Below are 96,026 nucleotides of genomic sequence, written 5' to 3' on the forward strand. Positions count from 1 at the left end.
TAAAACCTTATCGTTCTCCAAGAAGTTGAGTAATCACATTGGTGCGATTTGGTATTTTGTGCATCATTACAACGCCTCCCTTCGCTCTTAACCATTACTATTCACCACTACCCAAATTTTTTGCCAATAGTTCAGATTTATCCTCATCTTTAAGGATAAGTGGAGCAATTTCTCCCATAATCAGCTTCTGAGAGGTTAAACAATGCTCTTGCGCTAAACGATTGAGATAGCTACTCAGACTTTCTGTGTAGGGAGTTCCCACCGCCACAGGTTCAAGAGAAAATAACCGACTCCGTTGCGGGATTTCTAGAGGTTTTAAACTCCAATGTTCTGAGTAAATAGCCATCCCTCTTAAATTAATCTAAACGCTGGTACTTTAGTTTTAATAGCCAAATTTCAGGAATTACTCCCTTCCCACGACAAGATTACCTATCCTTTTCTTTCTTCGTGTTCTTTGCGTCTTCGTGGTTTATTCAATCGGTATTCTTCTGGAGGGAAGGGGGTAGTTTCCGATTTACTCTTAACCTCAATGCTGTAATTAACAAAGAGATCGGAGACAGATATCTCCAAAGCTGCCGCCAACTTAACAATATTTTTTAACGAAGGGTTACGCTCTCCGTTTTCGATACCTGAGATGTAGTTGCGATGAAGCCCTGACCTTTCAGCCAGTTCTTCTTAGGATAAATCTAGCTCTCGCCTTCGCCGCCTAATCGCTTTGCCAAAGCGGTATTCAATACTGGGGTGTTTCTGTGTCACAAAACAATACTGAACCAGTATCGCCGTTAAATCTATCTACTATCAGTGGGCTTTTGCACACTATAAGTGTTATAAAGTTAAGTATTATAGCATCAGACACGCAAGTTCCTAACTTTATGGTCTTATTTTTATAGATTCGTAAAATCAAGTGCAGAGTGAAGAACTATATGAAAGAGCAATTTGAACAATGGGTTGCTCGCCTTCAAATATCCGAGGGAGGGCAAAAAATTATTGAGAAAGTTCGCTTGTCTGAGCCATCTCGTCGCGTTGGTGGCGGGAGTAAGAATGTTTCGGGACGCTACCCTAGTCGCCAGATGGGAGTCACAATTCAATTTGAGTCTCATCGGGTTGAACTGCCAATTATCTATCAGTTAGAACACGATGAAGATGTTCTAGAATTCTACGATCAACCACCACCAATTAAACTTGACTATCAAGCAAGTAACGGACGTAAGTTAGGTGTTTTACACACCCCAGATTTCTTTGTTATCCGAACCAATTCGGCTGGTTGGGAAGAGTGTAAAACTGAGCAGGACTTAAAAAAGCTAGCAGAGAAAAGCCCCAATCGTTACTTTTACTCTCAAGAAGATAATCAATGGCATTGCCCGCCAGGAGAAGTCTATGCTAACCAGTTTGGGCTTTATTACCGCATTCGTTCAGATAAGGGAATCAATTGGAATCTGCAACGTAATCTGCAATTTTTAGAAGATTATTATCGAGCAAAATCTCTAGTAGTGGAAGAAGAGATCGCTCAATCCGTGCTTTCAATTGTCTCATCTCAACCAGGAATAACTTTAGCTGAATTACTCAATCAGTCAACAGGAGCTAAATCTGACGATATCTACATCTTAATTACTCAAGAACAAATCTATATTGATTTAAATGCTACACCAATTGCTGAACCAGAAAGATGTCTAATCTTCCGTGACGAACAAACTGCTAGTGCTTATAGATTAATGGTTGAACAGCCAAGTGCAAATCTTCCGGCTATCTCTCCTGTAATCAATATAGTCACTGGAACGGCTGTTAGTTGGGACAGCAAAGGGTTAAATATCATCCTTGTTGGAGAAACAAAGGTTACACTTCGCACAGAAAATAATAAGTTATTTGAACTTGAAAAAGCTGAATTTGAGAATCTGGTTCGCCAAGGAGAAATCACCAGTCTCGACATACCAGACAAAACAGCTATTAGCACAGAATCTTGACAGCGATTTTATCAAGCTAGTCCTGAAGACCAAGCAGAAGCCCTTGAACGCTACAAAACTATCGAACCTTACTTAAACGGACATCCCCCAGAAAACGAAACGATACCAGCCCGTACCATTCGTCACTGGAAAGCTAAATATCTAGCTGCACTTCAAAAATACGGTTGCGGCTATATTGGGCTTTTGTCCCATCGCAGTGCTAAGGGTAATCGTCAGCGCAAGCTGCCTGAAGATACCTTCGCAATTATAGAGAGGTTCATCTTAGAAGACTATGAAACTCTTAAACAAAAAAGAATGTGGGAGGTTTACGGGGCTTTAGTTCGAGCTTGCGAACAATCTGGTGTAATTGCTCCGAGTTACAAAACATTTACTCAAGAAGTAAAACGCCGTACTGGTTACGAACAGACTAAAAAACGCCAAGGTCGCCGTGCCGCTTATCAACAGGAATCATTCTATTGGGAACTTACCCAAACTACCCCAAGACATGGCGATCGCCCCTTTGAAATTGGGCATATAGATCATACTCAGTTAGATGTAGAGCTAGTTTGCTCTCGTACAGGTCGCAATCTTGGCAGACCTTGGGCAACATTTCTCGTAGATGCTTACTCACGGCGATTGCTGGCAGTTTACCTAACGTTTGATTCACCCTCATATCGTTCTTGCTTAATGGTGGTAAGAATTTGTGTCAAACGTCATGGTAGGCTTCCCCAAATTGTAGTGGTAGATAACGGTGCAGAGTTTCACAGCCTTTATTTTGAAACACTACTAGCTACTTTTGAATGTACAAAAAAGCACAGACCTCCAGCCAAAGCTCGTTTTGGTTCGGTTTGCGAACGCCTATTTGGAACTTCCAATACTCAATTTGTCCATAACTTACTCGGTAATACACAAATAACTCGTAACGTCCGCCAAGTCACCAAGTCAGTTAATCCTAAAAATCAAGCTGTATGGACACTTGGTTTACTTTATGAATATCTTTGTGCTTGGGCTTACGAAGTTTACGATACAGACGAACATCCAGCATTTTTCCAGAGTCCGAGGGATGCGTTTGCTGCGGGTATGGTGATTGGTGGCAGTCGGGTTCACCGCATGATTCCTTACGATGAAAACTTTCAGATTCTTACCCTACCTACCACCTCAGATAGAAAAGCGAAAGTTCAAATTGGACGCGGCGTAAAAATTAACTCAATTTACTACTGGTCTAATAGTTTTCGCGACCCGCAAATTGAAAATACCTCTGTTCAGATAAGATATGACCCGTTTAATATTGGTATCGCTTATGCCTTTGTTCGAGGACAGTGGGTACAATGTATTTCTCAATATTATGCAGAACTCCAAGCTCGCTCAGAAAAAGAACTGAAGTTAGCTAGTGCTGAATTACGCAAACGCTCTTCAAATCATGGACGACAATCTAAAGTTTCAGCCAAGAATTTAGCAGAATTTTTAGCATCGGTAGAGGCACAAGAAGCTCTACTAGAACAGCGTTCCTATGATGCAGAAGCCAGGGAAATCTTTAAGGTAATTGAGGGCGGAAAAGCGACAACAATCCGTAACGAACAACCAAAGGTTAATCAAGTTACTTTTGAAAATGCTGATACTCAAGTGGCTGAAGATGAAGCACCTGTTCCAGAGACACTTGTAGTTTACGAGAGGTTTTAATTATGACAGAATCTACTGGATTCCCCCCTGAACTTCTGACACAACCTGCTACAGAAAGGCTTGCGTACTTTGAAAATTACACAGTAGCGCATCCTCGACTTAGAGAAGTCAATGAAATTCTCATGCGAACAATTGTGGAACCCGCAGGAGCTTCATTTATCTTTGTTTATGGTCCTAGTGGTGTTGGTAAAACAACTTTGCGACTTCGTGTTGAGCAGAAATTAACAGAACTAGCATTACCTAAACTAGAAAGCGATCGCAGTCGTGTTCCTGTTGTTGGTGTTGAAGCTGTAGCCCCAGAATCGAGAAACTTCAACTGGAAAGATTACTACACACGCGCCTTAATCGCCTTAGAAGAACCCTTAATCGATCACAAGTTTGATTACAATGTGCGTGGCATCTATCGCGATAATTTCGGAAAAATTAATGTTGAGTCGAAAGTAGTTGCACCTGCTCTACGCAGAGCTTTAGAAAATGCTCTCATCCACCGTCATCCAGACGTATTTTTTGTAGATGAAGCACAACATTTTAGCAAGATGGCAAGCGGATACAAGCTACAAGATCAATTAGACTGCCTCAAATCTCTAGCAAATATGACAGGCATCTTGCACTGCCTATTGGGAACATACGAACTACTGACATTTCGTAATTTAAGTGGTCAACTCTCACGCCGTAGCGTCGATATTCATTTCCGCCGTTATTGTGCTGACAATCCAGAGGATATAGAAGCTTTCAAAAGTGTATTATTAACTTTCCAAGGGCAAATGCCACTTGCAGAAACTCCAGATTTAGTTAGTCATTGGGAATATTTTTATGAACGGACTTTAGGATGTGTTGGCATATTGAAAAATTGGCTAACACGCGCTCTTAAAGATGCCCTAGACAGAGAAGCAACAACCGTCATACTCAAGGACTTACAAAAACGTGCTTGGTCAGTTGCCCAGTGCCAGAGGATGTTTAAAGAAATTCAAGAAGGCGAACGACAATTATCCGAAACAGAAACAGATGTACAAAACTTACGCTCTCTTTTAGGACTTGGAACAAAACCAATGGGGCTACCCGAAGAAATCCCAAAAACTACTCGTCCGCCAGGAAAGGTTGGCAAACGCAAACCTAAAAGAGATCCCATCGGAGTGCAACAAGATGTTAGCTAATGGATTAACAGCTTACGAATCTTGGAACTTAAAAAAGGTTTGCATACCATCCCGCAGTCGCTTCTATCAGCTAGAACCAGTTGGTGTGGGTACTCCATTTGTGGAAAGCTTAACTGGTTATATTGCTCGTCTAGCTGAAGTTCATTGTGTTGCTTGCGGGGTTTTGATGGAAAGAGAACTTGCGCCACTTATAAATAAAGAGTATGGAGGTGCAAATTTACACAGGATATATAATTATACCGCCGCACTCAATGGTAGCGGGGTGATGGCAATGGATTTAGTTCAAGCTCTACAAAAAATGACGCTACGAGATGACTTGCGCTTTCTGACTTTACTAACTTGGCGTGAACTATTTCCTTCAAGGAATTTGCTTCGCTCTGTTCGTGCTTGGTGTCCAGATTGTTATCAAGGTTGGCATAAAAATAAACAAGCGGTTTATGAACCTTTGCTCTGGTTAATAGATACTGTGAAAGTCTGCCCTTATCACCAACGAACCTTGATTTTTCAGTGTCCTTATTGCCATCAAAAAAATATTCCACTAGCTTGGCGATCTCGACCAGGATTTTGCTCAAAATGTGGAGAGTGGCTAGGGTCTACTCTTGATCCTGAACCAGCTAATAGCAACGCTTTAACAAAAGACGAATTAAAACAGAAAATATGGATTACTTCTGCTGTTGGAGAGCTAATTGCCGCCACTCCCTACCTTATCTCTCCCCTACCTTCTAACACCATTGCTATAACTCTATCTATGTGTGTAGATAAAATCACACAAGGGAACATAGCGGCGTTTGCTCGTCAACTTCACTTACCTAGAAATACAGTTTGGCTTTGGTGTAAAGGGGAAAATTTACCTTCCCTCGAAACACTCGTAAGAATTTGCTATGCTCTACAGGTGTCAATTGTAGATTTTCTGACACAAAAAGTTGTTAAATTTTGCTCAGCAAATCATTTGTTAACAGCTACACCTAAGACGAGGCTAAGAGCAAAGAGTAAGCCATTTGAGGCTGATAGAGTTCAACAATATTTAGAAGTGATACTTGCAGATAGTGAGTCTACACCTTCATCTATGGAGGAAGTGGCTAGGCAACTAGGATGTCACAGAAGAACAATTTACAGACATTTTCCGGATTTCTGCCGTGCTATTTCTGCCAAGTACGTTGCTTATCAAAAAGATGGCTATGCCAAAGCAATTGAAGAATGTTGCGAGGAAGTACGAAGGATTGCTGTTGATTTATATAATCAGGGTAAATATCCCAACGAATCTCTTATTTCAAACCTAGTGTCTAAGCCAGGACACTTCCGAGATAAAAAAGTTAGGCTAGCTCTCAAGGAAGTGCATCGTGAGCTTGGGCTATAAACAGCTTTCTCTTGCCTGCTCCCAATCATCCCCTCAATCTAGTTTGTAGTCCAAACGGGCGGCGGGAGATAAATAGCTTTCTCTTGCCTGCTCCCAATCATCCCTTTGCTGGAACCATAACTTTGCCGTCCTTTATTGGAAGCATAAGCCTGCCGCTGCGGCAAACTTATGGGTAAAGTCACAAAAGAGGGGTTGGGGGTGAGGTTTATTCTTATGGAGCTAAGCGGATTCGAACCGCTGACCCCCTCAATGCCATTGAGGTGCTCTACCAACTGAGCTATAACCCCTTACGGTGCTTTATGATTATGCCTTAAAAATTCGCAAGTCGTCAAGTAAAATTTCAGCAACGATAAATTAATAAAACGAACAGGGGTGTTGAGCAAGATGGCTGATATAACCCATGTAGCTGTTCATCAGGAAATATACAACTAGCATGGCGGCTGCGGATAGCGCCACCAGGGTGCCAGCAAGCATTAAAGAGAACTCCTGTTGGTCGAAGGCTTCCTGCATCAGGTGCAGCGACCACGCCACCAGAGCCACATCAAAAATTAAAATACCAACTAACATAATTTACGTTTTGTAACACTTCCTTTATTCTAATATATACAACCGAACAGATTGATGCTACAAAGCCAACCCCGCTTCTTCCAGAAGGAAGAAGTTTCGCTTTTACAAAAGCCGCACCGGCACTTGATGCTCTACGAGATAGTTTTTAATTTCTGATACAGTGAGTTCTCCGTAATGCAGGAGGGAAGCCAGCAGGGCAGCTTCCGCTTTCCCTTCCGTTAAGGCGTCATAAATGTGACTCGTGTTACCAGCCCCACCAGAGGCAATTACTGGAATTTGTACTTGTTCCGCTATAGTGCGCGTAAGCTCTAAGTCATAGCCAGCTTTAGTTCCATCGGCGTCCATACTGGTAACGAGCAGTTCGCCCGCGCCGCGTTGCTCGACTTCTTGCGCCCAATTGATCGCATCGATGCCTGTGTTTTCTCGCCCGCCCCGCACGTAAACATCCCAACCGGGGTTGGTGGGGTCTTGTCGTTTTCGTGCATCAATTGCTACCACAATGCACTGATTGCCGAAGCGATCGCTCGCCCGATCGATCAACTCTGGATCGCGTACCGCCGCCGAGTTAATGCTGACTTTGTCTGCGCCAGCCCTTAACAATTGTTTAATATTTTCTAAGGATTGAATTCCCCCGCCCACGGTAAGGGGGATAAATACCTGCTCAGCGGTGCGATATACCACATCCAGAATGATGCCCCGGTCTTCGTGAGTGGCAGTAATATCCAGAAACACCAACTCATCCGCACCCGCCTGATTATAAGCTTGTGCCAGTTCCACCGGATCGCCAGCATCCTGGAGATTGACAAAGTTAACCCCTTTGACAACTCGCCCCGCTTTCACATCTAAGCAAGGCAGTATTCTTTTTGCAAGCATGACAATCCTCTGGTTCCCCGATGTAATGATAATGAAAGCCTATACACTCTAGACCTTCTGTGTCTTCATGTCTTGGTATTGTTTTTAAAATAAATTTTTAATCATGGCGATAATTTCTTCTAAACAACAGCCTCAAGAACCCAACGGGAAACCCCAGGAACGCCGAAAGCCAGGGGGACGCCGCAAATCTCAGCCAGAGGAAACGGTTGAAGAGTTATTACAGCCAACTGTCGCAATGGACGAAACCGAGAAGCAGGAAGAAGGTCTGCGACCCCAGCGGCTGGCTGACTATATCGGGCAAAAAGACCTCAAGGGCGTTCTAGAAATTGCGATTCAAGCGGCAAAAGGCAGAGACGAGTCGATGGATCACTTGCTGCTGTATGGCCCGCCGGGTTTGGGAAAAACCACGATGTCGCTGATTTTAGCGACGGAGATGGGAACCACTTGTAAAATCACATCTGCACCCGCTTTGGAGCGTCCCCGCGATATTGTAGGGATACTGATGAGCCTGAAGCCGGGAGATATTATATTTATTGACGAAATCCACCGATTGAGTCGGATGACGGAGGAATTGCTATATCCGGCAATGGAGGATTTTCGGTTAGATATTACGATTGGGAAGGGTCAAAGCGCGAAAACTCGCAGCTTGCCGCTACCACCCTTTACGCTTGTGGGAGCAACAACGCGGGTAGGTTCGCTGTCGTCACCGTTGCGCGATCGCTTTGGTTTAATTCAACGGTTACGCTTTTATGAGTTGGATGAACTGATTTTGATTGTGCAGCGGACTGCTGAAGTGATCCAAGCCCCGGTTACGCCGGATGGTGCTGAAGAAATTGCCCGTCGTTCCCGTGGAACTCCCCGAATTGCCAATCGCCTTTTAAAACGAGTGCGAGATTTTGCTCAGGTAAAAAAAGTTGGGGAAATTACACAACCTATTGCGGTGGAAGCTTTGGAAGTCTTCGGTGTAGATCCGATGGGTTTAGATTGGGCAGATCGGTTGATGCTGACCGTGATGATAGAACAATTTAATGGGGGACCTGTAGGCTTGGAAGCGATCGCCGCCGCCACAGGGGAAGATGCCCAAACAATTGAAGATGTCTACGAGCCGTATTTATTGCAGATTGGCTATTTGCACCGCACGCCTCGCGGTCGCATTGCCACTCCAGCAGCCCGAAAGCACTTAGGATATGATTCGTCATTATTCTAAGGATAATAAGCTAAAGACAAATGACGAATACAGCAGTAGTAGGATGGGCATTGCCTACGGATTATCGCAATTCTCGTTTGGATGCAAGTACCGTTTGACCCCACCCCTGCCCCTCCCCGCAAGCGAGGAGGGTTTGAATACAGTCCGCTTTTCGGTGAGGGGTTGGGGGTGAAGTGACGAAGTGTGTATTGCAACAAAGGGAGAACCGCGATAGCTTTCTGCTGGGCAGCGCCTATGCTACCAAAATCTAAAAGCCAAGATAATATGATTCGTTGGATTCTGACTTTACTGAGCATTCTGTTTATTACTGTTTCAACTGGGTTCGTGAATGCGCCGCTAGCGATCGCCCAAGAACAACCTTCCACTTACACGGAAACTGAGTTGCAGGAAGGAGACGAACTAGCGGCTAAAGCATTTACTGCGACAAATGCCGGTGATTTTGTTACGGCTGAAGGGCTTTGGACACAACTGATTGAGCGATTTCCCGCTAATCCGGCTATTTGGAGCAATCGGGGAAATTCCAAGGTAAGCCAGAATAAATTGTCAGAGGCGATCGCTGACTTTAATAAATCTATTGAACTCGCCCCGAACGCCACCGATCCCTATCTGAATCGCGGTACGGCATTAGAAGGACAGGGAAAATATTTGGAAGCGATCGCCGATTACAATCGGGTGCTGGAAATCGATCCCAAGGATGCAATGGCTTACAACAACCGGGGGAATGCCAAAGCGGGATTGGGCGAGTGGGAGGAAGCGATCGCTGACTACAAAAAAGCAGCCGATCTCGCTCCCAATTTTGCGTTTGCCAGAGCCAATTATGCGATCGCTCTGTATCAAATGGGCGAGCAAAAAGAAGCGATTCGCACTATGAAGAATATTGTTCGCAAATACCCCCAGTTTCCTGATATGCGGGCTGCCCTCACCGCTGCTCTCTGGGAACAGGGAAATCGGGGTGAAGCCGAAAGTAACTGGGTTGCGGTTGTCGGAATCGATCGTCGCTATAAAGATATTGACTGGGTGAAAAATGTCCGCCGTTGGCCTCCAGTCATGGTTGCCGCTTTAGAGAAATTTCTGAGTCTACAATAAGGGCGATTGCAATTAGCGCCAAGGTTTGTGCCACAAATATCAGAAAACCGCCTTCTTTAAGAAAGCGGTTTTTTGATTGAGGAATTTTCCGTATAGAGTTTCTGTATAGAGATAGCGATCGCGTTTAGTGAGAAAGGGCGATCGCGGTTTTGATTCACTTCTAGGGATGACCTGGAAGCAAATCAAAACTTTTCTACAGTTCCAAGGTAATCTGCTTTGCCACGCTTCCCCCTCACCCTGCCAGGTAAAAAAGAATCACCCATTCAGGTTAGCGATCGCCTTTTTCAACGGTCGATAGACGCCGGAGGAGTCATCACAAAACACAAAAGCTCGAAGAAAGAACTTTTACCTTTTGTCTTTCTACCCAATCCCCCCCATGACTGGGTGGAAGTAAAAAGCCAACGCCAAAATTGCATAAGCAGCCAATAGCAGCGTACCTTCTAACCAGTTCGACTTGCCATCAGAACTAATCGAATTGGCAATGAGTACCGACACCGCTACTGCTACCAATTCAAAGGGGTTGAAGTCCAAATCCATCGGTTTGTGCAACGCCCAACCTGTCAGAACGAGAACCGGAGCCACAAATAAGGCAATTTGCAAGCTAGAACCTACCGCCACTGAGATAGAAAGATCCATCTTATTTTTCATCGCTACGGTGACAGCGGTGGCGTGTTCGGCAGCATTGCCAATAATCGGAACCAGGATCACCCCTGTAAACAGCGCCGTCAGACCCAGTTGGGAGGTGGCTTCTTCCAAGGAGGAAACCAATAGTTCCGACTCCGCCGCAACCAGTAGCGTTGCGCCTAATAGCACTCCAATCCATAGGGGCAGGTTAACTTTGTGTTCCGGATCTTCTGGAGCGAGATTTGACTCAGCTAACTCAGTAAGTATCTCCTGTTCTGCCACACCCGCATCGTAGAGATAGCTGTGGGTCTTCATCGAAAATAGCAGCGTCAACCCATAGACTCCGATTAATACTACGGCAACGGCGACGGAAAGTTGCTGGACGATGGCTTCATCAATCCCGGTGGAGGTATAGTCCATCGCGGTTGGTAACAGCATTGCAATCACTGCTAGGTTCATTGCCGAGGCATTTACCCCTGCCACCATTGGCTGAAATTCCTGCTCTTTGAAGCGCAAGCCCCCCAATAGCATGGAAAAGCCCATGACCAGGAGTAAGTTGCTGATAATAGAGCCGGTGATACTCGCTTTGACGACATCCACCAGCCCCGCGTTGAGGGCAACGAGGGAGATAATTAGTTCGGTGGCGTTGCCAAAAGTAGCATTCAGCAGTCCTCCCAAGGAGGGGCCAAGAACAACCGCGATTTCCTCTGTGGCGGTGCCCATCCAAGCGGCAAGGGGAATAATCCCCAGACAAGCGGTGATGAAGACGACTGACGATCCCCATTCCAGAAAGTGGGCCGTAATGGAAATAGGGATAAACAACAAAAGAATGGAAAAAAGCGTGTTTAGAGACAGCATCCAAATTATTCGTATTTAGCTCGTGTCTAGGATAGCCGCTTGTTGAGTGTTCTGGCTTCTTTCAGTCTTTGAGTATGTAACAGAATATTTCTTTAGACGCAGGATTCCTTAAGCAAAGTTAATTTACTATTCATTTGCATGAAGTTAGTGTTCCAAGCATGGCAGCATTACGCTTGAATCATGTAAGTAACAAGTAACTATCCTGGCTTTTCAATTTTGTTCATTGACCGTTACCGGCATGGGGCACAGGCAGTTGCTCATCGGTACGGGCAAAATAATTGGATGTTAAACCGATTGCTTTGATCCCCCCATTTAAGGAGAGAAGGCTTCGCCCCCAAGAGTCTTTACCATGTTTGGGTGGTGAGTCTTCGCCTTCTCCAGATGGACTGATTTAACTTGCTGTTTCCCTGGCGTTAAAGTAAACGCGGGGATGCTCAGTCTATCTAGATAAGTTATTGACCCTAATTTTTTACTAATTTTGGATGCGATCCTATGACTTCTGCTGCTGAAAGACCAGCTTCACAGTATTCTGCTGAGGGAACAGCAAACACCAGTGTAGCAACCGATCCCCTGCAAACGGCTACCGGCGTTTATGTTACGGTTCACGGTCATTTTTACCAACCGCCCCGCGAAAACCCTTATTTAGATGCGATTGAACGGCAGCCGAGTGCGTCTCCGTTCCATGACTGGAATGAGCGGATTCACCATGAATGCTATCGCCCGAATGCCTTTGCCAGAGTGCTAAATGACCGGGGCGAAGTCGTGGGGATCGTGAATAACTATGAGTATTTCAGCTTTAATATTGGTCCCACATTGATGTCGTGGCTGGAACGCTACGACGTGGAGGTATATCAGCGAATTCTGGAAGCGGATCGCAAAAGTAGCAATCGCCTGAACGGACACGGCAATGCGATCGCGCAAGTTTACAATCACATCATCATGCCGCTTGCCAACGAGCGGGATAAGTACACCCAAATCCGCTGGGGTAAAGAAGACTTCCGTTCCCGATTTGGGCGCGATCCCGAAGGAATGTGGCTGGCTGAAACTGCCGTTGACTATGCAACCTTAGAAGCATTGGTTGCAGAAGGAATTAAATTCATTGTTTTAGCACCTTCTCAAGCTGAACGTTGCCGACCGATCCCCACAGACGAGCAGCCTGTGACTCAATGGTTGGAAGTGGGCGGTTCTCAAATCGATCCTACCCGTCCTTATCGCTGTTATCTAAAACCCACACTCAGCACGCAAGATTCACCCCTTAGCCCTGAGTATTCATTCCCCACCAACCAAACCCCAGATACCCCTTACATCGATATCTTTTTCTACGATGGCCCGATCTCGCGGGACATGGGATTTAACGATGTCCTGGGCTGGGCGGGTACGCTAGCTGGGCGCATCGGTTCAGCCGTGCGCGGGGATCGCCGGACTTCGCAGCTCATCTCTGTTGGCACAGATGGCGAAACTTTTGGACATCACAAAAGCGGGACAGAGAAAACTTTAGCCTTTGCGTTTGTAGAAGAGTTTCCCCGGCGCGGCTGGACTGTCACCAACTATGCCCATTACCTGAGTCTGAATCCTCCCACCTGGGAAGTGGAACTGAAGCCAGTCACCGCTTGGAGTTGCGCTCACGGAGTGAATCGATGGCAGGATGATTGCGGTTGCGGTGGCGAAGGTGGCGTTTGGCACCAAAAATGGCGGCGTCCCCTGCGGAATGCCCTAGATTGGTTGCGGGATCAGTTAAGCAAAGTTTATGAAGAAACGGGTCGCCAGTTCTTCCGCGATCCCTGGGCGACACGGGATGAATATATCCACGTAATTCGCGATCGCTCTCCTGCCAATGTAGAGCGCTTCCTCGCCCGCCATCGCACCCGCAAACTAACACCATCAGAACAAGTAGACGCCCTGCGCCTATTAGAGATGCAGCGCCATAGTCTGCTGATGTACACCAGTTGCGGCTGGTTCTTTGAAGAACTCTCAAGACCCGAAGGAACGCAGATTCTCCGCTACGCCGCTAGAGCATTGGAACTTGCCGGTGATGTCTCTGGTGTGCAGTTGGAAAAAGGATTTATCAAACGCCTCTCCCAAGCTCCCAGTAATGTTGATTTATTCAAGCACGGAGCTGAGGTGTACCGGCAACTGGTAGTCAGTGCCCAGATTGGTATAGAGCAAGTGGCAGCACACTATGCCATCAGTTCCCTATTCACTACCTATCCCCAACAACAGCGGGTCTACTGTTACGATGCTCATCAGTTGGATTACCAGATGCAACGCATGGGATCGCTGACTCTAGCGGTGGGGCAACTGCGACTAACTTCAGAAATTACCTGGGAAAGTACTCATTTAGTCTTTGCCGTTCTTCATTTGGGCGGCTGGGATTTCCACTGCTGCATTCAACCGTTTGCCGGTCGCCGCACTTATAGCCAGATGAAAGAAAAGCTGTTTGCGGCTCTGCAACAGGCTAGTGCTGCTCACGCGATCCTGGCGATGTCCCAACTATTTGGGGGTAATTCATTCAATTTGCAGAAATTATTTGCTGAGGAACGGCACCGGATTATGCGGCTGCTGAGTCAGAAAACTTTAACGCGCTTAGACCAGCTTTATACGCAGGTTTACCGGGATAACTACGGCATCTTGATGGCGTTCCAGCGCGATGAGCTACCTGTTCCGCAAGAGTTGCAAGTAGCCGCAGAAGTGGCAATTTCTAACCGCGCCCGGATGTCTCTACGGGCACTGGAGCAAGAAAACGGTGAACCCCAGCAAGGTTTGAATCAGCTGGCAGAACTGGAAGCGATCGCGAAAGAAGCGAATCAATTGCGTTGTCAGCTAAATATTCCCGATGCCAAGCAAACGTTAGAGCAGTTGATCTTGCGATCGCTCTGGAAGCTTCTGCACGACTCTAACCCAGCCACTCTAGAAGCAGATATCCAACGCTTAGAGCGCATGATTTCTGTAGGCAATCAGCTACACCTCGGCTTATCTTTGCATCGCCCTCAAGAACTCTACTTTAGCTGTCTCCACAGCCAAATTGTGCCTCTGCTGGAGTCAGAAACTAACGGCAATTCGTCTCAGCTACGTCAGTTGCTATTACTCGGTCAAAAGCTAGGTGTAGATGTCAGTCCCTGGTTGAATCAACTGTCATAAATGTCACGGGTAATGGGGAATTGTCCGACGAATCACCCATTACCTGAATCGATTAGCTGCTCTCAAATATTAAGGGGTAGGTTAAAAAACCTACCCCTTAATATTTACACTTGAAGCGTTTCACCCATTATTTCAGATTCAAAAGGGTGTAGCCTCTACGCGATTAGATGCGATCGCGATCGGTGCGGATGTTTTGATCCCGAATGGGCAGATCGTTACTATTCACATCCAGTTCTTCTCGACGAAGCTGTTCTTCAGCATTAACCGTTTCACGATCTACTTCTTTTCTGATTCTGACTTCCTCACGTACAAAAGCTTCCTTTTGAATGTTAGGAGTTTCTTCGTAGATTTCCACCCGTGCAGCTTCCCCTTCCTGGAAGGCAGCTTCGCCCGGAGTAACAGCTCTTCCCGCATCTGCTGGAGTCACGCGCTCAACGATCACTCGCTCCCTTTCAATGGGGACTGAAACTCGCGCTGTCTCAGTTTCAACGTGTTTACCAACCGCTACCTCGCCTGTTTTCTGGCGGGTTTTATTAGCAATCAACCGTTCTTCGTACAACTTGAGGGTTTGATGATCCCGATCGTTCATATCGTACAAAGATGGCTCTTGCTGATAATTGTAGCGATCGCGATCGTAAGCTTCATAATTATCCTCAACAGGTACAGCACCTGCCATCGGAGCGGCGTAACTAGGTTCCACAACAGGTGCCCCCAAAGGTGCAGATGCATCTAAAGGTGTTGCTGTGTTTATCGGTGCCGATGTTTCCACAGATGGCTCTACCGCCGAGTTGCGATAAACTCCTCTCACCTGCTCCTCGTAATCGTAATCAACCTTGAGCTCGTCGCCAAATTCCGGTAAATTTTCTACTTGCTCTTTGGTAAGCCCAACAGCGTAGACGTGCCGATTATCATAGTCGATCCGAGAACGACCCACTGGTAGCAATACTTGCTTACCGAAAACCCAGAAGCCTGTATCAACAACTAAATAGCGGAAACGCCCCGATTCATCAACTAAGATATTTTTGACGCTACCAACCTTGTCATCGCTGATATCTGAATAGACGTCAAATCCCTTAACGTCTTCACCGCCAAAAGTGTCTTGATAGTCTGTGTCGAAATCTTCAAGCTTGTATAAAACCATGCTTTTCTTTTCCTCCAAATTTCTTGTGTATTTCTATATGTATCTATGCTAAAAGTCTCTATGCTGGCTCCATCTGGCTAGCGACTGACTTCAATAAATTCAATACATAAGCCCTAAAGAGGATGCACAATTATGAAGCATTCGCTCAGGTTTTGTCAGTTAATTATTAAGTAGAAATAAAAATAAGTTTTTTTTACAAATGATTACCAATTATCTTTGTATATTTGCTATAACAAGCAGCAAGTTTTGATTTTCTATCTCCCCGCAGACAGGTATGTATATATTTCAATGGATAGATATAGAATTTAATTAATAAACTCTTCAAAAGATTAAATTATTCTTAACCTAAGAGAAGCATCTAACATTTTTTGAATGAGATGAATTGCTCCTGCAATCTTAGATTCAATATTTTGTAAAACTAATAGACTGCTTCTGAGCTTTCCTTGGCCTTCTTTGCGCCTAAAGCGGAGATTGTGTACGTCAGCATCGCTTACGAAGTTTTTTATATTTCACAAGTCGAATAAGGTTGCTACAGCAGTTCTAAATGATTCCCGAAGGCAAGATACCCAACTTCTTAGAAGTTGGGTATCTCAAGCCCTGAATTATCACAACTTGAGTAGGATTGCTGTATCTTGTGAACTTAATTGAGGTTGTAGTCGATCTTTGCAGATTAAAACTTACGCAATTTACTAGCCTTGGTGCCCCTGATATTTTAAGATTTGTAAATTTATTTAAGCCTGCTCGCCTATAAATTTTTTCTATCTTTGGTAGTAGTAGAAAATCTCGCTACATCTATTAAGTATAAGTACCTAAGATTCAATTGTTGAGCTGCTCCTTGAAATATCTTGACACGGTCTCTAGAAGAGCGCTTACATAGCGCTTACGCTCTAGTAGCAGAGTACCCTAACTGGGCAGTTCAACAGCGCATCCGTGGAAGTACAGAGTTTGCAAAAACACTTTCTGGAGATTCCGTAATCTAACCCAAGCAAATTTGTAGTAATCTTTGGCAAGGTAATATTAACCAAGCAGATGTCACCATAGATAGATGCACGGTGCCCCTGTTTTGTACTACTGCTATCTGGAATTTTCAAACTATGGCTCCCCAAAACGGCAAGATTCGGTTCCCTCTGTGGCAGTTTCTCAATCAGCCCCTGTTTAGTTCCAAAACTAAATTAGTGCTCAATCCCCGCCGCTTCTCGTATTGTTACAGAATTCACCTTTTGGAACGCTGCTGGGTTAAAGATTACCAGCCAGGAAACCGCCGTCAGCACTAAACCGCCAAATTGCATTCAGTTGTCAGGAGCCAAGTTGAGACTGACCACCACAAGGTCTCTACAGAATCCAGGAGCCAGAATCTATCCTCAGTCTGACCCCTGGATTCTAAATAAGGCGAAAATTGTTATTTTAATTTATTAAGTTTAAACGCACTTCAGGTTCTAAGTGACGCCGCTGAACAGAGAAAATTGACTTTTGCTCGATCCGGAATCTAGTTCCCGCTTGCCGAATACTTTACTCAGATAGCTCAAACAGCCTGCGAATTCACCGTCAGTTATGGGTAAAAAGCCCTTGTAACCGTCGTGGGGAGCCGTTTTAGGCTCTCAGGAATGCACGCTCGCGAGCGATCGCATAAGTTTGGTTTTCCTCAAGCACGCTCGACAAGAAAAGTCATGGCATTACAATCGGCATATGGTAGCGGTATTACCGAAAGCCCAACCATTGAAATTTCTCAGGAAGTATTACGGTCTATCCTTAGCAGGATAGAATCTGAACTCCATAGCAGCGAAGTCTACAATCGTGCCTTGGCTGGGTTACAGACAATCTTGGGAGAAGCTGCTGGGAGTGCCCAGATTATGGTTAAGGCAGTAGGGAGAGAAGCCATCCGGCTAGCGTTCCAGCAGTTTGCGAAAACTTATAAGGTTGTCCCAGTCACATCTCCAGAAATTGGTAACAATCAACAAGAGCCGCAAGCCAGCACTCAGCCTCAAGAGTCATCAGTCCATAGCGAACAGCCATCCGTTAATCACCCAGAATCCGCGACGAATGACTTAACTTTAACGAATGACCAAGGACGCAGCATGAATGCCTCACCTGCCGATTTAGTAGACATTAGGCCACTGCCTGTGCCAACCAGCCCAGATCCGGTTTTTCCCAAACCACTCAAAAAGCTCTCTAAGGCGGAACTGGCAGCGCAAATCGCAGATGAGCAACGGCAAGAGTGCCTGCGTCAAATTGGTCAGCAATTAGGGCAGGCACGTCATGCACAGTCAATGACTCTGCGCCAACTTCACAATCAAACACTCGTGCCGCTTCATCACATTCAGGCTTTGGAAGTCGGTTGCTTCGAGCATTTGCCTGAGGATATCTATGTCCGAGGTTTTATTCGCCGAATGGGGGTCGCCTTGGGGTTAGATGGTGCTGCAATGGCTGCTTCCTTACCCGCGCCCGATCCTGCAAAATCTGTACTGCCTTCTTGGTACCGACCGAAATCAGTGCCTGGGTTTGGATTTCAGCTCAATACAGTTCATTTATACGTGGGTTATGCTGCGCTAGTGGCAGGGGCAGTGGGAGGACTCGCTTTGATGTCGAACCATTCACAATCATCGGCGTCTGCTGATTCTCCACCGGATGTTCCTAACAACTCATCTGCTTCTGAGTCGCATCGTCCTGTGAAACCTGCTGCGAAACCCGGTTTAAAGGCGGGTCAGAAAGGAGTGGCGGTTGGGCCTGATATTGCTCCGCCTGAAGCAATTAGTCGTAATTAGTCATTTGTTATTAGTTATTGGCAGAAAAAACAACTGACTGCTGACTAACTAATGACAAGATTATCTCGATGGACGACGGTTTCTGCACCGGCGTAGCCTAAAATGGCAGGAATTTCTTCGGAACGGCGTCCACTAATTTGCTGTAGCTCGTCGCTGCTGTAGTTCACCAGCCCTCTAGCTATTTCCCGTCCTTGAGGGTCGCATAACTGCACAGCGTCTGACGCCTGGAAGTCTCCCTCGACGAGGGTAATCCCAGCAGCTAAGAGGGATTTTCCTGCCTGACTAATTGCCGCGATCGCTCCCTTATCCAGATATAGCTTCCCAGCAGGAATCAACCCGTGGGCAATCCAACGCTTACGGGCGTTGCCCATCGTGTCGCGGGGTTCAAACTGAGTGCCGAGGGGTTCTCCTTGCAAGATTTTTTGGATGTTGCGGGGAAATCGCCCTTCGGTGATGACTGTCCGAACTCCGGCGCTGGTAGCAATGCGGGCGGCAGTAATTTTTGTAACCATGCCGCCTGTGCCCCATTGAGAGCCGCGATCGCCTGTTTGTACTTGTAATTCCTCCAGCTCATCAATGTGGTTCACTAGAGCGATCGGCTGAGCATCCGGAACTTGACGCGGATCGGCGGAGTACAGTCGGTCTACATCGGTCATTAAAAATAGCCAATCTGCCTCTATCAAGCTGGCAACTAGGGCTGAAAGCGTATCATTATCCCCAAATTTCAGTTCCTCTACGGCTACGGTGTCATTTTCATTCACCACGGGGATAACGCCCAACCGCAGCAGTTCCCGAAAGGTGTTGGAGGCGTTGATATAAGCTGAGCGTTCTTTGAAGCTACTGCGAGTCAGGAGAACCTGGGCAATGGGTTGTTCTAAGGTTGTAAAAAAGTCATCGTATACACGCATCAGGCGTCCCTGACCGACTGCTGCCACTGCTTGTTTGAGTGCTAGGGTGCGCGGACGTTGCACGAGTCCCAAGCGGGCGCAACCCACTCCGACAGCACCCGAAGAAACTAGCACCACTTTATGACCTTGCCGCCGTAAATCTGTGAGGGTTTCTACTAAGGCAGCGATGGTGGAAAGAGCCAGATGACCTGTTTCAGGCGATGTCAGGCTGGAAGTACCAATTTTGATGACAAGGGTTTGACTCACAAAAGAGAGGGGGCGCAGGGGAGTAGAGGGGAGGGGGAACAGATTGTCCAGACGCGATAAATCGCATCTGATTTATCGCGTCTGGAGGCTGGGAATTGGCAATGAGTGATTAGCTTCAGCCGATTTCCCATTCCAAATTGTAAAACGCCAGCTCCTCCATCTGGGAACTGACGCTTTACACAGGTATTCACGGGGATTAATGTTTAGGGTCTTTATATTGGCTGACCCCATTTGAACCATATGTATAATGCCAGGGATTTTTGACAATCGAGAATCTCATAATTATTTCTTTATATTTTGGTTTTTCAGGATTTGTCTGAATTTTTTAAGTTTTGTTGCTTTGCGGTGAACGAGACGCCCAAGGCTTGGGACACCCAGACTTCAAAGGTACGGACTGGATAAGAGCGCACGGCAAGCGCTGGGTCAAGCATCGGCTCGACGAGAATGGTAAACATACCGAGTCGGTTGCCTGCTAAAACGTCTGTAAATAAGCGATCGCCCACCATTCCTACTTGTTCGACAGGAAGGTTCATCGCGGTGACAGCCTGCCGCAGCTTGCGCCGCGATGGCTTAGCAGCGCTGGTAATGTAAGGCAAATTTAATGAGCGAGCGATGCCACTAATTCGGTTTTCGCTCAAGTTATTACTCACCAGCCATAGCGTCGCCACCTGTCTAATTTCCTTCACCCATTCCACGAGTTCTTCAGACGCCTCGGCTGCTTTTAGGGGTACCAGCGTGTCATCGACATCCAAGACTAAACCTTTGAGATGATATTGCTGGAGAAGATCGGGGGTCAGACTCACAATAGGTCTGCCCAGAATTAAGTCAGGCTGTAACCGTGTTACCCAGGACATAAGCAGTTTTTAATTGTAAGTGTGAGTTGTTAGGAGAACTCCCAGGTAAGAGCTTTTTCAACCCGGCAAAGTTATCAATGGGATTGCTAGTAGTTGCAAGTCCAACTTCCCCGATCTTAATTAGACTTATTGGCAGCTTGGCGACTAGACCAATCTAGGTACTGTTGTTAGCGGCTTTGTTGCCGTTGTTGGCGAATCGCGTTTGTAGCGGCTTGGTGTTCTTGTAGCGTCCGACTAAACACATGGGTGCCATCGTAGCGAGCCACAAAAAAGAGGTAGTCTGTTTTTTCAGGATTGAGAGTGGCTTTGAGACTTCCTAAGCCAGGGCTGGCGATGGGAGTTGGGGGCAATCCTGCGTTGAGATAAGTATTGTAGGGGGAGGCTGTCCTCACCTGAGCCAAAGTTAAGGGCTGATCCGCTGTTTGCCGAATGCCGAGTCCATACTCAACTGTTGGATCGGATTCCAGTCTCATCCCTTTCTGAAGGCGTTGTGTAAACACACCAGCAATCTGAGGGCGTTCGACCGGAATCACTGCCTCTTTTTCGACAATACTAGCCAATGTCACCCATTGAAGAAGAGGTATCTGGGTTTTGTTTGGCGCTTGTTGATAGATGGGGAGTGCCACCTGTTCAAAGCGATCTAGCATTTGTTTGATGATGGCTTGGGGGGTGATGCGATCGCTATTTAGCTTGTAGGTATCCGGGTACAAAAAACCTTCTAAATAAGGCAAATCCGCAGGTAGCCAAGGATACTGGTCTTTGGGAATCTGAGTTGCGGCAGTGAGAAATTCTTCGCTTTTGAAAAATCCCTGAGATTCAAAGTAAGCCGCCATTTGCTGAAGCGACCATCCTTCAGGGATTGTGAAGGAAAGCTGCACGACATCGCCCGTCCAAATTTTATCAGCGATCGCTGGCAGCGGCTGGGTGGGTGACAACTGGTAAGTCCCAGCTTTAAACCCACCCGGTCGCTTTTGCAAGTCCAACCAAAACGTCCATAGCTTCCAAGCATCAGCGGAGCGAATCAACCCTGCTGCTTCTAGATCGCGCCCTATCTGCTGCGCCGAGGTTCCTTGAGGAATCCGGATTAGCACTGATGTATCTTTTCCAGCATTCGCTGACGGTTGAGTTTCGGCAACGGGGGGCGCACTCGCCCAGCTCCACCACGCCCAACCCTGCCATGCACAGAGTCCGAGCGTTGCTGGGATTAAGGCGAGATAAAACGTCCATTTGGAGATGCGTTGGATTGCTTTCATTTTGATTGCGGGTAACAACCGCTGTCATGGAATTAAGAAGGCAAAATTAAAAATTAAAAAAAGAAAATTCTTCATATTTAATTTTCAATTTCTAATTTTTAATTCTTTACCTATTCCATTTCATCAAATAGCTGATCTTCCAGCAGCGGTTGCACTTTTTTAAATTCCTCAGGGGAAAGTAGCACTGGTTCACCCGCACTATTAATCCGCGCAAACAATAGCAGCGGATCGAGAGGCGTGTATATTGTGTATTCTTGTTCTTTGTGATAAAAGCTGGCTAGAAACTGAAATTCCTCTGGTTCGAGCTGAGTATCGTCATCTTCGATTTCCAGGGTGAGGATTTCTTCCTCTTCAACCGCAGGCAGTTCACCGGCAACAGTCAGAGCAAATGCGGTTCGCTTTAAGGCGAGATTCCGCTCTGCCAGGACTGCTTGAGCCGTGGGAAAAACTTCGTCAATTTCGGCGTCGTCTTCGACTAAGGTGGCTTCTTCCTCCTCCTTCTCCTCGTCCCACGCCACAATTTCTACAGGTGAATCTACCGGCAGGAGGATGACGTATTCTTCACCATCTACTTCTATGGAATGCTCAATGTAACAACTAAGCGATCGCCCGGATTCATCCGTCAACGAGACGGTTTGGACGGAAGACCCATTCTCTTCAGGGGGTTGGGATGAGAACATTGCAGATATGCTGCTATCAACGTGAGATTGTGGACTAAAAAACTCCAACCCCAAAGTTTGCACACCGTGGGGAAGTAGCTTGCAAAAATCAGGATATCACGGCATAAGAGTTGTAGAGACGCCATACGTCAAGGAGGGACAATTTATCAATTGTCCCTCCTTGAGTTGAAAGATTCTTCCAAGCAATAGATTCGGTTACTGACAGACAAACACCTTCGCTTCGTACTCTGGCAAGTCAACTAGAGAGCCATCCTCTCCAGCTTCGATGCGGGAGTTATTCATCCAATCCTGCCACGTCCCAGAGGATGGGAAGTTAGGAATGCGATACCCTGACAGAGACTTATCTGAGAAATTCGCCACAACAACCACACGGGAACCGAGTTCGTTCCAACGGTAGTACGCCAACACTTTTGCCTCTGGATTTTCGTGAAAAAACTCAATGTTATCGCTAGAAAGAGCTGGATTTTCTTTCCGGAGAGCGGTTAACTTTTTGTAATACTCAAACAAATCTTGATTTAAGTCTTGTGACAACAAAGGCCAAGCAATTTTCTTTGGCTGAGTCACGTTTTCACTTTTGCGCTGGTATTCTCCAAACTCTTCTCCCATCCAGAGCATTGGCACACCTACCGCCGTCATTAACAAAACAGCTCCTAACTTCGCTCTGCCAAATGCGGCTTTGTCAAAAATCCCGCGATCGCCTAATTCTCTCATCAAACGTTGGCGGTCGTGAGTTGCCAAATAATTCACTACATTCGTAGCAGCCGTATAACCCTGCCTTCTGGGATCTAAAACTTCCTTCAGTTTTTCTAATTCAAACATTTCGCCACAAATATGTGGAAGCACAAAGTAGCGAAAACTTTCATGCCAACAACCATCCAGAGGACCTTCTGGATAAACTACGGTTTTGGTATCGGGAATATGTTCGGCAATGTTGTAGAACGGCTTAAGAGCAGTATTTTTCTTGGCTTGCTTCGCAAGCCAATCCAAAAATTCATAATTTGCCAATTGGCGCACGGCATCAAAGCGAATCCCATCAATGTGATATTCCTGAACCCAGAAACGCACCACATCTCCGACGTATTTCCAAGCAGGCTTAACATCCAACTTTTCGTCGTAGTTGTCGTAGTTAAATTCTGGTCCCCAGTAATTACCCGGATCTTCTGGATAATGCATATGCTCGTAGTACCAGTAATTCCGGTCAATCAGCATTAACGGGCATTCTTCATCTGTGTGGTTATAAATCCCATCCATGAAAACGCGAATGCCTCGACCATGACACTCGTCAATAAACCGCTTCAAATCTTCTGTGGAGCCGTAACTGGATTCTGTAGCGAAGTAGTGGCGGACTGTATAGCCCCAATTGTAATCACCGGGATACTCATTTACTGGCATCAATTCGATGGCATTAATTCCGAGTTCGCTCAAATGATCTAACTTAGCGATCGCGTCTTGGTATTTGCCTCGCTGGTGTGGGTCATCTTCACCACCGGAAAAATCTGCAACGTGCATTTCATAGATGACTAATTCGTGATTGTCTGGCAAGAGCGTATCGTCATGCTGCCAAACGTAAGTATCAACAATTCGCTTCCCATCTTTGACCCGTGCGACACTGTGGCCTCTTGCTTCATCAACGTCTGTAGCGTATGGGTCGATTACATCCACCCATTGATCGGGTTCAAATTTTGGGCTTTTCGATTGAACTCGAAATTTATATTGATAAATGCCATCCTCCAAGTCTACCTGGGTTCGGAAATATCCATCCTCACCTTTTTCCATTGGAATGTTTTTCCAGTTAGAAAAAGAGCCGATTAACGCCGCTCCTTGGTTGCGAGGAGCAAATAAATTGAATTCGACTGCTGCCATAAAAGCTTTTAATGAAGTAGATTCGCTTACTTAGTTGACCAATGGTTCTTTGCAAACATTTTTAAAGCCTGCATTTATAATTTTAAAGTTTAGTAATGAATTATACTGAATTATCTATCTTGAGAAATAGCAGAACATTAATCAAGTTTGTATCTTCAAAAACAAAATTAACTAACTTCCGGATTTTTATATCTGGAGAAGTAGACAAAAACTATTTTCTAAACTTTAAGAGATAGGTTTAAAAAGACTGCAAATAAGGCTAGCGAGAGATGTCAATTCAGGGATGAATAGGGAAGATCGGGTCATAAATAACAGCTCAAAGGAGCTGAAGATGAGTACATTACAATGGATTCCCCTACTTTCTACTCTTAGTCTCGGTCTTGCATTTATCATGCTTGCTTACTGCTTTGCAGCAGTTACTATCTAGTTTTTCCTAGAAAGAAATTGTCTGATTAATCAATTATTTCTAAGTTGAATTAAGGAGTTTCAAATGTTGAAACAAATGTGTTGGTTGCCAGCGATGGGAGTCAGTGGAGAAAAGTTGTTGCATTTACGAACTGCACCCAATCAACCGTGGCGACCTTATACGGCTTTTCCCGAATATGCTGTACCAGACTATCCAGTTCCAGGCGGTTCTAAGGGTTGGGCAACCTACCAAAAATTAAGATGCGAAGGTTGGGCTTTAGCACCCAGTACGCAGAGCCAGCAACTGAAAAGTGCTTAAAATTATCCACTGATTTTTAGGCAATGTATCTAATAGAGTTGTTGCTTCATTAGCCTTATGGGTTTCGGCTCTTACCTCTAGTAAGGGTTGAAACTTCGCTTCTTAAAAAGCAAGGCTCTAATCAATACTTCTTTTAGGAAATAATTGTTTTCCTAAACCTATCCATTTAATACCGTTCGAGTTGTGAGGCAGTATATTAACGAATAATTCAATTCCCCAATCCACGCTGCGCCATAGCAGAGCATTAGCGCAGCGGCTAACGGGGAGTAAAACGAGACTGGCAGGTTCACTGTATAGACACAGTAGTTTTTTGCTTTTTTAAGGGCGGCAAAGAGAAGCTACTGTTCAAGGCTTTAGCAAGTTTCGATTACTGCCAAACTAATACTTTGGCTTCGTAACTTCCTAAGTCGAGCTGGATGCCATCCTCCCCTGCTTCGACATCATAATCGCCAGTCCATTCGTGCCAGGTTCCTGCTTCGGGGAAGTTAGGAACGTGATAGCCTCCTAGGAAATTGTCAGAGAAGTTTGCAACAACGACAACACGAGAACCCTCGCCATTCCAGCGGCTGTAGGCTAATACCTTTGCTTCTGGATCTTCATGGATAAAGTCAATATTTTCGGTGTAGAGGGCATGATTATTTTTACGGAGATGAATCAAGCCTTTGATAAACTCAAACATCCCGCGATTGAGGTCATGACCTAAGAGCGTCCAATCAATTTTTGCTTGTTCAGTTGTTTTGTATTTATACTCTCCGAACTCTTCACCCATCCACAGCAGAGGTACGCCGACAGCGGTCATATTGATGACAGAACCTAACTTTCTCCGCTTAAATGCTTCTTCATCCAAAATGCCGCGATCGCCTAACTCAGCTAAAACATGATTGTGGTCGTGATTCGTCAGGTAATTCACAACATTCGTAGCACCCATGAAGCCTTGCCGCTTGCAGTCAATGGCATCCTTGAGACGCTCTAAGTCAAAGGTATCGCCGCAGATATGTTCTAGAATGCAGTGATAGAAACTGTCATGCCAGCAGCCATCCATTGGTCCATCTACATTCGTAATGCTGGGGGTTTCAGGAATGTGTTCGGCAATATTGTAAAACGGCTTTGGCCCAGCTGCATTTTTTGCTTCCTGAACAATCCAGTGCATGAAATCGTAGTTGGCAATTTGTCTGGCTGCATCGTAGCGAATGCCATCAATGTGAAATTCCTGAATCCAAAAGCGCACGGTATCGCCAACAAACTTCCATGCAGGCTTAAGATCTAGATTTTCATCATAGTGTTCATAGTTAAACTCTGGCCCCCAGTTATTATCAGGGTCGCGCGGAGAATGATGGTACCAATAATCGTGGTCTATTTGCGTCAGTGGACTTTCTGCTTCTGAGTGGTTAAAAATTCCGTCCATAATGACGCGAATTCCACGACCATGACACTCATCAATTAGGTTTTTTAACCCTTCAGTTGTGCCATAACTGGATTCTGTAGCAAAGAAGTGACGAGGATTATAGCCCCAGCTATGGTCCCCTGGATACTCCTTCACTGGCATTAACTCAATGGCATTAACTCCTAACTCGCATAGGTAATCTAATTTTTCTACAACGTGTTCGTATTTGCCTCGGGCGTAGGGATCATCTTCACCACCGGAGAAGTCGCCAACGTGCAATTCGTAAATGACTAATTCGCGATCACTTGGCAGTGGCTTATCGTCATGTTGCCAAACGTATGTATCCACAATCCGCTCACCATCTTTAATTCTCACAACACCGTTTTGGGTGGGATTATCAATATCGGTGGCGTAGGGGTCAACTACCTCTATCCATTGATCCGGTTCAAAGAACCAAGATTTGGATTGAACACGGAATTTGTATTGATAAACTCCATCTTCCAGTTCAACTGTGGTACGGAAATAACCATCATTACCTTTTTTCATTGGGATGCTTTCCCAGTTAGAAAAATCCCCAATTAAAGCAGCTCCATTGTTATAGGGAGCAAATAAATTAAATTCAATCGGAGTTGCCATAGAAGTGTTTGGAGTTTGATGAAAAAATGCTTAGAGCAGTATTTTCTCCTTTTCATCCCGCTGAGGTATCGTTCTTGAGAAATAAAGTTGCCTCTGGTGCCCTAATTCCCAGGAGAGAAGTGGTAATGAATGCTAAAGGTAATTTAAGCTGAATTTCAGCGATTAATAGCGATTAATGCCGAATTTAGCGTTATTGTTGCGATCGGTTGTAGAAAAAATTTACCTATTTCAGTTGGCTGAAATAGGGGGGAACCCCACCCCTGCGTCCTTTTGCAAGCGACTACTGTGTATACACATCTAGGCAAGAAGCTAAAGACCAACCGAGACACAGAGAATCAAACTGTCGCAGATCCTGAAAAAGAGTGGCAATTTCGGTAGTCCGTTGGCTCTACTAGCCGAGTCAACCGTCTAGTAGAGCAATTAAGTTGCCTAAGCCAACCTTAGGGGAGGACAAGGGTTCGTTGTTTTGGGATGCCGCTATTAAGTGACCATTAAGTGTGGGTGCAAGCTCTGTGAGGCAATGCTGCTGGGAATCACAGAAGATGACTGTTGCTGATTGAGTAACATCTTCAAGCCTTTGGGCAATTGAAGCAGACGCACAGCAGCAGACAACCCCAACACACACAGACGTTGAATGGCTGCTCCAGATTCGAGTTGGGTTGCTTCCTGATTCAACCGGCTTTGTTTGAGAGTGGCAAACAGTATATCCATAGCGATCGCTATGGATAGAAATTAAGCTTTCACACATCAAAGTTGTACATCATGCAAACCATAAAACGAGCAAAATGCCGGATGCTCTGTTTATGCAGGCTAAAAACCCAAAATTTTCCCTAATTGTTCGCCTTTTAAAGCTGATAGCCAATCGCTCGCAGTTACAATGAAAATCATGAATAAAAATTAAGCTTTTTCTCATTTTTCCTGTTAACCTCCATCAATGAGCGCCACTCCATTGTCAGATGTGCTGTTGGCGGAATCATCCGCACCAACTTCTCCGGCTTCTCGTCTTACTAAAATTCTCAATCGACTCGAACCCTCACCCGAAAGCGTCGTCCTGCTGTTGGCTGTACTAATTGGCACCGGCACCGGGATGGGCGTTGTCACGTTTCACTATTTAATCGCTGTCATCCACAGCTTGATGCTGGAAGGGGTGATGGGGATAATTGGAGGCTGGGGTGCCTGGACTTTAGCTTGTATCCCCATCTTGGGAGGATTAATCGTTGGTTTAATGCGTCTTGCTTGGCCCGATTTTGGGCCGAATATTTCTTCGCTGATTGCCGCTGCCCAAGGTGTCCGAGAGTTGCTACCCCTGCGACCCGTTACCAAGATGGTAGCGGCTGCTGTTTCCCTCGGTAGTGGAGCCTCTTTAGGCCCAGAAGGGCCGAGCGTGGAAATTGGCGGCAATTTTGGAATGCTGCTCGGTCAAGTACTGCAAGTCTCCAGAGAAAGGCAGCAGTTACTCCTGGGTGCTGGAGCAGCGGCGGGTCTGGCGGCGGGTTTCAATGCCCCGATTGCCGGGGTTTTCTTTGCTTTAGAGGTGGTCTTGGGAACCACCTTTGCAACTTCAGCGGTTAGCGTCGTGTTGCTGGCAGCAGTTGTGGCGTCTTTAATTGCTCAGATTGGTTTGGGTGCCCAACCAGCTTTTACGCTGCCCGTCTATGAAGTCCGCAGTCCTCTAGAATTACCGCTTTATCTGGGATTGGGGGTATTAGCAAGTTTGGTGTCGCTGACTTATACCCAGTCGATTCAACTGGCTCGAAGTTTCTTTCGGGGACAGATTGCCGGTTTTGAGTGGCTAGGAAAGATACCGCGATCGCTTTGTCCAGTAATTGGTGGTGCCTGTTTGGGCTTGGTTGCTTTGCAGTGGCCCCAAATTCTGGGCATCGGTTACGAAACAATTGCCGCTATGCTTCAGGATGTGGATTTTCCGTTGGGGTTACTCCTCGCCTTGCTAGCAGTCAAGCTGATCGTGACGGCAATTAGTCTGGGTAGCGGTTTGGTGGGGGGTATCTTTGCCCCTGCCATGTTCCTCGGTGCTTCTTTGGGGGCAGCATATGGAAAAATTCTGGCAGCGATGCTTCCAGGCGTACCGATTCAGATTGCCGCACCTCCAGCTTACGCGATGGTGGGAATGGCAGCCGTTCTTGCTGGCAGCGCTAGGGCACCCCTGACAGCGATACTGTTAATGTTTGAGCTAACGCGCGACTACCGGATTGTTTTGCCGCTGATGGCAGCAGTCGGTTTGAGCATTTGGCTGGTGGAGCGCTTCAAGTCAGCGCCAACGAAAGGTCAAAATCTCCAACAGCTGGAACTCAATGTGGAGAAAGACCAGCAGTTAGAAATTTTGCAACAAATGTTAGTTGCAGAAGCAATGCAAGTACCAGGTTTGATGCTGAGTGGTTCTTTATCAGTATTAGAGGCAGGTTTAGCTTTAACCAATGGTCGCTGCCGCAGTGCTTTAGTCATTGATGATGCCGAGCAGTTAATTGGCATCGTCACTTTACAGGATATTAATCGAGCAATGTCTACAGCTCGAACGCCAGTTACCGCTCCTACTGAAACAGTAGAAACAAACAACGTTCTTTGCAATGTCTCGAACAATTTAACCAGTCATCTGGCTTATCAGCCAGTTGCTGACATCTGTACCACTGAAATTCTGTATGCAAACCCTGATGAATCGGTAGCAGAAGCGATAGACCGGATGGCAGCACGCGGTCTCCACCAGTTACCCGTCGTTGACCGCGATCGCCCCCAACAAGTGTTAGGTGTGCTGGAACAAGAGGGAATCGCTTTAGCTTATAGTGTCGCTGCCACTCGCAAGACACTGCGCCGCTATCTTCCCCTCAATCCAGTGTCGAAAGAGTTAAATTTACCGCCCCTCAAGCAAACAGTTTGAAAATTTAGAGAATCGCTAATGAGTCATTGGTTACAAATCAATGACTCATTACGAATAACTGCTAACTAAAACTAAAGTTTTAGGATGCCTCTTCCAATTCTTCGTCTTCAGCGCCTTCTTCTCTATCCAGTTGCCGCAGATGAATGTGCTTCCGTCCCAGAGAGATTTCAAACTCATCCCCTGCCCTTAGACCCATTTGTTTGGTGTAGGCAGAACCAATCAGTAAGTTGCCGTTCGATTGCACGCTAATTTTGTAGCTGGCACTTCGACCGCCACGTCCGTTACCATTTTGTTTGCCGTCTAACTCAATTCCTTCAGCATCAATGAGAGCATTCAGGAACTTCATCATATTCACCCGCTCTACACCGCTTTTGGTAACAGTGTAGTAACCGCAGGCTCTAGCCTTTTCTTCTTTGCTGAGGTTTTCTAGCTCTTTAACTTTCTTGACTAGCGCTTCCCCCGTTAAGGGATCGATCTTTTTCTTTTTATTCATCAACTTGGAGCGAAAAGTAAGGAATAGCGAGTGTGTACAGTGTTTTCGACTGACTGTTTCTAAGCTAATTTTAGCTTAGCTTTATATCAGCTCATAAAACTATATCATACGGATTGGGGAAAGGTAGTTCAATAAGATCGATAATTTATTCACTACTAACCTTTTTAATCCAAGTTCTTGCTTAAGCATAAATATCTGTGCCTTGCGAACAACCGATGCATCTCGATGATCGGAGTTCCTCACAGCATCAACCTGAGAAAAAATGAAGGGGGTACGCTGTAGGGTAGTCGTTAGTCTATCATTAGCGATCGCTTCTGAGCTGTTTTTTTTTCCATTGACTACCGCCTCATGACCACTGACTAATTATCCATTACCCTAAGGAATATTTTCCAGTATGAAGCTGACAACCCGCGGACACTACAGTGTTAAAGCACTGCTGGATTTGAGTCTACAACCTGGGTATGGACCAACTTCTGTAAAAGCGATCGCAACTCGGCAAGACTTACCCGCACCCTATCTGGAAAAATTGTTGATAGAGTTACGTCGATCTGGGTTAGTCCAATCAGTTCGAGGTGCCCAGGGGGGGTATCAACTATCCCGCGTCCCAGCACAAATTTCCCTAGGACAAATATTAGAAGCAGTCGGTGAAACAATTGAACCGCTGCCTCGCCATACCCCAGATGCAGAGCTTGCTGAGGATTGGGTAACGTTTACACTTTGGCACCGATTGCATCAAAAACTTAAAGAAGCGTTGTACAGTATTACACTGGCAGACCTTTACTATGACGCTCGCAGTTGGCAAGCAGCCCAAGGCGAAGAAACCAGTTTTGTTGTATAGAAACTGTCAGCGGATCTCTAGCAGCTTTGGTGTTGTGAATTTCCAAGATTTATTTGCCGCAGTCCTGCTTTCTCATTCCTCAGTCCTATCATTAGCGATCGCTTCCCTTTTTGATTACATCATCGGCGATCCGTGGGGTTGGCCTCACCCAGTCCGAGTCATGGGCTGGCTAATTTCTCGCTACAGCCAGATGGCTTTCCAATTATTTAGTCATCCTCTCACGCTCCGATGGGCTGGAGTAATTTTAGGAATTGGGCTGATAACTGGCAGCTACGGGATGGGGTGGTTAATCGTTCACGCAGCGAACTGGGTGCATCCTTTTTTAGGAATTGCGATAGAAAGTATTTTACTCGCCAGTTGTTTCGCCGGTCGAAGTTTGAGAGCTGCTGCTGAAGATGTCTTGCAACCTCTAAATGAGAACGATCTTGTCGCGGCGCGTTCTAAGTTAAGCCAATATGTAGGGCGTGATACCGAAAATCTTCATAAAACAGAAATTCTTCGGGCTGTTTTGGAAACCGTCACAGAAAATGCTACCGATGGAGTAATGGCACCCCTTTTTTATGCGATTATCGGGGCATTTTTACCTTTACTAGGAACGGTTCCTCTCGCCCTTGCCTATAAAGCCGCCAGTACCCTAGATTCAATGGTCGGCTATCGAGAAACACCCTACACCGATTTGGGTTGGTTTAGTGCCAAATTCGAAGATATCCTGACTTGGTTGCCCTGCCGATTCACGGTGATTACCTTGGCTTTACTATCTAGAAAACCTGGGTATGTTTGGAGTATTTGTCAACGCGATGCGACGAAAGATCCTAGTCCCAACTCTGGCTGGAGTGAGTGCGCCTATGCGGCAATTTTAGGCGTTCAGGTGGGGGGCACAAATTGGTATCGTGGCGTTGCTAAACACAAAGCCTTACTGGGAGATGACCTCCAGCCTATCAATGCAGAATGCATTCAACAAGCCTTGCAGTTAACACGATATAACTTTTTGATTTGGTTGGGGATAGCGATCGCTATCTTGCTGCTGTTGGGGTTTAGAAATGGGCGCTCGCTTGGAATCAACTTGATGACTTTTTAATCGCCCTATCAGGTGAACTCAACGGGCGATGGCTACTGAATAGGTGTAAGCATATCTTTGAATATAGAGCAACCAGTTGAAGGGTAATCAATCACTGATTCATCTGGGAAAGCGATCGCACTTTTTAGTGATTGGTCAAGTGAAATGCCAATGAGGAGATGCGACCCAAAAACTTAACCCCCGCTAAACCACGGAAGCGATCGCCTAAGTCTGAGCTACGAAGTTATCATCTGCGACTAAAACGATGGAAACTCTTGCATATCTTCATTTATCTGCCAATTACGAAGACCCTAACTCGGAGCCTCACCAATTTAAATTGTTCCAAAATCGGAACCCGCTTCCAAGTTCAGCCTGGATTCGGTTATTATCAGTTGCCCTTGCCTTATCCGTTATCGGTACAGCCGGTCATGCATTAGCACTCCAGAGAGGAAATAGCGGGTCTCAAGTCGCCACGCTTCAGAGAAATCTGAAAATCGCAGGCTTCTATAACGGCCCGGTTACTGGATACTACGGTCAATTGACGCAGGCATCCGTCAGCAGTTTTCAGCGAGCGGTTGGACTGAGAGCCGATGGCGTTGCAGGCTCTCGAACTCTAGCAGCTCTAGAAAATCGGGGTGGTAATTATGATGAACCGATTACGGGGGGTGGTTTTGGCAGCAGCACCCTGAAACGCGGCAGCAGCGGTTCCTCCGTAACGAGGCTTCAAAATACTTTGAAAGCCTTAGGCTATTACAACGGGCCAATTACTGGATACTATGGTCGGTTGACTGAGACCTCCGTTACAAGATTTCAGCAAAGCAGAGGGCTATTCGCTGACGGAATAGTTGGGCAAAGAACGAAAGCAGCACTTGCCGCTGACTAATCTTATATAGCTTGATGAGATTGAGCTATCTATAACTCAAGGACATAACTTCCTGTTCCTGGTAGGAACAGGAAGTTATTTTTGTTGAAATGATAACGATGATGGTTTAGGTGAACTTGTACACTGAGGCTGTAATTTGTCCGCAGTTATCATCGGATTTTCCTAAACCATGTCTCCCGAAGTTGTAGAAATTCTTTCCGCAGATGAAATCCGTCGAACCCTCAATCGTATCGCTTCCCAGGTGGTAGAGAAGTCACGCGACTTGTCTGAGTTAGCGCTAGTAGGTGTTTATACCAGAGGCGCTGTATTAGCCAATCTCTTGGCTCGTCAGATAGAAGCGCTCGAACAAGTGCAAGTGCCCGTGGGAGCGCTAGATATTACCTTCTATCGAGATGATTTGGATCAAATTGGCATTCGCACACCCGCCAAAACTGACATCCCTTTCGATCTCTCTGGCAAGACGGTAGTGCTGGTGGATGATGTCATTTATCGAGGGCGTACCGCTCGTGCTGCCCTGAATGCGGTGAATGATTATGGTAGACCAGCGGCCATTTGGTTAGCCGTTCTGGTGGATAGGGGGCAGAGGGAGTTACCCATTCACCCGGATTTCACCGGCAAGAAGTTGCCAACGTCCAAAGAAGAACAGGTGAAGGTTTACTTACAAGAGATTGATGGACGAGATGCTGTGGAATTATTAAAGGTTTAAGCGGTTTTGTCTTCGGTTTCCCTGGTGTGTTGGTGGGAAAATCGAGATTGTTAATAAACCAGTCTGTACAGATTTGTCAGGCGCTGTCTATGCAGAACGTTGGAGATAGTAGATTGATTAATAAATCGGCTCTTACCAAAGAAACCCAAACGAGAAAGGCAGATCATCTAAAAATTTGTCTCGATGAGGATGTGCAATTTCACTCCACAACGAATGGATTGGAAGGCTACCGCTTTAATCACTGTTGTTTGCCAGAGTTAGATCGACGTGAAGTTGATATCTCAACAACTTTTTTGGGAAAACAGCTCGGTGCGCCTTTGCTCATTTCTTCGATGACGGGGGGAACGGAACTGGCGAGGATGATTAATTATCGTCTAGCTGCTGCGGCGCAACGCTATAACCTAGCGATGGGCGTGGGTTCCCAGCGGGTAGCGGTGGAGAATCCCCAGGTTGCTTCAACTTTCGCCGTGCGATCGCTTGCTCCCGATATTCTCCTATTTGCGAACTTGGGGGCGGTGCAACTTAACTATACCTATGGCGTTGATGAATGTCTGCGCTCAATTGACTTGTTAGAGGCAGACGCCTTGATTTTGCATCTCAATGCCTTGCAAGAGTGCATTCAACCCAGAGGTGACACCAACTTCCGAGGCTTGCTTGACAAAATCAAAAATCTGTGCAATAAGTTACCAGTACCCGTGATTGTCAAAGAGGTGGGAAATGGCATCTCCGCTGCGATCGCGCAGAAGTTGATTGATGCGGGTGTGAGCGCCATTGACGTTGCCGGTGCCGGTGGGACATCATGGGCAAAGGTGGAGAGTGAACGGGCTGAAAATGCCCAGCAGCGCCGGTTAGGACTAACTTTTGCTGATTGGGGTTTGCCCACAGCAGAATGCATTACCAGTATTCGAGCCATTGCCCCAAATATTCCCTTGATTGCCTCTGGGGGATTACGCAACGGTCTGGAAGTGGCAAAAGCGATCGCGCTAGGAGCCGATCTCGCGGGTCTGGCGTGGCCTTTTCTCCAGGCAGCCGTAGAATCGGAAGACGCCCTTGATGCTTTGGTTGAAGTCTTAGTCGCTGAAATCACCACTGTATTATTCTGCACTGGCAATCCCACCTTGTCTGCTCTGAAACAGTCTGGCGCGTTGCAACCATTACGATAACTGTGTTGGAAATGGGAAAGCGATAAGTGAATTCAAAGCTTAAAACTTTTACCCATTCCCAATTACCCATTACCCTAACCCCAGCCTAATGCGTAGTTTCCTTAAACAAACTTTTGCTAGCTTGCTTGGAAGCCTATTCGGACTCATCCTATTTTTCGGTTTGGGAACGAGCGGGCTAATCTTGTTATTGATTGCGGTGGCATCTAAAGATACAGGGCCGGAAGTTGAGGATAAATCCGTACTGGTAATCGATCAGTCTTTGACGATTACGGATAGCGATCCGATATCCAGCACCAGCGAAGCAATCAGCGAAGCTTTATCTGGTGAGGAAAATAATAGCGTGCGGCTGCGAACGGTTTTGAATGCCCTTGAGCAGGCAACTAAAGATAAACGGATTGTAGGCGTATATCTAGACGGCAGTGGTTCCTCTAGTTCTAGCACCGGGTTTGCCACGCTCAAAGAAGTCCGTTCGGCGCTGGAAAAATTCCGTAAGTCTGGCAAAAAGATTATTGCCTACAACATGGATTTGGGGAAACGGGAATATTATTTAAGCTCAGTGGCAGACACCATTGTGATGAACCCGTTGGGAACAATCGAAATGAACGGTTTGCGTTCTGAGTCGATGTTCCTAACAGGAGCCTTGCAGAAATACGGGGTGGGGGTTCAGGTGATCCGGGTTGGGAAATTTAAGTCAGCGGTGGAACCTTATGTACTCACGAAACTGAGTCCGGAGAACCGACAACAAACTCAGAATTTGTTGAGCGATCTGTGGGGAGACTTTTTGACAACAGTGAGCCAGGGTCGAAAATTAAACCCGAAACAACTACAAGCGATCGCAGACACTCAAGGAATATTAACCGCACCGGATGCGAAAAAGCGTGGCTTTGTGGATCGGGTGGCGTATCTAGATCAGGTGGTGACAGACCTGAAAAAGCTAACTGACAGAACCGAAGAGAATAAAACATTTCGTCAAATTAGCCTTGCTACTTACGCCAGAGCAACTCAAACCGAAGGGAAAGATCGCACTTCGGACAATAAAATTGCCCTGCTTTACGCTGAAGGTGAAATTGTGGACGGCGAAGGTGGCTCTCGGCAAGTGGGAGGCGATCGCTTTGCCAGACAGCTGCGACGGCTGCGGCTCGATAAAGATGTGAAGGCAGTCGTGCTGCGGGTGAATAGTCCCGGCGGCAGCGCCTCGGCGTCTGAGGTGATTCAGCGAGAGGTACGGCTGACTCGTCAGGTGAAGCCAGTCATCGTTTCGATGGGCGATGTGGCAGCATCCGGTGGCTACTGGATTTCCACTTATGCTAACCAGATTTACGCCGAACCTAATACGATTACCGGCTCGATCGGTGTCTTTGGGCTGTTGCTCAATTTCCAAAAGCTGGCGAATAATAATGGCATCACTTGGGATGTCGTTAAAACTTCCAAATTCGCGGATAGCAACACGGTCTCACGTCCCAAAACGCCTCAAGAATTGGCAATTCATCAGCGATTTGTCAACCAAATTTACGGTCAGTTCCTCAACAAAGTGGCGGATTCTCGAAAACTCTCAAAGCAGAAAGTCGCTGAGATTGCCCAAGGACGAGTATGGTCGGGTCAAGATGCCAAGCAACTGGGACTGGTTGATGAGATTGGCGGCATTGATGATGCGATCAAATCTGCTGCCGTTGCCGCTAAACTGGGTGAAAATTGGGAGCTGGAAGAGTACCCCAAGGTTCGCAGTCTAGAACAACGCATTCTGAAACAGTTTGCGGGTGGGGACACTGCCCAAATCAAGCAACCATCCGATCTGCTGAGTGCAGAACTCCTCAAGTTACAAGAGGAATTAGCCGCGCTCAAAACAATGAACGATCCTAGAGGTATTTACGCCCGTTTGCCCTATAATTTGCGAATTGATTAGTGCAACGTCCGGAATAGGCAGTTGAAAATGTGGAATATACGGTAACAGTCTGCCGATAGGTAGAGTAGACTGAACGGAACAGCCCACCAAATAATTAAAAGCATCTATCTATGGATAGAAAATCTAACCGCTTTGTCCTGCTGATCGTTTCTTGTAGTGCTGCTGGTATCCTTGTGGGAGGCGTCTCCAACTGGATTGATAGTAATCAATGTCTGCAAGCCAAAACACCTACCAGTGAATGCTTGATGCAAGACCCCACGAGCCAAACAATTCAAGGAATGTGTATGGGTTTGATAGCTGGAGCAGGCGCAGCACTGGGTGCTACTTTGCAGCTAAAGCGGCAAGAAGATTAGGAAGTTTGTTGGTAATGGAAGTATCGCTAATTGATAAGAAATATCGAACAATTAGCCATACTTTCATTTTCCCCAGGACTTAACCCAGTTAATTAGTGAATTTCTGATTCTATCGTCAGGGCATGGTATTGCCATGTCCCTACAGCGTGTTGACGTGTGTAACGCCCTATGTTCCATTAAATCCCATTAAAATTGATAACGGCGATCGCTTACCCAGAAGCTAATCGGGACTGCACGACCTTGGGCATCCACCTTCGCTTCCACCACGATCGGTTGTCGTTGTCTGTCCGATCGGGCTTGATAAATATCTTGGTTAATTTCATCCCGCTGCGCTTCTGGCATATAGTAGCTTTCTAAGCCGTAGTCGATGGAATTACCGCTAGATTTGCCCTTTAACGCTATCTGATTTGCTGGCAAAGATTTGGGCATCTTGCTACTCACCCGCACGGGTTTCCATGCTTGGGGAGAATTTGTTTTAGCAGCAGGCGCTTCTAAAATCACGTAGAAGCGAATTCCTGTCGGTAAAGAATTTAAAGGCGGTACGGACGGTGGCAAATCCGTTGCTTTTGCTTCGAGGTGTTGTTTTACTAACGCTTTCCAACCCGGAAGCGATCGCAAATTCTCTTGACGTGAGATGTCATAGCTTAGCGTCTGCGAATAGCCACGCAAGAAATCGTATGGGTCTACGGGAACCGTCTTGAGAATCACCGTTTTCCCTGTGAGGGTCGTATAAAGTGGCTGGGCAGGTGCGGCAAGAACAATTGCCGTTTGCAACAGGAGAGGCACCCAGAGTCTCCAAGCAGGCATTCGCTTTTGTGGCTCTATGAGAGTCGGAGCGATTGAAGATGATTGAGAAGTGTGCCTCATTAAAAATCCTCTGAGTCAATTTTTAATTTCCAGCGTGCGGACATAGCGCTCGAACCAAAGCCCGATAGCGATCGCTGTGATACCGCATAGAATAAACAGCAGGGATTTGAAGACTAATCCCGTTGCAGACAGCACAAACCAAGTCAGAATTCGCACAATTAATAGCATCATGCCCCCCCAGAAGGCGCTGCGTTCTGCTTGTGCTAGCCCTTGGCGCAGCAATCCGGCAGCTAACAAGAACAACAGCACATTGCCAATAAAAGTGGCAAGCAGGGGAATTGGCTGGACGGTGAGATGCCAAACGGGTATCCCAGCCATGAAGCAGATAAAGATACCGATGGCAATTGTGGTCAGAATTTCCTCCCGACGAGTGCGAGGGCTTCTGGTAAGCCACAGCAGACGCAACCACGCAAAGATTGCCAACCCACTCAAAATCACTACATCTACCAGGGGAAACCAAGTAACTCTCGCGGATTGCTCCGCAGAAGACATTTTGGATAAAACACCCCAGAACCAAAGCGAGGACGACAGATAAAGTACAACGCCTAGAAATACCAGCGCCAAACGACGGGCGAGGGGTCGAAAGGAACCTCCCCAGCTTCCCCCTTGCCAAGAGGCGGGAAAGATTTGGTTTGGCTTCGGAACCCGATTTAAGTCACTGTAGACCCACAGCGAGTCATCATAGCCCCACAACAGTGCGGGGGGCAGTGCCAAGGCGATCGCTAATACGATACCCGTAGACTTCAGGGAAAATAGATTAAATAGTCCTAAGCTGAGCGGTCGGAGGTTTGCTTCCAAAGAAGAAATAACTGCGATCGCTGCCAGTCCAAAAATAACGCGCGAACGACACCAGTATGCCAGCGGCACAAACATCAAGCTTGCCAACAGCGGCATATGTTGCCCCATCTGGGATGACCAGGAAAACTCTTCATAATAGTAGGAATTTGACCAGCTTGCCCCTTCCCAGTTCCACCAAAAACTCCAGTAACCCAACCCGATAATGATGATTGCCAGAACGCTTAAGGAAGTCAAACGCAGGCTGTAAGCCATTGCTAGTACACCGACTCCCCACGCTAGCAATAACTCATAGAAGGGACCGCTGATGTGAAACATCTGACCCATCAGCCCCATATTTGCCCCTAAAATGATTGCTCCTAAGAGCAAGAATCCATGACCGAGACGTTGTTGCGCCCCATTCGGACGCCGCCACAAGTAAAAACCAGCAATATTCAGACCGATAAACAAACTCAATAGCAGCGTTACCTTGCCATTTCGCGGCAACTCCTGCCAGTTCGCTGCGACAAAACTAATCGTCCCCAAGCCAATGAGGATACTCCCCAACCCTAACAAGATCATCACAAAGCGATCGCGGGCAGCAGTCTCCAGCCTATTAAATTGATAACGCTCTGATAACTGTTCGTATAGTTGAGCATCAATCAGCCCCTCAGTTCGCCAAAGATTTGCTTCCTGACGTAACTGACGGCGAAATTTATCTGAAACCATAACCCTCAATTACAATCCGCTCTGTAGTCTAATTTTTTTGACTATAAACTTAGTTTTAACGCCCTCCCATGATTCAATTCAAGGGGATGTGACAGTTAGATTCACTATCTACAGATGGGAAAACCTTCTACGTTACTGCTTAAACTCAGTCGGCGTCTATTCGATGACTTAGGCGAACAAGCAAAGTTTCTTGAACTCTTAATTCATCCTTAACCTTTTCCTCCTTACTTTCTTTGATGTCAGGAAAAAACGGGGAATTTGTCCTTGGCTATTCTTATGCCGACGACTTGGCAATACATTTTTGTAGACTGCTGACCTCTTTTACTTTAAGTAATTTAAGGCTAAATAGCATTTAGTTAATAATTAGGGTTTGGAAAAATCTCCAACTCTTTATAGCCTGTCTGCTCATCCATTGTTCTTGAAAAAGTTAATTCTTCGCTAGCTCCGATGACAATTTCAGCAGTTGTATAGATAATACAGCCTTCCATGAGATGTCCGCCGATGGTTTTTCCTTCTTTATTTGCAATGGCGATATGCAGGTGAATGCCAGCCGCTTCCAGAGTGCCATTGAGAGAAATAATTTCAAAATTGTCGTTAAAAGCTGTACTATACCTGTGATTTGCAAAGCGAAGAGTCGCTTTTTTCAAGCTGCCAACTCCGGTTAAGATAAAGCCCGATTGAAGATTTTGCTTGATTGCAAAATCTTGTAAGCTTTTTTTTAAATCTTGATCTGGCTTCAGACGAATAGCAAATACTTTCATTAATTAAAGACTGGTAAATCTACTGGGATTACGCGGATAATTACTAATTGTATCGGTAATTCCATCATACCCATCATGAATTGCCATTCCTAAAATATGCGTAAAGGCTTCTACTTTATATTGATAGGATGCAAACTGTGCCTGAATTGCCGCCTCAGTGTCAAAATCTGAAAGAACAGGTCGAGACTATACTACAACTGTTGCATCAGGAGCCGTCTCTGCGATCGCAAGATGTTACACCCGTACAGACATCTCTCGGTAAAGCGATTTCCCCTAAGTTTGAGATTGTATTTGCGGGAGCTTTTAGTGCAGGGAAATCGATGTTAATTAACGCTCTGTTAGAGCGGGAATTGCTTTACAGTGCGGAGGGACACGCTACAGGTACGGAATGTAAAATTGAGTACGCCGAACCGGATAAAGAACGAGTGGTGCTGACGTTTCTGAGTGAGGTAGAAATTCGGGAACAGGCAAGTGCGGTTTCTCAGATGCTGGGGTTAGGGACAGCTAGCAATATTAATCAATCTGAAGTGATTCAATTGCTAAGCGATGGATGCCAAGCGATTATTGAGATTGAGGGTGGAGAAAGTAAATCGGAAAGAGCAAAACAAGCGAATGCGCTGATGTTGTTGCTGGAGGGATTTGTTGCCAATCGCGATCGCATCAATACGGTTAATAATGCTACATATTCAATGGAGCAATTTAACTTCTCCAACCTCAAAGAAGCGGCTGGTTATGCTCGCCGTGGCAGTAACAGCGCGGTTTTGAAGCGAATTGAGTATTACTGTTATCATCCGCTGTTGCGGGATGGGAATGTGATTATCGATACGCCGGGAATTGATGCGCCAGTGGAGAAAGACGCACAACTGACCTACGCTAAGATTGAACACCCGGATACGTCAGCGGTGGTGTGCGTTCTCAAACCCGCGTCTGCTGGCGACATGACGAAGGAAGAAACGGAACTGCTGGAGAAAATGCGCTCAAATCCGGGGATACGCGATCGCGTATTCTTTGCCTTCAACCGTATCGATGAAACTTGGTATAATAGCCAGTTAAGGCAACGTTTAGATGGTTTGATTAGCGCTCAGTTTCGAGATACTACTAGGGTTTATAAAACGAGCGGACTATTAGGATTTTACGGCAGTCAGATTAAACAGACCAGTGGACGCGATCGCTTTGGTTTAGATTCTGTCTTTGCTGATAGTGTTCAAGGCTTGGATGAACGAGAAGAAACACCACAATTTGTTACAGCCTTTAATAACTACTGCGCGAATTCTGGAAAATTACCTCCTAACAAGTTCCGAATTTCCGTTAATAGCTACGAATCCCCAAATGAAAATTACGTGCGGATTTTAGCTGAACAAGGTACACCTATCATTCAACAGTTAATTCAAGATAGTGGAATAGATGAGTTTCGCGCTGCTGTTACAGACTATCTTACCAAAGAGAAGCGTCCTCAACTGTTCAAAAATCTAGCCGACGATCTCGAAGATGCCTGCATTAGTCTGAAGAAATATTACCAATCTGCGCTGCGCGACTTGGATAGCCAACCCCGCGAAATTGAGGCAATGAAGACGCAGGAATTACAACGCCTTAACCAGCAGTTACAGCAAATTGGTCAAGAATTTCACCAGCATATTACAGAAGAATTAAATCAGGTTGTAACAGGTCAATCTAGCGCTTTCGAGGCAGATTTTCGCCAACTGCAATCTCGAATGGTTCGGCGTTTAGATGAGTTGCTGGATACTTTCTCGGTTGCAGATGCTTATAGTCGCGCTATCCTCAGCCATCCTCGCAATTCTACAGCACCTTTGATTGCTGTTTTAGTTGAGGCGCTTTATTACTTGGCAAATCAACTAGAGGATATTTTGAAAGAGTCTTGTCAGGAAGTAGTTACTAACCTATTCCAGCGTTTAGTGGAACAAGTTCATAAATCTGACTACTATCGCCAGCTTTATCGTTTGCTAGGCAATGATGGTAGGATTGAGCAGCAATTAAAGGCGATAGAAAACCAGGTTCATCACGCTTTAATCAATGCGGCAAGTGACGAATGCAATCGTTATGTCCGCGAAAGTCCTCGCTTTTACGATGAAGGTACTTTCTCGATTTATCAATTTCGGCAAACGTTGCTGCAAACTTCCCAGACTTACGGTTGTGAAAGCATGATAGCAGCAGAACCAGCAATTCGTCAGTTGTTAAAGTTAGATTTTGAGCCAAAAGTTAAAGCAACAATTAGTAGCGGTTTCCCAGCAACTGTTAATCAAACTCTCACAACTAATTTATTGCCAATGGCAGCGCATCAAGCTGATGAGATATTACAGCAATATACTCAAGCTCGTGCTTATTTAGAGCAAACACTAGAACAAGAAGCTGAGGAAAAAATTGCTACTAATCACCGTTTGCAAAGTGCAGTTGAGCAAAAAATAGCGGCTTACAACTCTGCGGTTGCCAGTATCAATGGTTGTTTGCAGGCGATAGGATTGTACGATCGTCAACTGCCTGTAATTACTGATTCTGATGTTAGCTCAATTGAGCCTAATTTAGAAGCTGCCAAGATTAGCGCTATGGGTAATGGACTTGTTCCTTCAGAAGTATAGTTCATCATAGTCTTGGCGATTGGAAATCGCGGCTACACAAACGAAACCCGCATACGCGGGTTTCAAATCTATTAGTCGGCGTAGGCGAACTTTGTTTATAGAGCCGCGAATTGTATTTGCCACCAAAGCTTACGATGCATTCCCGTAATTAGTAATTGAATTTTAAGGATAAAGATTAATATGTAAGATAATTTACCTTTACAAAACTGGAATAATGATGATGCTTTATTCTTTAAAAGTAATATGTTTAAAGTAAGCAGAATTAAGCAAGCTTGGCAGCAATCCTTAAAAGGTGCAATCGCTAATGCACTATATGAATCTTTAAAATCACAACAAGTAGAGATAGATACAGGAATAATCATTAATAACCATTACTATAAAGCAAACGAAAGATGGTTGGGAGAGGGGATAGATTGTGAAATTCTTAAAGTTGGTGCTAGTGACTGGCAAAAAGGTAAGGTAAAAATAAAAACCACCTTATAGTTTATTCCTGATGAGCCTGAAGTAAAAGAAGTGCTAATGCAAAATGAAGAAGAAACACGAATGCGAAATGAGCTAGAAATCAGCCAATCAGAATCACCACTTGACGAGCTTCGTAAGATGATTAACTAAGAAAATCAGGATAAAAATTACTAAAAAAATCCCCTAGAGTTTCATTCATCTAGGGGGAATTGTAATTACTAATACTATTTACCGCTATAGTAAAAAGCGATTTCTTTTTCTTTCAGCGGTGCAAAGTCGGCGTCGATTAGCATCTGGTTGAGTTCTTCCTGAGGAATATGCTTAGCGCCGATGCGAACAATTCTAGAACGCATCGTATTGGATACGCCGCTGCGCTGCCGCCCAGCTTCCAGCCCCATTACTTTTGTGTATAATTCTAGTTTTGGTGTTGGAATCGGGGAACCGTCAAAATCAATTCCCTGAGCGATCGCTACATCAATCGCATCAGCACCTGTAGTTGTTTGATTCTCTGAAGTCATTGCAGCGTGGGATCGTGTTTACAAGAGCATTTTATGACTAAAACATCCAGAATTCGCATCCCGCCAGAAGTCAGGAAGTATGTGTTTCAGCGCGATCGCTGTCAGTGCCAAAGTTGCGGCAAAACGGCGCTAGAAGCAAACCTCACGATTGACCACATCATACCGCTCTCTCGTGGCGGTTCTAATGACATCAGCAATCTACAAACCCTCTGTCTCCCCTGTAACCAGCGCAAAACCAACCATTTAGATCCTCGGTTCCGGCGTTATTTCGATCTTTAATCTGGAAAACACACTAGACTCGGTTTTAAAAATATACCGTCCGCGCAGCGCTGCTAACACTCCGTCATTTGACGGGCAGAAAAAAACCGCCTCTAGCATGAGTCAGGGCGGTCTTCCTAAGCAATCGGAGGGTAGATAATAGATTACGCTGATGATTTTGTATCCTACTGTAACAGAATTTACCGAATCTGCCTCAAAATTGTTTATTGATGGCTTTCTAAACCCGATTTCTATAGAAACCGAGTTTTTTTATCGATAAACTCTTATCGTCCTGCGTAGGCATTCATCGGTTCCTTGATAAACCGGATGTAAAGATGCCTAAACGTGGACTTAATCACGCGAGGCATCGCGAAGTCGATAGGCATCATGTTAGTAGGAAGTTGCCAATCCAGCACCTTTAGATCATCCGGATGCAGTTGGGGAAAGTCAATTTCCTCCACGTTTGTGCATAGCCCTAACCTTATCGAAGCCGCCATAGTAGGGACGTTGAGAGGATCTACATTGAGAATTTCCACAATCGCCCGATCCAGGGCAAATACATCAGACGATGCCGCTAAAATCCCTAAGAAGCGAGGTTCGCCACCGCTAGGGCCGTTCCCTTCATGTCCAATAATTGCATCTAAAATCGTTAGGGTAGGATTAATTGCTCTTGCAGTTTCTACTAACATTTCCCCAAATCGGGCGCTATCTTTCCCTGCTTCCATGTGCCACCAGGCTTTCATTTTTCCCGGTACGCAACCGAATAAGTTTTTGACCCCCATTGTCATCGTTAGCTGACAGTGGGATTTCAGTTTAGGCAGGTTAATTACCACATCTGCATCCATTGCTTCTTTGCACAACAACAGATGGTTGAACCCTTCGCTAACGGTTTCGTAACGCTTCCCTGTAAATTCCACTAGCGGTAGATTGAGTTCTTCCATAAGGGGAAGATAACCATTTGCTTTTGCCACACCCATCGCACTGCCAAATGCGGGACTATCCCCCAGGAAAGGCTTGCCACCTGCTTCCTGTACAAGTTTGGCAACACAGTAAACCAGTTCGGGACGGGTGACGCATTCTTTACTCGGATGTCCGCCAGTGAGTAAATTGGGCTTGAGGAGAACGCGATCGCCTGCTTTGACAAAAGCTTTGATTCCTCCCAACGGTTCCAGCAAACTTTCTACCGATTCTCGCAATAGTTGCCGATCGTAGGAATTCGCACGAATTAAACTAACGGAAGGTTTCATGATTCTGCGTTTGTAATTGAGGATTGAGCGAATACAAGAATTTTGAATCAATTAAAGCGAGAATTGCCAGTCTCCAATTCTCCATGAAGACCTGGCAATTCTTAATCTAAAATCTCAAATTCTCAGCGATTGCTGCCACGAGTCAGGGCAGTTACCCGCTGGGCATTCGAGAAGACATCTTCTCCCTGGAGGTGAGGAATCGGGGGCTTCACCTCAACTTTGGTAATATTGGCGGTGTTAATAAAAACCGTCTCTTCAGGTAAGTGGAGAATCCACCAGGATTTATCTAAAAGCCGACGGACTTCTTGCCGAATTTCCTGCTTTGTTTCTAAGCCTTCCTCTACTGACTCATAGATAGTAAAGGATTCTGTGTGCCCATCAATATAGTGAAAAGTTAACTGGGTCAAACCATCATGACTATGCATAGAACGAGACTCCTGGTTAGAAAGTTTTGAGTTTTGGATAGATGCAAATTTTGGTGTATCTACAACTCTGGACGCTGCACTCCTGACATAGCACTCATTTCCTCCAAGTCTAAGACCTTGGCTAGTTCTTCGGAACTCATCAAACCTCGTTCTAGGACAATTTGCCGCAAGGATTTGCCAGTTTCGAGAGATTCTTTGGCAACAGCAGCCGCGTTGAGATAGCCGATGTGGGGATTGAGGGCAGTGACGAGGGCGAGGCTTCCTTCTGCATAGGCAAGGCAGCGATCGCGATTGGCGGTAATTCCTTCCAAACAACGCTGTGTTAGTGCGCTTAAGGTATTGCCCAAAATTTCAATACTGTGAATCACGTTATAGGCAATCAGCGGCATCATCACATTTAACTCTAACTGTCCCGCTTGGGCAGCTAAAGCGATCGCCGAATCGTACCCCATCACCTGAAAACACACCATCGAAGTCATTTCTGCCATCACCGGGTTATATTTCCCCGGCATAATCGACGATCCAGGCTGTACTGGCGGTAGCTGAATTTCCTTTAAACCTGTTTTTGGCCCGGAATCCATCAGCCGTAAGTCATGAGATATCTTGACGCAATCCTGGGCTAAGTTCCGCAGGCTACCGGAAACGCTGACAAAAGGTGCCATACTCTGCATTGCCGCCATCAGATGAGGGGCTGGGCGCAAGGGCTGATCGATCAATTCTGATAATAATTGGGCAACGCGATCGCAATATTCGGGATGGGTATTTAACCCAGTTCCCGCCGCACTTCCACCCAAACCCAGCGCCATCAAATCTTCAGACGCCCTCTCGATGCGAATCATGTGTTCTGCGAGAATTTGCCCCCAAGCGCGGAAGTTTTCGCCCAGTCGTACAGGTACGGCGTCTTGCAGATGGGTTCTTCCAGATTTGACGACATCTTGAAATTCCTCAGCCTTGTTATCCAAAGTAGCGATCGCATCGGCTAAAGCTGGGTACAGTGTCCTCTCCAGCGCCACCAGCGCCCCAATCCGAATCGCCGTAGGAATTACATCGTTCGTCGATTGACCGTAATTAACATGATCGTTGGGACTGACGCGCTTGTAATTGCCTTTTTCATCGCCCAGCAGTTCCAGCGCCCGATTCGCCAATACTTCGTTGATATTCATATGGTGCGAAGTCCCCGCACCCGCTTGGTAGACATCCACGACAAACTGATCGCGGAACTTCCCGGAAAGCACTTCATCCGTCGCCTGGACAATCACCTGACTGATTTCTGGGGGAATGCAGCCAAGTTCCCCATTTGCGATCGCCGCTGCTTTCTTAATCAGCACGCAAGCATCAATATAAGTGGGTAACGGCTTAATTCCACTAATCGGGAAATTTTCAATCGCCCGTAGCGTCTGAATCCCGTAGTAAACGTTATCCAAGATTTGGCGATCGCCCATTGAATCGCGTTCGATGCGGTAGGTTCTACCTATCTGTTCAGTCATGTTAGTTGTCTATGGATTCTTTTAGATGAGATCATCCCATGTCTAGCTGGGGGATTCGATGAGTCAGTCTTCAGATTTGGCAGCATTCTTTTCTCAGAAGGATTACGCAGTACCGGCGCAATCCTTCTGAGAAAAGATCCGTCTAAATCCCATGTCACCTGAAGGTCGGCACAAATAAATTGTTAGAAGTGTCTACTGACAAGACTGGTATCACCCAGAATCTGAAATCCCAAATCTAAAATGGGATAACCCCTGCCTAGGGTTCCTAATCCTGCCCTAAGAGAGAGGGAAGTGGAGTCAATTTCTTATAGAAGAGAATATTTATCGCTCCTCCCTTGGCACCAGGTGGGTGAGAGAGAGGTTAAATCAGGATTACCGTACCGACAGCTCAAGGAAATTTTTTATTGCTTCTAGCGGCTGAATCCCTTGCCCAGCAGTCATCTGGAATTTATCGTTCTTGCTTTGAATGTATTTTAGAAAGGGATTTACCGTCTTGATGTTGACTTATGTTATTGTTTTGGGAATCTTAAATACAAGATCCTCCTAAAGTAAGATGCAAAATTCTATGGGTCAAACTATTACTCTCGAAGCAGAATTCTTCTTCCAGCAAGGACTACGCCAGCTTCAGTCGGCAAAATATGAAGCGGCGATCGCTTGTTTAGACAACGCCCTCAAGTGCGAACCCAATTACCCCGATGCCTTATCGCAGCGGGGTTTTGCCCTAGGGAATTTAGGTCGCCATGAAGAAGCGATCGCCAGCTTCGACAACGCCTTGTCAATTCAACCGGATGCTTCTTGGGTTTGGTTCAACCGGGGTATTGCGCTGGGGAAATTATGTCGCTACGAACAGGCGCTTAATAGCTTTGATCGCGCCATAGAATTTAACCCGGATGCTTCCGCTGCGTGGCACAACCGGGGCATTACCTTAATTGACTGGGGTTTCTATGAAAAAGCGGTCGCCAGCTTTGACCGCACGCTGAAGCTGCGTCCAGACGCCTACTGGGCATGGTACAACCGAGGCAATGCTCTTGCCCAACTCAATCACTACGAACAGGCGATACATAGCTATGACCGAGCGATTGAGTTTAAACCAGATTCCTGCAATGCTTGGTACAACCGAGGCATTACCCTAAATGATTGGGGGCTTTATGAAAAGGCAATTTCTAGCTTCCAAAGAAGTTTGGAAATTAATTCGGAATACTACAAAGCTTGGTTCAACCAAGCCATTGCTCTAGGGAAATTAGCTCGTTACGAAGAAGCGATCGCTGCTTGTGATAAAGCGTTACAACTTCAGACTGACTACCCCACCGCTTGGTATAACAAAGCTTGCTACTACGCCCTGCTGGGCAATGTCGAGCAGACAGTCCACAACTTGCAACAAGCGATTCGTCTGAGTGAGGAAAAATATCGGGAAATGGCAAAATACGACCCAGATTTTGACGCGGTTCGCGATCAAGATTTGTTTGAGGCGCTGCTGGAAGCACCCAGGTTTTGATCCAGTTTTATTGCTCATTCCCCTTGAATGTAGGGTTGGAGACAGACCCCTCCACCCTACCTACATCTGTTCGATCGAGCTGTTCTTTTCTTTAGCGATCGCTACCCGTTCTTCCACTGTATAAGGTCTTACCGCTGCCTCCAACGATATGAACGGCGCTAAGTCTCCTAATCGTCTACTTTGGGTTTGATTACAGGTACATTTTCCAACCGCCACAGCTGATTTTTTACGATTACCTGTTCGCCCCAGTAGTTAATTCACCACTTCCTCTAAGTTGGCTAAATACACGTCATAACCTTCATCTTGGCGCATTTTAGCATCATGAATGTGCTGTAGCAGGGCGACAGCACCGGGCATCTCTGCGTAGCTGAATACTACAGTTCTCATGCTGCTCTAGAAGCAAAGGTTAGGATCTGGGGAAGAGCGCGATCGCATATATACCCAGATGACAAATCAGATACCTTACTACATCTCCCGCAAGCAAGCTCAGGACTTTCTAGATAAATTTGCCAAAGCGCTGGATCAGCCAGACTCACAGCCGTTGCTATTTCACGTTTATGGCTTTGGAGGAGTTGGCAAAACCACCCTCACCAGGAAACTGAAACAAGCGCACCAGCAGCAGGCTGACTTTGCTGAGGTTTCCTTCGATCTCACGCCAAATATCAGAACGCCGTTGGAGCTGATGGTAAAGCTTTATAATGACTTGCCTAAACCCCCTAGTCTATTACATAGAGATGTATCAGAGATTCGGAGATCGGATTTTGTGCCCGATCCGTTTACATCGCTTTATGAGAAATATCAGCAGACACTCTCCAAGCTAAAAACTCAACCTGTTAAAGAAAAATCGGTTGAGGAAAATCGACTAAGCACGGTGAGAGATTGGTTTGAACTGGGAGGTTACACACTGCTTGCGATAGCTGCAAGTAAGCTAAATCCAGCAGCGGCAGCAGGTGTGGCATTTGATGGCATCGTGAAAGCAGGGGGAATGTTAAGCAACGCATCAGAGGCGATCGCCTCTGGGAAAGAGCGCGTGCAACAACTACTGCAACAGCATCCAGCAACAAAGAATAATCAAGAGCTTCAGACGCTGATGCTGGAACCTATACCGAAGTTGACTCAGGCGTTCGCTGAAGGTTTGATCCAGAAGGCTCAAAAACGCCCAGTGGTAATAATTTTAGATATTTATGAAAAAGCGCCGTCAGATATTGATACTTGGCTGTGGCAATATTTGTTGGAGGGTACAGCGCTGATATCTTACCCGATCCGCCTTATAGTGGCTGGACGGCGTTCTTTACTAGAGAAGGAAGGCTGGCGCAAATTACAGCAGGATCGGGATTTAATCTATGAACGGAGACTAGATGAATTTGATAAAGATCAGACTAAAGAATATCTCCAGCAGATAGGCATCACCAAACCTGTAGATATTCAAAAAATCTATAAAGCAACCAAAGGCTTACCCTACTATCTCGACTGGATTAGCCGAGAGCAGGAAGCTGGTAGAGAAATAGACTTCTCGCGTGGCAATAAAAAGATCGTTGAGCTGCTGCGGCAAGGACTGAATGGCAAGCAAAAACAGATATTGCAACTGGCGGCTTGTTGTCGTTGGTTCGATCGATCGCTGATTGAACAGTTGATGAAAAGACAAGGAATAGATTTTGAAACTGGTGCTGATGCAACCCTTGACTGCTTTGACTGGTTAACGCAACGCGATTTCGTTGAACTTGTTCAAGGTCGCTATCGTTTGGACGATGTGGCGCGAGATGTCTTTCGACGGTCACTGTGGGATGAGGAAAAAAATAAATTTCGTCGCACCCATGAACTACTAGCCAGCTATTTTGAGCAACAGGCAAACCAGGAAGTTTCACCAGATAGCTCAGCCCCTGCAAAGTACGAAAATCCTGATTGGCGTGAATATACTGCTGAATCTATCTATCATGCTCTCTTTGCTAATCGAGATGACGGTCAGTATCAGTTAATCACTCATTTCTTTGCTGGCGCGTACCTGAATCAAATGGGAGTGGTGATGCCTCCCTTTGTAGCTGTTGCAGCAGAAGCAGACATTGAGGATTACAAACTCTTGCCTGATGATACGCGAAAGTTCCTAAACAATATAAACCTTGCCATTGGGTTAGGTTGGCAAGTGTTAAAACATAACCCAGATAACTATGAATTTAAAGTTGAGCAGATTGGCGATCTTAAGCCACAAATAGAGGCATCTTTAAAACATTGTCTGGGGAAAGTGGACTCCTTAGACGGGCTAGCTAAATATGCAGGGCTGATGTACCAATTCGTACGCTGTCGTCCAAGCCAGGAAGCGGACTTGCTACTTCGAGCAAAGGAGCAAGCAGAACAAATTGTAACTCCAACCCATCCTGAATTTAGCAGCATTCTTTTTTTTAATGTAAGCAATGGGCTTTACCAAATAGGTCGTTATGAAGAGGTGATCGCCAGCTACGATAAAGCTTTGGCAATTAAAGACGACTTCCCCGAAGCCTGGGTCAACCGGGGCACTGCGCTATTGAACTTAGGTCGTTATGAAGAGGCGATCGCTAGTTACGACAAAGCGTTGGCAATTAAAGACGACTTCCTCGAAGCTTGGTACAACCGGAGCAATGCACTAGCGAACTTAGGTCGTTATGAAGAGGCAATCGCCAGCTATGATAAAGCTTTGGAAATTAAACCCGACGACCCCGAAGCTTGGAATAACCGAGGCAATGTGCTACTGGACTTAGGTCGTTATGAAGAGGCAATCGCCAGCTATGATAAAGCTTTGGAAATTAAACCCGACGACCCCGAAGCTTGGAATAACCGAGGCAATGCGCTAGTGGACTTAGGTCGTTATGAAGAGGCAATCGCCAGCTATGATAAAGCTTTGGAAATTAAACCCGACGATTTTAACACTTTAGTCAACCGGAGCGCGGCTCTGTTGAACTTAAGTCGTTATGAAGAGATGATCGCCAGCTGCGACAAAGTTTTAAAAATTCAACCGGATAACCCTGATGCCCTGAGTAACCAAGGTTTAGCACTGAGTCTCTTAGGTCGTTATAATGACGCACTGGCTAATCATGATAAAGCTCTAAAACTGCAACCTAATGATTCCTTATTGTGGGCTAATCGTGGAATTGTATTTGCTCGCTGGGGGCGCTATGAAAAGGCTTTGGCTAGTTGTGACAAAGCTTTAGAATTGCAACCTAATGATGAGAGTGGTTATTACGGCAAGGCTTGCTGTTATGCCTTGCAAGGCGACTCTTATATGGCAATTGAAAACCTGCAACAGGCAATTAATCTGAAGCCTCATCGATGCCGGAGCGAAGCAAAAACAAATCCAGATTTTGACAGCATTCGCTCAGATTCGCGGTTTCAGGCGTTGATGCAAGAAGGCACGAATTAACTTGGTGGCTGCTGTGGGTAGTTTAAATATCTTGCGATCTCTCTACGATCGAGTATTGGTTCCTTTTGAAGTATGCCAAGAGATTCGCTCAGGCGGTACTACAGGATTTGCAGTAGCAGAACTTAAAGCTGCAAAAATGGTCAACGCCCCTGGCAATATCCCCTTTTGGTAAATTCGCCTTGAGCAAGCTGGAGAAAGTGACACAGCATGAATGGTACTTGAACTGATATTTGCTCGTCCTGCGCCACACTATAGGAAACGAGTATCAATAGCGAATCATGCAGACTCTGGACAAGACTCACCCCAAACTTCAGGAACTCAAAACCCGCCTCACCGAAATCGACGACATTAATTCAGCATCTTCCCTACTCTACTGGGATCAGGCAACCTATATGCCGCCTGGGGGTGCAGCAGCGCGAGGGCGTCAGATGGCGACTCTGCGGCAAATTGCCCATACTAAGTTTAGCGATCCAGCGATCGCGCAGCTGTTGGAAGATTTGCGTCCCTACGAGGAAAGCTTGCCCTACGACTCTGATGAAGCCAGCCTAATTCGTGTCGTCAGACGCAGCTACGAGCGCGCGGTGCGAGTGCCAGCAGATTTTATGGCAAAAATGTCTCTCCACCGAACTCAGTCTTATGGTGCTTGGGCAAAAGCACGTCCGGAAAATAACTTTGCCGCTGTGCAGCCTTATCTGGAAAAAACGCTGGATCTGTGCCGCGACTATGCCAGCTTTTTCTCTGGCTACGAGCATATTGCAGATCCGCTAATTGACGGTGCCGATTACGGGATGAAGGCTTCAACCGTGCGATCGCTCTTTGCGGAACTCCGTCAAGAACTGGTTCCAATTGTCAATGCGATCGCTTCCCAACCGATTGCCGATGATAGTTGCTTGCACCAAACTTTTCCAGAAGACGAACAGCTAGCGTTTAGCTTAAAGGTGATCGAACAGATTGGATATGACTTCCAACGGGGACGGCAAGATAAAACCCTGCACCCATTTATGACCAATTTCTCGATTGGGGATGTGCGAATTACTACCCGCGTTAGAGAGAACGATCTGAATGAGGCACTGTTTAGCACCATTCACGAGATGGGACACGCCTTGTACGAGCAAGGGATTAACCCAGAATATGAAGGGACGCCTTTAGCCACCGGCACCTCATCGGGGGTGCATGAAAGCCAATCACGGCTGTGGGAAAATCAGGTGGGACGCAGCCGCAACTTCTGGAAATTCTGCTATCCGCAACTGCAAGCAGCTTTCCCAAATCAACTTAGTAATATACCCCTGGAGACATTCTACCGGGCGATTAATAAAGTCGAGCGATCGCTCATCCGTACCGATGCCGACGAAGTCACCTACAACCTGCACGTCATGATCCGCTTTGACTTGGAATTGGCGCTACTCGAAGGCAATCTGGCAGTGCGCGATCTCCCGGAAGCTTGGAACGAACGCTACAGATCGGACTTGGGTGTTGTCCCCCCCAACGACAGCGTTGGCATCATGCAAGATGTCCATTGGTACACGGGTAGCATCGGCGGAATGTTCCAAGGATATACTCTTGGCAACATGATGAGCGCCCAGTTTTTTGAAGCTGCACTCAAGGCGAATCCCCAAATTCCTACCGAAATCGAGCAAGGGAAGTTCAGCACTCTACATAATTGGCTGAGAGAGAATATTTACCAACACGGACAGAAATATACCGCCGCTGAAATTATCGAGCGCGTCACTGGCAATTGTTTGAGTATTAATCCCTTGATTCGTTATATTCAGCAAAAATACGGAGAAATTTACGCTTTGTGATACACAACAGCGTGAAAAGAAGCTAGGCTAGGCATAGCCTAGCCGATTCACTCTTAAGAAAGATGAACGGTGAATTAATTTTGGTTTGAGACGTACTCCTTCCACCTTCGGAAGGGCGTCACCAGGAAAAACATTTTGTAGTTTAGTCTTTGTGAATGTTATTGAACTAATCTAGGGAGTTGTCATGTCCGATTTGATTCAGGCTGTTTTAGAGAGTGATGAAAAAATCGATCTGCGCCAATTTGTGAGTGAGTTACGCCAACAGGACAAGTCGTATTTACTGAGAAACGACATTCTCAATGCTTTTTCCGAATACTGCACAAATCACCAAAAGCCTGAACATTTTGACCAATCCTCCCATTTAGGTAAATTAATTTACTACACTCAAGAAATTATTCGGGAGGATGGAAACATCTGTTTGATCGTCCGCCCAACCATTGCTTCTCAAGAAATCTATCGGTTAACGGAAGATTTAATTGTCGAACCAATGACGGTGCAAGAACTGCTGGATGTACGCGATCGCCTGGTGAATCGCTTCCATCCCCAGGAAGGCGACATCCTAGAACTCGATTTTCAGCCGTTTTACGACTATACCCCGACCATTCGCGACCCTAAAAATATTGGTAAGGGGGTACAGTATCTCAACCGTTATTTATCGAGCAAACTCTTTCAAGACCCCGGACAATGGCTGGAGAGCTTGTTTCAATTTTTAAGCGTCCATTCCTATAACAATCTGCAACTGCTGATCAACGGGCGAATTAAATCGCAGCAGCAACTTTCTAGTCGTGTCAAGCAAGCTTTGGGATTTTTGGGCGATCGCCCTTTTGAGCAAAGCTACGATGAATTTCGGTATGATTTGCAAGCAATGGGCTTTGAGCCTGGGTGGGGAAACACCGCCGGACGGGTGCGGGAAACTCTAGAAATTCTTGATGAACTCCTCGACTCCCCCGATCATCAGACTCTAGAAGCTTTCCTCTCCCGGATTCCAATGGTCTTCCGGATTGTCCTCGTGTCTCCCCACGGTTGGTTTGGGCAGGAAGGTGTCTTGGGACGTCCGGATACTGGCGGACAGGTCGTTTACGTCCTCGACCAAGCCAAGAGTCTCGAACAGCAGATGCAAGAAGACCTCTCGCTGGCTGGGTTGGATGTTCTAGGTGTTGAGCCGAAAGTAATTATTCTCTCTCGCTTAATTCCGAATAGCGATGGTACTTTGTGTAACCAACGCTTAGAAAAAGTTCACGGCACAGATAATGCTTGGATTTTGCGAGTGCCTTTGCGAGAGTTTAATCCCAAAGTGACTCAAAACTGGATTTCCCGGTTTGAGTTTTGGCCTTATCTAGAAAGCTATGCCATCGACTCGGAAAAAGAGCTGCTGGCAGAATTTCAAGGTAAGCCCGACTTAATTGTCGGAAATTATTCCGACGGTAATTTGGTGGCATTTTTACTGGCGCGTCGCTTGAAGGTGACTCAATGCAACATTGCCCACGCCTTAGAAAAATCTAAATATCTTTTCAGTAACCTCTACTGGAACGACTTGGAAGAAAAGTATCATTTCTCCCTACAATTCACTGCCGATTTAATTGCGATGAATGCTGCAAATTTCATCATTAGCAGTACTTATCAAGAAATTGTCGGAACGCCGGATAGTGTGGGACAGTATGAATCTTACAAGTGTTTCACAATGCCGGATTTGTACCATGTAGTGAGCGGAGTTGAGCTATTTAGCCCCAAATTCAACGTGGTGCCGCCTGGAGTAAATGAAAATGCTTATTTTCCCTATTCGCGTACCGAAGATCGCATACCGAGCGATCGCGCCCGGATTGAGGAGATGCTCTTTACTCTCGAAGATCCGTCCCAAATTTTAGGGAAATTGGACGATCCGAACAAGCGCCCCCTCTTCTCAATGGCTCGTCTCGACCGAATCAAAAATCTTACCGGATTGGCTGAGTGTTTTGGCAAGAACGAAGCTTTACAAGAACATTGCAACTTAATTTTAGTTGCTGGGAAGTTGCGCGTTGAGGAATCGAGCGATAACGAAGAAAAAGATGAAATTGTTAAGCTTTACCAAATCATTGAAAAGTACAATCTACAAGGCAAAATTCGCTGGCTAGGCGTGCGCCTTTCTAAAACCGACTCCGGCGAAATTTATCGGGTGATTGCCGATCGTCAAGGTGTCTTTGTTCAACCAGCTCTGTTTGAAGCTTTTGGTCTGACCATTTTGGAAGCGATGATTTCTGGTTTACCGACATTTGCTACTCAATTTGGTGGCCCGTTAGAGATTATTCAGGATAAGTTTAATGGGTTCTACATTAACCCGACGCATCTTGAAGAAATGGCGGAAAAAATCCTGGAGTTTGTCTCTAAGTGCGACCAAAATCCTAACTACTGGTACGAAATTTCTACACGAGCGATTGATCGAGTTTATAGCACTTATACGTGGAAGATTCACACAACCAAACTTCTATCTTTAGCTCGAATTTACGGCTTCTGGAATTATACTTCCAAGGAGAACCGCGAAGATCTACTGCGTTACATTGAGGCGTTGTTCTATTTAATTTACAAGCCGAGAGCGCAGAAACTGTTGGAACAGCAAATGCAGCGATAGGGAGTTTCTCCTCTTAATAAATTGGATGCTAGGGGGATCTGACGTGATTTGCATTACGTTTCGATCCCTCCAACCCCCAATTTATTGGGAGCTAAGAGAAGGTCGCAGATAACATTCTTAACCAATGTGTCTAGAGTCGGGCTTTTCCTACGCAAGAGAAGGGAAATAGAGCCTGAAGCGATGCCAATCTCACTTCAGGCAAAAGTGAAAAAGTATAACTATTGGGGTTCCCAGAAGGTAATTGTTCCGTCAAAATTACCACTAACAAGAGTCTGCCCGTTCGGGGTGAATGCGAGTGAGGAGATAACGTTAAAAGACCCTGTAAAAGGATTGATTATATTACCAGTTTGCAAATCAACTAAGTTTAAACTGCCTTCCGATCCGCCTAATGCACTTGCAAGTATCCGATTATTTGGATGCAAAGCAACAGCATTCACGAAAACGGTGCCTGAATCCTTAATCGGTGTAGAGATGAGTTCGCCGGTTTGCAGATTCCAGATTTTGACGATTTGGTTATAAGTCTCGCTGACAAGGGTTTTGCTATCTCGACCAAAAGCGATCGCTCTGACAGCCTCTCCATTGTTGATGGTGCGAATGGGTTTGCCTGACCTAAGATCCCATAGTTGGATCGTACTGTCTTCATTCCCACTAGCGAGAGTTTTTCCATCGGGACTAAAGGCGACCATTAAATTCGACTGAGGAGATCCCTGGAAGCTATAGATCGATTTACCCGTGCGTGCATTCCACACTTCAATCTCTGCGTTCCGTGCAGTCGTGTTCCAGCTACCAATCGCAAGGCGCTCTCCATCTGGGCTAAAGGCGAGAGATTTAACGTACCAATCCCGCGTGATAGTCCGGATTACCTTGCCAGTTTTTAAATTCCACAGTTTTAGCGAGCCATCGTTGGTCGCGCTACTGCTGGCGAGGGTTTGCCCATTAGGACTAATCGCAAGTGCCCAAATGGTGTCAGTATGACCAGTTAGGGTGCGAATTGGTTGACCCGTTTTCGGATTCCATACTTTGATCGTGCCATCATCGCTACCACTAACCATTAGCTGTCCGTTGGGAGCGATCGCGATCGCTCCCACGCTCCCTGAATGAGCCTCGATGGTGCGAAACGGTCGCACATTTTGCCAAGTGTTGGTGGGTGTTTGAGCCGTTAAGGTGGAGGGAATGACAGGCGGCTGAGATACTGCTTTAAACATAGGCATTGCAGAAACGCCAATCGTTGCCACCACGATCAGCGCCGTGAAAACCTTAGCGGAAATTTGCTGATTTGTCATTTTAGTAAATTGGGAAACAACGCACACTACAAAAATGTGTTGTTTTACACTGAGACGTTGTTGATTTACTTGTGTGCCCAGAATTAGAAAATTTATGTAACGTTACCGTTGCAAATTTCTTAGAAGTATGCAAAGGCAAGGAAAGCGATCGCTCGGACTTTTCTGAATCCGGGAAATTAGCTAGAAGCTATACTCGGTCAAAGTTTAAAGATTAGTTGGAGAAAACTTAGATACCAAAAGCCCCATTCCAGAATCTGTTGTGCTACCGTAATAGGTGAGAATAAATTCGGTTGCAGTGTTTGTTTATAGTATTGATAGGTGTTTTCCTTTTGGTCTTGACAGGCTTCTCTCCGAAATTCAAATCTCTACACCCCCTTGATTTTGGAGACAATCTATGTCTATTTATGTAGGCAATCTATCCTACGAAGTTACGCAAGAAGACCTGACTGGGGTTTTTGCAGAATATGGTTCTGTAAAGCGCGTCCAGCTACCCACTGACCGGGAAACAGGTCGTCTACGTGGCTTTGGTTTCGTAGAAATGGGTACAGAAGCTGAAGAAACAGCTGCCATTGAAGCGCTTGATGGTGCTGAATGGATGGGTCGCGACTTGAAAGTTAACAAGGCGAAGCCCAAAGAAGATAGAGGCCCGTCTGGTGGTGGTGGTCGCGGAAACAACAGCTTTTCTCGCCGCTACTAAGCTTTAGAAACTAAACCTTTTTAGTTTTTCCTTGAAAAAGCTGAGACAAAAAGGGCTGAGTAATTTGTAAGCGCAATTAGTTTCAGTTACTCGTATTAAATTTAAAAAGGCTTAAGCATAATGCTTAAGCCTTTTTTTTGCAGGTATGCATCTCAAGTGTGACGATTCAAGATGCACGTCAACGAGCGACATTTATAGCATTGGTCAAGCTAAAAGTTTCCTGGGGAAGCTAAAACTCGCTTCAATGGGTTTAAGCTTTTAGCCCAGATTTTAGTTTTTAGCTATTCAATTTAAAGTCCCTGCGTTCGCCAAATTCGGATGTTTTTGTCATAACTACCCGTTGCAATCGTCTGTCCATCTTGGCTGATAGAGAGGGAATAAATTGCGCTAGAATCACCCGTCAGCGTTGTAATTTGTTTCCCAGTTTTTAGGCTCCAAATTTTAATTGTTCTATCTTCGCTACCACTAGCGAGAAACTGTCCATCCGAACTAATAGCAACTGCATAAACCATGTCTGCATGCCCTCTCAGGCGACCTTTGAGCTGCCATGTGGTCATGTCCCAAAAATAGATAGTTTTGTCAAAACCCCCACTTATAAGTGTCTGTCCATCTGGGGTAATTGCCAAGGAATGAACCGCATTTGTATGTTTTCTAAGGGTGCGGATGACTTGACCTGTAGAGAGATCCCAAACTTTGATGGTTTTGTCCTCAGAACCACTCACGAGGGTCTGCCCATCTGGGGTAAAGGCAACAACATCAATCCCATTAGCATGACCTGTGAGGCTTAAAATTTGCTCGCCGGAAGTCAGATTCCAAATCTTGATCGTGTCGTCCTTACCCCCACTGGCAATAAACTGCCCGTCAGGACTGAAAACGACCGAATCAATGGAGCTAGAATGCCCCCTGAGAGTGCGGATTACTTGACCTGTAGCAAGATTCCAGATTTTGATTGTATTATCCTGAGATCCGCTAGCAAGAAGCTGCCCATTGGGGCTATATGCAATTGTGAAAATTGGTTTGAAATGCCCGGTAAGGGTGCCAATTTCTTGTCCGCTGGAAAGATTCCAAAGTTTGATCGTGTTGTCAGAACTGCCACTGGCTAAAGTTGTTCCATCAGGGCTAATGGCGACAGCATTTACCCAATTTGAATGCCCTCTGAGGGTGCGTTCTAGTTGAGCGTTTTCCCAAGCGTTTAAGTTCGCTACTGCAACAGAAGCATCAATTGGAGCTGCGTATGCCTTGATGTTGCTGGGTGGAATTATAACGCTCGTAGCCATCACTGTGGCGATCGCGCCTATCGTACCGACTAAAGTCCTAGTTTGAGCAGAAAACATAAAAATAACAGACGAATGGGAAGAAATTTTGCACATCTGCTGAAATATGGGCAGTAATTGCAGAATTTTACAGGTCGTTTCTTAATATAGATGGCGATACCCGCTCCGCACACTCTCTGCGGTCAGAAGCTGCATTCTGAGTAAAAATTTATCGATTTTCTGCACAGTTCAAACTCCTGATTAAACAACCAGCGCGAAAAGCACAGCGATGGCCCTAAGACTTCTAGAGCGATCGCGCTGGTTGAAAGTTCCAATTCGGTGCGAGGGATGCGGGTAAAAAAGGAGCGCCACCACATCCCGATGCAACAACTTCTTAGTGAGGTAGCTTGCTCAACTCAAACCAAGTGCGAGAAGCGACAATTCCATCCGCTACCAAGCCACGGGAGCTTTGGAAGCTTTTCACAGTATTCTGGGTAATTGACCCAAATATACCATCGGGAATCAACTGTAGGACTTTCTGAAGGGTTTTCACTGCTTCACCACGGCTACCTAGTCTCAGTTCCGGCATATCAACGGGGGCACCAGAGTAAAGAGCTTGCCACGTCTTAGCGCCAACAATCCCATCTTCTACTAGAAAGACGCGGTGTTGAAAAGCTTTCACGGCATTTTCGACGGGGAGGTCAAACACATCATCGAAAGGAGTGGCATAATAGCCCCAATGAGCGAGTAGTTGTTGGAGTTCTACCACTGCGCGATCGCGGGAACCTCTACGCAGAACTGGCTTTTTAATCGCATTGGTAGCAGCGGCTTGAGGAGTCATGGCTTCAAATTGATTGGTTGACTGCATGATGAATTTTCCTGGGAAGTGTTGTTTCTACTGTTCCAATCTACTGATGGCAGCCCCGCTTCCCCTTCGCCCTGCTAGGTGTATTTAAACTCACCTTAACCGCTCACCCATTCGTATGAGGCAATACCCACTCGCCCGCTGCTACACGATTCGCTCATTCTGGTGAATTGACCAGTTGTAAAATCTGCACGGGTGTCAACTCCTGTACATTGCTGAAAATCGCAGCAGCACCAGCAGCCTTGAGAGCATTTGCATAAGCATCCCTTTGTTGCTGGTTTTCCTGAACGTGGGGTGGCAAAATGCCCACTGCAATCCAACGACGGTCAGGGTGGAGCGATTCTCCTGGGGAGACGCTAAGCGATCGCGCCTTTTCTATCGTGTAAATGTCAGCAACCGTATCTCCCACATAAATAACCGGGGTTGAGGGGGGAACCGACGATCTTTCTTCCATCGCTTGTACTGCCGCAAACAGCCCTGTTGGGTCAGGTTTACCCGGAGCATCTTCCATCGCAATGAGCAACGGCGACTTTAAACCCAAGCGTTGCTCTAAGACATAATTAGCCGATCCACGGGTAGCACCACTAAAAAAGCCCCAGGGAATTCCAGCTGCTGTCAATTGCTCTAGATAGCTCGGCTGTAATAGCAGCGGTTCATCGCAGATATAACCCGTCCAATGGTGTGGATCTGGCCCACGATACCGCGATTGGAAAAAAGCAACCAAAACGTCATAATCAAGGCTTAGTTGCGATCTTTTCTGTCCAGCGCTTTCAAAGTAACGATAGACCAATTCTTGGGATGCCTCCCAATCGTTATTCCACATCCCTTCCAACTTCAGATGGTCAATTTCCTCTGGGGTTGGTCGGTAAGCACCCTCCGTAAACTGCTCCACAGTATCAGCTAGCGCCCGTCGGTAAGATCCCCCAACATCTCGCACTACACCGTCAATATCGAAAACGACTAAACTTAGGCAACTAGATTCTTGAACCACTGCAAAGCATCTCCCAATCCCAATTAAAATATTCGATGAGCAAACACATAGCTATCCACGATCGCCTAGGTGTAAAATAATCGTTTGTACAGTATTCAACAAGCCTGGGACTTCCCTGGAGGTGTGATTGTCGAGGTTTATTTTAAAGGTTCTCTGGCTGGAAGAGAACGTAGCACTAGCGGTTGACCAAGTAGTAGGCAAAGGCACCAGCCCTCTGACATCTTACTTTTTTTGGCCTCGGAACGATGCTTGGGAACAGCTAAAAAATGAGTTGGAAGCCAAGCATTGGATTACCGATCAAGAGCGCGTCGCGTTGCTCAACAAAGCAACAGAAGTGATTAACTACTGGCAAGAAGAAGGCAAACGCCGTTCTATGTCTGATGCTCAGGCAAAATTTCCAGAAGTCGCCTTCACAGGTAGTGCTTAAGAATTCTCCTGTGCATCTGCCAGAGTTTAATGCTTTTGTCCTGCTGCCAAAGCACTTCAGAGTTGAGCAAGAGAGATAAGCTAACCTTTATGTGACTAAAGAGGGTAGCAATTTCTTTTCTAGGGCTAAACTTTCCTGCTTAGCAACTGGCGATCGCTCATTTTTGCAAAGGACGTATTGTTCCTGTCACCCTGAAGCGGTGGGACAATCGGTATGTCGCTAAAACAATCCGAAAATAGAAAAACCCGTTTTCTGAGAAGAAAACGGGTTTTTCTATGACTACCTCTATACCAATCTCTAGAATCTTGCAATTGGCGCTATTCTTGCCGATAGCTAATCGGTTTTTGTGCCGATTTACCATTTGCCGCGGCTACACTGGTGCGTCCGGTAATACTGCGGAAATAAATGCCCCCAATAGTCAGCAAAAACAGCAGGTAACTGACTGCTTGAACGACGTAGAGCTTATCGGTATATCCGAACAAGGCGCTAAAAAGTAGGCCAGGAAACTTGTCATCGGGAAAAATTTGGGTCGTATTCCAAACGATTGGTCCCAAAATACAAGAGGGATTTTTAGCAAACCGTTCGTAGTAGAAACACAAAGCTTCTGACTTCCGATCCATTTGAGCTAATGTAGCAATCGCTGAGTCAAAATGGCTCAACGAGGATACGACTAAACCTGCAACAACTAGGATCAATAAAACGCCCATCACCTGGAAAAATAGGCGGATATTAATCCGAATTCCCCACTTGAATAAAGCAACACCAATCCCAGCCGCAACTCCCAAGCCAGCCAAGGCACCCAAAGCTGGAATTAAACCTTGTTGAAATTTGGCAAGGATAAAGAGAACCGTTTCAAAACCTTCCCGCAGAACTGCGATGAAAATTAGGCTGAAAATACCCCAACCAGAACCCCCTTTTTGCCTCAGAGCCGATGTAACGGCTCCTTCGACAGATGCTTTCATCGAGCGTGCCTGTTGAGTCATCCAGATGAGCATCCAGCTGAGCATCGCGATCGCGATTACACTAAATACACCCTCCAGAAGTGGCTCCAGCACGGGTGCAAAGGGTTGATTGGATTTCGAGAGTGCTTGAGCTATCCAGGCTAACAGAACGCCTACTACGGCACTGGCGGCAAGCCCAGCCCCAACACCCGCATAAACCCAAGGATTCAGGGAACTCTGCTTGGCTTTTTTCAAGCAAGCCAGCACGATCCCCACAACGAGGGCGGCTTCAACGCCTTCGCGGAGGGTGATCGCAAAGGTAGGTAGCGCAGAACTAAAATCCATGACGATTGGTAATTGGTAGTAAGCAATTGGGAAAAAGTTGTAGAGGCAAGAGTTTATCTCATCTGAGTTTTGAGTTTTGAGCGATCGCGGTTATTGCACCAGTGAGGTACGCCAAAATTCACGATTATCAAGCTTTTCAGTTTTGAGAATGTACCTCACATAACCGAGAACCGTAATTAGAACTTTCTTCTAGCTCAAAGCTCAATATTTAAAACTCAAAATTCTGCTTACCCATTACCCATTAGCTAAAGTCGCGCAACATCTTTTTGATTTCTATGGTGTGCATTTCTTCGGTGCCAATCATCGTGCGGGCAAATTCTTCCAAGTAAATGCTGGCATCGGCAACAGTGTCTAGCAAGGTTTTATAGAGGTCTAACGCTTTCTTTTCATGATTGAAGCTTTCCCGCAAAATGTCCTGCACCGAATGTTTATAGGTTTCCTCAATGGGAGCAATTCGTAGGCTGGGATGTCCCTCTAAACCTGTCAGAATTTCTCCCGCTTGTTGGGCATGGGTCAAAGACTCAGTTGCCTGCAATTTGAAAAATTCCACAATCGGAATTCGATTGGGGCCAATTACCATCAAGGAATAATGGGTATAACGCACCACTCCTGCCAGCTCAAATTCCATGATTGTGTTCAGCAGGTCAATAGTCTTTTTTTGGTCAAGCTCTTTCATGCTTTCGGTGATGTCCTAGATTGGTTAACTCTTCGCGATCGCAGCTTGAGCGTTCTTCTCAATTGTCTTGATTAGCTGGTTTACTTCCTCCGGAGTCTTTACGGGTGCAGCCGGGGGAATGGCGGAGGGCCAAGCAGTTTTCAACTGGGTCATGCTGTCTGCGATCGCTTTGTGGGCTTCCGGATTTTCTTTAACCATTTTATCGGCGATCCCTTTATACAAAGTGTCGGCGTAGTTAACAAACCCCCGCGAGTCTTGATACTCAATCGCAGCGGAGATTTTGCCGTTAGCGATCGCGGCTCCATATTCTGCATTCGCCGCATCCAGCAACCCGTTGATCGTCTGTAGCACAAATTTTGGAGACTGGCGTTGGGTTTCGGGTAAAGCCTGAATTGCCGCGTCCACAGCCTCTGTGGACTGAGCGAAACTTGTTTTCACGCTGGCATCCTTGGGTTTGGACTTTATTAAATCTTGCAGGCTAATCAAAGTTGTCTTAAATTCTTTGACGTTGCGTTCCTTGAGTTGGTCTTCTACATCCACGTAGATTTCTTCTACCGGGTGTCCAATATGAGGTTCGGCTTGGTCGGGTTTTTGTTGATCCAGAAGTTCTCTGGCAACCAAGAGATGACCTTTCATTAAGCCTAACTTGGTCATATAATCAACGTCTTTGGCTTCCCCAGTTAGCACCACATCCTGAATCGTGACCATGTCTTTCACTTGGTCATATTGCTCCTGGCTAATTACTTTTTTGGTGACTAATTCCTCAGGACTGCCGTAGGGACGACTTGCTTGAATTTTATTAGACAGTGCTGGAATGCCTAATTTTGCTTCTAATTTGTCTAACTCGGAGAGAATAGCCGTGTTAATGTTGATTTGCTTACCACTACTGTGATTGTGAGCAGCCGTTTCTGTGGTACTTGCAGGGGAAGAAGCTGCGGTCGAGGGACTCGCTGCTGGGGATGCGGTGTTGTCGGTGGTTGGGGCATTCCCACAGCTGGTAAGAGCGATTAAACCAGCGATCGCCACGATAAAAGATAAAGACCGAAAAGAAGGCATCATTGAAGAGTTTTGAGACATTTTTTTTATTCAGATTCCGGGGTTTATTATCTAGTAGTTGCAAAACTATATCAACTACTTTTTGCGAAAATTTCTACTAAGCGGAACCCATTACTTCAAACTGACCCATACAACCGTGTTCTGCCATCTCATCCTGATGGGGATGAAACATATATTTCCCCGGGTACCGGAAGGAAAATTCTAGGATATGCCGCTCAGCGGTACCCATCGTGATGACATCTGTTTCTTCGCTGGGAGTTAGAGTGCGCCCAGTGCGATACACCTGAAACATATTGGCGTGTAGGTGAAACGTCGCCGCTACATCGAACTCAATCATGTTCAGAACGTATAGGCGAATCAGTTGATTCTGGTAAATCGGGATCGGGTGCATCATGTAATAGTCAGGCAGACCATTAAAGGCATAAAGTTCATTTTTCCGATCCTCATCGATGTCATAGCCAGCCATCATCAACACCATCTCATCTGCTGGTGGACGAGCCTCAGGAGGGTCGATGATAAACATTCCGTACAGACCTTTGCTAATATGCCGCGTCACAGGCTCCGTGTGACAGTGGTACAGATGCACGCCAAACGGTTCTGCGTCAAACTCATAAATCGTTGCGGCTCCGTGGCGCACCGGACGCACTCCATCCATCTCAGAACGGTGGAAGCCATGAAAGTGCATCGAGTGGGAATGTCCACCTTGATTGAGGAAAAGAACGCGAATGCGATCGCCTTCTTTTGCCCGTAATGTTGGCCCTGGTACGCGATTGTTGAAAGTCCAGGTGTTAAAAGAAACCGCACTATTGAGCTGTAGCATGGAATTCTCCGCAACAATCCGAAATTCCCGGATTGTGCGTCCATTTTCCTGCTTAATCGTGCCATAATCAAAATCCCGCAACACCCTCATGGGGTTTAAGCCACTCGGATCGGCGGGTGTATCGCTGGCAACTGGTGGCACTCTTGCTGGGAGCGTTCGTTTTTTATTGAGAGCGGGTAAAGCCAAGCGTAAAGCATTACCTCCGGCTAACGCTGCACCAGTCACACCGACTCCTGCTAATCCTAGTGCCAGCAGTTTGCGGCGGCTCAAAGGTTTTCCTTGTTGTAGTAATAGTAGTGGGTTCTTCGGCATGGCACGATCGACGGTTCGCGCCGATCAATTGAGGAAAGTTTGTAAATAATTCCAGAAGAGTATAAAACTCTGTTCATTTATTGTCAATTATTCTCAATAAGTAAATCAAGATAAACGTTAGTAAAATTGCTTGCCTAGTTTTGACAGTGCATATATAGCATTAAGGCGTCGTGCGACTTTCATCGCCGTTTTTTCGATAGTGAGGTTCGGTAATCGTCGTGAGGGCGAATTTTTCTGCGTCCTTTGCGGTTAAAACAATCAAGTCCAAGCCCGGAAGAAAGTATTATCCTCCCAAGCAGCAGCCGTGCGTTGCTCAATTTCTGCGATCGCTCTCTCAGCAAGTGGTTGGAATGCCTGGGCTACCTTGACATTTGACTCTAACTGTGTAGGATTTTCAGCGGCGATGACTGCACAATGTACACCTGGGACTGACAGCGAATATCCCAACGCTTGATGCATTCCCTCCAACACTCCCGGCTTAAATAGACGCCCATAAGCAGGAACCTTCATGGCAATGACGCCCAGCTTTTTCTCACGCGCCACGGGTAGCACCGCCGGGATAAACGGACGCGGATGGTGTTTATCGGCAGCATTTACGGGAATAAGTGTTGTGTCAAAGGCATAACGGCGCAAGCCTTCAGCAATGATTGCCGGTTCGTGGTGCCCAGTAATGCCAACGAAACGCACCAGCTTTTGCTGTTTTGCCTCTTCCAAAGCCTGAATTGCACCGTTGCGCCCAAAAATTTCGTCTAGTTCTTGCTCAAAAGAGACATGATGGAGTTGCCATAGGTCAAGGTAATCTGTATTCAGACGTTTGAGACTGCGCTCCAACTCTCGCCAAGCCCCATCTCGGTCGCGGATAGCCGTCTTACTACTCAGGAATAACTTACTTCGATGTGCAGGTAGCACTTTTCCTAGATAGTCTTCGCTAGGGCCATAGCTTGCCCCTGTATCAAAGTGACGAATGCCCAAATCTAAAGCTTTTTGAACGAGCGCGATCGCTTTCTCTTCCGAATTTTCCCAGGATAATGGTGTCTGTCCAGCACCCCCTAAACCGAGAATCGGGAGACGCACCCCAGTACTTCCCAATTCCCGTTCCGGTATGGTTGCTGTCACCGGCGTTGGAGATGACTCCGCAGGCGTCCGCTCTTCTTTCAACGCCGCAGTGCCGACAATTCCTCCTGCTACAGCTATGCTAGTGGCTAAGAAAGCACGGCGCGTTGTTTTCGGTGTCATGGTGATTTTATAGAGTAGTGCTTCTACTCTTTGTTTTAGCAGCGATTCCTGCTTGCGATCGCAATGATTCTGGTTGTTTCATCGGATGCGATCGCGTCTGAAATTTCAACGACGGAACACTCTGGCTGAAATAAAACAAATCTTCTCTGTTGTCATGTTAGAAAGCATTTGACAATGAACAATGGGGAAGAAGCTTAAGTGGTGTGAAGAGTAGAGATGTGCAAAATCCTCAGGAATTCTCAGTGGCTAAGCTCAGCAGTTTTAGGAGCAATCCTGATTGTCAGTGGGAAAGCGATCGCGTCTGAAATTCCGACAACGCCAGAAAATCCCGTTCCTGTTGACACTCCAGAAGTTGTTATGCCCGTCGATGACCCCCCGGAGTCATCATCCAGCGTTTTAGAACAAATTGATGGCTACGCTCAGCCAGACTCGGCGCAGGAAGACTCTGTTGATGACCGCATGAACCAAGTCACCAACGTTTCCCAGCTAAAGGATGTTCAACCAGGTGACTGGGCGTATGAGGCGCTACGGTCTTTAGTAGAGCGATATGGGGTCATTGCTGGCTATCCCGATGGCACCTTTCGGGGCAATCGAGCCTTGAGCCGCTATGAATTCGCTGCTGCCCTAAATCTTGCCCTCAACCGAATTAGCCAGGTACTGCCTGTGGCGAACGGAGACGCCATTGCTAAAGAAGACTTAGTGATATTGGAGCGTTTAAAAGAAGAATATACCCTTGAACTCGCCTTGCTGCGCGGGAAAGTCGATGAACTAACAGCGCGGACTGAGGAACTGAAACTGATTGGATTTTCCACCACGACCAAACTTGCTGGGGAAGCGATTTTTGGGGTTGCAGGCGTTGCAACTGGGGAAAATGCTGATGGCAAGCCGATCGATGACGTGGCAATCTTTGGGCATCGGACGCGCCTAAACTTAGAAACTAGCTTTACAGGTCGAGATATCCTGAGAACTCGACTGCAAGCTGAAGGATTGGGTTCGCTTTCCGAACGTACCCTTACTCCCGAAGGCGACCTGTTTTTTACGGGCGATACTAGCAGTGATGTCGTGATTGATGAGCTGCTTTACCAGTTCCCCGTCGGCAAGAATACAGAAGTCGTGGTTGCTGCTAATGCCGCTGATGCAGAAAACTTTACGAATACCGTCAACCCTTACCTGGATGGCGACGGTGGCAGCGGTGCCTTATCTCGCTTCGGAACCCGTCCTTCCATTTACTACCTGGTTGAGGGGGCAGGTATTGGGATTCGGCACGCTTTCAACGAAAAACTGGAACTGAGCTTAGGCTATTTAGCCGGGGACGCTGATACTCCGGAATCTGGAAACGGATTGTTCAATGGTTCTTATGGAGCACTAGCGCAAGTATTATTTAAACCCAGCGATCGCGCCAGCATTGGATTAACTTATGTTCACGCTTATAAAAATGACCTGCAAACTGGCAGCAATGACGCCAACCTGAATAATCAGTTAAATCCGTTAGGGTTTCCAGTGGTTAGCAATTCCTACAGTGTAGAAGCCTCTTTTCAGATTAGTCCCCGGTTTGTCGTCGGAGGATGGGTTGGCTACACGGCGGCGAGGGCGATCGCCCTGGGAGATGCCAACATCTGGAACTGGGCTTTAACGTTGGCATTTCCTGACTTGGGAAAAACCGGCAATTTGGCAGGTGTGATTGTTGGCATGGAACCAAAGGTGACAAATCGGGCTAATAGCCTTAGCCAGTTGGGCATTCAGGATTCAGATACTTCATTGCACCTAGAAGCGTTCTATCAGTACCAGGTGACGGATAACATCGCGATAACACCGGGGATTATCTGGCTCACTGCTCCCGATCATAATGCGGCTAATGACGATCTGGTGATTGGCACCATCCGAACAACGTTTACTTTTTAAAAGTCTGAAGTCATTAGTCATCCGTCCTTAGTTGCGGCTCCTCAACTAAGGACGGATGACTAATGATGAATCTCCAGATTCAGGATATAGCTCCCCAACTGGACTTTTTCGGACCATAATTCATATTCCAGCCGCAGATGTTCTGGCAAGAGACGCCCTTCTAGAGTCAAACTTTTGGTAAAGTTTCGCAGACGCACCTGTCCATGCGCGGCTAAGGACTCGCTATGTAACCAATAGCGGCTAAGACCATAAATTCCTCGTTCCCAGAGATGGCGATAACTCAACTTGCCGTTTCCCTGCATGGTCATGATCACCCTAGAAGGGGAAATTTCCAACCACAAAAGTCTGGGAGTTTCTGGCGGTTGGTCTTTAGCAACAGTGGGCGCTTCATCAGAGCGTTCCCAATCCCGGATTTCTGGTTCCGTGAGCAGCAGATGAAAGCGCTGTTTGTCTTTTTGATATAAGGTAGCAGCGGTTTCAATGGTAGACCAAACCGGCATATCAGTAGATACAAGTGATAGGCAGACAGGTCTGCGGTGATGGGTCAGCATGGAATGTGAGGAGATAGAAATTAAAGACTACTATTGTTCTAGCAGCTCTAGCTGACGCGATCGGGCTTTTCACTAAAATTACGTCCCGATTGGTCGCGTCCCGCGATCGCGGGACGGCAAATTATTGCCGCATACCCTGGCTGCTTACCCAGCCACTAGCCTAACGCGATCGCGCTCCTCCTGCCCCAAAACTCCGAAATTGCCTGTCTTAACTCCCCGCTCAAATTTTTTTCGTTTAGGTGTTGACAAAAGCTTTTCAATTGGCTAAATTAATAAAAGTGCAACGGAGCAGGCCCCCATCGTCTAGAGGCCTAGGACACCTCCCTTTCACGGAGGCGACGGGGATTCGAATTCCCCTGGGGGTATCAAAAGGGAAAAGGCAAGAAGTTTTTCTTGCCTTTTCCCTTTTTAATTTAAGGGAATAAATTCTCATCGTTACTAGATGAGAAAAGAACGAACGGCTAACAGCTATTTTTCAGTGAGTTTGTCTATTTTTTCTTTCAAGCCTAAATTGAATAAAGAGCGTAGCAACACCAAGAACCATAGACCTGATAAACCAAAAATAGCGATCGCCCAACTACTATAGGAAGGTAGCGCCAGCAGCACTGCCGCCGACAGGAGGGTAAAACCTGTTAAACAGGCATAAACTAGGCTTTTTAGGGCTAAATTAATCCGTTTGAGGATGCGATCGCTTTCAAGGGTTCGCACTCGCAGTTGTAACTCTCCCTGTTCAATTCGTTCTTCTAAGCGCCGGATTAAAATTTCCGAAGCTTTTGGTTGTCGCAATTTATAACCAATAAAATTCTTGGCTTGTCGGGCAAGTTCCCCGATTAAGTTTCCTTTGGCTTGAGAGACAGTGATACTTTTAATAAAGGGTTGAGCCGCTGCTACTGGATTATATTCAGGATCGAGTGTCCTAGCGATCCCATCGAGTGTGGTTAAAGCCTTCAAAATAAACGTCATCTGGGCAGGCAAGCGAAAGGGTTGCTGCTCAAACATGGCATAAACTTCCGTACTCATTTCACTAAAAGCTTTGACATCAATTGGTTTTTCAGTGAATTTATCTAAGATAAAAGTTAATAATCTCCGTACCGGAGTCATATCCGCGACAGGCACCACTAAACCCATATCAATCAAGGTATCTAATACCTCGTCTGTATCCTTTTTTAGGACGGCAAAAAATGTCCTAATCATTTGATCCTTGGCAATGGACTTGAGTTCTGCCATCATGCCAAAGTCATAAAAGATTAAGCTGCCATTCTGGCTTACTGCCATGTTTCCAGGGTGGGGATCTGCCTGGAAAAAGCCATCTTGCAAAAGTTGTTTTAAATAACAACAAATTCCTAGTTGGTTGATTCTTTTCGGGTCTAACCCACAGGCTTCAATAGTTTTGCGATCGCTTACTTTGATTCCAGGTAAATATTCTACAGTTAAAATTTTGGTGGTTGTGTAACGCCAGTAAACTTTCGGAATCAGAATCCGGGGATAACCGAGGAAATTGGCAGCAAAACGTTCGGCATTTTTACCTTCTTGAATATAATCAATCTCTTGATAAAGAAGATTAAAGAATTCGCTATAAATTGCTTCTAATTCATATTTTCTTGTCCAAGGCATATAGCGCCGCGAAAAACGGACAAGCCTACCCAAAGCTTGAAAATCTAATTTAAATAACCTTTCTAATCCCGGACGTTGTACTTTGACAACGACATCTTCACCCGTATGCAGCCGTGCTTTGTGGACTTGCCCTAAACTAGCCGCAGCAATCGGAAAACGATCGAATTCCCGATACAGAGCATGAATTGAATTACTAAGTTCCAATTCAATCAGCGCGACTGCTTGCTCGGCACTAAATTCCGGAACCCGATCCTGTAGCTGCCCCAACGCTTCTACATATTCTAGAGGCAGCAAATCTGCGCGGGTAGATAATGCCTGCCCAATCTTAATAAAAGTGGGACCTAAATCTAGTAAAGTTTCAACTAACCACTGTGCCCGACGCTTTTTATGTAAAGGGGAAGTATTTCTAAAGATATTATCCCACCATAAATAAAACACCCACTCTGCTGCTGCTCCAAAAATGTCTAGTTGACGAGCAAGGGCAGTATATTTCGTTCGTTGCCAACGTAGGGGTTTTAGTGGAGCTTTTGCGAGCATATCATCCCTTAATAAAGTCAGGAGTCAGAATCGGGGTGCTTGGCAGGTAAGCCCTTACAAGAATTAGTAAGCCGTGAAATCTCGAAGCAAGCCAGTCTGAACTGCTACAAGAACAGAAGAGAGGAATTCACCACTTTTCCCCTATTTTCAGAATATGCAAGTTAAACGTGCAACAGCTTATAAATTCTCAGATTTGGCGTCTGGTTGTCTAGTTTCTGGCTTCAGACTTGAGTGCTGTCAAAAGACTGAGGCAAGGTGAGCGTGAAGCAGGTTTCGCAAGCGTGAGTATCTTCAGTAGAACAACTAGAGACAGCGATCGCACCATTGAGGTGCTGTACTAAAGACTTTACCAGAGCTAGACCCAACCCAGTGCCTTGAATTGCTTGTTCGGTGATGCCTTTACCCCGGCGGAATTTATCAAAGATATACCCCATTTCTGCTGGCGAGATGCCAGGACCATTATTGCTCAAGTAAAGAACAATCTGATTCCCTTGCGGATTAATCTCGTGAGCAGCACGTAAATGAACGGTAGAATCTGGCTCAGAATATTTGCCAGCATTGGTCAAAAGCTCATGCAGTATGCGATTGAGGCTATCCGTGTCAGTCTGAAGCATTAGCGATCGCTTGGGTAACTCTACTGCTAGCGTTAATCCTTTATCCACCCATTTCTGCTCAAACGGCTCAACTAACTCTTGAATAACCTGCTTGAGGTCTATCTTTTGCAGATGAATTGAAGATTTCTTCGACTCCAGTTTCTGGAGAGCGAGCAAGTCCGCGATCAAATCAATTTCTCGAGTACACTGCTCATCCAGCATTTGCAGATACTTAGCACGACTTTCTGGCGACTGTTCGGCTTGACGTAACATCCGAATCGCTAGCTTCATCGTGGTGAGCGGTGTGTTCAACTCATGGCTCAGGTTGCTGATGAATTCATCCTTCACTTGATTGAGTTGCCGCAACTGATCGAGTTGTTGGCGAGTTTTTTCGTACAACTTTGCCTGCACTTCCATACTGCCTTGCAGCTGGGCGGTACGCTCCTCGACAAGAGCTTGCACTTGGCGTAATGATTGCGTTTGAATGATTGCTGTACTCGCCTGAGCGCTGACTAATTTTACTAACTCTAATTCCTCAGATTGCCAGGAACGAGGCTGATGATGCTGTAGCACCAGGAACCCTAACACGGTACCTTGGCTTTCCAGGGGAACCATCAGCAGAGCAGGCATGGCTTCTTTAAACAGGTCGGAGGATTGGCTGGCAGAGGTGTCTGCTGGGTTGCTGGTAGCGAGATCCGCTTGATTCGCGATCGCCAATAGCTCAGGCGACTGCATGAAGACTTGTTGGCACCAGTGACACTCCGATAGAGCAAAAGAATGGTTTAACCAAGAAGGTAAAACAGAAGCGGTTGTTTCTTTAATTGCTGGTTGTTCGCTGTTGCTTTGGGAAGACCATTCGCAAACTACCGTAACTTTCGCTTTAGGAATCTGCTTTAAAGAACGGTTTTTCAACGGGGGAGCGACGTATTTCAACAGTAGAATAAAGCCACGGTGAACTTGGAAAGCTTGAGCTGTACCGGCAAGCGCGAGTTGGAGAATCTGATTCACGTCTTTGCCTGCTCGAATTGCCAAGGTCAGCTGGTTGATCAGGATTTGGTATTGGGCGGCGATACGCACCTGTCGCTGGAGTTGGACTTGAGAAATGGCGATCGCAACTGAGTCTGACACAGCTTTCAACAATTCTTTTTCAATCTCTGTCCAATCGCCGGGTTGCGATCGCCCGACGACAATCACCCCATTTGCTGAAGATTGAAATTGGGTTTGAATTCCCAGCACGGCACGTACCGGATCTTCCCAGGCACGTCCAGTTTCAATTGCCTGAGTATCCGAAATCGCTACAGGTTGGCGATCGCTTAGGATCTCTTCTAGCACGGCATTTTCTTGCATCCATCCTTTCGAGGACAGAGGACGCACGCTCTTAAACTCAACGGTTCCCACCTCCGCCACGTTGGATGTTCCGTTAGACCCTGAAAATGCCTCTGCATACCAAAAAGCAGCCTGTGGCGTCGCCTGATGGCTCGCGATCGCTTTTATAAAACAAGCGTCTGCCTGCAAACTCCTTCCCACCACCTCCGCAATTTTGGGCAATACCGCTTCCGGAGCTGAGCTTGTCAGAAGGATTTGAGTAATCTGTTGCCCTAAGTGAATGCAGCGATCGCTGGGGTAATGCATGAGTGCGCCCTTGTATTCCTCTATAAAACCCGGTTCAACTGGACTGGGCATCGGTGAAGTGAGAGGCTCTACCATCAGGGTTGCAGCTGTTTGCAGCTCTTTGACAGCCGCCAGCTCTTCCTGAGCCGCTTTACTAACGCTAGCGTGCCGCTTTGCGACCAACTCTTGGGACATCCGCGTTGCGATCGCAGTGGCTGCATCCATATCCGCTTGTGCATCATTCATCTTAGCCGAGCTTCATTAGGAGGACATCAAGGCAGGGGTTAAAAGACACTCTGCTGGATAGAGGGAGAGGCGTTGGCACGGCAGCAATAAAAACAGTCGTTTGTCGGGAGCAATCCGCTGTCAATCTTTTACAACCATGACTGGGGCAACCAGATTTCACCCTCACTCTTCTATAGACTAGGGTTCCCAGATTTTTTAGATTTCTACCAGTTCAAATGCCTAATTTCTAGAAGTGGTAACCAGTACCTCTGTGGGTAAACGTTTCAACGACTCAGCCTGCCCCAGTATTTTTTCTTCCAGCTGCACGCGCGACTCTTGCGTCACCTGACCAGACATGGCAGCTTGTTGTAGGCTCATAAAAGCTTTCAGATCCTCTGAGCCATATTTGCCTTGGAGCATCTCCCGGAGCAGCTCTTCTGCTTCCACTGTCAAAAAACCAGTACTGAGAGCTTGTTGAACCACTTCTCGAATTAGAATCATCGTGCACCTCCTAGACGACTTGCTCAGCAAGGTCAGTATCCAATTTATCCAGTTGCCATCAGGTGACGCTAATCTTTCTGTCTAAGTGACCCTACCGGCAATGACTTTATGATGTATACATCCTGATTCTTGTGATTTCCAGTTAGGGCTTTTGTGATTGAAATCACTGAAATATTTACTAAAACCTGAATACCAAATTGGCTTTTTCTTAAATAAAGCTCAATGGCAGACTTGGCCTAAATCACAGTGACGTAACTTCTTTTCTCCCCTTCCTCCGTAAGCGTTTCATCCCTAAAACAAGAGCAGTCAGGAGGGGTTGGCGTAGCACTAGCGCAGTCTTGCCAGTCTAATGTCAGGTAGTCGGCAGAAAAACCATTGGAGCAACGAGAAGCTCATTTTTTGAATAAAACGGGGTTCTCACTAAAGAAGTGATTTTCAGCGGTTTTTCTAGGGAACAACCTAGGGAACAACAATGTTTGACGTTTAAGAACGCCTTTTTTTTGCTTCCTGCTGGGCAATTTCACTCTTTTTCCGATAAGATTCCACCCGATCCTGAGCCGTTCCGTAACGACTATCAGAGGGGGGTACAGCAGCCATTAAATCGGAAGCTTGTTGCCATTTAGCCGCCAAATCCAACCACTGAGCAGAAGTCTGAGCATTTCTCCCCGCAATTGACGTTTGTTCCGCCAGTCGCACCGCGTCTGCAAAAGGATCTGACGAAGGCAATGCAGTTGTTTGGGTGCTTGATGCTACAGGAGCTGAAGAGGTTGCTGGCGCTGTCGTCTTTGGGGAAGAGTTTGGCGCAGAAACTGGCGTCCGAGTAATCGTAAATGGCCCTAGCCAATCATAAAGTGCCCACCCTACCAGCAGTAAAAGTAACGATAAGCTGGCACCGCCCACAATACCACGCCAGAATTGGCGTTTTTCCCGTACAAACCGGGAGGACGGCTGGGGGAATGGTGGCTGACTTTTTTTGGCAGGTTTCCGTCCCTTGAAATCTTCTCCTAAAAGTCGAAAAACATTCGGCTTGGCAAGGGTAATTTCTTCAGCCCAAAGTAACTGACTCTCCGGATCTCGATGAATTTCTTCTAGCCAGAGTAATTGTTGCTCTCGGACAATCCGACTGTTGATATTGACTCGACGAATATTTCGCGGTGAAATTGATTCCAGAATCTGCCGAATGCGCTGTACCAGGCTAGATTGTTCGAGTTGATCTGGCGTAGCTGCCTCACACAAAAGCTGCAAGACACCATCGGCAAAAATGGCTCTAGTTCTGACACCAGCCTCTGCCAGCTTGTCATTGAGTATTTGAATAATCGCCGCCACGCTCCCCTGGCGAGCTTGTTTGGCGATATCATCCATCGGATCAACCATTTTGTTTGAGTAAATGATGCCGGTAGTTCAACCTGACTTTTTTTATTTAAGAGTATCAGTCTTTTTGTTTAAGAGACTCTGTCAGAGTAGTATAATTGACCGGCAACTGCGATCGCGCCTTTTTTGCTCTTAGTTTCATGAAGCAGCGCAGACGATTGCCAAGGGTCTTGCTGTGGCAAGATGTCCTTGTCAGAAGATATTTTTTCTACATTGAGCGGAAGATTCGCTTACGAAGCTTTGTTAAGGCGCTTGGGAGGCACGCAAGCACCTCCCATCGCGAGATGCTATCTGTCGCAGAGCAGCCAGTCGCGCTCTTGAATGATAAAGTGAAATAGCTAAACAGAAGATTGGAAAAACCGGGAACTGAATCATGGGCGCATTGATTCGCGGCGCAATTTTTGTTTTGGATGACAACATTGATACCGATCAAATTATCCCAGCTGAATACCTGACTCTGGTTCCTTCCAAGCCTGACGAGTACGAAAAATTGGGCAGTTATGCCTTGATTGGATTGCCGGATCGTTATGGAAAGTTTGTGGCTTCTGGAGAAATCAAGACTCAGTATCCCATCATTATTGCTGGGGAAAACTTTGGTTGCGGTTCTTCACGGGAACATGCACCGATTGCTTTGGGTGCTAGCGGCGTTAAAGCGGTGGTGGCTCAGTCTTATGCTCGGATCTTTTTCCGCAATTGTGCGGCTACTGGGGAACTTTACCCTTGGGAATCCTCTGAGCGGTTGTGCGATGAATTTGAAACGGGACAGGACGTTTCAATTGATTTTGAACAAAATCAGATGATTAACCATACTTTGGGTAAAACTTATTCTCTCCAGCCATTGGGAGATGTAGGCCCAGTGATTGATGCAGGGGGAATTTTCGCTTATGCTCGGCAAACGGGGATGATTCCTACGCGGTAGCGATCGCAATATTTTGAGTGTTGAATTTCGAGTTAAATCCTTCAACACTCAAAACTTTTGAATCTAAGCGCGATCGCTTTTACAATTCTTTAAAATAGTTATTAATGTCTGTAACCCAAAAACTATTGACGACTATGCTCCTAAAGTGTACAACCCGCCACATCCGGATCTATACCGCTGAGGTAAAGAACAACGAACTCGTCGAGAGTGACAATGTATTAACCCTGGATGTCGATCCAGATAATGAATTTAATTGGAACGAAGACGCTCTGCAACAGGTTTATGGCAAATTCGATGAGATGGTTGAAGCTTACAACGGTGCAGATTTAACAGAATATAATCTGCGTCGTATCGGTTCCGACTTGGAACATTTTTTGAGAAGCCTGCTACAGCAGGGACAAATTAGTTACAACCTGAGTAGCCGCGTTCTTAATTACAGCATGGGACTGCCTCAGGTTAGCACTCAATCGGCTGAGTAATTCTTTTTTAGTTGTTAGAAAAGTTGAGTTTAATTATCAGAAAACTTTCTAACAACTAATTACTGGTCACTACAGATAATTTACCGCCAAATCCGATTCCCATTTTCATCAACGCGAGCTTGGCGAATCACATCAGAGATTTCCTCGGCATCCTTAACATGGTGTAATGCCTTCTTTTCTCCGTCCGGTTCTTCCACTTCAAAGTAAGTTGGAACAACGATATGGTCGCCGGTAATATCTGGCGCATCTACCGCAATTTGCTCGGCTTTTTCTTCAACGCTTTGAGGTTTATCGGAAATTCTATCGCCCGGATTAGTGGTTCTATTGGTTGTATCTTTGGGTGGGTTTTCCATATAACTCCTAAAGATTTGAATCTTAATGTTACTAATATTAGATTAGAGAAATGGCTGTGCGATCGCCTCTTTCTGTGGGTGTAAGTCAGCTCTCTGTCTGTTTCTGCATAGATGAGGAATTTTGCTGAGTTGAGTTGATAACGCTACCATCCAAAGACTGAGCATTTGCAGCAACTTGGGATTTAGCCGCTCGTTTCTGCTCCAAAAATTGCTTAAGAGCAATGCGGCGATTTTCTAAGAAGCGGCTCCAAAACCCTGGAAGAAAATGATCCATCGTTTCAGCCAGCGCCCAAGTTTCCAAATTTACCATCTTGGAACGCAGGCGGTGAGACTCCTCTAAAGAGTCAATTAATTGCTTAATTTCTGCACTAGCAGGTGAATTAAGCTCTGCAAATGGTGGATCTGTAGCAGTATAAGCTTCGGACTTGGGCATGGCAATTGGGGAAAGTGGCAGTACACAGAGCAAATTGGAACAACAATCCTTGATTGGCGAAACCGGAGAACCTGCAAAGGGCACAATGCGGTATCAAAGCAGGACAACAAATGTAAACCCTCGACTCCCCATCTCTACCAAGAAAGGGGAGGATTTCGCCCCTCGCTCGTGAGGAGTTGAAAGAGGAGTTAAACTGCCCCGGTTGAAGTTTGGTAGCCGGAGTGATTTTACCCAACGTTTAAAAAAGCATCGCCTAGTCTGATTCAAATTTAACGCGAAGTGTCAGTTTCTCAAGCACGAGAAGACCCTTAACCGCTAAACTCTGGAAATAGAAACTTGATTATTTTTTACCTCTAGTGTATAAAAAAGACCCCGAAAGCCCTTGGACGTATAAACCTTGGTGGTGTCAGCCTTGGTCTATTTTGCTGACAACTATTACCGTCATCACTGCCTCTTGGACACTAACCAAAACAATTTGGATAACGGCTGGCGTCTCAATTCCCATTCTTGTGTGGATGTCATACTTTTTGCTACTCTGGCCTCGACTAATGCGGCGTTATTATCAGCAAACCGAAAATTCTGTAAGTGAAGAATGAGTTTTATTGACCGATCGCAAATCTATTGAGTGTCAGAGGCTACAATCCAGATTAACGCTCAGATTTGGCGAATTGAGAAAGAGCTACCTTTCTCAGTAGCTTCTGGTAACAGCAAGTCAAATCACAACAGGCTGATGGGAGCGCATAACCTTCATGAACAATTCTGCGGCAACGCTTTACTGCTCGAATCTCAATTGTCAGGCTCCTAATCCCCAGAGCCATAACTTTTGTCAGAAATGCCGCACGCCGCTGCTCAAACGGTACTTGTGGGCAGTTGGTGAAGGGATAGAGGCTTACAAAGCTGGGGATCTGATTGCTGAGCGATATTTGCTGAAAAGCGATCGCATCATTTTAGATACCAAACCGGCTTTGTCTCCGGAAATGTTGCCGGAGATATCCAATAGCCTTATGCCCTATCTCAAGCTGTCTCCCTATCAGCTGCACGTTCCCCAACTATACGGACTTCTGACACCAACAGAAGGGCAGCGTAACGCCGAAACTTGGCTGCTAGAGCAGGTACCGATTTACAGCTGCGGGAACGGGGAAGGCACCCTCATGCCAGAACTAACCAGCGTCTGGAAAAACGCCTCGGCAATGCGCCAACTGACTTGGCTATGGCAGATGGCAAATTTGTGGGAACCCCTGCAAATCAATCATGTAGGGTCGAGTTTGTTGACACCAGCGCTGCTGCGAGTAGAAGGTTCCATCCTTCGGTTATTGATATTGCAGGCGGATCGAAGCTCCCCGGTAACGCTGCAAAACTTAGGTCAACTCTGGTCTAAATGGGTCGCCGCTTCACACCCAACCATTGGAAAATTTTTGGAACAAGTTTGTCAGCAGCTCAACCAAGGAGCCGTACAGACGGCAGAGCAGCTGGTGAGGCTGTTGGATGAGGCAATGGAAACCATCGGGCGATCATCGCAATCTTGCACCTATCAAATTGTCACCCGCAGCGATACAGGGCCAACTCGTCGGCAAAATGAGGATGCCTGCTATCCCCCCAGTCCAAGCAGTACCAATCCCTCCCTTCCCTTGGCAATAGTCTGCGACGGTATTGGGGGACATGAAGGCGGGGAAGTCGCCTCCCATCTGGCAATTGCAACTATCCAAGAGCGAGTACAGAATCTGCTGGCGAATCCAGCCAATCCTTTAAATCCGACCGCTCTTACCCTAGAATTGGAAAACTTTGCCTGTGCTGCCAATGATGTTATCAGCCAGCGCAACGACACGGAACAGCGGCTCGACCGGCAACGCATGGGCACTACGTTGGTGATGGCGTTAGCCCACGCTCATGAAATGTATATCACTCATGTGGGAGATAGTCGAGCTTACTGGATTACTCGCACGGGGTGTCGGCAGATCACCCTAGATGATGATATTGCTTCGCGGGAGGTGCGGCTCGGATACGCCCTCTACCGGGATGCAGTGGAACAATCCGGCGCTGGCTCTCTCGTTCAGGCGTTGGGCATGAGTTCATCAGCAACCCTGCACCCCTCCGTACAGCGCTTTGTTCTAGATGAAGACGGTGTTTTTCTTCTCTGTTCGGATGGTCTGAGTGACAATGACCGAGTAGAGCAATACTGGGAAACAGAGATTCTGCCAATCCTAGAAGGTCAGATTGATTTATCAACCGCCGGAACCCGGCTGATTGAAATTGGCAACACCAAAAACGGGCACGACAACGTTACGGTAGCCCTGGTCTACTGCCAAGTGGCATCAGCTCAAACTGGGCAACAGGTCACAGCACTACAGATGGGAGCCATTCCACCCGCAGCTCCAACTCCGGCTCCAGCGGCTTCGGTGCGCTCTCAATCTGCATCTGCTTCCAGAATCAAAACCAAGATCATTTCACCGCAGTCTACTACTAGGAGTCCTTTGCCGCTCCTTCTAGTGCTGCTTCTGTTAGCAGGTGTCAGCGGAGCGATCGCTTATTGGTTTATTCCAGAAGTCCAAGACAGGGTCAAGCCTCTAATCGGGCTGACACCCCCCTCTAGCCCTAGTCCTGAACCATCCGCAGCCAGTTCATCTCCATCGGCAGAACCTGTCGTGACTCCTTCCACCTCTGTGCCCTCTTTAGAGGCTGGCTTGCTGCTCCAAACCACCCGTTCCACAACCAAGAACGTTCAGGGAAAAGAAGTTCCTGTTTTGCTGCGACGTGGTGCCCAGGCACCCCAAAACCAATCTGTAGTCGGGTTAGTTTTAGATGGGAGTATTTTGCAAGTCAGCTCCATCCAACGAAATCAAGACCCTAACAGCTGGCTACAGGTAAAAGTTTGCTCAACGCTCCCTACATCCAATCCGCAGCTTCCCCCTGAACAAGTTAATTCCAGCACCCCAAACCCAAGAGCAGTCCCCGAAGTGACCTATCGCCCAATAAAACCAGGAGAAATTGGCTGGATTCGAGAATCCGACGTTTTACCTGTAATTAATCCAAATTTCGCACCAACATCGGCTAATTTGGGCGAATGTGCCATTAGGGCTGCTTCTCCAACACCTACCGTCACTTCGTCCCCCTCTAAATAGCAATTAGTTGCTAGCCTTTAATTGTTAGGACTTCGGTTTTTGTCAGGGTTAGGTGTTCTTGGGTAGTCGCTAATCAGGAGTCATTCGTCAATTGGTAAAGATGCGATGAATCGCGTCTCTAGGTCAGTTGTCTTTTGCTGCCAGTGACGACTGCCAGAGACTTGCCACCCATTACTCACGATTCACTGCCCAAAAACGATTGATAGTGAATCGCTAAAGCTAAAATATCTCTTCAATAACCTTGTTTACCCTATTTGAGGTGATAAGAGCGAGTGAAGAATATTCGGTGAGTATTCCCCTGTTGTTCGGGTAGACTGATAAAAAACCTCGTATAGTGCTAGGTTTAAGGTTAATGTCTTTAGAATGTCCCAGTCTGAGAATCCCTGCCTCAGTTTAGCCATCAATCGGCTCTCCAAAACTTCCCTTGGGGCAGAACATTTTGCCATTTGGGTGATGAAAGCACCCTGTCCGGGTGGTCACGTTCTGCATGACTGTACGTGGCCTGAAATGTTGACCCAAAAGTGGCTGGCATGGCAGGAAATGTTTTCCCCACGCGGACTCCCTGATGTTCCGCTGGTACATCAGGCAAACCCTCCCGCCTTGACAGTTCCACTCGACGCCCTGAATGTTAACGGTCAAGCACTTCCGTATACGGCTCGTTTGATGCAAGATTTAGGGATTAGCCTCTGGAAGTGGTTATTTGACGGGGAAATTCAAAATAGTTTCGCTCAAAGTCAGGGAATTGCAATTGGGCAGAAAAAACGTCTGCGGCTGCGCTTAGAAATTCGAGACCCAGACTTAATTCCTGTGCCTTGGGAAATTATGCAGCCCGAACCTGGGAAACAAGCGATTTCTCTATCACAACAACTATTGTTTAGTCGTACCAGCAATGCGGTTGACCCGCTTCCACCCCAGCGCTTAGAGCAGGCTTTAAACATCCTGTTGGTACTGGGACACGATACAGAAAGCGAAGTCGCTCCCAGCTTGCAGCTGGAACAAGAAGCGGAGGCGCTGGCTAATATTTTGGAACGCTGCGGACGACCAGACTTACACCCAGATGGCGAACATACTGGTGCAACAGTTCTGTGCCAGGTAGATACGCTTTTACAACCTACAAAAGCAGAATTGATTTCACGTCTGGAAACAGAAAATTACAACATCTTGTTCTATGCCGGTCATGGCGTCCCGGCAGCGGATGGTGGATTATTGTTTCTGCGACCTGATGCCAGGATCAATGGCACGGAGTTAGCCCAGGTTTTGGTTCGCTGTCAGGTGACGCTGGCGGTTTTTAATGCTTGTTGGGGCGCTCAACCAGAGCGGCACAACCAACAAAGTTTGCCGCGCAGCAGTTTGGCAGAGGTATTAATCCATCACGGTGTTCCAGCAGTTTTGGGAATGCGCGACTCGATTGCCGACGAGGAGGCTCTGTCGTTTATTCAGGCTTTTGCACAAGCTCTGGCAGCACGGATGCCCATTGATGAGGCGGTGGCGGTAGCAAGGCAAAAGTTGTTGACGCTTTACAAGTTCAACCAACCAGCCTGGACTTTGCCGGTTCTGTATATGCACCCAGATTTTGAGGGTGAGTTGATTCGACCGATTGGCGAGGAAGTGACGATACTGCCGGTGGATGTGAAGTCATCTGGGCACGATTTATCTACTCCATCTGCCTATCTTCGTCCGTTAGGAGTAACTAGCAAAGTTTCGCCAATTAGTGGCACGAGTTTGCGAGTGGGACGGAATCCCAAGGGAAACGACTTGGTGATTGAAAAACAGGAAGTTTCTCGGCAACACGCTGAAATTATTTGTGATGCTCTCCCAGACGGTAAACTTACTTACTTTCTAAAAGATAAATCTCGCTACGGCACGTTCATTCTAAGACCTAGTGGATGGCAGAAAGTCTATCATCCGGAAGTGCCTTTGCAATCGGGAGACCAGATAAAGTTTGGGAGTATGCAGGGTCAAACTTGGGAGTTCATTATTCAAGATAGTGCGAAGTTCTAGAGCGCGCTAAAAGCGATCGCCCTACAGAATACTGAGTGCTAAATAATATTTACGGAACTCGCCAAAGTGCCGCTGTAGCTACCCCTGCCAAGAACGGTATATCAATACACAGGAGCATCATGATGGCAAGGAAATCAATCGAAGGATTTTATGAGAATTCTCTTTCTCAAGTGCAAGCAGAACTACTAGAGGCACTCCTCCAGCCTGAAGAAGCTCCCTATCCCTGGAATCCAGCCGATCCAAATGTGGAAGCCTATTGGACAGAGCTGGAACAAGGGTTTGAACTTGAGGGATGGTTAGATGAAGAAATTAGTAGGGGGTCGCAAGCACTCTATGCAAAGTTCGATGAATGCTGGGCAAATACAAATGTGGCAGTTGCGCCGACAGCAGCGATCGCAGTTACATCTAGTTTAAGCGAGCGGTTTGCTGCCCGCGTTCCCCAAGCTTGGCTGGATGCGATCGCTCACAAAGCCCAACAGGTTGTATCAAGCCCTCTGTCAATCGCGGATCAGATGGTACAGTGCGTTCAAGAGCTGCTGCCGGAATGGGGAGAAGATGTGTTGCAGGTATGGGCGCGTCCTTTGGCTTCCGCCATGCGAGGCTCGGAAGCTGAAATTGCCCGCCCAGTTGAGTGGGATGAGTTATCGGAGAGCGAACGGGCACGGTTGAGTTTAGCAGTTGCCCGGTATGCGCTCAGACAATTCAACGACCTTAATTCTTCAGCACAAAATAAGTCACCTGAGTAGACACTTGATCAGATTTATTCTCTGCGTAATATCGAGCGTAACTTTCGTTTTGATTGGCATTTAAGAATAATCCAAAAGAGTCTCAAACAGGGAATCAGGAAGGTGTACTTCGATTCCTGGCTGCCTTATAGTGCCGATCGACGCCAACACATCGATGATGGCATTTTGCCAACAGTTCATTTAATCAGTCATTCTAGAGGCTCCTATGGACGACGTGGGAGAGGATTGGAGGGTTGTTAACGAGGGTCTGCTTATCAGTAGACCCGTCCCCTCTGTATAGATATCGGTCAAATTCTGGTTTTTATGCAAGAACTAGAATTTTTGTTACAAAACATCATTATTTTTTTCTGACCCTGGCAGGCGATCTCTTCTACTGGTTAAGGAGCATTCTGGTCTGGTACAATAATTCCCCATTACTGAATCCCTGGAAAGGATACGCACCAATCGTTAGAGGTATTTTCGCTCTGTTGTTAGAGTAGTTGACACTTGGCGAAGTTAGGCGTTTGAAAAATTTGCTTGCCCTTTGTAAAACACCTCCACTCCGGGAAGTCAACAGCACTTCTTCCTGCTGGCATAGCTAGTTGTTCCTAAGTGAGTAAGCAACTGCAAGATTGAGTATCTCTTAGGATATTCTCATTCGACAGAATGGCTAGCTAAAATAAGGTAGGGGATCGTAATTGTGCAAATATCTCTTGCTATACCAAGTAATGAGAGTCCCCTCGATAACATCCATATTTAGTGGGATTTATTTAATTGTTCTGCCTGTAAAAGCAAGGGTTGCTCTGCTTTTCATCACTGCATTTTTTCTCTAGCCAATAGTTAAGTGCAGTTGAAAAAAGCAATCTTACTTTACATTAAAATTAGAAGAGATATTTATTTATTGAAAAAAAGTTGACCTAAAAGCCGAGAATTTAACACCCCATGCACCTCAGATTCTCTCAAAATATCAAGTCTCTTCTAGAGAAGTTAGCGAATAAACCGTTAACTCTAGCGGATGTTCTGGCAGAAACTTCTGAAAGGGGCTTTAGTTTAGTTATCGCGTTACTTGTTTTGCCGTTTCTGTTTCCGATGCCACCCGGATTTACTGTCATATTGGGTAGCGGCAGCTTGATATTAGCATTGCAAATGGCTTTAGGGCAACGTTTTCCTTGGCTACCCAAAAGAATTCGCCAGTTCAGATTTCCCCGCTGGTTTGCCCAGCAACTTTTAAAAAACCTGCAACAAGTCACAGGGGTGCTAGAGAAAGTGACTCGTCCCCGGTTGCGCTGGATAGCAGAAAATCCTCAAATTTGGCAATTAAACGGGCTTTGTATTGCATGGCTGTCTGTGTTGCTGATGTTACCCATCCCTTTTACGAATCCGATTCCAACAATTGGGATTTTGCTACTCGTCATTGCCATGCTAGAAGCCGATGGTTTGCTGATGTGTTTCAGTTATGGATTAACTGCTGCGATTACTTTGTTGTTTGCAGTGGCTGCTGGGACGTTGTGGCAAGCGTTAAGTTCGGTGCTGCAAAGCTTGTTTCAGTAAATTCTATAATTTAGAGCTTTCTCGTTCTTCGGGGTTACAAGATAGAAGTGTAAAGGCGCATATCTTGATACCTCTAGAATGATTATTTTTCACTATCTCAATTAGGCTGTAGGCACCCAGCATTACTTTGTTAAGCTGTATTAAGTAATGCTCAGCTCATGCTCAGAACTCTACAGATGCGCTTGTTGATGCCGAATTTGTCCTATACACCGCCTTGGTTGCTGAGAAATGGTCTGTCAATGACCTTATATACTGCTTTGCAGGCGGGTCGCGAGTGGGAGAAGACGACTGTAGATCCGGAGCCAAGTTACCGGGCGACAACTTTTACAGGTGCCGGAGATGTGCCGATTTATGGCTGGGTTGCTATCCCCGATCGCCCTCACGGTACGATTGTGGGGACTTATGGCATTACCGGCGATTTGGAGAATCAATGGTTTCTGAGACTGCTGGGGCGCAAGGCATTTGCACAAGGCTATGCAGTAGTGCTATTTGATTGGCGTGCCCACGGAAAAACCGCTCAGTTATCTCCGACCTTGACTTCTGATGGGTTGTACGAGGGAGAAGATTTTGTCTGCATTGCTGCCCAAGCTAAAGCAATGGGTTGTCCTGCACCGTTCTGGTTTACGGGTTACTCGTTGGGAGGGCAACTGGCGCTATGGGCGGTAAAAGCGTCACAGGAGTTGTTAACGGGGAGAAGTCAGGAATTAGGTTTGGAGGAAAGGGAGATTGGCGGGGCTGCGGTGATTTGTCCCAGCCTGGATTCCAACCGTTCCCTTTCCTATTTGGTGAAACACCCGTTGGGTAAGTATTTAGAACAAGCGATCGCGCGAGAATTAAAAAGACTGGCTTGGCGCGTTCATCATGTTCATCCTGAAGCAATCGATCCCGCAGCCATTGAGCGGGCTAACAGCATTTGGGGCTTTGATAATGAGCTGGTAATCGGGCGATTAGGCTTTCCATCTGTTGAAGCGTATTATGACGCTAGCAGTGCTTTACACCTGTTACCGCACTTAAAAAAACCGACTCTGATTCTGTACGCTGCTGACGATCCGATGTTTGACCCTTCAATTGTGCCTGAGTTGCAAGCTGCTAGCGATCGCAATCCTGACATTAGTTTAGTGCTGACGCAATATGGTGGTCATGTAGGCTACATCAGCAGCCGGGAATGTCAGCGTCAAATAGGAGATCCCGATCCCTGGTGGGCGTGGAATCGAATTTTAGAATGGTGCAAGGAAATTAAAAACTAAAAATGCAAAATGTAAGAGTTGCCATTTTACATCCTTAATTTTTAATTGCACTACTAACTATGGCGGGGCAGTAAAACGGGTGGCAAAATTTGAATTTCGCGTTGGAGATAAAGCCCGCGCTTTGAGAATTGCTGCGGTCAAAAAGGCATAGGAAATGATTCCCACCACCGCCAACAACAAGCCGCTGACAGCGCCTGTAGCGTTCCACAACGCATGAAGTCCTGATGCTGTCAGATAACCAATCAGCAAAATTGTCCAGCGCTTCTTGGGTTTTAGGGCACTCAGCCCAATGAAATAGCCTAGATAGCCGCTGTAAGCCATGTGTCCTGCCACCGACCCTAAAATTCGGGGAATCAGGAGTTGCAATCCCACCAATTCTCCAGCACCTTCTCCAGCTTGTAGCGTCACATTTTGGATAATTTGGGGGATGTATTGACCCAGCGTTTCCAACAGGGTAAAGCCAACGGCTGAGGCGGTTCCTAGCAGGATTCCATCTAAGGGTTCCCAGACACCAATGCGATCGCGCAAGGGAGAGCGAAATCCCCGCCCAATTAAATACAATCCCAGCACTGGCAACGCCTTGAGCAACTCCTCCATCAATCCTGCCCCGAAAAACATTCGGATCAACAAACCGGGAAAGTCGATCAAACTCACCTGTTCCGAACCTCGGAGTACTGCTTCTACGTCTCCGGGCAAAACACGGCGAAAAACATAGATGAAAGCCAGCAAGACAGGACTCACCAAAATCAAGGCGGTTGTGACCGCTGAACCCAGGAGTACCCACCAAGGCTTATGCTTGCCGCAAAGTTGGTAGACAAAGTAATAAGCTGCCCAAGCCAGATAAGCTGCCAGTAACAGATTGAATACCACTGACTCACCGACAGCGGCAAACATCAAGACCACAAATCCGACTGTGACCATCCCCGGTACTAGATAAGCTTTTTTCGTTAAATCTCGTCCGGTGGAAAAAATCGGAAATAACTGGGTAAATGTCACTCCTTCCGGCTGGGATGGCTGCACTGGTGCGAATGGCTGAGACGACAATTGAGTTCTGATCGAGGGAGTTTGAAACTCAAAAATAAACTCTGTGCCGTTTTGTCCCAACTCAATGCGATCGCCTGCGTGCAAAATTTGACATCCCTGTAGGCGTCTCCCGTTCACGTAGGTACCATTGGCACTGTTGAGATCGCAAATTTGCCAATTGGGTGCTACTCCCGACTGAGTAAGGGGACGGATTGCCGCATGACGCCTGGATACAACACCATGTTGGTTAGAATCCAACACAATTTGACAACTGGGTTCGCGCCCAATCACGACCTCCCGATCGAGCGGAAGCAAGTATGGGGGCAGTGGTGTACCAGCAGCACCAGTAGAAAGCAGCCGGAGAAACCCACTTGTGTAGCTCTGGCCTGTCATTTTAGTAGATTGCGAGAAAGCGATTAGCGATAGCTTAGCAATTAGTGGGGAGTTGTAGAGGCTGGGATTCACCCCATCTCTCCGGCTAAAAGCTAACAACTCAGCACATCATCACAAAAAACCCTATCAGAAGAAACCCGATTTCTTGAAGAAACCGGGTCTCAAACTTTCTTAGGTGATTTTTGTTGATTTCTATCACCCTGATTCAATGCTATTTATTGGTGAGAGTTGGCTTCCCGAACTGCGGCATAGAACAGCAATCCTACGAGAGGAATACTGGCAGCCAGGATGATCCCTGTAGGCAAGTTGCCCAAGTCGGGGTTTCCAGAAGCGAGTTCAAAAATGGAGCCAACGGCAGCGATCGCTGCTACGCAAGAACCGAGCAAAAATACACCACTTTTTGGGGTCATCATGGGCGGTGATATCCTTAAGCTACTGGCTTGACAGCTTGAGCAGAGAAGCCATGCTTTTTCAGCTCCTCATTCAAAGCGATCGCATTTTCCACCCGATCCACAAACAGCACGCCATTGAGGTGATCCATCTCGTGTTGAATAGCGCGGGAGAGGAGTCCAGTCGCCTTCATGGTGCGGGGGCGTCCTTGCTCGTCTTTAAAAGCCACTTCCACCATTTCCGGGCGCTTCACGTCGATATAAACGCCAGGAATAGAAAGACAGCCTTCTTGAAACATACACAAGTCGCGCCCGAATTTCTTGATAGTCGGGTTAATCAACACTAAAGGCTGATTAGCAGCGTTATCCGGTTCGGTGTCAATGACAATCAGCTGTTTTTGCACTGCCACTTGGGGGGCTGCCAAACCGATGCCATCTGCGCTGTACATGGTTTGCAGCATCTCCCGAATCAGCTGCCGGATTTCCTGGTCTACCTTGGCAATACGTTTAGCTGGCTGACGCAGGACGCGATCGCCCATATAGTGAATTTCTAATGGCGGTTTTTCTAACTTTTTCTTTTCGACGGCAACTTCAGTCGTCATAGCATTCTGGCTCGCAGATACAGCTTATATGTTCAATGGGTGGAGTTTTTTTATCTTAACAGTTCTCAGTTGTTGGCTCCCTTAGTACTTAACTCACTTACTCTCTTCCCCAACACCTACTTTCATCAACAACGCGCCGAACGCGGTAGCATAAATTTTTCTCCCTCTCCTGCAAATTTCCCCCTCACCATCAGCACCGTCTCATCAAACGTGTGGGGAAATGCTGTGATATCTCCTAGATCCAAAAGTTCAGGACTAAAGTATATCGTGACGTCTTCAATGGTTTGGGGTATTCTGTTGATAATTTCTTTCAATGGGCATATCTGGGTTGCCACTATATCAAAAAGGTGGAGTTCGGTATCTTTTATCTCCATGCAAGCGATTAAATCCAATTCTTCTGCATAGTATAAAGGGCGACTTCCTTCATTGAAGCAAAATACGGCTTTTTCTTGCACAACTCCAACAATATTAGAAACAGGTGCCCGTATTTCTAATAGTCTATGTAGCAATTTTAAATCTTTGTCATTATCAAAATTCAGTATTCTAAAACTATCCCTGCCGCTCTGCGAATCCCATCTAATTTTAAACACGTATTCTTCGAGTTTCCGAAAGCCAAAAGGCGTATAAAACTCCGGGTTCGGTGTTGTCAATATCAGCGTTTCATAGCGTTTATCGCAATATTCCAGCACCTCCTCCATTACTTCGCGGTAGTAGCCGCGCCTGCGAAATTCCGTCCGCGTGCATACTCCATGTACTCCCCCCACCGTCACCCTTTGTCCCATAATTTGCATCGGAATTTCTAACACTCCTACATGGGTAATAGCTATGTCGTCATGAAAGCGAATAAACGGAGTCGAAGCATCTTCCCACGATGCGTCTAATTTTCTCCCGCATTCTGCCATTTCTCCCAGCCCAGGAAATACGATTTCAACCAAGTCAAACAACTTATTACTTAAACTGGAGTCAGTAGAGAATGACCGTTTGAAGCGATACTGATTCATAACTTAAGCATAATTATTAACTATTTATACTACAAATACTACAACATATTGGGTTTTCAAGGCAAGCGGGAGCCGTTCGGGAGAGTAGAATCTAATGCAGCTCTAAAATCTACTTTTCAAAGAATCGAGCGTCCGTGTTATAAACTCTCTGATGATGCCTGTGGTTGAGGAGGAAATTCGTGTTTAAATTTCTAAGTAAATTAGATTACCTGCTGCGCGAAACCTTCCTAGGATTGCGGCGCGGAGGTTGGATGAATTGGGCGGCAATCAGTACCGTTACTGTTTTGCTGTTTTTATTCGGCATGAGTTTACAGGCATCTTGGCAGCTTGAGCGTTTGCTGACTCAATTTGGGAGCCAGTTGGAAGTATCTGTATATTTAGATCCCGGAGCGCGGGTGGAACTTGTTGCCCCAATCGTGGGAAAAATGCCAGAAGTGGTCGATGTAAAAACCATTTCCAAAGAGCAAGCTTGGGAATCTTTGGTCAAAGAGCTGGGAATGTCAGAGATTGATGGTGCCACCCAGCAACTCGAAGGGAATCCTCTGGTGGATGAGCTGAAAGTCAAGGCGCGGACTTCTGAGGCAGTACCTGTCTTGGCGCAGAAGCTGAGGAAAGTACCAGGGGTAGATGACGTGCAGTATGTCGATGAGGCGGTACAACGGCTGGCTCAGCTCAATAAAGGTTTGAGCTATGTAAGTCTCACGATTACTACTGTCCTAACGATGACCGCAGTTGCAGTAATTACCACAACGATTCGCCTGATTGTGATGGCGCGACGGCGCGAAATCGAGATTATGCAACTGGTGGGGGCAACAACAGCTTGGATTTATCTACCGTTTATATTACAAGGCATTAGCTTTGGTTTAGTTGGGGCAGCGATCGCTTGGGTTCTGATTAGCACGATTCAGCGTACTTTGAGCAATTTGTTATCAGCCCAACCCGATTTTATTCAATTTCTGGCGAACGGACTGCAATTAAGCCCTCTCCAAGTTTTAATGTTGCCACTGATTTTGCTTTGTTTAGGCGGTTCAGTCGGCTTAATGGGAAGTTTGTTTGCTGTCCGCCGCTTTGCTTTGCGATAGTTGGCAGTTAAAACTCAAAAATCAAGACTCAAAATTCAAAATTTTTATGGCATCACAATGGGAACGTTTGCTGCAAAATTTAGGAGAATGGCAAGGTTCATTTACCCGTCTCTCCCCCACGGGAGAATTACTGGAAGACACTCCTACAGTTGTTTCCCTGGAAGGTTTGGATAATAACCAAACGATTTGCCAAATCATTCGCCGCTTACCACCCGGTCAACCCCCCGATGAGAAAGTTCTCGAATATAGTTCTTTAGGAAAAAGCGTTCTATTTTTTGAAAATGGAGCTTTTTCCCAAGGTTCGATTCAACTCGCTCCTTTTTCCGAATTTGGAGCTGAACTCGGCTTAATTGACGGCAACCGGCGTTTGCGTCTCGTGCAGATATTTAATCGAGACTGTCAACTAGATAAAATTACCTTAATTCGAGAAAAGCTAGCTGGTTCAGACGTTCCGGAACGCCCACATCTAACCCTAGACCAATTGATGGGAGAATGGCAGGGAGAAGCAGTAACAATCTATCCAGATTATCGCTCGCCCGATACTTATTCCACCAAGCTCAAAGTTGATTATGAAGAGAATGGAAACATAATTCAGCAATTGAGCTTTGGCGATCGTACTTTTACCTCAACTGCAAGAATGAATGGTAACATTCTCTGCTTTGAGCAAGGTTCCTTACCCGTTCAAGTGTTGTTCTTACCGGATGGTGCCTCTTCCAATTGTCCGCTGCAAGTCAAAACGGGTCAATCTTTTGTTCTAGAAGTAGGTTGGTTATTGAAGCCCGATTTGCGCCAGCGAATGATTCGCCGCTATAGCGATAAAGGAGAATGGATTAGCCTTACCCTAGTTACAGAGCGCAAAGTGTAACAAACACAGGTAACATACAGAACCGCAGAAAAGCTTTTAACTTTACGTACCTTTGTGCGAACCTTCGCGTACCTTTGCGTTAAAAAAATAATTAAAATCTCACCTTTCACTCCTTTGAAACCGTCTCTTCAAACACTGAACCACCCGCTTCAACACGAAGTGTTCCTGTTTTCCAGCCAAGCGAAATAGGGCTATCCCCTCCAGGCGACTTGTAGAGTTCAAAATTTTTAACCCAATTATGTTGCACGCCGTTCCGGACAAGAATCGGTAGCTCGTTCTTAGCATTATGTGTAATTTTGAGAGTATCGCTAGTTGTTCCTCTAAGTTGCACAGTCCCTGTTGCTATTAAGCTTAAATCTAATTGAGATTTACTCTTTACGCTTTTTTTAAAGTTCTCATAGCTACCCGTCGTTTTTGCTTCCCCTACTTCTAGAGCAAAGCCAGCATATTGATTACCTGTTGTGCTGACTCTTAATGTCCTTTCATCTTGATAAAGCTGCGCCGCTTTCTTATCTTGAATCGTTACTTCAGTAGTAGAACTAAGATTAATTGGATGAATAGCTAACCAAGTTTTTTCTAATTTAATAAACCAAAGCTTATTTTCTATTTCTACTCTCGCTGCTTTAGGTAGCTGCAAGAAAAAATATTTATCAGAAGCAGGGCGTAGCCAAAGTGCCAAGTTGCGGTATTGCCCTATTTGATCGCCTGGATTTTTGCCTGAGTTCATTCTGTCGTTGCCCGTGTTAACGACAAAATAATCAACTCCTCGTTTAGAATTTTCAGCCATTAGCTTGAAAGGGCCAACATCACCATCGCTAAACTTACCAGCTACGCTACCTAGCTGATAAGTATTACCGAAGAATATGGTTTCCCAATAACCCGGTCGGTCTTCTCCTCCAGGTTTCCAATTTTCATAAACTGGTTTTGTAGCGAGTAATTCAATCGGCTTCTTAAACTGCTTGCGAGCTAATGCTACAACTGCGAGTGGGGGACGGTAAGCGCTAGTAATGATGTGAATTGAATCATGTTCTGGTTTAGGGTTAGGCAGCGAATTATCCCCAAAATATAACCACAGTAAACGAGCGGCAGATGAACCATACACGACATTACTTTTGTTATAATCTCGCTTCGTTGGCCCTCCAAAACCGCCATGATAATACTTCACTGCTCCAGCAGCACAAAGCCAATCAAGAGCAGCTTTACCAAGTTGTTTGACTTCGGGATCTTTCGCAAAATCGTAGAGATTCAGATATGCAGCTAGGGTATGACCGTGGTAATTTTCTGAATCCCACTCGCCCATCCCGATGTGATAAAGTGCCCAGACATATCGCTGAATTTTCTTTTTGTATAACTGGCGCACATCTTCATTACCCGTTTCTTCCGCCATTAGATAAACCGATATCTCGCGCATCGCTCTAAGATTATCGGTATTGCGCCCGTCTACCCAGCTACCATGCACCTTTGGCCCCCAACCATCTCCACCGCGACCTTTTCCATAAATCGGATGGGGACGACCATTCGGATCTTCCTGCGTCCATTTTTTTGCCCCATTAAACATCCGTTGTTTGTAGGCAGAATCTAGAAATTTATTAAAGAAAAAATATTTTCTAATTTGACCTTTGAGGGTAAAAGAATAGTAATAGTCAATCCCGTCCGTGTGGGCGTTATCTGGGGCTTGTTTGTCTTCCTTTTCCAAAAAAGCGATCGCTTTCTCTCGGTTGCCAGCTAAAAAGTCAAACATGGCAAGAGGATAAGTTTGCTTTTCGTTTTCCCCGCTGTTGTTGTTATATTTTTTACCCGTGTAGTAGCGAATAACCTCATTCGCTCTTTGCTGAAATTCTTTTTCAAGTTCAGGCGTCCACTGGTTCTGAAACTTTGCATCGACGGGTAGCGGCTGAATCTGAACTAAGCCATTTGCATCCTTGCTGATGGAGGGAGAAGCGTCTGAACTGGGTGTATTTGCCCTGGATAAGCGAGTGGTTTTGGCGTTGCAAGCCAATATTGTGATAGCCAGTACGGATGCGATCGCCGCGTGACGAAAAATAAAAAACCGTTTCATCAGCAACAGAGGTAATTAAGCTGCTCCGATTTTGGCATGAGAAAGAGAAGCGATCGCGCTTTGGGCAAGATAAACGCGATCGCGCTTTGGGCAAGATGGATGCGATCACATTTTCATATCTCTCAGGAAGTTTTCGACCAGGCAGCGGCACTGGGGTAGGCAAGGAAAATGGCTTTTGGTGATGCGATTATCCCGGGAACAGCATTGGTATATGCTAGGACTTTAGTGACACGATAATTGTTAAAGTGGTTATAATATCAGAAATAATTATAATATTAATTGTAAAAAAAATATGAAAAGATTATATCACAGCAAAAGTGAAAGATTTTTTCAAAAAAACTTCACTGAATATGTTAAAAAATTAGCTCCTGATAGCCACTTTATTACGGACTTTCAACTCTATTATGCAGGTATAAAATCCAACAAATTTAAATCAAGAGAGTTTGCACCAGATTTTATCTTAGATATTGTACAAATCGACGCCAACTTAAACTTTCATTTATGGGAAGCCAAAAAGTGGCCTTCCACAGGGTTTGAAGATTTGGTTACAAAGGAAAAATTTGGGAATAAGTCCTCCAGAGGGCTTGAAGATTTGGTTACAGGTAAAGTAGTTGGACAGGTCGTTTTCTATAATGAATACTTTTTAGGTAAGAATAAAGAAGATATATTAAGTGAATTTGAGCGAAAGCAACTAAATAAAGAGGTAATTAAGCAACTAGGACAGAAGAAGCAAGAGGAATTTAACTTTACAACTTGGAATATTTTAGTTTGTGGTGGAGAAGGATGGGAAATATCGGGTCATCTTAATCCCTTAATGGCAGATTATTTTTATTTGAAAAAGAGATATTTTAGGGAAGATGCTCCTGACATTAATGTTTATCAGTTTTATGAGGTTTCGGACGGATTTGACTTAAGACATATGCTTCAATTCAATATATATTCCCAAAACCAACCTTTGCCAGAGTTCAGGAGTATAGAAGACAGGCTTAGTATTAAATGTCTTGAGGGCGGTATGCACCCAGAAGTTTATCTTAAAATGAGGCAAAAATTTAAAGGTATAGAAGTCTTAGAGAATTCAAAGGAAAATTTTGGGCTACCAGATTGGTTCAAGATTTAGGACAAATCCGGGGAGAACATTTTCTCCGGATAAAGTAGTAGGAGATTGCAGCACTTCTACTTCTTGACCTTGGCGATAAATTTCTACTTGTTCGGATTTGCGGTTAATTAACGTGAGTTCGGGATAAAAAAGGGCGGAGCAGATACGCTGAAAGTGCTGAGTTCTCAAGTATCTACCCGCCCATGCTTAGTTTAGAAGCTTTGTTTTGCCACGTCGATGATT

82 protein-coding genes, 2 tRNA genes and 4 pseudogenes are annotated in these 96,026 nt (G+C 46.1%); 42 read left to right on the forward strand and 46 right to left on the reverse strand.

Annotated elements, in window-relative coordinates:
* Positions 1-91: pseudogene (locus NDI33_RS18620) on the forward strand (IS1 family transposase); the annotation flags it as partial.
* 6 nt (positions 92-97) lie between these two features.
* On the opposite strand, the gene NDI33_RS18625 reads toward NDI33_RS18620, so the two are convergent.
* Positions 98-346 carry a TniQ family protein gene (locus tag NDI33_RS18625; protein ID WP_199302292.1) on the reverse strand — a complete coding sequence of 83 codons (249 nt, stop codon included), beginning with the start codon at positions 344-346 and terminating at the stop codon, positions 98-100.
* A 191-nt stretch (positions 347-537) separates the two neighbouring features.
* A pseudogene (locus NDI33_RS18630) lies at positions 538-669 on the reverse strand (helix-turn-helix transcriptional regulator); the annotation flags it as partial.
* Between the two features lie 254 nt (positions 670-923).
* Here NDI33_RS18630 and NDI33_RS18635 point away from each other — a divergent pair.
* From NDI33_RS18635 to NDI33_RS18650, 4 genes are all read left to right on the forward strand, one after another.
* Positions 924-1,961 carry a heteromeric transposase endonuclease subunit TnsA gene (locus NDI33_RS18635; RefSeq protein WP_242033015.1) on the forward strand — a complete coding sequence of 346 codons (1,038 nt, stop codon included), beginning with the start codon at positions 924-926 and terminating at the stop codon, positions 1,959-1,961.
* A gap of 294 nt (positions 1,962-2,255) precedes the next feature.
* Positions 2,256-3,620: a transposase family protein gene (locus tag NDI33_RS18640; RefSeq protein ID WP_242033016.1), complete on the forward strand. Its 1,365-nt coding sequence runs from the start codon at positions 2,256-2,258 to the stop codon at positions 3,618-3,620.
* Between the two features lie 2 nt (positions 3,621-3,622).
* Complete coding sequence (locus tag NDI33_RS18645) at positions 3,623-4,774, forward strand: ATP-binding protein (protein ID WP_190672856.1); 1,152 nt, start codon at positions 3,623-3,625, stop codon at positions 4,772-4,774.
* Positions 4,764-6,131 carry a TniQ family protein gene (locus NDI33_RS18650; RefSeq protein ID WP_190672859.1) on the forward strand — a complete coding sequence of 456 codons (1,368 nt, stop codon included), beginning with the start codon at positions 4,764-4,766 and terminating at the stop codon, positions 6,129-6,131. Before NDI33_RS18645 ends, NDI33_RS18650 begins: the two co-directional genes overlap by 11 nt.
* Before the next feature lie 214 nt (positions 6,132-6,345).
* Here the strand turns inward: NDI33_RS18650 and NDI33_RS18655 are convergent.
* The 3 genes from NDI33_RS18655 to hisF all read right to left on the reverse strand — a co-directional run bounded on the left by NDI33_RS18655 (position 6,346) and on the right by hisF (position 7,571).
* A tRNA-Ala gene (locus NDI33_RS18655) sits at positions 6,346-6,418 on the reverse strand.
* A 67-nt stretch (positions 6,419-6,485) separates the two neighbouring features.
* Positions 6,486-6,698 carry a hypothetical protein gene (locus NDI33_RS18660; protein ID WP_190410773.1) on the reverse strand — a complete coding sequence of 71 codons (213 nt, stop codon included), beginning with the start codon at positions 6,696-6,698 and terminating at the stop codon, positions 6,486-6,488.
* Between the two features lie 102 nt (positions 6,699-6,800).
* On the reverse strand, positions 6,801-7,571 hold the full coding sequence (gene hisF, locus NDI33_RS18665; protein ID WP_190426844.1) for an imidazole glycerol phosphate synthase subunit HisF: 771 nt from the start codon (positions 7,569-7,571) through the stop codon (positions 6,801-6,803).
* Positions 7,572-7,674: 103 nt separating this feature from the next.
* Between hisF and ruvB the strand changes: the two genes are divergently transcribed.
* Positions 7,675-8,778 carry a Holliday junction branch migration DNA helicase RuvB gene (gene ruvB / locus NDI33_RS18670; protein ID WP_190535590.1) on the forward strand — a complete coding sequence of 368 codons (1,104 nt, stop codon included), beginning with the start codon at positions 7,675-7,677 and terminating at the stop codon, positions 8,776-8,778.
* A 264-nt stretch (positions 8,779-9,042) separates the two neighbouring features.
* Entirely contained in the window at positions 9,043-9,864 is an 822-nt protein-coding gene (locus NDI33_RS18675; protein WP_190672862.1) for a tetratricopeptide repeat protein, read from the forward strand.
* 360 nt (positions 9,865-10,224) lie between these two features.
* Here the strand turns inward: NDI33_RS18675 and cax are convergent, their stop codons facing one another.
* On the reverse strand, positions 10,225-11,346 hold the full coding sequence (cax, locus tag NDI33_RS18680) for a calcium/proton exchanger (protein ID WP_190410779.1): 1,122 nt from the start codon (positions 11,344-11,346) through the stop codon (positions 10,225-10,227).
* Between the two features lie 492 nt (positions 11,347-11,838).
* Here cax and NDI33_RS18685 point away from each other — a divergent pair, with 492 nt between their 5' ends.
* Complete coding sequence (locus tag NDI33_RS18685) at positions 11,839-14,484, forward strand: DUF3536 domain-containing protein (protein ID WP_190672865.1); 2,646 nt, start codon at positions 11,839-11,841, stop codon at positions 14,482-14,484.
* 163 nt (positions 14,485-14,647) lie between these two features.
* Here the strand turns inward: NDI33_RS18685 and NDI33_RS18690 are convergent, their stop codons facing one another.
* A complete protein-coding gene (locus NDI33_RS18690) occupies positions 14,648-15,625 on the reverse strand; it encodes a DUF2382 domain-containing protein (RefSeq protein ID WP_190410781.1) in 978 nt (325 codons plus the stop codon).
* Positions 15,626-17,229: 1,604 nt separating this feature from the next.
* Here NDI33_RS18690 and NDI33_RS18695 point away from each other — a divergent pair.
* Positions 17,230-18,387, forward strand: a complete 1,158-nt coding sequence (locus NDI33_RS18695; RefSeq protein WP_190672868.1) for a helix-turn-helix domain-containing protein — start codon at positions 17,230-17,232, stop codon at positions 18,385-18,387.
* Positions 18,388-18,431: 44 nt separating this feature from the next.
* On the opposite strand, the gene proB is transcribed toward NDI33_RS18695, so the two are convergent.
* The 5 genes from proB to NDI33_RS18720 form a co-directional block, all read right to left on the reverse strand.
* Positions 18,432-19,541 (reverse strand): glutamate 5-kinase, encoded by a 1,110-nt coding sequence (proB, locus tag NDI33_RS18700; RefSeq protein WP_190535598.1) that lies wholly within the window; start codon positions 19,539-19,541, stop codon positions 18,432-18,434.
* 305 nt (positions 19,542-19,846) lie between these two features.
* Entirely contained in the window at positions 19,847-20,395 is a 549-nt protein-coding gene (locus NDI33_RS18705) for a YqeG family HAD IIIA-type phosphatase (protein ID WP_190672871.1), read from the reverse strand.
* A gap of 167 nt (positions 20,396-20,562) precedes the next feature.
* Positions 20,563-21,648 carry an endolytic transglycosylase MltG gene (mltG, locus tag NDI33_RS18710; protein ID WP_190410786.1) on the reverse strand — a complete coding sequence of 362 codons (1,086 nt, stop codon included), beginning with the start codon at positions 21,646-21,648 and terminating at the stop codon, positions 20,563-20,565.
* A gap of 110 nt (positions 21,649-21,758) precedes the next feature.
* On the reverse strand, positions 21,759-22,328 hold the full coding sequence (locus NDI33_RS18715; RefSeq protein WP_190410787.1) for a DUF3727 domain-containing protein: 570 nt from the start codon (positions 22,326-22,328) through the stop codon (positions 21,759-21,761).
* Positions 22,329-22,523: 195 nt separating this feature from the next.
* Positions 22,524-24,191, reverse strand: a complete 1,668-nt coding sequence (locus NDI33_RS18720; protein WP_190672874.1) for an alpha-amylase family glycosyl hydrolase — start codon at positions 24,189-24,191, stop codon at positions 22,524-22,526.
* A 490-nt stretch (positions 24,192-24,681) separates the two neighbouring features.
* On the opposite strand from NDI33_RS18720, the gene NDI33_RS18725 reads away from it, so the two are divergent.
* Positions 24,682-24,915 (forward strand): hypothetical protein, encoded by a 234-nt coding sequence (locus NDI33_RS18725; protein ID WP_190410789.1) that lies wholly within the window; start codon positions 24,682-24,684, stop codon positions 24,913-24,915.
* Between the two features lie 367 nt (positions 24,916-25,282).
* On the opposite strand, the gene NDI33_RS18730 is transcribed toward NDI33_RS18725, so the two are convergent.
* Entirely contained in the window at positions 25,283-26,935 is a 1,653-nt protein-coding gene (locus tag NDI33_RS18730; RefSeq protein WP_190410790.1) for an alpha-amylase family glycosyl hydrolase, read from the reverse strand.
* A 480-nt stretch (positions 26,936-27,415) separates the two neighbouring features.
* Entirely contained in the window at positions 27,416-27,646 is a 231-nt protein-coding gene (locus tag NDI33_RS18735) for a hypothetical protein (RefSeq protein ID WP_190672877.1), read from the reverse strand.
* Between the two features lie 223 nt (positions 27,647-27,869).
* Here NDI33_RS18735 and NDI33_RS18740 point away from each other — a divergent pair, with 223 nt between their 5' ends.
* On the forward strand, positions 27,870-29,828 hold the full coding sequence (locus NDI33_RS18740; protein ID WP_190672880.1) for a chloride channel protein: 1,959 nt from the start codon (positions 27,870-27,872) through the stop codon (positions 29,826-29,828).
* 79 nt (positions 29,829-29,907) lie between these two features.
* Here NDI33_RS18740 and NDI33_RS18745 read toward each other — a convergent pair whose 3' ends face one another.
* The gene (locus NDI33_RS18745) at positions 29,908-30,321 is read right to left on the reverse strand and encodes an AbrB family transcriptional regulator (RefSeq protein ID WP_190410793.1); all 414 of its coding nucleotides are present in this window, start codon (positions 30,319-30,321) and stop codon (positions 29,908-29,910) included.
* A 394-nt stretch (positions 30,322-30,715) separates the two neighbouring features.
* Here NDI33_RS18745 and NDI33_RS18750 point away from each other — a divergent pair, with 394 nt between their 5' ends.
* The 7 genes from NDI33_RS18750 (at position 30,716) to NDI33_RS18780 (ending at position 37,224) form a co-directional block, all read left to right on the forward strand.
* A complete protein-coding gene (locus tag NDI33_RS18750) occupies positions 30,716-31,159 on the forward strand; it encodes an Rrf2 family transcriptional regulator (RefSeq protein ID WP_190410794.1) in 444 nt (147 codons plus the stop codon).
* Positions 31,104-32,237, forward strand: coding sequence for an adenosylcobinamide-phosphate synthase CbiB (cbiB, locus tag NDI33_RS18755; protein WP_190672882.1), 1,134 nt, complete (start codon positions 31,104-31,106; stop codon positions 32,235-32,237). Before NDI33_RS18750 ends, cbiB begins: the two co-directional genes overlap by 56 nt.
* Before the next feature lie 244 nt (positions 32,238-32,481).
* A complete protein-coding gene (locus tag NDI33_RS18760) occupies positions 32,482-33,099 on the forward strand; it encodes a peptidoglycan-binding protein (protein ID WP_190432696.1) in 618 nt (205 codons plus the stop codon).
* Positions 33,100-33,268: 169 nt separating this feature from the next.
* Complete coding sequence (gene pyrR, locus NDI33_RS18765) at positions 33,269-33,805, forward strand: bifunctional pyr operon transcriptional regulator/uracil phosphoribosyltransferase PyrR (protein ID WP_190410797.1); 537 nt, start codon at positions 33,269-33,271, stop codon at positions 33,803-33,805.
* A gap of 89 nt (positions 33,806-33,894) precedes the next feature.
* Positions 33,895-34,968 carry a type 2 isopentenyl-diphosphate Delta-isomerase gene (gene fni, locus NDI33_RS18770; protein WP_190432694.1) on the forward strand — a complete coding sequence of 358 codons (1,074 nt, stop codon included), beginning with the start codon at positions 33,895-33,897 and terminating at the stop codon, positions 34,966-34,968.
* Positions 34,969-35,056: 88 nt separating this feature from the next.
* A complete protein-coding gene (gene sppA, locus NDI33_RS18775; protein WP_190672885.1) occupies positions 35,057-36,871 on the forward strand; it encodes a signal peptide peptidase SppA in 1,815 nt (604 codons plus the stop codon).
* A gap of 110 nt (positions 36,872-36,981) precedes the next feature.
* Positions 36,982-37,224, forward strand: coding sequence for a hypothetical protein (locus tag NDI33_RS18780; RefSeq protein WP_190430108.1), 243 nt, complete (start codon positions 36,982-36,984; stop codon positions 37,222-37,224).
* Between the two features lie 186 nt (positions 37,225-37,410).
* On the opposite strand, the gene NDI33_RS18785 is transcribed toward NDI33_RS18780, so the two are convergent.
* From NDI33_RS18785 to NDI33_RS18795, 3 genes are all read right to left on the reverse strand, one after another.
* Positions 37,411-38,091 (reverse strand): GDYXXLXY domain-containing protein, encoded by a 681-nt coding sequence (locus NDI33_RS18785; RefSeq protein WP_190672888.1) that lies wholly within the window; start codon positions 38,089-38,091, stop codon positions 37,411-37,413.
* Positions 38,092-38,106: 15 nt separating this feature from the next.
* Positions 38,107-39,594, reverse strand: a complete 1,488-nt coding sequence (locus tag NDI33_RS18790) for a DUF2157 domain-containing protein (RefSeq protein WP_190672891.1) — start codon at positions 39,592-39,594, stop codon at positions 38,107-38,109.
* A 356-nt stretch (positions 39,595-39,950) separates the two neighbouring features.
* On the reverse strand, positions 39,951-40,355 hold the full coding sequence (locus NDI33_RS18795; RefSeq protein WP_190410803.1) for a PPC domain-containing DNA-binding protein: 405 nt from the start codon (positions 40,353-40,355) through the stop codon (positions 39,951-39,953).
* Between the two features lie 137 nt (positions 40,356-40,492).
* On the opposite strand from NDI33_RS18795, the gene NDI33_RS18800 reads away from it, so the two are divergent.
* Complete coding sequence (locus NDI33_RS18800; RefSeq protein ID WP_190672959.1) at positions 40,493-42,949, forward strand: dynamin family protein; 2,457 nt, start codon at positions 40,493-40,495, stop codon at positions 42,947-42,949.
* 198 nt (positions 42,950-43,147) lie between these two features.
* Positions 43,148-43,432: pseudogene (locus tag NDI33_RS18805) on the forward strand (KGK domain-containing protein); the annotation flags it as partial.
* 203 nt (positions 43,433-43,635) lie between these two features.
* Here the strand turns inward: NDI33_RS18805 and NDI33_RS18810 are convergent.
* Entirely contained in the window at positions 43,636-43,929 is a 294-nt protein-coding gene (locus NDI33_RS18810; RefSeq protein ID WP_190672894.1) for a DUF4090 family protein, read from the reverse strand.
* A gap of 33 nt (positions 43,930-43,962) precedes the next feature.
* Here NDI33_RS18810 and NDI33_RS18815 point away from each other — a divergent pair, with 33 nt between their 5' ends.
* A complete protein-coding gene (locus NDI33_RS18815) occupies positions 43,963-44,208 on the forward strand; it encodes an HNH endonuclease (RefSeq protein ID WP_190672896.1) in 246 nt (81 codons plus the stop codon).
* Between the two features lie 263 nt (positions 44,209-44,471).
* Here the strand turns inward: NDI33_RS18815 and NDI33_RS18820 are convergent, their stop codons facing one another.
* The 3 genes from NDI33_RS18820 to NDI33_RS18830 form a co-directional block, all read right to left on the reverse strand.
* Positions 44,472-45,434, reverse strand: a complete 963-nt coding sequence (locus NDI33_RS18820) for a DUF362 domain-containing protein (RefSeq protein ID WP_190672898.1) — start codon at positions 45,432-45,434, stop codon at positions 44,472-44,474.
* A gap of 122 nt (positions 45,435-45,556) precedes the next feature.
* Complete coding sequence (locus NDI33_RS18825) at positions 45,557-45,859, reverse strand: hypothetical protein (protein ID WP_190410808.1); 303 nt, start codon at positions 45,857-45,859, stop codon at positions 45,557-45,559.
* 59 nt (positions 45,860-45,918) lie between these two features.
* On the reverse strand, positions 45,919-47,346 hold the full coding sequence (locus tag NDI33_RS18830; RefSeq protein WP_190672900.1) for an aspartate ammonia-lyase: 1,428 nt from the start codon (positions 47,344-47,346) through the stop codon (positions 45,919-45,921).
* Positions 47,347-47,911: 565 nt separating this feature from the next.
* Between NDI33_RS18830 and NDI33_RS18835 the strand changes: the two genes are divergently transcribed.
* A complete protein-coding gene (locus NDI33_RS18835; RefSeq protein WP_199299447.1) occupies positions 47,912-48,841 on the forward strand; it encodes a tetratricopeptide repeat protein in 930 nt (309 codons plus the stop codon).
* A gap of 60 nt (positions 48,842-48,901) precedes the next feature.
* On the opposite strand, the gene NDI33_RS18840 is transcribed toward NDI33_RS18835, so the two are convergent.
* Positions 48,902-49,057, reverse strand: a complete 156-nt coding sequence (locus NDI33_RS18840; RefSeq protein ID WP_190672902.1) for a hypothetical protein — start codon at positions 49,055-49,057, stop codon at positions 48,902-48,904.
* Between the two features lie 36 nt (positions 49,058-49,093).
* On the reverse strand, positions 49,094-49,228 hold the full coding sequence (locus NDI33_RS18845) for a hypothetical protein (RefSeq protein WP_277878753.1): 135 nt from the start codon (positions 49,226-49,228) through the stop codon (positions 49,094-49,096).
* A gap of 58 nt (positions 49,229-49,286) precedes the next feature.
* Here NDI33_RS18845 and NDI33_RS18850 point away from each other — a divergent pair, with 58 nt between their 5' ends.
* From NDI33_RS18850 to NDI33_RS18865, 4 genes are all read left to right on the forward strand, one after another.
* The gene (locus NDI33_RS18850; RefSeq protein WP_190672905.1) at positions 49,287-52,232 is read left to right on the forward strand and encodes a tetratricopeptide repeat protein; all 2,946 of its coding nucleotides are present in this window, start codon (positions 49,287-49,289) and stop codon (positions 52,230-52,232) included.
* Positions 52,233-52,236: 4 nt separating this feature from the next.
* The gene (locus NDI33_RS18855) at positions 52,237-52,404 is read left to right on the forward strand and encodes a hypothetical protein (protein WP_348245657.1); all 168 of its coding nucleotides are present in this window, start codon (positions 52,237-52,239) and stop codon (positions 52,402-52,404) included.
* A gap of 106 nt (positions 52,405-52,510) precedes the next feature.
* Positions 52,511-54,034 (forward strand): carboxypeptidase M32, encoded by a 1,524-nt coding sequence (locus tag NDI33_RS18860; RefSeq protein WP_190672910.1) that lies wholly within the window; start codon positions 52,511-52,513, stop codon positions 54,032-54,034.
* Positions 54,035-54,218: 184 nt separating this feature from the next.
* Positions 54,219-56,639 (forward strand): sucrose synthase, encoded by a 2,421-nt coding sequence (locus tag NDI33_RS18865; RefSeq protein ID WP_190429972.1) that lies wholly within the window; start codon positions 54,219-54,221, stop codon positions 56,637-56,639.
* Positions 56,640-56,857: 218 nt separating this feature from the next.
* Here NDI33_RS18865 and NDI33_RS18870 read toward each other — a convergent pair whose 3' ends face one another.
* Positions 56,858-57,922, reverse strand: a complete 1,065-nt coding sequence (locus tag NDI33_RS18870; protein ID WP_190672913.1) for a WD40 repeat domain-containing protein — start codon at positions 57,920-57,922, stop codon at positions 56,858-56,860.
* 394 nt (positions 57,923-58,316) lie between these two features.
* On the opposite strand from NDI33_RS18870, the gene NDI33_RS18875 reads away from it, so the two are divergent.
* Complete coding sequence (locus tag NDI33_RS18875) at positions 58,317-58,619, forward strand: RNA-binding protein (RefSeq protein ID WP_190410814.1); 303 nt, start codon at positions 58,317-58,319, stop codon at positions 58,617-58,619.
* Positions 58,620-58,909: 290 nt separating this feature from the next.
* Here NDI33_RS18875 and NDI33_RS18880 read toward each other — a convergent pair whose 3' ends face one another.
* The 3 genes from NDI33_RS18880 to NDI33_RS18890 form a co-directional block, all read right to left on the reverse strand.
* Complete coding sequence (locus NDI33_RS18880; RefSeq protein WP_242033017.1) at positions 58,910-59,953, reverse strand: WD40 repeat domain-containing protein; 1,044 nt, start codon at positions 59,951-59,953, stop codon at positions 58,910-58,912.
* A gap of 313 nt (positions 59,954-60,266) precedes the next feature.
* Positions 60,267-60,740 (reverse strand): peptidoglycan-binding protein, encoded by a 474-nt coding sequence (locus tag NDI33_RS18885; RefSeq protein WP_242029116.1) that lies wholly within the window; start codon positions 60,738-60,740, stop codon positions 60,267-60,269.
* Between the two features lie 154 nt (positions 60,741-60,894).
* Positions 60,895-61,728 carry a TIGR01548 family HAD-type hydrolase gene (locus NDI33_RS18890; protein ID WP_190410815.1) on the reverse strand — a complete coding sequence of 278 codons (834 nt, stop codon included), beginning with the start codon at positions 61,726-61,728 and terminating at the stop codon, positions 60,895-60,897.
* Between the two features lie 127 nt (positions 61,729-61,855).
* On the opposite strand from NDI33_RS18890, the gene NDI33_RS18895 reads away from it, so the two are divergent.
* A complete protein-coding gene (locus NDI33_RS18895) occupies positions 61,856-62,155 on the forward strand; it encodes a 30S ribosomal protein PSRP-3 (RefSeq protein WP_190410816.1) in 300 nt (99 codons plus the stop codon).
* 317 nt (positions 62,156-62,472) lie between these two features.
* On the opposite strand, the gene NDI33_RS18900 is transcribed toward NDI33_RS18895, so the two are convergent.
* The 5 genes from NDI33_RS18900 to NDI33_RS18920 all read right to left on the reverse strand — a co-directional run bounded on the left by NDI33_RS18900 (position 62,473) and on the right by NDI33_RS18920 (position 67,541).
* Positions 62,473-63,441: an FTR1 family protein gene (locus NDI33_RS18900; RefSeq protein ID WP_190429405.1), complete on the reverse strand. Its 969-nt coding sequence runs from the start codon at positions 63,439-63,441 to the stop codon at positions 62,473-62,475.
* A gap of 241 nt (positions 63,442-63,682) precedes the next feature.
* Positions 63,683-64,117 (reverse strand): ferritin-like domain-containing protein, encoded by a 435-nt coding sequence (locus NDI33_RS18905; RefSeq protein ID WP_190410818.1) that lies wholly within the window; start codon positions 64,115-64,117, stop codon positions 63,683-63,685.
* Positions 64,118-64,141: 24 nt separating this feature from the next.
* The gene (locus NDI33_RS18910) at positions 64,142-65,173 is read right to left on the reverse strand and encodes a helix-hairpin-helix domain-containing protein (RefSeq protein ID WP_190672963.1); all 1,032 of its coding nucleotides are present in this window, start codon (positions 65,171-65,173) and stop codon (positions 64,142-64,144) included.
* A gap of 97 nt (positions 65,174-65,270) precedes the next feature.
* Entirely contained in the window at positions 65,271-66,305 is a 1,035-nt protein-coding gene (locus NDI33_RS18915) for a multicopper oxidase domain-containing protein (RefSeq protein WP_190672916.1), read from the reverse strand.
* Between the two features lie 258 nt (positions 66,306-66,563).
* Positions 66,564-67,541, reverse strand: a complete 978-nt coding sequence (locus tag NDI33_RS18920) for an aldo/keto reductase (protein WP_190672919.1) — start codon at positions 67,539-67,541, stop codon at positions 66,564-66,566.
* Between the two features lie 216 nt (positions 67,542-67,757).
* On the opposite strand from NDI33_RS18920, the gene NDI33_RS18925 reads away from it, so the two are divergent.
* Positions 67,758-69,443, forward strand: a complete 1,686-nt coding sequence (locus NDI33_RS18925; protein WP_190672922.1) for an iron uptake porin — start codon at positions 67,758-67,760, stop codon at positions 69,441-69,443.
* A gap of 59 nt (positions 69,444-69,502) precedes the next feature.
* Here NDI33_RS18925 and NDI33_RS18930 read toward each other — a convergent pair whose 3' ends face one another.
* The gene (locus tag NDI33_RS18930; RefSeq protein WP_190532895.1) at positions 69,503-69,994 is read right to left on the reverse strand and encodes a hypothetical protein; all 492 of its coding nucleotides are present in this window, start codon (positions 69,992-69,994) and stop codon (positions 69,503-69,505) included.
* Positions 69,995-70,286: 292 nt separating this feature from the next.
* Between NDI33_RS18930 and NDI33_RS18935 the strand changes: the two genes are divergently transcribed.
* A tRNA-Glu gene (locus NDI33_RS18935) sits at positions 70,287-70,359 on the forward strand.
* A 103-nt stretch (positions 70,360-70,462) separates the two neighbouring features.
* On the opposite strand, the gene NDI33_RS18940 is transcribed toward NDI33_RS18935, so the two are convergent.
* From NDI33_RS18940 to NDI33_RS18955, 4 genes are all read right to left on the reverse strand, one after another.
* Positions 70,463-72,145: an AarF/ABC1/UbiB kinase family protein gene (locus NDI33_RS18940; RefSeq protein ID WP_190672925.1), complete on the reverse strand. Its 1,683-nt coding sequence runs from the start codon at positions 72,143-72,145 to the stop codon at positions 70,463-70,465.
* A 221-nt stretch (positions 72,146-72,366) separates the two neighbouring features.
* A complete protein-coding gene (locus NDI33_RS18945) occupies positions 72,367-74,595 on the reverse strand; it encodes a GAF domain-containing protein (RefSeq protein WP_190672928.1) in 2,229 nt (742 codons plus the stop codon).
* A gap of 219 nt (positions 74,596-74,814) precedes the next feature.
* Entirely contained in the window at positions 74,815-75,075 is a 261-nt protein-coding gene (locus NDI33_RS18950; protein WP_190432645.1) for a hypothetical protein, read from the reverse strand.
* A 483-nt stretch (positions 75,076-75,558) separates the two neighbouring features.
* Positions 75,559-76,449, reverse strand: coding sequence for a hypothetical protein (locus NDI33_RS18955; protein WP_190672931.1), 891 nt, complete (start codon positions 76,447-76,449; stop codon positions 75,559-75,561).
* A 370-nt stretch (positions 76,450-76,819) separates the two neighbouring features.
* On the opposite strand from NDI33_RS18955, the gene NDI33_RS18960 reads away from it, so the two are divergent.
* Positions 76,820-77,365, forward strand: coding sequence for a 3-isopropylmalate dehydratase (locus tag NDI33_RS18960; RefSeq protein WP_190672934.1), 546 nt, complete (start codon positions 76,820-76,822; stop codon positions 77,363-77,365).
* Positions 77,366-77,499: 134 nt separating this feature from the next.
* A complete protein-coding gene (locus tag NDI33_RS18965; protein WP_190410861.1) occupies positions 77,500-77,844 on the forward strand; it encodes an NAD(P)H-quinone oxidoreductase subunit M in 345 nt (114 codons plus the stop codon).
* An 80-nt stretch (positions 77,845-77,924) separates the two neighbouring features.
* Here NDI33_RS18965 and NDI33_RS18970 read toward each other — a convergent pair whose 3' ends face one another.
* A complete protein-coding gene (locus tag NDI33_RS18970; protein WP_190672936.1) occupies positions 77,925-78,197 on the reverse strand; it encodes a hypothetical protein in 273 nt (90 codons plus the stop codon).
* Positions 78,198-78,282: 85 nt separating this feature from the next.
* Complete coding sequence (locus NDI33_RS18975; RefSeq protein WP_190532881.1) at positions 78,283-78,630, reverse strand: hypothetical protein; 348 nt, start codon at positions 78,628-78,630, stop codon at positions 78,283-78,285.
* Positions 78,631-78,986: 356 nt separating this feature from the next.
* On the opposite strand from NDI33_RS18975, the gene NDI33_RS18980 reads away from it, so the two are divergent.
* The 6 genes from NDI33_RS18980 (at position 78,987) to NDI33_RS19005 (ending at position 87,273) form a co-directional block, all read left to right on the forward strand.
* Entirely contained in the window at positions 78,987-79,226 is a 240-nt protein-coding gene (locus NDI33_RS18980; protein ID WP_190410864.1) for a DUF6737 family protein, read from the forward strand.
* 153 nt (positions 79,227-79,379) lie between these two features.
* Complete coding sequence (locus NDI33_RS18985; protein ID WP_190672938.1) at positions 79,380-81,749, forward strand: protein phosphatase 2C domain-containing protein; 2,370 nt, start codon at positions 79,380-79,382, stop codon at positions 81,747-81,749.
* 363 nt (positions 81,750-82,112) lie between these two features.
* A complete protein-coding gene (locus NDI33_RS18990) occupies positions 82,113-83,750 on the forward strand; it encodes a CHAT domain-containing protein (RefSeq protein ID WP_190532876.1) in 1,638 nt (545 codons plus the stop codon).
* A 119-nt stretch (positions 83,751-83,869) separates the two neighbouring features.
* Positions 83,870-84,496 carry a hypothetical protein gene (locus NDI33_RS18995; RefSeq protein ID WP_190532873.1) on the forward strand — a complete coding sequence of 209 codons (627 nt, stop codon included), beginning with the start codon at positions 83,870-83,872 and terminating at the stop codon, positions 84,494-84,496.
* Positions 84,497-85,417: 921 nt separating this feature from the next.
* Entirely contained in the window at positions 85,418-86,026 is a 609-nt protein-coding gene (locus NDI33_RS19000; protein ID WP_190672941.1) for an exopolysaccharide biosynthesis protein, read from the forward strand.
* A gap of 188 nt (positions 86,027-86,214) precedes the next feature.
* A complete protein-coding gene (locus tag NDI33_RS19005) occupies positions 86,215-87,273 on the forward strand; it encodes an alpha/beta fold hydrolase (RefSeq protein ID WP_190672966.1) in 1,059 nt (352 codons plus the stop codon).
* Positions 87,274-87,330: 57 nt separating this feature from the next.
* Here the strand turns inward: NDI33_RS19005 and NDI33_RS19010 are convergent, their stop codons facing one another.
* From NDI33_RS19010 to NDI33_RS19025, 4 genes are all read right to left on the reverse strand, one after another.
* Positions 87,331-88,689 carry a PrsW family glutamic-type intramembrane protease gene (locus NDI33_RS19010; protein WP_190410869.1) on the reverse strand — a complete coding sequence of 453 codons (1,359 nt, stop codon included), beginning with the start codon at positions 88,687-88,689 and terminating at the stop codon, positions 87,331-87,333.
* Between the two features lie 215 nt (positions 88,690-88,904).
* Positions 88,905-89,099 carry a hypothetical protein gene (locus NDI33_RS19015; protein WP_190672969.1) on the reverse strand — a complete coding sequence of 65 codons (195 nt, stop codon included), beginning with the start codon at positions 89,097-89,099 and terminating at the stop codon, positions 88,905-88,907.
* A 17-nt stretch (positions 89,100-89,116) separates the two neighbouring features.
* A complete protein-coding gene (def, locus tag NDI33_RS19020) occupies positions 89,117-89,680 on the reverse strand; it encodes a peptide deformylase (RefSeq protein WP_190410870.1) in 564 nt (187 codons plus the stop codon).
* A 125-nt stretch (positions 89,681-89,805) separates the two neighbouring features.
* The gene (locus NDI33_RS19025) at positions 89,806-90,681 is read right to left on the reverse strand and encodes a GNAT family N-acetyltransferase (protein WP_190672944.1); all 876 of its coding nucleotides are present in this window, start codon (positions 90,679-90,681) and stop codon (positions 89,806-89,808) included.
* A 179-nt stretch (positions 90,682-90,860) separates the two neighbouring features.
* On the opposite strand from NDI33_RS19025, the gene NDI33_RS19030 reads away from it, so the two are divergent.
* Entirely contained in the window at positions 90,861-91,763 is a 903-nt protein-coding gene (locus tag NDI33_RS19030) for a permease-like cell division protein FtsX (protein ID WP_190672947.1), read from the forward strand.
* A 46-nt stretch (positions 91,764-91,809) separates the two neighbouring features.
* Positions 91,810-92,628 (forward strand): DUF3598 family protein, encoded by an 819-nt coding sequence (locus NDI33_RS19035; RefSeq protein ID WP_190672950.1) that lies wholly within the window; start codon positions 91,810-91,812, stop codon positions 92,626-92,628.
* A gap of 106 nt (positions 92,629-92,734) precedes the next feature.
* Here the strand turns inward: NDI33_RS19035 and NDI33_RS19040 are convergent, their stop codons facing one another.
* Entirely contained in the window at positions 92,735-94,687 is a 1,953-nt protein-coding gene (locus NDI33_RS19040) for a hypothetical protein (RefSeq protein ID WP_190672953.1), read from the reverse strand.
* 36 nt (positions 94,688-94,723) lie between these two features.
* On the opposite strand from NDI33_RS19040, the gene NDI33_RS19045 reads away from it, so the two are divergent.
* Positions 94,724-94,846 (forward strand): hypothetical protein, encoded by a 123-nt coding sequence (locus NDI33_RS19045; RefSeq protein ID WP_277878756.1) that lies wholly within the window; start codon positions 94,724-94,726, stop codon positions 94,844-94,846.
* 133 nt (positions 94,847-94,979) lie between these two features.
* A complete protein-coding gene (locus NDI33_RS19050) occupies positions 94,980-95,804 on the forward strand; it encodes a hypothetical protein (protein WP_190672956.1) in 825 nt (274 codons plus the stop codon).
* Here the strand turns inward: NDI33_RS19050 and NDI33_RS19055 are convergent.
* Positions 95,781-95,915: pseudogene (locus tag NDI33_RS19055) on the reverse strand (Uma2 family endonuclease); the annotation flags it as partial. The gene NDI33_RS19050 and the pseudogene NDI33_RS19055 sit on opposite strands and share 24 nt — an antisense overlap.
* Between the last annotated feature and the right edge of the window lie 111 nt (positions 95,916-96,026).

Origin of the sequence: Trichocoleus sp. DQ-A1, from assembly GCF_039961955.1 — a bacterium.
Classification (GTDB): Bacteria; Cyanobacteriota; Cyanobacteriia; order Cyanobacteriales; family FACHB-T130; genus FACHB-T130.

Bases quoted from the DNA above. Each gene is read 5' to 3' on its own strand.
- NDI33_RS18735 (WP_190672877.1), bottom strand. From the start codon at position 27,646: ATGGATATACTGTTTGCCACTCTCAAACAAAGCCGGTTGAATCAGGAA.
- NDI33_RS18860 (WP_190672910.1), top strand. From the start codon at position 52,511: ATGCAGACTCTGGACAAGACTCACCCCAAACTTCAGGAACTCAAAACC.
- NDI33_RS18645 (WP_190672856.1), top strand. From the start codon at position 3,623: ATGACAGAATCTACTGGATTCCCCCCTGAACTTCTGACACAACCTGCT.
- NDI33_RS18910 (WP_190672963.1), bottom strand. From the start codon at position 65,173: ATGCCTTCTTTTCGGTCTTTATCTTTTATCGTGGCGATCGCTGGTTTA.
- NDI33_RS18695 (WP_190672868.1), top strand. From the start codon at position 17,230: ATGCACGCTCGCGAGCGATCGCATAAGTTTGGTTTTCCTCAAGCACGC.
- NDI33_RS18810 (WP_190672894.1), bottom strand. From the start codon at position 43,929: ATGACTTCAGAGAATCAAACAACTACAGGTGCTGATGCGATTGATGTA.
- def (WP_190410870.1), bottom strand. From the start codon at position 89,680: ATGACGACTGAAGTTGCCGTCGAAAAGAAAAAGTTAGAAAAACCGCCA.
- NDI33_RS19010 (WP_190410869.1), bottom strand. From the start codon at position 88,689: ATGACAGGCCAGAGCTACACAAGTGGGTTTCTCCGGCTGCTTTCTACT.
- NDI33_RS18900 (WP_190429405.1), bottom strand. From the start codon at position 63,441: ATGGATTTTAGTTCTGCGCTACCTACCTTTGCGATCACCCTCCGCGAA.
- NDI33_RS18875 (WP_190410814.1), top strand. From the start codon at position 58,317: ATGTCTATTTATGTAGGCAATCTATCCTACGAAGTTACGCAAGAAGAC.
- NDI33_RS18955 (WP_190672931.1), bottom strand. From the start codon at position 76,449: ATGGTTGATCCGATGGATGATATCGCCAAACAAGCTCGCCAGGGGAGC.
- NDI33_RS18850 (WP_190672905.1), top strand. From the start codon at position 49,287: ATGACAAATCAGATACCTTACTACATCTCCCGCAAGCAAGCTCAGGAC.
- NDI33_RS18845 (WP_277878753.1), bottom strand. From the start codon at position 49,228: ATGAGAACTGTAGTATTCAGCTACGCAGAGATGCCCGGTGCTGTCGCC.
- NDI33_RS18985 (WP_190672938.1), top strand. From the start codon at position 79,380: ATGAACAATTCTGCGGCAACGCTTTACTGCTCGAATCTCAATTGTCAG.
- NDI33_RS18930 (WP_190532895.1), bottom strand. From the start codon at position 69,994: ATGCTGACCCATCACCGCAGACCTGTCTGCCTATCACTTGTATCTACT.
- NDI33_RS18820 (WP_190672898.1), bottom strand. From the start codon at position 45,434: ATGAAACCTTCCGTTAGTTTAATTCGTGCGAATTCCTACGATCGGCAA.
- NDI33_RS19045 (WP_277878756.1), top strand. From the start codon at position 94,724: ATGAGAAAGAGAAGCGATCGCGCTTTGGGCAAGATAAACGCGATCGCG.
- NDI33_RS18625 (WP_199302292.1), bottom strand. From the start codon at position 346: ATGGCTATTTACTCAGAACATTGGAGTTTAAAACCTCTAGAAATCCCG.
- NDI33_RS18790 (WP_190672891.1), bottom strand. From the start codon at position 39,594: ATGGTTTCAGATAAATTTCGCCGTCAGTTACGTCAGGAAGCAAATCTT.
- fni (WP_190432694.1), top strand. From the start codon at position 33,895: ATGCAGAACGTTGGAGATAGTAGATTGATTAATAAATCGGCTCTTACC.
- NDI33_RS19000 (WP_190672941.1), top strand. From the start codon at position 85,418: ATGCACCTCAGATTCTCTCAAAATATCAAGTCTCTTCTAGAGAAGTTA.
- NDI33_RS19035 (WP_190672950.1), top strand. From the start codon at position 91,810: ATGGCATCACAATGGGAACGTTTGCTGCAAAATTTAGGAGAATGGCAA.
- NDI33_RS18970 (WP_190672936.1), bottom strand. From the start codon at position 78,197: ATGGAAAACCCACCCAAAGATACAACCAATAGAACCACTAATCCGGGC.
- NDI33_RS18795 (WP_190410803.1), bottom strand. From the start codon at position 40,355: ATGAAAGTATTTGCTATTCGTCTGAAGCCAGATCAAGATTTAAAAAAA.
- NDI33_RS18915 (WP_190672916.1), bottom strand. From the start codon at position 66,305: ATGCCGAAGAACCCACTACTATTACTACAACAAGGAAAACCTTTGAGC.
- NDI33_RS18825 (WP_190410808.1), bottom strand. From the start codon at position 45,859: ATGCATAGTCATGATGGTTTGACCCAGTTAACTTTTCACTATATTGAT.
- NDI33_RS18760 (WP_190432696.1), top strand. From the start codon at position 32,482: ATGGAAACTCTTGCATATCTTCATTTATCTGCCAATTACGAAGACCCT.
- NDI33_RS18815 (WP_190672896.1), top strand. From the start codon at position 43,963: ATGACTAAAACATCCAGAATTCGCATCCCGCCAGAAGTCAGGAAGTAT.
- NDI33_RS18745 (WP_190410793.1), bottom strand. From the start codon at position 30,321: ATGAATAAAAAGAAAAAGATCGATCCCTTAACGGGGGAAGCGCTAGTC.
- NDI33_RS18830 (WP_190672900.1), bottom strand. From the start codon at position 47,346: ATGACTGAACAGATAGGTAGAACCTACCGCATCGAACGCGATTCAATG.
- NDI33_RS19050 (WP_190672956.1), top strand. From the start codon at position 94,980: ATGAAAAGATTATATCACAGCAAAAGTGAAAGATTTTTTCAAAAAAAC.
- NDI33_RS18635 (WP_242033015.1), top strand. From the start codon at position 924: ATGAAAGAGCAATTTGAACAATGGGTTGCTCGCCTTCAAATATCCGAG.
- NDI33_RS19005 (WP_190672966.1), top strand. From the start codon at position 86,215: ATGCCGAATTTGTCCTATACACCGCCTTGGTTGCTGAGAAATGGTCTG.
- NDI33_RS18905 (WP_190410818.1), bottom strand. From the start codon at position 64,117: ATGAAAGAGCTTGACCAAAAAAAGACTATTGACCTGCTGAACACAATC.
- ruvB (WP_190535590.1), top strand. From the start codon at position 7,675: ATGGCGATAATTTCTTCTAAACAACAGCCTCAAGAACCCAACGGGAAA.
- NDI33_RS19025 (WP_190672944.1), bottom strand. From the start codon at position 90,681: ATGAATCAGTATCGCTTCAAACGGTCATTCTCTACTGACTCCAGTTTA.
- NDI33_RS18940 (WP_190672925.1), bottom strand. From the start codon at position 72,145: ATGCTCGCAAAAGCTCCACTAAAACCCCTACGTTGGCAACGAACGAAA.
- NDI33_RS18950 (WP_190432645.1), bottom strand. From the start codon at position 75,075: ATGATTCTAATTCGAGAAGTGGTTCAACAAGCTCTCAGTACTGGTTTT.
- NDI33_RS18865 (WP_190429972.1), top strand. From the start codon at position 54,219: ATGTCCGATTTGATTCAGGCTGTTTTAGAGAGTGATGAAAAAATCGAT.
- cbiB (WP_190672882.1), top strand. From the start codon at position 31,104: ATGACGCTCGCAGTTGGCAAGCAGCCCAAGGCGAAGAAACCAGTTTTG.
- pyrR (WP_190410797.1), top strand. From the start codon at position 33,269: ATGTCTCCCGAAGTTGTAGAAATTCTTTCCGCAGATGAAATCCGTCGA.
- NDI33_RS18945 (WP_190672928.1), bottom strand. From the start codon at position 74,595: ATGAATGATGCACAAGCGGATATGGATGCAGCCACTGCGATCGCAACG.
- NDI33_RS18880 (WP_242033017.1), bottom strand. From the start codon at position 59,953: ATGTTTTCTGCTCAAACTAGGACTTTAGTCGGTACGATAGGCGCGATC.
- NDI33_RS18965 (WP_190410861.1), top strand. From the start codon at position 77,500: ATGCTCCTAAAGTGTACAACCCGCCACATCCGGATCTATACCGCTGAG.
- NDI33_RS18690 (WP_190410781.1), bottom strand. From the start codon at position 15,625: ATGGTTTTATACAAGCTTGAAGATTTCGACACAGACTATCAAGACACT.
- NDI33_RS18740 (WP_190672880.1), top strand. From the start codon at position 27,870: ATGAGCGCCACTCCATTGTCAGATGTGCTGTTGGCGGAATCATCCGCA.
- hisF (WP_190426844.1), bottom strand. From the start codon at position 7,571: ATGCTTGCAAAAAGAATACTGCCTTGCTTAGATGTGAAAGCGGGGCGA.
- mltG (WP_190410786.1), bottom strand. From the start codon at position 21,648: ATGAAAGCAATCCAACGCATCTCCAAATGGACGTTTTATCTCGCCTTA.
- NDI33_RS19040 (WP_190672953.1), bottom strand. From the start codon at position 94,687: ATGAAACGGTTTTTTATTTTTCGTCACGCGGCGATCGCATCCGTACTG.
- sppA (WP_190672885.1), top strand. From the start codon at position 35,057: ATGCGTAGTTTCCTTAAACAAACTTTTGCTAGCTTGCTTGGAAGCCTA.
- NDI33_RS18960 (WP_190672934.1), top strand. From the start codon at position 76,820: ATGGGCGCATTGATTCGCGGCGCAATTTTTGTTTTGGATGACAACATT.
- NDI33_RS18780 (WP_190430108.1), top strand. From the start codon at position 36,982: ATGGATAGAAAATCTAACCGCTTTGTCCTGCTGATCGTTTCTTGTAGT.
- NDI33_RS18660 (WP_190410773.1), bottom strand. From the start codon at position 6,698: ATGTTAGTTGGTATTTTAATTTTTGATGTGGCTCTGGTGGCGTGGTCG.
- NDI33_RS18870 (WP_190672913.1), bottom strand. From the start codon at position 57,922: ATGACAAATCAGCAAATTTCCGCTAAGGTTTTCACGGCGCTGATCGTG.
- NDI33_RS18885 (WP_242029116.1), bottom strand. From the start codon at position 60,740: ATGCAGTCAACCAATCAATTTGAAGCCATGACTCCTCAAGCCGCTGCT.
- NDI33_RS18920 (WP_190672919.1), bottom strand. From the start codon at position 67,541: ATGACACCGAAAACAACGCGCCGTGCTTTCTTAGCCACTAGCATAGCT.
- NDI33_RS19015 (WP_190672969.1), bottom strand. From the start codon at position 89,099: ATGACCCCAAAAAGTGGTGTATTTTTGCTCGGTTCTTGCGTAGCAGCG.
- NDI33_RS18715 (WP_190410787.1), bottom strand. From the start codon at position 22,328: ATGTTCTCATCCCAACCCCCTGAAGAGAATGGGTCTTCCGTCCAAACC.
- NDI33_RS18730 (WP_190410790.1), bottom strand. From the start codon at position 26,935: ATGGCAACTCCGATTGAATTTAATTTATTTGCTCCCTATAACAATGGA.
- NDI33_RS18720 (WP_190672874.1), bottom strand. From the start codon at position 24,191: ATGGCAGCAGTCGAATTCAATTTATTTGCTCCTCGCAACCAAGGAGCG.
- NDI33_RS18725 (WP_190410789.1), top strand. From the start codon at position 24,682: ATGTTGAAACAAATGTGTTGGTTGCCAGCGATGGGAGTCAGTGGAGAA.
- NDI33_RS18750 (WP_190410794.1), top strand. From the start codon at position 30,716: ATGAAGCTGACAACCCGCGGACACTACAGTGTTAAAGCACTGCTGGAT.
- NDI33_RS18685 (WP_190672865.1), top strand. From the start codon at position 11,839: ATGACTTCTGCTGCTGAAAGACCAGCTTCACAGTATTCTGCTGAGGGA.
- NDI33_RS18975 (WP_190532881.1), bottom strand. From the start codon at position 78,630: ATGCCCAAGTCCGAAGCTTATACTGCTACAGATCCACCATTTGCAGAG.
- NDI33_RS18650 (WP_190672859.1), top strand. From the start codon at position 4,764: ATGTTAGCTAATGGATTAACAGCTTACGAATCTTGGAACTTAAAAAAG.
- NDI33_RS18990 (WP_190532876.1), top strand. From the start codon at position 82,113: ATGTCCCAGTCTGAGAATCCCTGCCTCAGTTTAGCCATCAATCGGCTC.
- NDI33_RS18785 (WP_190672888.1), bottom strand. From the start codon at position 38,091: ATGAGGCACACTTCTCAATCATCTTCAATCGCTCCGACTCTCATAGAG.
- NDI33_RS18835 (WP_199299447.1), top strand. From the start codon at position 47,912: ATGGGTCAAACTATTACTCTCGAAGCAGAATTCTTCTTCCAGCAAGGA.
- NDI33_RS18995 (WP_190532873.1), top strand. From the start codon at position 83,870: ATGATGGCAAGGAAATCAATCGAAGGATTTTATGAGAATTCTCTTTCT.
- NDI33_RS18675 (WP_190672862.1), top strand. From the start codon at position 9,043: ATGATTCGTTGGATTCTGACTTTACTGAGCATTCTGTTTATTACTGTT.
- NDI33_RS18640 (WP_242033016.1), top strand. From the start codon at position 2,256: ATGTGGGAGGTTTACGGGGCTTTAGTTCGAGCTTGCGAACAATCTGGT.
- NDI33_RS18925 (WP_190672922.1), top strand. From the start codon at position 67,758: ATGTGCAAAATCCTCAGGAATTCTCAGTGGCTAAGCTCAGCAGTTTTA.
- cax (WP_190410779.1), bottom strand. From the start codon at position 11,346: ATGCTGTCTCTAAACACGCTTTTTTCCATTCTTTTGTTGTTTATCCCT.
- NDI33_RS18705 (WP_190672871.1), bottom strand. From the start codon at position 20,395: ATGTCCTGGGTAACACGGTTACAGCCTGACTTAATTCTGGGCAGACCT.